Origin of the sequence: Arthrobacter sp. ISL-48, from assembly GCF_018613805.1 — a bacterium.
Lineage (GTDB): Bacteria > Actinomycetota > Actinomycetes > Actinomycetales > Micrococcaceae > Arthrobacter.
Window position 1 is genome coordinate 1 of the sequence record NZ_JAGGPL010000004.1, and the last position, 112066, is coordinate 112066.

Below are 112066 nucleotides of genomic sequence, written 5' to 3' on the forward strand. Positions count from 1 at the left end.
CGGTCCAGGTCCACTTCGTTGTCCTGCCAGGTGGTGGAGTCTTTTGAGGGTGTGTGGGTGCGGGGGTTGGTGGCGGTGTTCATGACGGTGAGGAGGTGTTCGTATTGGTCGGTGGTGGCGAAGATTTCGAGGTGGTGGAGGCCGTGGCGGGGTTTGCGGATGAAGGCGCCTTGGGTGTGGCGGAGGGCTTCTTCGGTGGGTTCGGTGCCGTCGGCGTCGATGGTGTCGGCCCAGCGTCGTCCGACGCGGGCGAGGAAGTCTGGGTCGGCGGTGGTGGCGGTGCGGGTGAGGTGCTCTTCGATCCGGGCGAGGGTTTCGGGGGTGGTGTGGTGTTTGAGGCGGTCCAGGGTGGTGGTGATGATGGTCCCGGCCCGGGAAGACACGGTAGGGGCGGTGACTTCGGGGGCTGCGACCGCCATAGGTTCGTTATCGTCATCGGCATCGGCATCGGCATCGGCATCGGCATCGGCGTCGTGGTCATCTAGGTTATCGTCACCGGCATCGGGGGCGTGGGGGTCCGGAGGCGTCGGGGTGAGTGCTGCGGCGAGGTGTTCCAGGGCTGGCGGGGTGGTGTCGCCGGTGAGGGTGGTGGCGGGCAGGGTGTGCTGGGCGAGGTGGAGGCGGCGGCGGGCTTCGGTGATGCCGATCCTGAGCCTGGTCCGGAGGAACTCGGCGGTGTTCCGGCACCCGTCATCCGCCGGTGAGTGTAGAACGGCCCTGGTGGTACCAGCGGTGGTGCCTTCGGCGGTGGTGTCGGCGGTGGCGGGCCAGGCGGCGTCGGTTTCGTCCAGGGTTTCGGTTCCGTTGTTCCAGCCGGTGATCCAGCCCGTGTCGCCGCCTGTCCGGCTGGTCCGGGTTGTTGCCGCTGCGGTGATGGCCTGGGTGCGGGTGCGGTCCACGGACCCGGCGGCGAGGATCTGCAGGTAGTCCACGGTCCGGGAGAGTTCCTCGACAAGCCCGGCGAAATCCGACGCCTCGACGTAGCCGGCCATGACCAGCTCATCCCGAGCAGACCCTGCGGCGCCGTTCACGAGTGAAACGGCCTGCGCGAAACTAACAGGCGCCGCCCCACCGAGGGCCTCAGTCGGCCGGGCGGAAGGGCGGCCCGAAAGGGTGACTGAAAGAGGTGCCTGGGTGCCGCCGTCGGACGCTATTCTGGCTGGCCTCGCGAAGGTGCCAGCGCGCGTCAGCACGGCGGTAGAGCCGCCGAACTCCGCAAGCTGATCCCCACTGGCTTCCATAGGAATACTCTGTCAGGAGGGTACGACAATTTGCGCCCGCCCGTGTTCAGAGGCAGCTGACGGAGCTCGAGCCGAAGGTCCCCAGCCGGCACTGACCGAAAGGCAGTCGGGCTGGAATGGATGCTGGTGCCCTTGAATGAGGGCCGACGGATCCTCCACGATTGAGCCATGGCCATCGCATCCTTGACCCCGCACGGTGGAGTTGTTCATGGGCAACCTGCTCATCACTGTCAGCCCTGGAATACCCACGTTCATCCTGCTCGGTATCCTGAGCCTCTCTGCGCTTGCAATCCTGGCATGGTCTCCAGTACGGGCCGTGCGGGACATGTCGTCGATGAAGCATTGACGGCAGGAACCAAAGCATCATTCCTCCGATTTCGCGGGAGGGCACTAGATTGCAGTGGAAACGTCCGCCGCACTGGGGCGAGGACTATGCTGAAGAGGGCATGTGGTTCTCTACGGGTTGTTTCTCCAGGCGTCCCGAGGCTGGTCGCCAGACACTGACGGAGGAGCAAATCATGGAGCAAAATCTTCCCCTTGATGAACTCTCGAGTGTCATTGGCAGGATCAAGGGCTTGCTGCTTACCGAAGAGAAAGTCGACCGGGCAGTGCACCTCCTGGCGCGGGCAATCAAGGATTCAATACCAGGAACCGTCGGGGCCGGAGTGTCGCTTCTGGATCCCCGGGGCCGAAGAACAAGCGCGGGGTTCACCGACGCCATTGTCGAACGCGCAGATGCCCTCCAGTATGAGCTGGGACAGGGCCCGTGCCTGACGGCGTGGGCGGCGGACGAAACCGTGTTCGTAGACGATGTAATGACCGATCCGCGATGGCCGGACTGGAGCGCCGCGGTGTCGTCCTTGCCCATCCGCTCGGTCATCAGTACGCCTCTTACAACCGAGAAGGAAAGCATCGGTGCTCTGAAGGTCTATGCCGCTCTTCCCTCTGCTTACGAATCAGGCGCGGGCCGGCTGCTGGAGTTGTTTGCCGCCCCGGCGGCCACACTGCTGTCCCACATCCAAACCAGCGAAGCGCCTCGCCGCATCAGTGAGAGCCTTCAGTCCGCACTGTACAGCCGGGACGTGGTCAACAGGGCCTGCGGGGTCCTGATGGAACGGCAAGGCCTAAACCACGACGACGCGCTGCAGCAGCTGATCCGCAAGGCCCGCGACACGGGCAGGACACTGAGGCAGGTCAGCGCTGACCTGCTAGCCGAAACGCCGGCAGACCGGAACTGAAGGCGTAGCGCAATGGGCTTTGACCCCCATGAACCCGAACAGCGCCGCCGGCTTCGAGCGGCGCTGAAAGCTTCTGACGTCCGCATCGGAGAACTGTGGCTGAATTACTTCAGCATCGGCGGCGCAGTGGGCGAATACGAGGTTGAGGCCTATCTTCAGGGCTCGTTGTCGCTCCCCGCGACTCAAAGGGACTTGCTGGCCATGGCCGCCAACGAACTTATCGACAAAATTCCCCGGGTCCACGCCCCCTACTCCGATGACCTCACGACGGCCATCACAGCAGACCGTGACAGGGATGACCAGGAGAGCGCCGATCAGGGTCGTGGCCAGTCAGCCAACGACCAGCGAACGGGCGACGAAGAACCCGGCTGAGACTCTTGGTGCCGCCCCTGACCGATCTCAGCCGACGGCGGCGGTGGACTCCCTGAGGATGAGTTCGGGTTTGACGGTGGATGAACCAGGAGGAGTTCCCGTTTCGACAGTCGCCGCCAACAGGGTGAAGGCCCTCGCCCCCAGATCCTGGAAATCCTGCCGCACGGTGGTCAGGGCCGGGCGCCACAAGGCAACATGCGGCTGGTCATCGAATCCCACCACGGACACATCCTCCGGGACACGCCTCCCGCTGTCCAGCAGGGCGCGGATCACACCGATGGCAACATCATCATTACCGCAGAACACGGCCGTAACATCGTTGTTCCCGGCGAGTTCCTGCCCTACCCGATAGCCGCTGGCCGGTTCCCAGGTGGCGTGCAGTATGGGCGGAACGGCCGCGCCGGCTGCCGTCAGGGCTGCCCGCCAGCCATCAGTGCGGCCCGAGTGCTTGCCCATGGTGGGCACGGAGACGTGGTGGACCGTCTTGTGCCCAAGTGACAGGAGATGATTCGTGGCGTCCTTGCCGGCTCCTCGTTCGTCCAGCAATGCGCCCGTCTTGCCTGTGCGCCTGGTCCCGCCACCGGCCACCACCAGCGGGACGGAGTGGGGGAAGGCTTTGACAGCGGCCAGGCCCGGGCGGTCGAACTCCAGGATGATGACCCCGGCCACCGGCTGGGACAGGACAAGGTCGATGGCGGCGTTGACGGCCTCGTCGTCGTCCGATTCAACGACAGCGATGATGACTGACATGCCTGACTGCCGGGCGGCCTTTTCGATGCCTTCGATCGTCTTCGCATAGCCGTAGTTGGATGTCCCGCCTGTCAGGACTGCCACCATGGAGCGCTTGCCGGACCGGGTGGCGCGGGCAGCACCATTGGGCCGGTAACCAAGTTCAGCGACCGCTTTCATTACGCGCTCGCGCAGTTCCGGTGCCACGAATTTGCTGCTGGTCAGGACGCGCGAGACGGTCGGCACAGACACGTCTGCGGCCTTGGCGACATCGCTCAGCACAGGCACTTTCTGCCTCAGGGGAGGGGCCGGTTCCTTGGTCACCTTCACAGCGTAATCCCAAATGCTGCTAAAGCCGGACTGGTGCGTTGCCCGCGGGTAATCGTTTTCATCACTGCGCCTCGTCTGTCCGGTAGAGGAAATCGGTGAAGTCCGCTGTGAAGCTCCGGTCTCGGAGATCCTGCGCGGCAACCCCAACGAAGGCGCCGGTGAACCGCAGGCTGCCCCCGTGGTCATCAGACAACTGGAGGGCGCCCAGCTCCGGTCCAATTTGGCGGGGTGCCATGTTGCCCTGGGTCCAGCGGAACTGGAGGCGGGCGCCATCGAGGGACCCCTCCAGACGAAGTGGAAGCCGGGGGTCTACCACAACGGCCCCATGTGACTGCAGCCCCGTCAGCGGATCCTTTTCGAAGACTTCAACAATCTGCTCGACGGGCGCGTCGCCGGGAACCAGCTCGCCGTCCACTTCACGTACCGTGGTCCTGAGGTAGAGGTAGCTTGCGGTGTTGTAGTAGAAGATGAGCCCCGCGCTCTGCGTGAAGTTCGCAGGCTGCGCTTCAAGGGTGACGCCAGCCGTCACACTGGCTCCTGTCAGCCGCCTCGCTATCAGGGACTGCTCGAACAAGGAATCCGTACTGTGACGGCCCCGGATCCTCAGCCAGCCGGGGCGGTCCGAGAGGCTGGCCCAGCTCGCGTCGGCGGCATGGCGCAGCGTGCTCCAGGGCCAGCCGACGGTCAGCCGGCCGTCCGCGGAGGAACCCTGGGTGAGGCCGCCGAAGCCGCCGAAGCCGTCGGCAACATCGTTTGGGACGGCATGCTGGTCCCTTGCGGGTGCGACCGCAGAATCAGCGGGAATACTGCGAGGGGCGGCGGCAGCTTCGCCGTCGAACGCCGCGGCCTTGACTGTCAGGGCGGGGGCCCACCCTCCCTGCTCGAGCCGGAGCCAGCCGTCGTCCGTCATCCGGAGACGCTGGATACACGTTTCACGGCCGAGCACCGAATACTGCTTGCCGTCCTTTTCAGTCCAGCGGCTGGCCAGGTGTGCCAGGAACATTTGCCCCTGGGCGTCGACGGCGATCTCGCCGTGGCCTGCCTTCTGCAGCTCGTGGGAGGGTTCGTCGCGGGTGGTGAGCACTGGTCCGTGTGGGTCGGCCTCATACGGTCCCAACAGGTCATCGGACCGCATCATGGCGATTCCATGGTTCTGCCCGGTACCACCTTCAGCGAGCATCAGGTAGTACTTGCCAGCAAAGAAGTAAAGGTTCGGCCCTTCGATGAGCGCGGGCCGGCGGTGGATGATCTTCGGTTGTCCGATGGTGGCGGTGCCGGTGGCGTTGAGTTCCTGGAGGTTGATGCCTGCGAAACCGCCACGGCCTGTAGGCCGGTGGTCCCATTCCATGTTGAGCAGCCAGTGGCGGCCTTCGTGATGGAAAATGGACGGGTCGAAGCCCGTCGTGGTGACACGGGCTGGCGCAGACCATGGACCGGCCACATCCCCGGCACGCGAAATATAGGTGTCCATGTCCTTGTGGGGCCCGCCGAAGGCCCGGACAACTGTGAAGACCAGCCAGAAATTACCCTCGCCCCAGCTCAGTGACGGCGCCCAGATGGCCCCGGAGTCCTGCAGTCCGCGCAGGTCGAGCAGAGCATCGGGTCCTGAAAACGAACCTGCATATTCCCAGTCCACGAGGTTCCGTGACCGATGGATGGGAACTGTCGGGTACCACTCGAACGAGCTGTTAGCGAGGTAGAACCACTCGCCCACGCGGATCAGGGACGGGTCCGGGGAGAAGCCCGGCAGTACCGGGTTGGTGAGCAAAGTCATGGAATGCTCTCCAGATGGGGCTGCGGAGTGGGCATAGATGCAAGGACCTCGGGATATTCGAAGGGGCGGCCGGTAGCGTACCGCTCCAGTTCGGCCACCACCTGATCACCCATGCGCAGGAGTTCCGTTCCCATGGATCCGGCGATATGGGGCGTGAGGAGGACATTCGGCAGATCGTAGAAGACGTGCCCGGCGGGCAGCACGTCCGGCACTGCGACGTCCAGAATCGCATTAATGCGGCCGGAAACCAGCTCCGCTTCCAGAGCCAGCTGATCCAGGACCTCTCCCCTGGCTGTGTTGATGAGGGTGGCGCCCGTACGGAGCCGCGCCAGCTCGGCGGCGCCGATCATTGCTCTGGTTTCCGCAGTCACCGGCACGTGCAGGGAAACCGCATCGCTGCGGGACATCAGTGCGTCCAGGGGAACCAGTTCCGCACCCAGGGCAAGTGCTTCCTTTTCGTCCAGGTAGGGGTCGTAGAGAAGGACCTCAAGGTCGAAAGGCTGTAGGAGCCGAGCGACGGTGCGGCCGATCCGGGAGGCACCCACGAGCCCCACCGTCTTTTTGTAGTTGCCCGCCGCCGGATATTCGAGTTCACGGTCCACGTGGTCACGCCGTGTCCGGTAAAGGCGTACTGCGTCGAACGTCTGCTTGTTGGCAAGGAGGATCATGGCCAGGGTGTACTCCGCCACCGGGATGCCATTGGCTTCGCCAGAGTTGGAAGCGGTGATGGTCCGCCCCCGGGGGACTGGCGGCATCTTGTCCCCGACGACCCCGCCGGCATGGATGACGGCCTTGAGGTTTACCGCGTGTGCCAGGACCTCGGGTGCCAGCGCAGGGCAGCCCCAGCCGGTGATCAGCACTTCGACGGCGGGCAGGAGTGACTGGGCTTCGGCTGAGGAAAAGTCCTCGAAGACCGGTCCGCGGAGCTCGGCGAGGTGCCTCAAGCGGCCCTGCGCTTCAACGGACATCAGCTTGTCAAGCAGATCTGGTGGAGACATAACAGCCATGGCGACTGGCCGGCTCGCTGGGGGAACAGGGGTGTGGGTAGTCATTCTCACTGTTTCGTTCGAGGTGGGAGGCGGTGGGACCTCGTTGGCGCCGACTCCTGCGTAGCAGGAAAACGTTATCTCAATAATGCGTTATGCGTTACAGACAGTCAACGTGACCGGCACCGATTGCCTCGACTTCCGCCCTGATGACGCTCTGGAACAGCAGTGGCCGATAGCATTTGCAGGTGGTGGAAATCAGGTACCTAGACCTCACAGAAGAACCGGCCGGGCAGGCGATTGGCGGGCTTCTCACTGCCTACCACCGGCAAACGGAGGATGAGAAGGCCTCCCACGGAGTTGGAGACTTCTCTGTAAGCGATTCCTTGCCGGTCAAGTACCAGCGGGAGATTGATTTACCCTTGGAGGCCTTCGCAAATTCCCAGGTCCTGGTCGCGCAGCAGGACGGTGAGCCTGTGGGAATGATGGTCCTGAGTCCTGCGGGATCAGCGGTCAAGGAAGTCAAGCGGCTTTGGGTGGAACCCTTCGCCCGCGGTGCAGGGGTGGGCGCCGCGCTCTTGCAGGAGGCCCTGCACTCCGCCAGGCTGTCTGGTGCCGGGACTGTGCGCCTGACGGTCTGGGAGTGGCGCTACCCGGCATTGCGCTCCTATCTGCGTTTTGGGTTCCGCAGGGTTCCCTCATGGGAGGAGCGGGCTGGACTTCAGTGTTTGGAGCTGCAGCTGCCAGCGGATTCGGCTCACCGTTGAAAGTCGCCGGAGGCCGCTGAATACTGGAAATCAGGGTTACAGGGCAAAGGCGGTGGCAGGCGATGAGCGGCGGGGCGGGTTACTTCAGGCGGCGCCTGGAACGGGCTGCGGAACGGCGTTCCTACCGTGGCGCAGGAATCAGCCCGCAAGAAGAGACCGAGCTGGAGGCCGCCGACGAACAGGAGCGGCAGAAGCGGAAGAAGGTTGACGACACCGCCAGGGTGGAATACCTGATCCGCGACGCCATGGCGCAGGGAAAGTTCGACAACCTCAAGTACGCGGGCAAGCCGGTCCCGGGGCTGGGGGAAGCCTACGATCCAGACTGGTGGGTTAAGGGCCTCATCCAGCGTGAGAACATCAGCGGGCTCGGACCCAAGGCCATCCTGCTCCGCACCGAGGACGCCGAACTGGACGCAACACTGGACGCCCAGTTCACAGAGAAACAGGTCTGGGACATCCTGAAGGACTTCAACACCAGGGTGGTTGAGGCGCGTCGCCAGCTCCAGGGCGGCCCGCCGGTGGTCACCAGGACCCGTGACGTGGAGGCGGAGGTAGCGCGCTGGCACGACCGGCGCGCGGCCCGGACCGCTGTGGCGCCGCCGGAACCGGAGCCACAGCGCTCGTGGTGGCAGCGGCTCTGGAAGGGCACCGGCTAGTCGGGAACCGGGCGGGGCAGCGCCGGCGGCGACGCTCCGCCGTCGGGCTCCTGCCTTGAAGAGTCCTGCCGGGCTCTAGGGAGCGGTCACCACAAATAGCTCGCAAAGGGAGTTGTAATACTCCGACGTCTGGCCCGCATGCCGCATCCCGATCCGCCCACAGACCTTCTGGGATGCCACATTGGCTGGTGCAGTCACCGCCACCACTTTCGTCAGGCCACTTGCGAAGGCATATTCAAGGACGGCGGATGCAGCCTCCGACGCGTAACCGCAGCCCCAATGATCGGGGTGGAAGTGCCAGCCGATCTCGGTATCACCGGACGGATGAAGCGGCAAGGAAGCCGCCGAAGCCGGGATGGGCTTCAGCAGCAGCGTCCCGGCCAGCTGGCCGGTGGCCTTCAGCTGGACGGCCCAGACCGCATGCACAGGGTGCTGCATGTTCCGCCAGATTCGGATCCGCTCGACAGCCTGCGGGCGGCCCTCCATCACCTGCGGCACAGCGCCGATAAAGCGCTGTACTTCCCAGCGTGAATAGAGGTCGAACGCGAAATCGGCGTCCTCCGGTTCCCAGGGGCGCAGGGTCAGCCGGTCAGTCTCGAGGGTCAGCACCCATTCATCCTGCCATGGGCCGGATGTGACCGGACAGCGATGGTGAAGCAGAATGGAGGCCAGCCGGTCCCCGATGAAAGGACACTCCGCCATGGCAGAACCGAGTTGGGTCAAGCACGCCGTGTGGTGGCACATCTACCCGTTGGGCTTCGCAGGCGCCCCGAAGGAAGCCCTCCCAGCCGGCACCGCACCGGAGCACCGGCTCAGCAAACTGGTCCCATGGCTGGACTACGTGCTCGAACTGGGAGCATCCGGGATCGCCCTGGGTCCCGTTTTCGCCTCCGAGACACACGGTTACGACACCACGGACTACTTCCGCATCGATCCCCGCCTGGGCGACGACGCCGACTTCGACGAGCTCATCCGGGAAGCCCACGCCCGCGGCCTCCGAGTGCTCCTGGACGGCGTGTTCAACCACACCGGGCGCTCGTTCCAGCCCTTCCAGGACGTCCTGATCCAGGGCCCGACCTCACCCACCGCGCCCTGGTTCAGGATCAGCTGGCCAGACACTGGCACCGGAAACGCGACGCAATCCACGGAGCCGGACTATGAGGACTTCGAGGGCCATCACCATCTGGTCGCGTTGAACCACGATGAGCCCGAGGTGGCCCGCTTCGTCGCCGACGTTATGAAGCATTGGCTGGGCCGAGGCGCCGATGGCTGGCGCCTGGATGCCGCCTACGCGGTGCCCTCCGGCTTCTGGTCAGCGGTGCTGGGCGACGTGCGCTCCGCCTATCCCGAGGCCTATTTTGTGGGGGAGTACATCCACGGCGATTACGCGGCCGAGGTCAGTGCCGGCGCACTGGATTCCGCAACCCAGTACGAACTGTGGAAGGCCGCCTGGAGCTCCCTGAATGACACGAACTTTTACGAACTGGCGGCCGCATTGGAACGCCACAATTCGTTCCTGGACACTTTCGTCCCCCTCACCTTTGTCGGCAATCACGACGTCACCCGGATTGCGAGCAAGCTCAAGGACCCCGAACTCCTGCCGCATGCCCTGGTGGTCCTGTTCACCGTTGGCGGCACTCCGTCCGTCTACTACGGTGACGAGCAGGCGTACCGCGGGATGAAAGAGGACCGCCAAGGCGGCGACGACGACGTCCGTCCCGTCTTTCCGGCCTCACCCTCGGACTTGTCTCCGTTTGGACACGACGTCTACCGGCTGCATGAGGAGCTGATCGGAGTACGTCGGCGGAACGCCTGGCTGCACTCGGCCCGCACTAAGGTGCTCTCGCTGACCAATGAGCACCTGGTCTACCAGGCAAGCGCTGATGGCTCAGCCGCAAACGGACCCGGCGAAAGCGGGGGCATCGTGGTGGCCCTCAACCAGTCGCACCAGGCCGCGGAACTTGAGCTGCCGCCGTCGGCCTCTGTCCCGCTGGCCGGGAACGGCAGGCTGACCGGCACTAACCGCGTTGCCCTGCCGCCCCGCGGCTGGGCGATTCTGTCTGACGGGAGCGGGCGCTGACGGGCCCTCAGCGGCCGGGAGTTGGCGAGGGACTCGGCGTACCCATCATGGGCGGCGGCGGAGGCGGGAAGGCGTCCGCAGGATAGAGCTTTGCCACTTGCACCATATAGTTGGCCCACTGCGGTCCGGCGACCATGTACCCGTCAAGACGCTTGTAGAACGTGCCGTTGACGGTGACGTTCTGGCCCGGGCGTTTCTGGCCATCCAAGGCGTCGCCGAAGAAGGACGCGGTGGCCAGGCCCGACGTGTAGCCCACCACCCAGGTTGCACCGTTCGTGTTGGAAGTCCCGGTCTTGGCCGCAACTGGCACCTGCGTGTGGACCTTCGGATTGATGTAGACACCGGACCCGACCTTGAGGACGTCCTGGAGCACGGAGTTGACGCCCCGCGCTACCTCCGGCTTAACCGCGGTGTGGCACTCCCCGGTCTGGGCGGGCAGCTTTCCGCCGTTCACATCCGTCACGTCGGTCAAGGCGATGGGTGTGCAGTAGCGGCCGTCATTGGCAAAAGTCGCAAACGCGTTCGCCAGATGGACCGGGGCCACCCCGATGGCACCGAGGAGGTTCCCCAGCTGATGCATGTTGATGGGAGCACCGTCCAGCCCGCTGTGCAGGCCCACGGCATCCACCATCTTCTGGATGCCGCAGAAGTCCAGCTGGGTAGCCTCGGCGAATGTGGCGGTGTTGATGGAGTTGTACAGCCCGTAGTTCACCGGCATCTTCCGGTAGTAGCCCTCGTCCGCGTTCTGGAGGTCATCTGTGGCGCCCAATTCCGGATTGTTTTGCGCCGTGCTGTACGCCCCCAAGACTTTTCCGCAGCTGGATCGCCACGGGAAGCCGACGGGGTAGACGCGCTTGGAGGCGTCCACCTCGGCTGTCATGGTCTTGCCCTCATTGAGCCATTCAGCGAACGTGAACGGTTTCATGGTGGACCCGGGCTGGAAACCGCCGGCACCATTGAGGTCGTTGCCCTGTGCGTCCTTGGCATCGACATTGAAGTTCAGTTGGGTATCGAACTTCCCGTCCTGGGCCAGGAATACCGTGTTCTGAGCCATGGCCAGGATTTTGCCGCTGCCCGGCTGAATGGACACCAGTGACGCGCCCCAGTGGTCCGGATTCGCCCCGGCCGTGCCGTCCACCTGTGCCTGGGCCGCCGCCTGCAGCCTGCTGTCCAGCGTGGTGGTGATGGTCAGTCCGCCACGGTACAGCGTCCGCTCCCGGTCGGCCTGGGTGGCACCGAAGGCGGGGTTGTTGAGAATCAGGTGCGAAACGTAGTCGCAGAAGTAGGGCGCCATGACGGCGTTGGCGCAGCCCTGTCGTCCCGGGCTGAGCTTGAGCTCGATAGGCGCGGCCACGGCGGCGTCATGGTCCGCCTGGCTAATCTTGCCCTGGGTGAGCATCGCGTCCAGTACCTGGTCGCGCCGTGCCTTGGACTGGTCGGGGTTCACGGCGGGGTTGTAGAAGCTCGGGCTGTTCACGAGCCCGGCCAGCAACGCGGCCTGCGGCAGCGTGAGGTCCTTGGCCGTGTTGCCGAAGAAGTACCGGGCCGCGGCCTCGATGCCGTAGGCCTCGTGGCTGAAAAAGACGATGTTGAGGTACCCCTCCAGGATCTGATCCTTGGTGAACTTCTTTTCCAGTGAGATGGCAAGCTTCATCTCCCTGAGCTTGTCTCCGATGTCCTTCTGGCCGCTGAGGATCACCTGATCGCCTTTGTCCGCGGATAGCAGGGTTTCATTGACCACATTGGTGACGTATTGCTGGGTGATAGTTGACGCCCCCTGCTGGCCGCCCTTGGTCACGTTGGAGATCACGGCTCGCAAGACACCCTGCGGATCCACGCCCGCGTGATCGTAGAACCGGCTGTCCTCAATGGCGACTATGGCGTCACGCATAAAGGGAGATATCTGGTCCAGGGCAACCTTCACCCGGTTTTCCTCATAGAAAGTGGCGATCGGCTGCCCGTCTGCTGTGAGGACCTTGGTGGACTGCGACGGCGGATGGACCACCAGTTCCGAGGGCAGGCTGTCGAAGTAGCTCTTGGAGCGGCTGATCCCGAATCCTGCCGCCGCAACCGCCGGAACCACCAGGCTGGCAGCTAGTACGCCGCACAACGCGCTCGCGGTGAAGAACCCGATGACCCTTCCCAGGGTGTTGGCCAGCGTATGCCGACGTTTCTTCTGCTTCGCCATTTTCTCAGCCCCAAGCTAGCGACGTGACATCAGGATACGCCCGGGGCCTTGCTCCATCCAGCCCTTTGACGGGTCATGCACACCTGATCTTTCCCGGGTGGACTGTTGGGATGTGGCTCTTGACCACCGATAGGTAGCGATATATCGTTAAGTATCGGTGAATGGTTCACCGATACTATAGAAAGATCTGAAAGGACGATGCCACCATGAAAGGCATTCATGACGACAAATTTGTAGGGCCGGAATTCGGCCGGGCGCGCTTCGAGCGCGAGAGGGGGCGCCGGGGACCCCACGGACACCGCGGTGGTGGGTTCGGTCCCGGCTTCGGGCCAGGCTTTGGACCCGGCGGCGGGTTCGGTCCCGGTTTCGGACCTGGCTTTGGCCCGGGTTTCCGACGCGCGAGCAGGGGAGATGTCCGTTCTGCGATTCTTTCGCTCCTGGCGGAGGCGCCATCAAACGGTTACGGGTTGATCAAGAAGATTGCCGAGAAGACATCGGGGGCGTGGCGGCCGAGCCCGGGATCCATCTACCCGACGCTCCAGCAGCTGGTGGACGAAGATCTCATCGCACCCATCAGCGAAGGCCGAAGGACCGACTTCACCCTCACCGATGCCGGTAAAGCCTATGTGAGCGAACATGCAGAGGAACTGGACAACGCCTGGACAACCGACCCGGAAGGATCAGGACCCGCCTTCCACCAGAGCGTGGCAAAGCTGATGGGCGTCATCCACCAGTTCCGGGCCGCGGCAACGGATGAACAACGCAGGGCTGCCGGGGAAAAGATCGACGAGCTCCGCCGCGCGCTGTACCACATCCTCGCCGACTGAAACCCCTGCGCTGGAACAGATGCAAGGGTGCCGATGAGGCCGGCGCCAAGGCGGACGCCCGCCACATCCAGGGAGTCGTCCAGGCCGAAGCGGTACTTCAGGTCAACAAAAAATGGTGCATGCCACGCCGGCCAGCTACTGCCGGTAGCCCTCAACTTCGCTGACGGGCCGCTCCGCGGCATCGTTCGGGTTCTCGCCGGACTCCATCTTGGCGCGGCGCTGGCGCAGTAGGTCCCAGCACTGGTCCAGGCTCTCTTCCACGAGCTTGAGCCGTGCCTGGTCCGGCGCGTGACCCGCGCCCGATGCCTCACGGAGTCCGTGTTCCTCGGCCACGAGAGCCTGGATGCGCCCTAAAATATCCTGGTCATTCATGGTTTCCCCTTTGCTCCGGAACCGGTCCCCTCAGGGTAGTAAGTCCAACCAGAAGTGACCAGAGGGGTCAGCCCACCAGCTGGTCCTCGTAACACCAGCGCCAGTCCTCGCCGGGTTCCGCACTGCGCATTGCCGGGTGTCCCGTGGAATGGAAATGCCGCGTGGCGTGGGTCGCCGGCGAGGAGTCGCAGCAGCCCACGTTCCCGCACGCCAGGCACATCCTGAGGTGGACCGTCGTCGTGCCTTCCCGGACGCAATCGGCGCAGAAGGCGCCCGCGGGCACTGGCGCTTGGGGCGCCTCGTCGAGGTGCGCACAGCTTCCTGGCGGCGTCGCCAGGCCTTCACCGCCGCCGGCCTCGGGGAGTTCCAGATCCTCCAAGGAAGCGTCAAGGATCGATTCCTCGATGTCCAGCCGTTCCAGGACTTCGCTGAGGACCTCATGCGCGTAGCCGCCGCCGCGGCGCAGGTCAAGCACTTTGGAGCGCTCGGCTTCCAGCATGGCCAAACGGAGCTGGGCGTACCGCTGGCTGGGGGTGGCCGCCTCGGACGCGGGCCGGCCCAGCCGCTCCCAGGCGGCCAGGCCGCGCTCCTGGGTCCGGCGCTTCAGCATGGCCATGACCTCCGGGGGATCATGCTCCGTCCGCAGCTCCTGCAGCCGGTCAAGGCCCGCGTCGGTGGCAAGCTGCATGAGGGACGCCTGGTTTAGCGCGTCCTCCCGCCTGTCCGGCCCGGGCACGCCCAGCAGCCGCACCAGGGCAGGCAGCGTGAAGCCTTGCACGGTCAACGTTCCGCCCACCACCACCAAGGCGGCGAGGATTAGCACTGAACGGTGTTCAAGGTCCTCGGGCAGGACGAGCGCGGCTGCCAGGGTGACCACCCCGCGCATCCCAGCCCACGAGATGATGGCCGGATACGTCCACGGCGGCGACGGATCCTGGCGGCGGACAGCGGGAATCAGCCTGGGCAGGTAGGTCGCGGGGAACACCCAGACCGGCCGGAGCAGCAATACTGCCAGCAGGATCACGGCGCAGCCTGCCCAGATCCGGCCGGCCCCGAGGGAATCATCCTGGACGCCATCGATGATGGTCCGCACCTGCAGACCGATCAGCAGGAAAACAGAATTCTCCAGCAGGAACTGCACTGTGTCCCAGTTGCTTCGCTGGCTCAAGCGGGCTGCACCATTGGGCATGGACGGGGCCTTGGTGCCCATGATCAGGCCAGTGACGACGACGGCGAGTACCCCGGACGCGTGGATGGCTTCAGCTGGCAGATACGCCACCAGCGGGGCGATGAGGGATGTGGACGTGTTGATGGCGACGTTGTGGATCCGCATCCGGAGCTGGGTCAGCACGTAGGCCGCCAGGCCCACGATCAGTCCGCCGCCGGCGGCCAGGGCGAACCCGGCCCCGATCTGGGCGGCCGAGACAGCCCCGGAAAGGGCGGCAATTGCTGCCCGCAGGCACACGAGCGCGGTTGCATCATTGACGAGGGATTCCCCCTCAAGGATGCTCACAATCCGGCGTGGCATGCCCACCTTGCGGGCGATGGTCGTCGCTGCCACGGCGTCCGGCGGCGCCAGGACAGCCCCCAGGGCGATGGCTGCCGCCAGGGGAATCTCAGGGAACAGCCACCAGACCACGAACCCTACGGCTAATGTCCCGAAGACCACGTAGCCCACGGACAGCAGGGTGATCGCCCTCCGGTTGGAGCGGAAATCGTACAGCGAAGTCCGCAGTGCCGCGGCATAGAGTAGGGGCGGAAGCAGGCCCACCAGGACAAGTTCCGGGTTCAGCTCGATGTCCGGGACAAACGGCAGGAAGGACCCTGCCACGCCGATGAGCACCAGCAGCAAGGGAACCGAGACATTGAGTTTGCGGCCCAGGGCGCTGCCTGCGCAGACCACGGAAACCAACACGAGCACGCCTAGAGCGACATCCATTTGGCTATTCTCTCAGCAGGATGCGCAGGCTGAAGATGGGCTCCTGGCCGCCACCTTTCAAACCGCCACCTGTACCATCATCACCATGCCCACTGTGCTCGATATGGCAGGTCCCATCCTCGAAGTGCTGACCTGGCTATGCCTGCCCGCCGGCCTGATGCTGCTTGTTTACACAGGAATCCTGCGGCGCTTTGTGCACCCTTGGTCCGTGGCAGAGGGCGTGGTGTACGCCGATCCGAGCGGCACCGGCTTCCGCTGGTTCGACGACAAATACCGGATCCACCATGCCCCGATGTCGCCCTTTGACATCAAAGACCTGGCCGTCGGCGATACGCTGCCCATCTACTTTCACCCCAAGCGTCCCACCCAGTGGCAGACCGCAGCGCCTGAGCCTCCCGGAAAGACCGCCGTCGTCCTTGGCCGGCTGCTCACCGTGATCGGAACGGCGGCACTCATCGTGGGCACTGTGCTTCCCATGTTTTAGCCCTTGCTCCAAGGCTCTACGCGGCGAGCACCACAGCGATACCCAGCGCCCCGAGTGCCACCCCGGCGAAAGCCGTCCAGAGGACCGCGGAGGTGTCAGCGTTGACGTTTCCGCTTCTGATGCCCCGCGCGCTGGCCGAGTAGCGCCTGCGCTGGGTGAGGTAGATAGCCCCGGCGGCGGTGGTCGAAATGGCAAACAGCATCAGGATGGGCAAACCGTGATGCGGCAGCCAACGCAGGAAGAGCGCGCTGACCGTCACGAGCGTCATCATGGTGCGGCCCCATGCCAGGGTGGTCCGTTCGGGCTGCAGCCCTGGGTCACCGTGCTGGCCCACGGGCTTGCTGGCGCCGTCCACGGGCTCAGCGCCAGAGAACAAAAATCAGTACGACGGCGGCAGCCAGGGCCCCGGCCCCGGCCAGTAGTGGGACCATGAGCGGCAGTGGTAACGGCGTTTTGTTGCGCATGCTCCGCTCCACCCGGATCCAGCGCACCGCCGCGCCGGCGCTCAGCAGCATTCCGAGCAGAAGCAGCAGCACTGCCAGGCCCCTGCGGACCGGCTCCAGGAACAGATCCGCGGTAAACGCCTCAATGGCGATGCCGCCCGCCAGGAGGGCCAGCGACGTGCGGATCCAGGCCAGGAACGTCCGCTCGTTGGCGAGCGTGAAGCGGGGATCGGGTTCGGTGCCGCCAGGCAGCAGCAGCTCAGCCATTTTCGCGCGGGACGCCGGCACGCGGCCGCTCGGCGGAGTCTGGTTGCTGGACACGGTGTCAGTCTAGCGACCGGGAATGTCGGCGCCTACTTTGGGGTTGGGCCTGACATGAAACGCATCGGATTCCTCTCTTTCGGCCACTGGGGCCCCGGCCAGGGGTCCCGCACCAGGACGGCGGGCGAGGCCCTGCTCCAGGGCATCGAACTTGCGGTCGCGGCCGAGGAACTGGGAATCGACGGCGCTTTCTTCCGCGTGCACCACTTCGCACGTCAGCAAGCCTCCCCGTTCCCGCTACTTGCCGCGATTGCCGCCCGCACCAGCCGGATCGAGATGGGCACTGGCGTCATTGACATGCGCTACGAAAACCCGCTGTATATGGCGGAGGAAGCCGGGGCTACGGACCTCATCAGTGGGGGCCGGCTGCAGCTGGGCATCAGCCGGGGATCACCCGAGCCGGCGCGCAACGGGGCCGCTGCCTTCGGGTTCCGGCCGGAGGCAGGGGAGACGGACGCTGACATGGCCCGCCGCCACACCGAGCAGTTCCGGCATGCCATCAGCGGCGCCGGGGTAGTGGAAGCGGATCCACGATATGCAGGCGGCGCCGTCGGGCTGCTCCCTGTCCAGCCCCAGTCGGCGGGGCTGGCGGAGCGCATCTGGTGGGGAGCCGGGAGCCGGAAGACAGCGGTGTGGGCTGCGGGGCTGGGCATGAACCTCATGAGCTCCACCCTGCTGACGGAGGACACCGGCGTGCCTTTCGACCAGCTGCAGGCAGAGCAGATCCAGCTCTTCCGGGAGGCATGGACTGCGGCAGGGCATGGCCACGAACCCAGGATTTCGGTCAGCCGAAGCGTCCTGCCGATTGTGGACGAGGAAGACAACCGCTACTTCGCCGGCAGCGCCTTGCGGGACAGCCGCGACCAAGTGGGGATCATCGACGGGCTGACGGCGCGTTTCGGGAAGAGCTACGCAGGCCCGCCGGACCTGCTGGCGGAGCAGTTGGCGGCCGACGCTGCCGTGCAGGCGGCCGATACTCTGCTCCTTACGGTGCCCAATCAGCTCGGCGTGGATTTCAACGCCAAGATGCTCGGAAATATCGCCCGTCATATCGCGCCGGCCATCGGTTGGAGCCCGGCCCGATCCTGACGCATCCAAACCTTGAATGGCATCTGGACAGCATGCTTACTACTATGGAAGGGGAACCAATAGTGGACGGAAGCCGTTAGGCTTGTAGCGGCTTGGGGGCTTAGCGTCCACCATTAATCGTGACTACGGACTGTCATGTGACGGGAGAGAGAAATATGGCTCGCGCCGCTTTAGGCTTGACTCCATGATCCGGCTACGCCAGCTGGCACAGGCAGCATCCGTGTTAACGACGCCCTTGGCGCCCGAAGACATTCTGGCGCTTTTCAATCCTGTCTTCTCCGCGAGGCAGTTGCGGGGCGTAGTGACCCGGGTGGTCCAGGAGACCGCGCAGTCGGCCACGATCTTCTTCCGGCCCGGCCGCGGCTGGCATTCCCACTTGGCAGGCCAGTGGGCGCGGATCGGCGTCGAGCTGGACGGCGTGCGGCACTGGCGGTCCTATTCCCTCAGCGCCCCCGCGGGCAAGGATCCCGCCATCACAGTCACGGACGTCGGCGCGGTTTCCGGAACCTTGGTCCGCACCACCCGCCCCGGCGACGTCCTGTTCCTGGCCCCACCACAAGGCGACTTTGTCCTGCCGGAGCACCCCCGGCCGTTGCTGATGGTCACCGCGGGAAGCGGCATCACTCCCGTGATGTCCATGATCCGTACCCTGGTACCGCGCCGCCCCGATGCCGACGTCGTTCTGATCCACTCCGCCCGTACGCCGGGCGAGAGCCTCTTCCGGGAAGAACTGGCAGAGCTTGCCGACCAGTTCCCCAACTTTCGATTGGCCCACTGGTTTACCGGCCAGCAGGGACGCCTCGACTTCACCACCACCGCCGAGCTCGAGGAGATCTGCCCGGACTGGAAGGAACGGGCCGCATACGCGTGCGGACCGGACAGCTTCCTTGACGACGCCGAGGCCCTGTGGAAGCAGGCTTCCCTCACCACGGGCGCCACGGGTTCGGACGTGGCTGTCGTGGGCGAAGCCGGCAACCTCATGATCGAACGGTTCAACACCGCCTTCGCGGGCGGCGTCGGGCACGACGGCGGGCTGGTGACCTTTGAAGCGTCGGACCGGGAAGTGGACGCCGACGGCGACACCCCCCTTCTCGACGTCGGCGAGGACGCCGGGGTGCTGATGCCCAGCGGTTGCAGGATGGGAATCTGCCACAGCTGCCTGACCCCGCTCCTGGCCGGAAAGGTCCGTGACCTTCGCACCAACGAGGTTCACGGCGAACCCGGCCAACTGATCCAAACGTGTGTCTCGGCAGCCGCCGGACCCGTCAACCTCGAACTCTGAGGAGCATCACCGCATGTCAGTAATTTCAGCAAGCAAAGCCACCTCGACCGGAGGGGCAAGGACGCGCCCCGGAGCACTGGCGGAGTCGGGCAGCCCGACTGTCCGTCCACCCGCTGCAGCACACCTTTCCGACGAACAGGTGGCTGAGCTGGGCCGTGAACTCGACGCCATCCGCGACGAGATCCTGGCCAAGCGCGGTGCCTCTGACGCCGCCTACATCCGGCGCATGATCAAGATCCAGCGCGGGTTGGAGATCTCCGGCCGTGCTGCCCTGCTGGTCAGCAAGAACAAGGCCGCCTGGGTGGCGGGCACCACGCTGCTGAGCCTCGCCAAGATCCTCGAAAACATGGAACTCGGCCACAACATCCTGCACGGTCAGTGGGACTGGATGCGGGATCCGGACATCCATTCCACCACCTGGGAATGGGACTTTGTCACCCCGGCACGCTCCTGGCAGCACACCCACAACGATCTGCACCACCGCTGGACCAACGTCGTGGGCAAGGACAACGACGTCGGATACAACCTCCTGCGCATGGACGAGAACCAGCCGTGGACGCCCATGAACCTGGGCAACCCGGTGTACAACGCCATCCTGGCCCCCATCTTCGAGTGGGGAATCGCCATCTACGACCTTGAGCTCACAGAGTACAAGGAGGGCAAGAAGTCCAAGGAAGCCCTGCTCAAGGACCTCAAGGCGCTGGGCCGCAAGGCACTGACGCAGTTCACCAAGGACTACGCGGCGACACCGGCGGTGGCCATGCTCACCGGTTCCGGCCGGCAGGCGCTGTACGGAACCCTGACCGCCAACGCGGTCCGCAACGTCTGGGCGCACGCCGTGATTTTCTGCGGCCACTTCCCGGAGGGCACCGACACCTTCACCGAGGAGATGGTGGAAGGCGAAACACGGGGCGACTGGTACGTCCGCCAGATGATCGGCTCGGCCAACATCTCCGGCTCCAAGTTCATGCACCTCATGACAGGCAACCTGTCGCACCAGATCGAGCACCACCTCTTCCCGGACCTGCCGTCCAACAGGTATGGCGAGGTGGCCCCGCGCGTGCGTGAAATCTGCCAGCGCTACGGCCTGAAGTACACCACCGGCCCCCTCCTGAAGCAGGTGGGCTCGTCCTGGGCGAAGGTCTTCAAGCTGGCACTGCCCGGCAAGACCGCAAAAGCCTGACGAAGGCGTAACACCAGAGGAGCCCGGCATGTGCCGGGCTCCTCTGGTGTTACTGGCCGGGTTTCCTACTTTGCAAGGAAGCGCAGAAGAGCCTCGTTGACCTCCGCGGCGTGCGTCCACAGCAGGCCGTGCGGGGCGCCGTCGATCTCCACGTATTCAGCGCCAGGCAGCGCTTTGGCGAAAAGCCGTCCGGTGGAATCGATGGGCAGGATGTTGTCCGCGGTGCCGTGCACAATCAGCGCCGGGACGTCGATCTTGGGAATGTCGGCGCGGAAATCCGTCAGCCAGGTGAACTGGGCGGCCAGGGATGCCTTGGCTCCTGCTCCTGTGGCCACGTTCCAGCTGGCTTTCAGGGCTTCCTGGCTGAGTCGCGGAGTTCCCAGGAACGTGTCCGTGTTGTAGAAGTTCTTGAAGAACTCCGTCATGAACGCGAACCGGTCCACCGTCACAGCCTCAGCGAGCCCGTCAAAGACCGGCTGCGGAACCCCGTCGGGATTGTCCTCAGTCTGCAGCAGGAACGGCTCCAGTGAGCCAAGGAACGCCGCACTTGCCACGCGTTCGGAACCGTACGTGCTCAGGTACCGGGCAACCTCGCCGGTGCCCATCGAGAATCCGACCAGTACGGCATCATTGAGGTCCAGCGTGGTCAGGATGGTGTTCAGGTCTGCGGCGAAGGTGTCGTAGTCGTAGCCTTCGCTGGTCTTGCTGGACTTGCCGAACCCGCGACGGTCATACGTGATGACCCGGTAGCCTGCCTCAAGGAGGGCCGCGGTCTGCTTTTCCCAGGACGAGCCGTCCAGCGGATAGCCGTGGATCAGGACGGCCGGCTGCCCCGCACCGTGGTCTTCGTAGTAAAGCTCGATGTCAGTGCTGTTTTCGGTTCCAACGGTGATGAAAGCCATCGCGGCGGTCCTTTCGAGACTGTGGGATCGATTCGGGCGGGACGTCCGTCCCCACCCGGCACTCCCTACTCTAGGGAAGGTTTGCCCCCGCTGGCACGTACCCGCCTACTTGGAAGGCTGGGGAACCTCGCAGGCAATTTGGGGGTTGGCTCCCATGTAGTTCAAAGGGCCCGCAACGATGGTCAGGGCTACCGTGCCGGCCTGGGCGCAGGATCCCGGCATGCCGCCGAAATAGCCGCGCTGCCAGGCGGCGATGCCTCCGATGATCAGCCAGATGATGAGCAATGCTCCGATGATCCGCATGATGTCCTCCAATGGCCATTGGCCGCCTGTGCGTTCAATTATGCGCCGTTAACCGGAATCACTACATAGCCGCACGCTCTCTCACTTTCCGCTGCAAATTTCCCAACGCTCTCTCACTTTCCGCAGCAAAATCCGCATCGCTCTCTCATTGATGAGGGGCATCCGGCGTTGTACTGTTGCTGGCCGGCGTGGAGGCTGAGCCGGTCGTTGAAGACCGCTGACTCGAGCACTTCGCGGTTGACCACGAACTTCGGAGTGCGTCCGTTGGCGACGTCCACGATGGCCCGCACACAGCTGCCGCCATTGCCCAGGGGACATTTCGTCGGTCCAGGAGAGGCAGTGGGGGGACAGCGTGACGTTGTCCAAGTGAAGGAGCTCGTTGGTGACAGGCTCCTCTTCAAAGACGCCGAACCGGGCCAGGATGAGGGGAGGGTTGGCTACCCCCGCAAAGGATTCCGCAGTGACGGCCGGGGCCGCGTAGAGGATGGCGTCGTACTGCTCCATTTGGTCCGGTGTTAGTGTCTCCACCAAGGACAACACCACGGTCACCGACGCGTGGGATCCGGTTGGTTACCAGGACGCCTACAAGAAAATCTGGGGCAAATAGTCCCGGAGAGTACCGGAACTCTAAGGCGTCACTCACGAACACGCGGCCCAGCGCCCGAGAACCAAGGTTGGACATTGCACAACGAAAACAACCCCCAGGCCACCGGCCCGGCGAAGAGCACTCCGGTGAATGGTAAGGCACGCAGTGCCGGCTTCGTCGGGCTGGGGCTGATGGGTGCCCCCATGGCCGCCAATCTCCTCAAGGGCGGGTGGGCGGTCACCGCCTGGAACCGCTCCCCGGCAGCTGTCGATGACTTGGTACGGCTGGGCGGAACCCGCGCCCTGAACGTCGCTGCCCTCCGGGACGAGCCGGTGATCATTTTCATGCTCCCGGACCTCTCCTTCATCGAGGAAGCAGCCGCCGGCCTCCTGGCCGAATGGCGGTCGGCGCCACCTCAGCCCGGAACACTGGTGGTGGTCATGAGCAGCGTTTCTCCCATTGGTGTCCAGGCCTTCGGCCATGCCGTCGCCGAAGCCACCGGCGGGAACGCCACCGTGCTGGACGCTCCGGTCAGCGGCGGCACCGAAGGCGCGCAACGCGGAACCCTGGCCATTATGGCGGGTGGCCCGGCCGAGGACTTCGAGCGGCTCCGGCCGGCGTTCGAGGCGATGGGCACCACTGTCAGGCGCCTCGGCGGACTGGGTGCCGGTTCCTTGGCCAAGGCGTGCAACCAGCTGATCGTGGGAACCACGACGGCGGCACTCGCCGAGGCGGCCGAACTCGCCGAACGCCCGGGCCTGGATGTGAAGGCACTCTTTGAGGTGCTGTCCGGTGGCCTTGCGGGCAGCCGTGTGCTGGAGTTCGTGGGTCCACGCCTTGCTGCCAAGGATTATGCCCCCACGGGGCCGGCAAAGTTCATGCACAAGGACCTCTCTTTTGTCCTTGAGTCTGCCCGCTCGGCAGGTTCGGCAGTCCCGATGGCCGCTGCCGGCGTCGAACTTTATGCGGACCTCAAGCGCCAGGGCCTGGGTGATCAGGACCTGGCCGTGGTGCGGCAAGCCATTTCAAACCTCAGTGACATCAGCGCGGGCACCGCAACGAGAGGGACAGCTGCAACATGAGTTCACTTTTTGACCTGACGGGGCGCGTTCCGCTGGTGACGGGGCCCAGCAGGACTCGAGGCGTTCGAAACGACTAAGAACTCCGCCGAGTCCGGCAAGGTCCTGCTGAGCTTCGCGCCGGCCGGTTCGGGACCTGCGCCGCAACCTTCCACAGCCCCGGCGGCGGCGTGACCGCGGCAATCCGTTCTCTGGTGGTGATGGGCGTTTCGGGAAGCGGCAAGAGCGTCATCGGCCAGGGATTAGCTGCATGCGGTGCCGGTGATAAGCCTGGCTCGGAGCCGGTGCAGATGAGGCATGATGCCGTAGATCACGATCGGAACTGCGATGGTGACCAGGATAAACGTTCGCAGTACTGGGTGCAGGGTGCCGAGCCAGTCTCCGAATGCAAGGTTGATAACCGTTAGCGTCGGGAATACTGCTATCCAGATCATCACTGCCAACTGATGTTTGTTCGGCGGCGAGACTTGTGCGGTGCGGGTTATAGGTTCATTGGACATGGCTACTCCTTGAGTATTTTGTAAAGTGTTCTGGGCTTGGTGGATCTCCGGCATGGCTGGGGTCTGCGAGTCAGCCGAGCCCTCCGAGATAGCCAACATCCTGAACCGCGGAATTGTGCTGGACCACGGCATTCCGATTGAGCCCGAGCAGGGCCGCCTGTGTCCCGGTTCCGCTTTTGGGCAAGTACGTGAACAGACGGAGCCTCGGAAATTGTGGGACTACCAATACCACGGGGTCGAAGCTGAGCCGGCCCAGGGTCGTGTGGTCATAGACGACGTCAACGTGGTACGAATCGCCCACCACCTGCCGTTGCCACAGCTCACGGAAGGCCTCCGAGACCTCGCGTAGGCCGCGTGCCATGATTTCGAACGTGGGGTCGTCGGGAAACTTGGCCGACTGCGCCCGGAACTGAGCCACCATGGAACGGGCCATCATCTCTTGGTGCACATGTGCTCGGGCAAGCTTTTGGTCAGTGAAGAACCGTTGCAGGCAGCTTGCGCCTATGCGCGTGTCGAAGGTGCTGGCGGCGGCAGAGTTCATGGCTACTACCGTCCAGAAGGGATCCGAGATGTAGCTGGGGTTGGCCATGGCATCCACCAGTTGCTGTAGAAGCTCGAGCCTGCCGTCGTCGGCTACCGGGGGTTGGACGGCAGGCAGGGTGGCAGATTTCTCCTGTGAGCGGCGCCCGGAGGCAAGCCGACGGACATACGTTCGGTCCTCGGGGCTGAGCCGAAGAGCGTTCGCGATGGCGTCAAGGATTTCCTCTGAAGCGCCTATCGCCCGTCCCTGCTCCAGCCAGGTGTACCAAGACACACCTACGTTAGCGAGGACCGCTACTTCTTCCCGGCGGAGTCCGGGCGTCCGGCGTCGGGTACTGGCAGGTAATCCGATGTCCTCGGGGCGGGTCTGTTCTCGGCGGGTGCGGAGGAAGTTGCCAAGGCGCACATGGTTGGACGAGGGGTGATCTGTACGCATGGATACTCCAGTATTGACGCGTGTCCGGCCGGCCACTCTATAGTGGTCGGCCGGACGAAGCTGTGAGCAGGGTCTTGCTTCCGGTCCATGGGATTCGCGGCTATTGCAGGACGCGGTCCCCTTCGGAGCGGACGTCCAGCAGCGCATATTCCTCTGAGGCCAGGCGTGTGGCGTCTTCCGGGGCCATGCGCGGGTTGAGGTTGAGCAGGGAGGCGATCTGCCTGAGCCGTTCCTCCACCGAGCCGGAAACGACGTGGAATGGGATGCCCAGTTCGTCCATGGTCCGTTGCAGGATTGAATCGGACATGTTCCGGAACTGGTCATTGACCGGGCGGTGCCCATCGGCAGAAAGCGGTAACTCGTTCTTCAGGTGGACAAAGACGTCGAAGGAGTCCTTTACGTGCCTCTTGAAGCTGTTGCCGAGGCTCGCCATCACCTCTTCGAAGAACGCCAGTTCCGCCGTCTTCTCAACTGTTTCCCACGCCTTCAGCTGTGCCGAAGCGCTGGGGTTCAAGCCGAGAGAAACCCGCACTGATCCGTAGATCCATTCCTGCAGGGAGGAACCGTCCGAAATGAAGCCGTCCGACAGCCTGTCCTCATACACGGCCCGTTCCACGTGACGCGTCACGATCATCTGAATGAGCTCCGCCGCGGTGCATTCCTCAAGTGTCTTGCCCGGCGCGGCCTCGGGCAGAATTTCCCTCATGGTCCTGGCCCTGGTCCGAGGCAATCCCATGTAATGGGACAGGGCTATGGACGTGAACGTCTTGCCCGAGGAATAGGTACCCGAAATACCGATGCGCACAGCGTCCGCCCTAGTCGTTGACGAGTTGGAGGGTACCAGCGGCGCTGAGCTTACCGGCGAAGTCGATGGCTGCGTCGGTGAGCTCGGCCTCGGCAACCACACGCGTGCCGTCCACGTCTCCGTTGAGGACCGTAGGGGCGAAGCGGACATGCGTTGCGTCCTCGATGCCCACGAAGTTCAGCCAGTCAGCGAAAAAGGTACTGCTGAAATCAGAACCGAAGGCTGCCGGAACCCCGGGGGCGTATACACCGCTGGTGTGGATCGCGAGGGCCTGCTTGCCCTCCATCAGGCCGCGGTAGCCCTTTTCCGGGTCGAAACCGAAGCTCCAACCTGGCTGGGTAATGATGTCGATCCACTGCTTCAGGACGTAGGGGACGCCGGCATTCCACATGGGGATGTTGAAGACATAGGCGTCGGCGGCGGCGAACTGGTCGAAAACGGCCCGGGCTGTTTCCCATGCGGTGATCTGCTCCGGTGTCTGGTCCTGGCCGGAAAAAACAGCCATCTTGGCGGCGGCTGCGGTGCGGCCGAAAACGGGCAGCGCACCGTCGTTGAACAGGTCCAGGGTCTCCAGCTCAAAGCTCTCCGGGCCGGCAGCCTGGACGGAATCGATGAAATGCCGGGCTAGCCGTAGCGAATCACTGTTGGCGTAGCGGGGAGAGGCGTTGATGTGGAGGATGGTAGGCATTGGCTTCCTTTCAAAGCTTTGCTGAGGGGACACTCTGGTGCCCCGCTATCGATCCTGACCTAAGCCTCAGCGGGGCGTAAGAACGCACTATTTTGTGCTTAGGGCACTTCAAAGTGCCCTTGCCTCGGGGTTTGCGGCGCGTTTTCCTTCTCCATCAACCCCCAAGTATGCTGGGCCCCACAAGTCAATCGGATGAGAAGAGTATTGGGGAAATGACTCTCACGGCTGAACAAAAACGTCAGACAGTGCAGAAGCACTACAACGCCTCCTTGGACCTTTGCCCGGCACGCCAACTGCTTGAAGCGATCAGCAGTAAATGGGTGACGCTGGTAATGCTGGCCTTGGTGGATGGCCAGCAACGCCACAGCAACCTCCGCAAGCGGATTCCCGGTGCCAGCCAAAAGATGCTTACATCCACGCTGCGCTCCCTGGAACGTGACGGACTGGTTTCGCGGCACGTCACGGTGTCTGTTCCCGTGCGCACAGACTACGAGCTCACGCCCCGTGGCCACTCCCTTCTCGGAATCGTCTTTGAAATGAAGGAATGGGCCGAGGAGAACATGGATGACGTGGCTGCGTCCCGCATGGAGCACGACAGGCACAAGCTGGCCTTCAACTAGCACCAGGTCTCCGGCATGCACCTGTTTTGCCTTCATCACGCAGGCGGAACTACAGCGAGTTTCGCGGCCTGGCGCTTCCCCGGTGTCGACGTCACCAAACTGGCGTACCGGGGGAGAGACTTCGGGTCTATAGCTGAAGCCGCGGATGTCCTTGCCAAGCGGATGGAAGAGTCACCGTCGTCGCGGCTGGCCCTCTACGGCCACAGCATGGGGGCGGTCCTCGCATTCGAGATAGCGCTTCGGCTCCAGGATGCCGGCCGGGAGGAGCACGTCTTCCTTGCGGCCGTTCGTCCGCCGTTTGAAGCGCTCGACGGCGGTGCCGCGGCACCTTCGATATCGGCTACGGCAGTTGCCGCAGCTCGCGCTTCCGGTGTCTCCGCCGCCGGTACGCTGTCCGAGCGTGCCCGCGAAGTCCTGCTTGAGGACCTGGCGCTCCTGGCGACGTATCCGGGCATTCCGCCGGGAGTGGCAGCTGAGGGTCCCGGCCACCATCCTCTACAGCACTGACGACCCCCTGGTCCCAGCTCGCGACTCCGTGCGCTGGGCATCTTGGTGCTCGACGGTACCCCGGCTGGTAGAGGTTCCAGGCGGCGGTCACCTCTTCCACCGTGCCAACCCGGAGGTGCTGGAGATCGTGGAAACGACGCTGTCCCCGGTGCGGCAGGCTGATCCTGCGTCCCCGGGGACACCGTCGGCGTTAGTAGTGTGAGTTGCTAGGCTCCCGCGGTGACGAGTTCGCGGTCTATGGTGGAGCGCCCCGCGGCGAAGATGGCCGCCATGTGGGCAACTCTCCTGCCGAGATGTTCGGCTGTGGCGATGTCGGCGGGATGAACGCCTTCGATGCCTACGTCCGAGAACGTTTGGGCTGCGGCCCCGTTGAAGTACCCGAAGCGGTTGAGGTCGTTTTCGGTCCCCTTGGTGCTCTTCCAGCCTGGGAGCAGGCCCAGGTTGATCCAGTTCATTCCATGCTGCGCGGCAAAGGTGGAGAAGTAATCCAGGGTGGAATTCTTGTCTCCGGCCTTGCACGCCGCGTTCGTGAAACCGGCCCCAAGTTTGTTGTGCCACTTCTGCACCGCCCAGCGGCCCGCGGTCTTCTCGGCGAAGGCATGGAACGCCGACGGTGCGGTGCCCATATAGGTCGGGGCGCCGAAGATGATGGCGTCGGCCTCGTCGATGAAATTCCAGGATTCTTCAGTCATCGCGGCCACCGGCAGGAGGGCGGTGACGGCACCGCTCGCGGCGGCCGCACCAACCACTGCGTCTGCCAGAACCTTGGTGTGGCCGGAGCCTGAATAGTAAACAACTGCAACTGTTGGCTTGGTCACGGATATCCTCTTTCTTGGTGTGCTCGGAGTGTTGTCGGGTCTTATGAAGGTTGTGGCTAGACGGCCGGCTGTAGGGCCAGTTTCTGCATGAATATGCTCGCTGCAGTGTGGGCATTGCCTGCATCAGCCAGCTCAAACTCGTCGACCCGCACCCCGAACTTGTTACTGAGGATCACGGCGGCCTCAACGAGCGAGAGTGAGTCGATGTCCAGGTCCGTGAATGAGTCGTCCGGTCCCATTTGGCTGAGCTCGTCCATGGTAGAGCGGATCGCATCGACGACGTCCAGGGCGGTAATTTCCATTGGTTTCCCCTATGTGCAGGTGGCCCGGGATAGCCGGCGCCACGGTGGTCCTGCAGGGCCGCCGGCCCTGCAGGATTTCGGATGTGCGCCCTAGTGTGGGTCCACAACCGAGATTGATGGCCAGGTCATGGCGATGGCGCCCCAGGTGGTTCCTCCACCAAAGGCAGTCAGGACCACCTTGTCACCAGGGATTCTGTGGCCCTTGGTTCCCGCGTTGGTCATAGCCAAAGGAATCGAAGCGGCTGAAGTATTGCCCACCCTGTCCAGGTGAATTTCGGCCTTCGAGCCCGGGATGCCCGTCACGGAGGCAACGGTGCTCAGGATCCGGAGGTTCGCCTGGTGCGCGATCAGGGAATCCACCTCGTCCGCAGTCCAGCCCACCCTCGCCAGAACGGTTTCTACGGAATCTGACATCGCAGAGACGGCCTGGGTGAACACCTCCTTACCCTGCATCTCGAAGAAGGCCCCGGCGCTGCGCGGCACCTGGATGAGCGTTTCGGCCGTGCCGTCCGAGTGGAGAGTGGAGGCCAGGACAGCGCCCGGCTCGCCGGAAGTTCCGGCTGAGAGGTAGGCAGCGCCTGCGCCATCCCCGAAGATGACGGACGTTGTCCGGTCCCTGGGATTGAGCAAGCGGGTGAACGTGTCCGCCCCGATGACGAGGGCGGAGTCCACGGAACCTGAGCTGATGGCCCAAGAAGCCGTAGCCAGGGCGTATATAAACCCGGAGCAAACAGCGGCGATGTCATAGGCGGCGATGCCATAGAGCCCCAGGTTGGCCGCAACCTTCGGTGCCGTCGCCGGGCAGATTTTGTCCGGCGTCGACGTCGCTACAATCAGCAGCCCAGCGGAGGCGACGCCGGCACTCGCCAAGGCGCGCTTTGCCGCTGTCGTGGCGAGGACGCTCGTGCTCTCGGTATCGTTCGAATGGCGGCGTTCGGAGATGCCGGTGCGGCGCCTGATCCATTCGTCCGAGGTATCCATGCGGGTGGACAGATCGTGGTTGCTGACCACTCTCTCAGGAAGCGCACCGCCCAGACCCCGGATGACGGCGGTTACTGCGCTCATTGATCGGCCCCTGTGGCCTGGGCGGCAAAGGAAGCGGGCAGACGGTGAGCCACGCTGCAAACTACTTCCCCGGCGTCGAACGTTCCCACGACATTGGCGCAGCGCCACGATTCGCCATTCTTCACAATCATCCGGTTCTTGCTCAGCCGTGCGGCCAGGCCAGTTCCGGGCGCGTCCGTCATGTTAGAGCGCGGACGGTCGAGTGTGATGCGGGTCTTGCGCATCCAAAGCGTGTTGCTGTCTTCGCGGTTCACGGCGTCGAGCCGGTAGAGCAGCACCTGCCCCAGTTGGAGGGTAGCAACGAAGTACTCGACGGCGGAGAGGGCCTGGAAATAGGCGGCCTCCAGCCCCCGTCGGTCGGCTTTGTTAAGGGAGGGGTCCTGGCTGAACGAGAGGAGGGCGTGTGCGGTTCCGTCCTCAGGGTCAAGCAGTACGTCTGACAGCGACACCTGCCGTTCTGCCCAGAGCCCGCCGTAAGGGCGTGTGCCGGCGGAACCAACCAAGGCTTCTTCGGACGGCGACTGGACGGATGCGAGTCCGAGTTCGGCCGAAGGATGGGCCACTTCCAGTGTGGCAGTCATGGATGCCACCGTGCATCGAAGCACTGAGGTGGATCCCTCAGTCGTCCTTTGCAGAGTTGCCCGGCATTCAAGGTGACCGAGCGTTCCCTCTACTGGTTCATTCCCGCCGGAGATGGTCACCGATTCCAAGTGGGCCTTTGGCAAAATCTCGGGAGAATAGCGGCTGGCCAGCATGGCCTCTGCCATTCGGCAGGCAAGGACAATCACATCCGTCGTACCCAAATGTGGGGTCTGCTCCGAGTCCCCTTTCACGGACCAGACTCCCCGCATTGCTAACCGGGCACTGGCCGTGAGCGTGGACCCTGACTCAGTGTGGGTCACCCGGAGGTCATGCAGCTGCGGATTGGTGGACTTGTAGCCCTGGCTAAAGAAGCGATGGCGTCCATCGCCCAGGATGTCGTCGATGGAGGCGTAACTCTCAATGGCGGAGCGCGTAGCAAGTGGCATGGGTGTTCCTTGGATCGTCATCGGCGGTGATCCAAGGATTCTCTATGACGCTGCCGGTAACCAGTGTCCCGTGATGGTAGTGCTGAGAGCACCACCATCCGGCGTTGCAAAACTCAACCGCAGCGATCTCATGGATACCGAAGCCGCGGAGCAGCCGCATAACCACGGACGCTCTCTCACTTTCTGCAGGAAATACCCCAACGCTCTCTCACCCACCGCCCGTCTTGTCTCGCCGGCGGCGCTGATGGTGGGAGTCATGCCTGATTTGTAGGCAGCCAAACTATCGCCCGGACTTACCCGATATGGATTGCGCCTGTGAAAGCTGCTGACGGATTTCGAGTGAGGGACAGCACCGGACGGCCCCCAATGATCCGCCCGGTGCTGTGGTTCCCACCCCTCTGTGCGCTACCCGTCGTAGTGGGTTCGTGCGGGCCCCTTGCCCAAGGCGTTGACCACCGCCGCTGCCACATCGTGCAGCTTGGAGTTGCGGGTGTTGGACGCGGCCTTGAGGATATTGAAGGCATCGTCCTGGCTGCAGCGGTTCTGGGCCATGATGATGCCTACAGCCATATCGATCACCGTGCGCGACTCGAGAGTGGCGCGCAGGTTCGCCGCCGTCTCGCTGTAATGCGCGAACCGCACGGCAAGCCGCAGGGCTAGTGAGGTCTGGCTGACGAAATCCTGGGCGAATTCCAGGACGCGTCCTTCGAAACGGTAGGGCCGTCTGGAGTAGAGCAGCAGCGCGGCCTTGGTTTCCCCCTCCAGCTGGAACGGAAGGGCCAGGACTGAACGGATCTTCTCGGCCAGGACCGCCTCGGAGTACTCCGGCCAGCGAGGCTCTTCCGCCGTATCAGGAAGGTGGATTGTCACCTGCTCCAGGGACGCGGCCATGCTGGGCGTGTCGCTGAACTGGTACTCGATCCGGCCGATCTCCTGGGCTTCGGGTCCACTGCTGGCGATAGTGGCACCCTTCCGCCTGCGAAGAAGCGCGATGCTGCACAGCACTTCATTGCCGGGTTCGGAGAGGTTGCGCGCGGATACCCGGGCAAGCTCGTTGAGGAAGTCCTCAACATCAGGGCTGTTGAGGACCAGTTCATGCAGATGCTCCGTGACGGATGTATCAGGTTTTGCTGTTGACTCGCTGGCCAAGATTCTTGGTGCCATTCGCTCAGGTCAAAACGAGCCGGCAACGTACCGCCCGCCCTGCTGGGTGAGGGTGGTAGGGGTCGCTGGATCGACGAACTTTCCAACGGCCTGCTGCTAAACCGATATGCAGAAGTATATACACGCTTCGGTCGTGCCAACGTCACCTTGCAAGCCTCGGACCCAACTGAGACCCCTGGACGTTGGTCCAGGGGTCTCAGCAGCTCCACCTCATTGTGGGAAGAGGGGTTCTGGCCTGCCGGTTCTGACGCCGGCAGGCCAGGGGTCAGAACCTTGACGTACTGGTAGAGGTGGTTGTTGTTGTGGCGAGTGGGTTCCCGGCTATGTCTGACAGGCCCGACGATGGGGTGTAGCCGGGGAATCCGGTGGCGACGCTAGTGGCGACCGTCCCGGTTTTGGTGCCGAGGACGATGGTGAGCTTGAGGGTCGTCGGATCCCATTGAACAGACGACTTGTTGCTCCCGGTACCTTGGAACGTTGCCGTACCCGAGGCGATGTAGTTTCCGCCCAGGTTTACGGTCCCGATATTGAGGGTGCAGGTCCCGCTGGAGACCGTCAGGGTGTCGTTGGTCCCGTTGTTCGTCAGCGTGACCGCCACGGTGTCTCCGTTGGCATTCAGAGCCTGTATCGCTGTTCCGGTGTTGTTCCAGGTGCCGCAGAACTTGGTGGCATCCATGCGTTCCGAATAGGTGATGATTACTGAGTCTCCGACATCGGTGGTACCCGCGGTACCACCGTTCGTCAGTGCAACAGCAGTGACCGTGGGCGGTGCAACATCCTTCGTGTTTGTAGCTGTGCCCGCGGCACTGACGTTGAGGGCCGGGTCAGTTGCTGTTGCCGAGTACGCAATAACACCAGGGTTGAATCCGGTCAGGTCAAGCCCGCTGACGGACCAGCTTCCCGAGCCATTGGCAGTGACAGTCTGGCTGGTGGAGTGAGTGGGGGAACCGGCGTCGGTGATGGTGAGCGTGACCGATGCCCCCGCATCGGACGTGCCGGTGACCGTGACGTTGCCGACGTTAGCAGCATTCACAGAGGGAGGAGGTGTGATGACCGGAGTGGCGGAAATCGTGTCCTTCGTGTTGGTCGCTGTTGCGATGGCGCTAATGTTGCCCGCCACATCGGTGGCAGTCACCTTGTAAGTGACCGTGCCCTGATTCAGCGTGGTCAGGTTGAGTGCGGTGGCGGACCATGCGCCAGTACCGTCAGCGGTTCTAGTTTGTGACACCGTGTGTGCTGTTCCGGGGTCCGTGACGGTCAGGGTGACTGTTGCTCCGGCCTCGGCGGTGCCGCTGACGGGGACGTTGGCCACATTGGCGGCACTGACGACCGTTGGAACGCTGATCGTCGGAAGCCCGGGGGCGAGCGTGTCTTTGGTCCTACTGACGCTGGCTGAAGTCCCGGTGTTGCCGGCTGCGTCGGTTGCGGTGGCTGTGTAAGCGACCGCTCCGTCGTTGAGTGTGGTCAGGTTGAGCCCGGTGGCTGACCACGCACCGCCGCCGCTGGCCGTCGCAGTTTGAGACACCGAGTGGGCGGCCCCTGCGTCGGTGACGACCAGGGCTACTGACGCGCCGGCCTCTGCCGAGCCATTGACCGGAACGTTGGCAACGTTAGCGGCGTTGACGTAGGCCGGGGCAGAGATCACTGGGGCAGCGGGGGCGACTGTGTCCTTGATGCTGGTGACAGACACGGTAGACCCGGTGTTGCCGGCTGCGTCGGTGGCTTTGGCGGTGTATGTGACGGTGCCTTGGTTGAGGGAGGTCAGATTGAGACCGGTAGCGGTCCATGCTCCCACGCCGCTGGTTGTCAGTGTCTGCGTCACTGTGTGTGCCGGGACGGTATCGGAAACCGTGAGGGTCACCGTTGATCCTGGCTCGGCTGTGCCACTGACGGGGACAACGGACACGTTGGCGATGTTCACATAAGTGGGCACGATGATGGAGGGCGTTGCTGGTGCCACCGTATCAATGTTGACGGCAAGATTCTGGGCGGCGCTTGCGTTGCCCGCATTATCCGTCGCGAAATAGGACACGGTGTGCGTACCGTCACCGCTCACGGTGACGGCGGCACTGGCGGCGGTCACCGTCGTCGGGCTGCCGGAATCAACCGTGTAGGTGATCGAGGCTACGCCCGATCCGCCGGCGTTGTCCTGGGCTGTGAGGTTGACGACGACGGGGCTGCTGTTGTTGACGCCGGATGCGTTGGGCGTCGGGGAAATGGACGCCACGGAGGCCACCGGTGGCGTGCTGTCAGTAGTTACCCCGTCGCTGCGTGGGCTTTCGATGCCGTTCCAGAGCGCGATCGCCGGCGTGACGGTGTAGTACCACGTACCGGCGGGGACGTTTTGTTCCGCGCAGCTGAGGACCGTGATGGTGCCGGCGCAAGCGCCTGTTGCCGGGATTCTAGATTCGCTCGTGGCTGAGTTGTAGCGCGCCACGGTGTAACCCGTGACCGCACGGCTGCCCGTCGTCGAGCTGGCGGCCCAGCTCACGGTGATATCGGCTCCGGAGGCGGAGGCGGATGGCTTGCTTCCAGGCATGACGACGTCGCCAGCCGCGGCGGCGAAGTTGCTGCTGCTGATGGACTGCCAGAACGCGTAGGCCGCGGATCCGATTCCGGACACCAAGAGGATTCCGATCATCACCCAGGGGGCGCGGGTCCTCAGCCAGCCGGCGCGGGGCATCTGGTGCCGTGGTTGAGTGCTCATTTTCGGACCGCCAACGTGACTGGAAGGTGGAAGGTGGCGCCCTGGCAGGCTGACTGCGACGTCGCGTCCATACTCGCCGCCCCGGGAAGAGTGATCAAGGTGCTCGAATTCGCTGCGATGGAAACGGTAGGGCTGAGGGGACTGGCGGTGCCCGTGAAGGTGACGCCCGTGGTGGTGCAGGAATTATGGGCGTCGTCAGCAGTGGCTGCGCCGTTGTTGGTGACGCTGTACACCTGGACGGAATAGGGGTTGGGATTGTTTACCCGCAACACGACGTCTGCAGTCCCGCCGGGAATCAGGGTTGACGCCGGAGTGTCACCAGAAACGAGTGCCTCGACAGTGACGGTCTGCATGTCTCCAACTCCAGCGGAGCCGCCGCCGGAGCCGTCCGTGGCCCAGTACGCATATGCCGTCCCCGCACCGATTGCCAAAGACAGCACGCCCGTCAGGACTGTCACTTTGACACTGCGGTCGCGGCTGGCCCTTATCCATCCCATGGAATTCATCTCAGTTACCTTGTCCTGATCCGGAGTAAACCAGTTGGAGGGTTGCGCCCTTGCATCCGTCCTGGTTGGTGCGGGCGTCGAGCATCTCGATCCGGGGCAAACCGGACGCAGCAACGCCAAGTTCGGATAGCGAATTGTTGCTGCCGGGCGGCGCCGAGAGTGGGTAGGGCCCGCTGTACTGGGTCACCACGTAGTCCGCCACTGTGCATGGCAGGTTATTGCTGATGGCATACGCCGTCGGGGTCACGCCCTTGATGGAGACGGACAGATTGGTCACCGACAGGGCTTTGGCGTTGGGGTTCGAGATCCGCAGGTCCAGGACCTGGGAAGTCCCCGGTGCCAGAAGCCCGGACGGATTCCCTGAAAGGGCGAATTGCTTCAGAGTGGAGTCCAGGACCAGCTGGACGTTCGCGTAGGCGTACTGTGTCTTGCCCGTTGAATCCTGCCCGGAGCCGACCAGGTAAAGGTTGTAGCTTCCGTTCGGGGAGCTGGGCGCTGTGGTGATCTGCAGCGACGAGGATCCGCCTGTGACGGGGTTGGGGGAGAACGTGGCGGCGGCACCCGTCGGCAGGCCGCCGAGGACGCTCAGGCTGATGGGGCCAGCGAAGTTGCTCCGCGTCAGCAGGAGGGTGTACACGGCGGTGGCGCCGGGCGGGACGGCGACCGAGGACGGCGTCGCACTCATGGAGAAGGATCCGGAAACCTGGTAGTTCACGGTGAGGCCAGCGGTCACGCTGCCGCTGATTTTCCCGCTGGTGCCCGTGATTTTTATGGTGGACGTGCCGGTCGGGGTTGCCTGGGTGGTTGCGACGTTCATGGTGGCCGTGGTGGTGCTTCCGGAGCTCAGCGTGACCGATGTCGGTGAGAACGACGCCGAAGATCCGGCTGGCAGACCACTCGCGTTCAGTGCTACAGCACCGGAAAAACCGCCAGTTGAGGTGGCGGTTACCACGTAGCTGGCGGTCTTGGCTCGCTCGATGGACTGGCTTGAAGGCGAGATCTGCAGGGTGATGCCGGGCTTGACGTTCTGGCTGGCGGCGACGAGTGCGCCGGCCGGGACCAGCATGACCAGCAGGCCTACCAGCATCGCCTTAATGGACACCCGGAGGGATGGCCATGAGTACCTGGGTTGGTTCTGCACCTTTTACCCCTTCCGAATGTGTTTGAACGGTGGCGAACCGGGGGGCCAGGTATCGACGCTGGCCCCCCGGCCGGTTAGGACGTACTTAGTTGCTGGTTACACTGATGGTGACGATGGCGCTCTTGCATGCGTCCTGGTTCGAAGCGCTGTTAAGGAAGGTCAGTGTTCCGGAACCAACTGACACGCCACTGGTGTTGGCCGCCACAGTTGAGTTCGAGGTCACAGCTGTGACCTCGAACCAGCCCGGGTCGCACAACGCGCTGCTGGTCGTGACTGTGGCGGCCAGAGCACCAACCACGGTGCTGGTATTGCTCGCGTTATCCGCCGTGTAGGCGACTGGCTGGGCATTTCCCGGTGCCAGGCCGCCGGCAAAAGTCGCGTGCAGCGTGACGGTTCCTCCCCCGGCTGAGTTCGTGCCCGTCCCTGTGCCGCCACCGGTGGTGGTCCAGTAGGCGTAGGCTGCGCCGCCGCCGACAGCCACCAGGGCCACGGATGCTGCGAGTGCTGCTACTTTGTTCTTCTTGGTCATTTTGCGCATGAGAAAGACTCCCCTTTTAGGATTGGTGGACCGAAAAAGCGGCCCCCCGGACCGTATGAGCCCAAGTCCTGCGGCTTCCGGTCGGCGGATCGATGGCCTAATGCTTGCGGGAAAGAATCCGGCGAACAACGCGTACCCGTACTCGACTTTGTCCGCACCGAGCAGACCCACTACTTGCTTTCCAGTGGCGAATACCCGGTTCGTGCACTTGAGTTGGTTTCTCTCACTCCTGCCACAAGAGGTGCTGGAACGAGCACTTCCCAGGCAAATCAAGGGATTTTCTCCGACGGCGTTTATGGACCGGCCGGCTGGAGGGGAATGCAAGTAGTCCCTTCGTCCGGGTATCGCCTGATGACCACCCTGGGAAAAGAAAAACTTAAGTCGTCGGGTAACAGCACCCTGCACAGCAAACGCCACCCGTCCGGGAGCCTGATCACTCGCGCTCCGCCTGGGTCGCTGCCGAGGTTCTCACGTCAGGCTGGCGTTGTTGTGGGTGATGTGGGCAGAATTAAGCACGCGTTGCGCTGCCTACGGCGGACCCCGGGAACCAGTGGCTATGGCGCCATGGAGGGACAGGAACATGACCAGACTGCTCATCATCGGTCCGCCTGGCTCTGGCAAAGGCACGCAGGCCGAGCACATCGCGCGGCATTTCAGCGTCCCCGCCGTATCGACGGGGGATATCTTCCGGACCCATGTCAGCCAGGAGACGCCGCTGGGCAAAGAGGCCGCCAGGTATCTTGATGACGGGGCCTTCGTGCCGGATCATCTGACAAACGCCATGGTGAAGGAACGGCTCGTGGACCTGGATGTTCAGGGCGGGTTCTTGCTGGACGGCTACCCGCGTACGGCGCTCCAGGTCTCGGAATTGGACAACATGCTCGCTTCCCTCGGCCATCGCCTGGATGCCGTCATCGAGCTCCGGGCTCCGGACGCCGAACTGGAGCGGCGGATGCTGCAGCGCGCCAAGGAGCAGGGCCGCAAGGACGACACCGTGGACGTATTCCGGCGGCGCCTGGACCTCTACCACCGCGAAACCCACGAGGTGGTTGCGGTCTACGGTGGCCGAGGAATGGTGGTGTCCATCGATGGCAGCGGCGAGCCTGGCGCCATCAGTGAACTGGCGATCGCCGCCGTCGTAAAATTCCTTACCGCTTAGGCAATTCAGCACCGGGTCCTTCTAGGGGGAAGCACAAAGGGAGGCCGACGGCGGCAGTTACCTGCGCCGTCGGCCTCCCTTTGTTGTCCTTCCGGTACTCAACGCCCGTCCGAAAACGGGTCAGCGGACCGGCAAAACCTCATAGCCGTCCGATTTGGCCACCATCTGCCTGCCATGGTTGCCGTTGAACCTCAGCCACATCACTGAAGAATCAGGTGTCACGTCCTCAACTTCCCCCATGCGGACCAGCTTTCCCCCTGAACGCAGTTCCACCCAGCAGCCAACAAGCTGCTGCCAGTCTTCGGTAGCTTCGTCCATGACCCCGCCGTCCTCAGTGAGTCAGTTCGCGGGTCATTCCGAACGGAACCTGGTCTGACAAGGCTGCCGTGTAACGGCCGGGCCCGGTCCGTGTGACAAGGATTCCGTGGGTGCCGGTGAGAAGGGCAACCTCTTGGAGGCGACGGACGGCGGCATCGATCTCCTCGTCCAGAAGATGCCGGCTGGTGACCTGGATCTCGATGCTGTCTGTGGAGGTGGACATAGTTTTTCCTTATTTACGATCCCAAATTGTGGACACTGCCTATTGTTAGACAGCGCTGTTCCGAATGCGTGAGTCCGTCACAGTCATTCAGGCTTGGCCGCGGAAACGGGGACAGGGCGCTCCTGCGCCGGTGCCTCGCTGCCTGCGGGAGGCGTGGATCCGGTAGTAGCCGGAGGCGTAGACCTGAGCTTGAACCTCTTGCCCAGGGAGCTTCCTCCGCCGCCACCGCTGCGGTTCTTGTTGAAGATATCGAAGCCCACGGCCAGCAGCAGGACGAGTCCCTTGATGAGCTGCTGATAGTCAGTACCGAGGCCCAAGATGGACATGCCGTTGTTCAGCACACCCATGATCAGGCCACCGATCATGGCTCCTGCCACGGTGCCGATGCCACCCTGGACTGCGGCGCCGCCGATGAACGCTGCGGCGATCGAGTCCAGTTCAAATCCGGTGCCGCCTGCCGGCTGGGCCGAGTTCAGGCGGGCCGTGAACACCAGGCCGGCCAACGCGGCCAGGACACCCATGTTGACGAAGAGCCGGAACGTGACGGCCTTCGTCTTGACGCCGGAGAGCTCGGCCGCGTGCAGGTTGCCGCCGATCGCGTAGGTATGGCGGCCGAAGACGCTGTTGTTCATGAGCGCCGTGTACACGATCACCAGGACGGCCAGGACAATGAGCACGATGGGCGTACCACGGTAGCTGGCCAGCAGGAACGTGATGATCAGCATGAGGAGCGCAATGAACGTGGTCTTGGTGGCGAACCAGGCCATCGGTTCGTTCTCCAGGTCAAACTTCTTGCGGATCCGGCGCTCCTTGAGCGACTGGATGAGCAGGGCAACCGTGGCACCGACGCCGAGGATGACGGTCAGCCATTCCAGCACGGACGTGCCCCCGGAGATATCGGGGAGGAAGCCGCCGCCCAGCGCGCGCAGCTCGGCCGGGAAAGGGGTGATCTGCTGGTTCTTCAAAGTGATCAGGGTGAGGCCGCGGAAGATCAGCATGCCGGCGAGGGTGACGATGAACGCCGGGATGCCGACGTAGGCGATCCAGTATCCTTGCCAGGCACCAACAAGCGCGCCCACGAGGAGGCAGGCAGGGATGGCCAGCCACCACGCCCATCCCCAGTGGACGATCATGACGCCGGCAACAGCGCCGATGAATCCGGCAATCGATCCGACGGAGAGGTCGATGTGGCCGGCGATGATGACCATGACCATGCCAATTGCCAGAATGAGGATGTAGCTGTTCTGGACCACCAGGTTGCTGACGTTCTGCGGTTCCAGGAGGATTCCGCCGGTCAGTGCCTGGAAGAGCAGGACGATCAGGATCAGGGCGACGAAGATGCCAACCTGCCGGAGGCGGCTTGCGAGGAAGCCGAGGGATTCTCGTAGGGCGGACATGATGCCTATTCCTTCTCTTTTGTCATGTAGTGCATGAGGGTTTCCTGTGATGCTTCAGCAATCGGGACTTCGCCCGTTATGTGGCCCGCTGACAGGGTGTAGATCCTGTCGCAGATGCCAAGGAGTTCCGGCAGTTCGGAGGAGATGACGATGACCGCCTTTCCTTCCGCAGCAAGCCTGGCAATGATCGTGTAGATCTCGAACTTCGCGCCGACGTCGATGCCTCTGGTGGGCTCGTCGAGGATCAGCACGTCAGGATCGGAGAACATCCATTTGCTCAGCACCACTTTTTGCTGGTTACCACCGGACAGCTTGCCTGTGATGGCTGCGACAGAGGGTGCCTTGATGTTCATGCTCTTGCGGTAGCTGTTGGCCACCACCGTTTCCTGATTCTTGTCCACCCAGCCGCCCTTGACCAGTTTGCGGAGCGCAGCCATGGAGATGTTCCGCTTGATGTCCTCGATGAGGTTTAGGCCGTAGCGCTTCCGGTCCTCGGTGGCGTAGGCGATGCCGTGACGAATGGCCTCAGAGACGGTGGATGTGTTGATCTCCTGGCCGTACTTGTACACCTTGCCGGACGTGGCCGTGCCGTAGGTGCGTCCGAAGACGCTCATGGCCAGTTCAGTCCTGCCCGCCCCCATGAGCCCGGCGAGGCCCACCACTTCGCCCTTGCGGACATTGAGGCTGGCGTTGTGGACAACAGTGCGGGAGTGATCCTGGGGGTGCCGGACCGACCAGTCCTCAATCCGCAGGACTTCCTCGCCGATCTGGGGATCGCGCTCCGGATACAGGCTTTCCAGGTCACGGCCAACCATGCCACGGATGATGCGTTCCTGGGTGATCTGGCCTTCATCGAGCCGGAGGGTTTCGATGGTCTTTCCGTCCCGGATGATAGTGACGGCGTCAGCCACCTTCCGGATTTCATTGAGTTTGTGGCTGATGATGATGCTGGTGATCCCCTGACCCTTCAGGTGGAGGATCAGGTCCAGAAGATGGCCGGAGTCTTCGTCGTTGAGAGCGGCAGTGGGCTCGTCCAGGATGAGCAGCTTGACTTCCTTGGACAGCGCCTTGGCGATCTCCACTAGCTGCTGCTTGCCCACGCTGATGTGCTGGACGGGGGTGACCGGATTTTCAGCGAGGCCTACCCGGGCCAGCAGCTTGGCCGCCTCCAGGTTGGTCTTACGCCAGTCCACCCAGCCGTTCTTGGCCTGCTCATTGCCCAGGTAGATGTTCTCCGCGATGGAGAGGTAGGGGCTCAGTGCCAACTCCTGGTGGATGATGACTATGCCGCGCTTCTCGCTGTCGTTGATGCTGGAGAAGTTGCAGGGTTCATTCTCGAAGAGGATCTCCCCGTCGAACGAGCTGTGCGGGTAAACGCCGGACAGGACCTTCATGAGGGTGGATTTGCCGGCTCCGTTTTCACCGCAGATGGCGTGCACTTCGCCGCGGTTAACATCCAGGGTGACGTCCTGCAGTGCCTTCACGCCTGGGAAGGTTTTGGTGATTCCTCGCATTTGAAGAATGGGTGTGTTCATCGTCAATTCCCACTGACTGTCGAAAAAGGGCCGTACTGCGGCTGCAGGGGCCTACGGGACAGGTTGCGGCCAGGCTGTGAAGGCCTGGCCGCAACCCTACGACGTAGTTACTTGACGTCGGAGTCCTTGTAGTAGCCCGAGTCGATCAGTTCCTTCTTGTAGTTGTCCTTCGTGATGATCACGGACTTGAGCAGGTAGGCCGGAACCACCTTGACCTTGTTGTTGTAGGTCTTGGTGTCGTTGGTTTCCGGCTCCTGGCCCTTCAGGACGGCGTCGACCATTTTCACGGCCTGTGCTCCGAGCTGGCGGGTGTCCTTGAAGATCGTGGAGTACTGCTCCCCGGCGATGATGGACTTTACGGAGCCCTTCTCTGCGTCCTGGCCCGTAACAACCGGCAGGCTGCCCTTGGAGTAGCCGCCCGTGCTGGTCAGGGCCGAGATGATGCCGATGGAGAGTCCGTCGTACGGGGACAGCACACCGTTGAGCTTGGTGCCGGAGCTGTAAGCCGCGGTCAGGATGTCTTCCATGCGCTTCTGGGCAACCGGGGCCTGCCAGCGCAGGATGGCTGCCTGCTCGAACTTGGTCTGGCCGCTGGGCACCTTCAGGGTCCCGGCGTCCAGGTACGGCTTCAGCGTATCCATCGCGCCGGTCCAGAAGAAGTTGGCGTTGTTGTCATCGGGGCTGCCGGCGAAGAGTTCAACGTTGAACGGACCCTTGCCGTCAACCTTCTTGCCGCTGGCATCAACCAGGCCGAGGCCCGTGAGCAGGGACGTGGCCTGCTGGACGCCCACGGTGTAGTTATCGAAGGTGGTGTAGTAGTCCACGTTCGGGGTGCCGTTGATCAGACGGTCGTAGGCGATGACCTTGACGTTCTGCTCTTTGGCCTTGGCGAGGACATCGGTGAGGGTGGTGCCATCAATTGCGGCGATGATCAGTGCCTTGGCGCCCTTGGTCAGCATGTTCTCGATCTGGGACACCTGCGTGGGGATGTCGTCGTTGGCGAACTGGAGGTCCGTCTTGTAACCGAGGTCCTTCAGGGACTTTTCGACGTTGCTGCCATCGGCGATCCACCGCTCGGACGTCTGCGTGGGCATGGAAATGCCCACCAGCGAGTCGCTGGGCTTCGCGCTGGCCGATGACGCGGCTGTTTCGCCCCGGCTTCCGCAACCCGTGGCACCCACTGTGACTGCGAGGACGACGGCTACGGCGCCCAGGAGTTTCCTAATTCTCACGCTATATCTCCTTACGCGGACGCTGGGACCGCGAAATGGTGCTGAGCAGGCAAGCATCTGCGCTTGCCTACGATGTTAAGCGGCCAGGATGACCTGCTCATATGATGCCGTGACCGAGGTGTCCCCGGCATCAAAAGACTGCAGGGCCGGCGGGAAAAATGAATTCTTTCCCTTGCTGACGATGCAGTCTAGGCTATTATTGTGAGCGCTAACAAGTGCGAGTCTACTACCCGCTGTTCCTGTGAGTCAAATCACATTTATGAAGAGGTGCGTTGGCGGGGTCCCATTCCGCGAAAGATACCGGGACCCGAGCGGCAGGAGTCATCACCCGGAGCCCCTCTCTGTCCTGGTGGGCCCCAAAGGAATCCAGCATGGAACCGAAGCCACCTCTCGACGGCTGGCAGGGATAATCTTGCCTAGGCAAGGACTCAAGCGGCGCACGGACGGAATCACAGTGGCAGAGCGGTCAGGGACAGGAACGTCAGGCGGTACAGGCAACAACTCCGGCTGGTGGCGGACCTTCAATGACAAGTTTGTAGTGGAGGAACGCTACATGGAGCCGGTGGCGAGGAAAGGTCTCTACCGGACTGCGGCAGTTCTCATGGTGATCGGAATGCTGCTCTTTGGAGCTGCCCTGGCGGTCGTATTGCAAAGCGGGTCAGGGCCAACAACCATCGATGAAGCCTCCCGGACCTGGCTTCTGACGCTCCGCTCCGAGCCGCTGACCGGCGTCATGATTTTCCTGGCAGTGGTCTTCGGACCTATTGGCCTGCCGATCATTGTCCTGGTGGTCAACGTGGTCTGGGGGTTCATGGCCAAACATGCCTGGCGTCCGATCGTCCTTGCGGCCGCGATGCTCACCGGGGTGCTGATTTCGCAGATCATCCTCCAGATCGTCAGGCGGTCACGGCCTCCGGTGGACCTGATGCTTTTTGGGCCTGACAGTACCTTTTCGTTCCCCTCTGGCCATGTCCTGGGTGCCTGCGACTTCCTGCTGGTCACAACTTTCCTGGTCTTCTCGCGCCGGGAGAACCATCGGGCCGCTGTCGCCGGCTTTGTGGCTGCAGGTGTCGGGGTTGTCCTCGCCGCCCTGAGCCGCCTGTACCTCGGCTACCACTGGCTGAGCGATGCAGTCGCATCAGTCGCCCTGTCCCTGCTGATCCTGGGCGCGGTCATTGCGTTGGACACGTGGCGGACCGCCCGGATTCCCGGGGAGCGGATCACGGGCGAACTGTCCAGGGCTGACGCGCCGGGGGACTGATGCCGGCCGCACTCCTGGCCTGCCGGCGCTAACGGGCCCGGGGCATCATTGGTTGGCTTACTGGTTGGGGCGCGACCGTGCACGTTTGAGCGCGCGGTGCAGTTTGGCGTTGACTGCCTCAAGTTCCAGGACCTTGGCTACTCCTGCCAGGTTGAGTCCCTGGTCAAGGAGTTCTCCGATGCGGAGCAATACCCCAATGTCCGAATCGCTGTATTGGCGCGTGCCGCCGGATGTCCGGAGCGGGGTAATAAGGCCCCTGGTCTCATACAGCCGGATGTTCTGCTGCCCAGTGCCGGCCAGCTTCGCTGCCACTGAAATGGCGTACAGGGCCTGCCCTGCCCTGGCGGCCGGTGTCCGGCCTCCTGCCCCGTCCGTCATCATCTTCTCCAAAAATCCCTGGTGAGCTCTTGCTTCAGTTTGGCACAGGTGCTATAAAAAATCTATATCCACCACCATAGATAACTGTGGCGGGTATGAGACTGGATTCAACATCTAGAAGCTGAAGGAGTGGGAAATGATGTTGATGCGTACGGACCCGTTCCGTGAGCTGGACCGGCTCGCGCAGCAGGTTTTTGGAACAGCCGCCCGGCCGGCTGCCATGCCGATGGACGCCTGGCAGGAGGATGGCACATTCGTGGTGGCCTTTGACCTTCCGGGTGTCAAGCTCGACTCCGTGGACCTCAATGTTGAGCGCAACGTCCTGACAGTCCGGGCGGAACGCAAGGACCCTACCCAGCCCAATGTTGAGCTGGTGGCCTCAGAGCGTCCACGCGGCGTCTTCAGCCGCCAGCTGATCCTGGGCGACACATTGGATACGGACAACATCAAGGCCAGCTACGACCAGGGCGTCCTGACACTTCGGATCCCGGTGGCGGAACAGGCCAAGCCACGCAAGATCGAAATCGAAATGAAGCAAGGCCAGCAGCACGAGATCTCAACCTAGGCCGATCGGTCCGGGCGCAGGCTGTGCAGTGCGCTGCCTGCGCCCGTTGCCGTCCGGTGATTGAAGGGCGCCGGTATGGACAGCTTCCCGGACTACTACACCGCGCTGGGTGTTGCACCTGCTGCCACCCAGCAGGAGATCTCGCGTGCCTACCGGGCGCTGATGCGCACCCACCACCCCGACGTCGACGGCGGCGCTGCAGCGGGCGGTGCGCCCGCAGATCAGGCGCTCCAGGACGCCGAACTGTTGAAGATCATGCAGGCCTTCGCCGTGCTTCGGGATCCCCAACAGCGGGCAGCCTACGATCACAGCATCTCGGGCCGGATACCGGACGGTGCCGCTCCGCAGAACATACCGGTCCGAAAGGTTCGCAGACCTGCAGGACCAGCCCGCCACACCATCCGGATCACCCCAGTGCGCTGGGAAAGCGGGCCATGGGCGTGATGCGGGCACCAGTTGAGGCAGTCAGAACCGCGAGGAGGCGGACAAAACCATGGGCGATTGGCGTCGCTACGATTCCCACCTGATTCCGGCATTCCATGAGCGCTTCGAAGAGCGTTGGGGAAAAGGAACTGCCCCGTTCCTGGATCCGGAAGCCTACGAGGAGCCGGTTCCCCGAGCCCAGTGGATCAACCCCACCACCGGCGCAGCGCTCGCAGTGGTTCCGGTGTGGACGGCCGAAGAGCGGCAGCAGCGCTCGTTTGGAGTGTTCTATCTCCCTCCTGCTGGCGACATCTGGGTGCTCCGGCCGGGCTACACCGGCTATCTCGAGCCGGCGGAAGGCGACACCGAACACCTGGTGACGCTCCGAAACGATGCATTCCGGAAGGCTGTGGCGCACGCCAAGGACTTCCTGTTCGGCTCACAGTGACTCTTCTTGGCTTCCTTCACGGAGCCGCGCAAAGAGTGTCCCGGATACCGGTTTAGGGCCCTGAATTTCCCCTCGTCTGCAGCCCCGCCGTGTGCCATTCTGGGACGTACCCGTGCGACGGGGAATCATGCGAGGATATGGTCCGGACATCGCGTGGTTGAAGGACCCCGCGGCCAACATTCTCTCCGTCGTAAGGGCTGATTTCAGATGCATATCACCGCCAAGGACCTGGCCGCACTCCTCCCGCCGGACTTCACGCTGGGCGTGGCTTCGGCGGCATTCCAGATCGAGGGCGCACTCAATGAAGATGGCCGCGGTCGGGCCGGTTGGGACGTCTTCTCGGCCAAGCCCGGGGCAATCGTAGGCGGCCACAGCCCGGCCGTGGCATGCGACCACTACCACCGGATGCCCGATGACGTGGCCCTCATGAAGCAGCTGGGCGTGGATTCCTATCGGTTCTCCCTGTCCTGGCCCCGGATCCAGCCCAACGGCAGCGGGCCGGTAAACCCTGCGGGACTGGACTTTTATGACCGCCTCCTGGACGAGCTGCTGGCCAACGGAATCTCCCCGATGGTGACCATCTACCACTGGGACACCCCACTGGCACTCGACGACGCCGGCGGCTGGCTCAACCGGGACACCGCCTACCGCCTCGGTGAGTTCGCCGCCATCGCCGCCGCCGCCTACGGCGACCGTGTGGCCCGGTGGGTGACCATCAACGAGCCCGCCACCGTCACCACTAATGGCTACACTCTGGGCCTGCACTCGCCCGGAGAAGCACTGATGCTCAAGGCATTTCCCACCGTGCATCACCAGCTGCTGGGGCACGGCCTCGCCGTCCAGGCATTGCGGGCGGCCGGGGTCCCGGCCGAGATCGGCATGACGAACGTGTATTCGCCGATGGTTCCGAAGTCGATCAACCCCCTGGACAAGTTGAGCGCAGGAGTTATGGACCTCGCGCAGAACCGGCTCTATGCGGATCCCGTGCTCACTGGAAAATACCCTGACCTCATCCGGGCCGCACGTTTCTTTAGCTCCTTTGACCACCCGGACGAGGACATGGAGATCATCTCCCAGCCGCTGGACTTCTACGGTCTCAACTACTACATGCCCACCAAGGTGGCGGTGGGGGCCGGTGATGGTGCCATTCCAGCCGGGATGGCGGAAGCCATGGGAGACGATCTGACGTCCGCGTCCGGCGGGGGGACGCCATTCCACGTTGAATCCTGGCCTGAAGCGGACATCACGGCCTACGGCTGGCCCGTCAAGCCGGAGTACATAGGCGTTGCGCTGAAGGAAATGGCCGAGCGCTACCCCAACCTGCCGCCCGTCATCCTCACCGAGGGAGGGGCGAGTTTCGAGGACATCATCGTGCGGGACAAGGCGACCAACAGGACCTTCATCCCGGACGAGCGGAGGCTGAAGTATCTCTCGGACCACATCGAGGCTGCGTTGCGGGCCACGGCCCCAGGCGGCGAGGCAGAAGCGATCGACCTGCGCGGCTATTACGTGTGGTCGCTCATGGACAACTTCGAATGGTCCGCCGGCTACAACCAGCCGTTCGGCCTGCTGCACGTGGACTTCGAGACGCTGGAGCGGACGCCAAAGGCGTCCTACTTCTGGCTTCAGGAACTCATTGAGGAACGGAACCTTTCCGCATCGGCGGTTGCCGCCGTCGCCCAGGCCATGGGGCCGGAGCCCACCGATTCGGAAGCGCCCGACGACGACGTCCCCGCGTTGGATGCCACAGCTTAGTCTGCCTGCGGTACTTCAGGCAGGGCTTCGAAGGCGACGGTGCTACAGCAGGTCAAGGCTGGTGAGCTGCTTCGCCATTCCCGCACCGTCCGGCGAATAGATCCAGGGCACCACCGAGGCGCTGTGGTCACCGTCTTCGGAGTGGCCGCCGGCGAATACTGATTCGCTGATGGAAAGCTGGCGGATGGCGATGGCAGCCACCTTGGCCGCATGCTCCTGGGCGAAGCCCGAATAGATTTGCTCATCGTGTTGGCCGTTGTCGCCGATCAGGAGCCAGCGCATGTCCGGGAATTCTTTGGCGAGGCGTTCCAGGTTGCGGTGCTTGTGTTCCTGGCCGCTGCGGAACCAGCGGTCCTGCGTCAGGCCCCAGTCCGTGAGCAGCAGGGTCCCGGCCGGGTACATGTTGCGGCTCAGGAACCGTGCCAGCGTTGGGGCCGCGTTCCAAGGGCCGGTGGACAGGTAGATCACCGGGGCGTCCGGGTGTTCAATGGTCAGCCGGTCCAGCAGGACGGCCATCCCCGGGGTGGCCATCCGGGCGCGTTCGCTCAGCACAAAGGTGTTCCACAGTGCCAGGAACGGGCGGGGCAGGGCGGTGACCATCACCGTATCGTCAATGTCGGAGACGATGCCAAACTTCACGTCCGGGGCTACCACCCGGATGAGGGCCTCGGCCGGCTCGGTCCCTTCCGCCTGCAGTACTGCGGTGTGCCAGCCGGGGGAGAGCTGGACATCCACTACGGTGTCGATGAGACCGCCCCGGTCGGCCTTGACCCGGGTCACGACGTCTCCGATGGTGATTTCCACGTCCGTGAACTGCACCGGAACACTCGTAAACGCGCGCCAGCCGCGAACGTTTTGCGTACCGTTTCGGGCTGCGTGTTCCGCATGGCTGCCGGGAGCAGGTTTCCGGGTCAGCAGGACGCGGCCCAGCACCCGGACCCAGCCCGTGGATCCGTAGCCCTGGTAGGCGATGGTCTGGGGAACGAAGTTCCAGCGCCTGGCCAGTTGAATGCGGGCACCGTTCACGCCGTCGGAAAGCCGGTGCGCCAGCCGGAAAATCTGGTTGCCTGACAGCGTTGTGCTGCCCACTGTGCCCTCTGGTGAGGCGTGCGGTGCGTTCTGCGCTGTGTTGTCCGATGAGTTCTGCGGAGCCCTGTCCATTCCCCCACTCTGCCACAGTGGCAGCCCCTGTGCGGAGGCCAGGTTGTGGGAGGTCAGGAAGGTCCGGCGGGGCGCGCCCTCCTCAGTGGTTTCAACCCTCGCCGAGGAAGCTGCGGAGGGTTTCGGCGTTCCGGACGGCATTCCCGCCGCCGTCGTTGTTGAAGTACACGAACACATCCTGGCCGTGGCCGGACCACTCGCGGATGCGGTCACTCCACCAGTGCAGGTCCGCGTCCGAATATGATCCGCCGTACAGGTGCTGATGATCCGGGCCGTGCAGCCGCACGTAGGCAAACGGAGCGGTCGTCCGCAGAATGCAGGGGAGGTTCGCTCCGCTCATGATGCAGTAGGCGGCCTGGTGGCGCTCCAGCAGTCCGAACACGTCCTGGTGCTCCCAGCTCGGATGCCGGAATTCAACGGCCACGCGGATCCACGAGGGCACAGCGGAGAGGAAATAATCCAGCCTGGCGTCGTCCCGTTCCATCTGGGGCGGCAGCTGGACCAGCAGGACGGCGCGTTTATCGCCCAGCTCATGCCAGCAGCGGGCAATGCGCTCCAGCCAGACTTCCGGTGCGTACAGCTTCTTGCCGTGTGTCAGCCCGCGTGGGGCTTTGACTGACATCATGAAACCGGAGGGGAGCCGGTGGCGCCAGCTGGCGAACGACGTGTCCTTTGGCCAGCGGTAGAAGCTTGCATTCAGTTCAACAGTGCCGAACCTGGATACATAGTGCTGCAGCCTGTCCCTGGCCGGAAGCCCGGGCGGATACAGCACGTTCTCCCAGTGGTCATAGCTCCAGCCTGAGGTGCCGATGTGGATGCCCAAGTCAGCTGAAGTGGGTCCTCAGCGGGCCGCCGCCCGCCGATTCCACAATGGCGGCTGCAACTTCCCTGAGTTTCACGTTCCGGGTGCTTGACGCAGACTTGATGAGCTCGATGGCCTCATCCTGGCTGCAACGGCTTTGAGCAATGAGGATGCCCACGGCGGTGTCAATCACGGTGCGGGAATCCAGTGCTGCCTTGAGGTTGTTTGCGGCATCTGAGTGCTGGGCGATGCGTACGGCCAGGCTTAGTCCTTTGGATGCCCGAGCAACGTAGCCGACTGCATGCTCCACTGCATTGGCATCGAAGGCTTGCGGGCGGTCCGAATAGAGGTTGAGTCCTGCCCGGGCGTCATCGCCGGACAGCTCAAACGGGACCGCCAGCACGGACCGGATGCCGTGCTCCAGCACCGTTGCCGAGTAGTCTGGCCAGAGGGTCTCTGTCCTGAAGTCCGGGATATGCACCAGCACCCCTTGCCGGGCGCAGCGGAGGCAGGGTCCGTCTCCGTAATTATATTGGATCTCGTCCAGCTGGCGCGCCCGTTCGCTGCTGCTGGCCACGGTGGCCGCCGTGCGGTGCCGCAGCAGCGTGATGCCACAGAGCACTTCGCCACGCGGCCCGGACAGGTTTTCGGCGGTAAAGCGGGCAAGCTCGTTGAGGAAGTCCTCTACGTCCTGGGTGTCAAGGATGAGGTCCTGGACCCTCTCCATGATGGACGCCGTGTGTGAAGCTTGTTCCATGCGTGCCTCCGGTCTTACTGCACAGGCACCAAACGCGGACCTGAGGTCTTGCTTGGCAGACGGCCAGTGCCAGTATGTTCCGGCAGCTGCATCACCGTCATTTCAGGCTACACCTCTTTGTTCGGGTGCCTCCTCGGATCCATATGGCAGTGTTGGGGAATGGCGCGAATTGAAGATTATGCGGTCGTCGGCGACCTCCACACTGCTGCGCTGGTGAGCACGGCTGGATCCATAGACTGGCTATGCCTTCCGCGGTTTGACTCCCCGGCCTGTTTCAATGCGCTCCTCGATACTCCGGAGACCGGGCGCTGGCTGCTGGCGCCGGAGGAAGGCGGCACCTGCACCAGACGCCGCTACGTGCCTGGAACGCTGGTCCTGGAGACGGAGTGGGAAACCCGCGAGGGGACGGTCCGGGTGATCGACTTCATGCCGCCTCGGGACGAGGTGGCGGATATCGTACGGATCGTGGAGGGTGTCAGCGGAAGCGTCAGGATGCACGGCGAGCTGGTACTGAGGTTCGACTACGGCCACATCGTTCCCTGGGTCCGCAGGGACGAGCTCGGCCTGCACGCCATTGCCGGCCCGGATGCTGCCTATTTTGTCACGAGTGCGCCCATCCACAGTGAGAGTATGCGCACCGTCAGTGATTTCACGGTCCGGGCGGGGGAACGGGTGCCCTTCGTGCTGACGTGGGCACCCAGCCATGTTGGCCGCCCGCAGAGCGTCGACGCCGATGACGTGCTGGGAAGTACGTTGGCCTTCTGGCGCAGCTGGGCCTCCCAATGCACGTTCAAGGGCGATTATCAGGACGCAGTGATGCGCTCGCTGGTGACGTTGAAGGCTTTGACCTACGCGCCCACCGGCGGAATTGTGGCGGCGGTAACGACATCGCTCCCCGAACAGCTGGGCGGGCCCCGAAACTGGGACTACCGGTACTGCTGGCTGCGGGACGCAACCATGACGCTCCAGGCGCTCCTGGCCGCCGGGTACACCGACGAGGCGGCGGCCTGGCGGGACTGGCTGCTGCGCGCCGTGGCAGGTGATCCCGCGGACCTGCAGATCATGTACGGGATCCACGGCGAGCGGAGGCTGCCGGAGATGGAACTGCCTTGGCTCGCCGGGTACGAGAATTCCGCACCCGTGCGGATCGGCAACGGCGCGGCAGAGCAGCTACAGCTTGATGTGTGGGGTGAAGTCCTTGATTGCCTGTCGTTAACACGCAACTCCCTGCTGAAGCACACAGACGAGGCCTGGGACGTGCAGGTTGCGCTGATGCAGCACCTGGAAACCATTTGGGACCAGCCGGACAACGGTCTTTGGGAAATGCGGGGACCTCGCCGGCATTTTACGCACTCCAAAGTCATGGCTTGGGTTGCCGCCGACCGGATGGTGAAGGGAGTGCGCGACTCAGGACTGCCGGGACCGGTTGAACGGTGGGAGGCACTCCGGGAAACGATCCACCGTGACGTGATGGCCAACGGTTTTGACGCCGGCCGCAATACCTTTGTGCAGGCGTATGGGCGTCCGGAGTTGGATGCCAGCCTCCTGCTCATTCCCCGGGTCGGATTCCTGCCCCCGGACGATCCGAGGGTCGTGGGGACCATCGACGCGATCCAGCGAGAGCTGACCGAAGACGGTTTTGTTCTGCGCTACCGTCCCGCCGAGAGCGACGACGGGCTCCCGGGCGAGGAGGGCGTTTTCCTGGCGTGTTCCTTCTGGATGGTGGAGGCCCTCCTGGGTGCGGGCCGCCGTCGGGAATCAACCGAACTCTTCGAACGCCTGCTGGAATTGCGCAACGATGTGGGCCTGCTCAGCGAGGAATGGGCAGTCAGGGCTGGCCGCCAGCTCGGGAATACACCACAGGCGTTCAGCCATTTCGGGCTTGTGACAAGCGCTTTGGAGCTTCATCAGGATATGGTGCGCCGGAGCGATACGCCCATCCGTCCGGAGACGGAAAAGGTCACGTAGAGCTTGCAGGGGGATGAAGGACTTCTCCTTGGCCGAATAGGTAAGTATACTTACTAACACTTCATGAGCGCTCCCTAACAAGCACAGCGCCGTGACTTACGGAGGAGTGGTTGCAATGGCCGGATATTTCGAACTGGTAGATGCGCCCGATGGTGGCTACAGGGTCAGGATGCTGGACGGATCAGGAAGCCTGATGGCCATTTCGGTGACATTTCCCACCAAGCGTGCCGCTGTAGCCGGCGTGGCCATGGCCCGGGAGATCGCAGGGACAGGCCTGATCCGTGACCGCAGCCACGACGGGGCCGGATCCGTGATCCGGGAGCGCGTACGTGCTGTACCGTCCGCCAAAGAGGACGCCAGCCCGCGCAGCAAGAAAATGTCAGGAACCAGGCGGGCTGCGGTCAGTTGATGGCGTCCCGTGGCGACGGCCAGGCGGGCACCTGGCGGCGGCGTGGCGTCCTTTTCGACGTTGACGGAACATTGGTGGATTCGGCCTACCTCCACACTGTTGCGTGGTGGCAGGCGTTCCGCCAGCAGGGGCATGATGTGCCCATGGCCTCCATCCACCACTTCGTCGGGATGGGTGGGGACCGGCTGGTGGACAGCCTCCTTCCCGCGAGCCGGGACAAGGCTGCCGACCGCGAAATCCTTGCCAGCCATGCCGCGCTCTTCGCCGCGAGTTGGCCTTCGCTGCGTCCATTTGACGGGTCCAAGGATCTTCTGGCGCAGTGCCACGCGGGCGGGCTCGCTGTTGCGCTCGCCTCGTCCGCACGCAAACAGGATCTGGAAGCCACCAGGAAGGCCCTGGGTTCGGACGCCTTTATCCACGCAGCAACAAGTGCCAATGATGCGAAGGACAGTAAGCCTGCGCCGGACATCCTGGTTGCCGCCCTGGACGCCGTCGGCCTTGACGCTTCCAATGCCGTCTACGTCGGCGACGCCGTGTGGGACATGCAGGCAGCAGCGGCACTAGGCATTCCGGCGGTGGGAGTCAGTTGCGGCGGCACCAGCGCCGCCGAACTGACCGATGCCGGCGCCGTCGAAGTCTACGACGGGCCGCGGCATCTCCTGGCAAACCTGCACGCCGGTGCCATTGGCCGGTTGCTTGCGCTGGAGTCACGGACCTGACTGCGCTGGACCTGGCTCACTGCACTGGACCCGGCTCACCTACGCTTTCCGCCACGCTTTCATCCGCTGCTGCGGGCTTCGCCCAGGACACGGCGACCTTGACTGAACCGTCGTCGTCCCGTTCCACGTCGCTGACCACCTCGTAAGCGGTTGCACCCATGGCCAGAATCTTCGCACGGTAGGTGGTGAGCAGTTCCTCCAGGCTGGCTTCCGTCCACTCGCCCGGGCGCATCCGGGTGGAAATCTCAACAGGTTCAGGCTGGTAGAGCGTCATGACATGTCCTTTCTCGCTCTTAGGGTTGCTAAAAATAGGTCCCTTCCTACGCTAGGAGCGTTGGCGCATGACCACAAGCAATGTCATAAGTTTGCTTACTTTTTTCCTGCTGAACGGCTAGCGTCGAATCACGGGGGTGACTCGTCCGGAGCGCACAGGAGGCAGATCATGAAGGCTCTTACGTGGCAAGGAAAGCGCTCGGTGAGCGTGGAGGACGTGCCGGATCCGGTGGTCCAGGAAGCCACGGATGCCATCGTGAGGATCACGTCCACGGCAATCTGTGGTTCGGACCTGCACCTGTACGAGGTCCTGGGGCCCTACATGCACAAAGGCGACGTTATCGGGCACGAGCCAATGGGCATCGTGGAGGAAGTGGGCGGCATGGTCACCAACCTTCACCGGGGCGACCGGGTTGTCATACCCTTCAACATTTCCTGCGGCCATTGTTATATGTGCCGCCAGGGCCTCCAGTCACAATGTGAGACCACGCAGGTCAGGGCTAAAGGGTCAGGCGCGGCGCTGTTCGGCTACTCCGAGCTGTACGGCTCCGTCCCCGGTGGCCGAGCCCAGTACCTGCGCGTGCCTTATGCCGACTACGGCCCAGTGAAGGTCAGCCAGGAGCTGCCCGATGAGCGGTACCTGTTCCTTTCCGACATCCTCCCCACCGCCTGGCAAGCCGTGGAGTACGCCGACGTCGCTCCGGGTGGCACACTGGCGGTCCTCGGGCTGGGCCCCGTAGGTCAATTCGCTGCCCGCATCGGAATCCACCGTGGCCTGCGTGTAATCGGCGTCGACCCCGTTCCGGAACGCCGGCACATGGCAGCCCGGCACGGGACCGAAACCTTGGACTACAGCAGGGAGCTGGCAGAGGAGCTGCGGGAGATGACAAACGGAAGAGGACCAGACGCGGTGCTCGACGCCGTCGGCATGGAAGCCCACGGATCCCCGGTGGCAGGCTTGGCCCACCAGGCGCTGGGACTGCTGCCGGACAAGCTCGCGCAAAAAGCCATGGAAACCGCCGGCGTGGACCGGCTGGCAGCGCTGCATACCGCCATAGACGCAGTGCGCCGCGGCGGCACCGTCTCCCTCAGCGGGGTGTACGGCGGGCAGGCCAGCCCCATGCCGCTCCTGAGCATGTTCGACAAGCAGGTTCAGCTCCGCATGGGCCAGTGCAACGTCCGCCGCTGGACGGATGAGCTGCTTCCGCTGGTGGAGGACGACGGCGATCCGCTGGGCGTGATGGACCTGGTCACCCACCGGGGGACGTTGGATGAGGCACCGGCGCTGTACGAGAAATTCCAGAAGAAGGAAGACGGCTGCATCAAGGTGGTGCTCAAGCCGTGGGACTGACCTGCCCGGGGCTAACCTTCCTGGCAGGAATTACGCTTGGGCCACGTCCACCACGCAGAAGCGGTTGCCGTCAGGGTCGGCCAGCACGATGAAGTCGGGGTCCTCCGGGTAGAGATCCCAGTCCACAAGGGTGGCTCCGAGGTCGAGGAGACGGGCCACCTCAGCGTCCTGATGGTCTGCGTACAGATCCAGGTGGATCCGCGGACGCGCCTGCACAGGAGTCTCGCTGAGCATCAGGGCCAGCCGGGCGCCGCCCCCTGTATGGGGAACCAGGACCACCCAGGTATCGTCTCCGTCCTCACGGGGGACGTAGCCCAGGGCGTCGCACCAGAACGCGGTGGCACGGGCAACGTCTTCAACGCCAAGAACCGTTGTTCCGATAGTCAACATCCTTGTATGCTTCCGTGATTGCCCCCTTGAAGCAACACCCGTCAAAGGGCTGGTGCGGGTCCGAGCAGACGTGGAGGGCCGCGAACCCGCCGGAAACGCACGAAATCGCCGGAAGCAATCGGCGAGCCCGCAGGCTTCCGGCGAACTCGCCGCCCGGGGAGAGCCCGGACCCTAAGTCAGGCGGATCTGGCGGTTGACGTCCTTGTAGAGGAGGTACCTGAAGGGGCCGGGACCGCCGGCGTAGCAGGCCTGCGGGCAGAAGGCACGGAGCCACATGAAGTCGCCCGCCTCCACTTCAACCCAATCGTCGTTGAGGCGGTAGACGGCCTTTCCTTCGAGGACAAACAGCCCGTGCTCCATGACGTGTGTTTCGGCAAAGGGGATGGACGCACCGGGCTGGAACGTGACGATGTTGACGTGCATGTCGTGGGCCAGATCGTCCGGATCGACGAACCTGGTGGTTGCCCAGGCGCCGTTGGTGCCGGGCATCGGGCGGGGCTCCACGTCCTGGTCCCGGGTGATGAAGGACTTCGCCGTGTGTCCCTCGAGCACTTCGTACGCCTTGCGAATCCAATGGAACGAAGCGGCCTCTCCATCAGCAGGCGCGTCGTTCCTGACCTTCCAGTCCGAACCTGCGGCCAGGTAGGCGTAGCCGCCGGCTTCCAGGCGGTGGATCTCGCCGTCGAGCGTCAGGGTCAAAGAACCCTTCGTCAGGAAGATGACACCCTCGACGCCGGCCTCCGCCTCGGGTCGGTCGCTTCCGCCGCCGGGGGCTACTTCAACGATGAGCTGGCTGAAGGTGGTGGCGAAGCCCGCGATCGGGCGGGCAATGATCCAGGACCTGGTTTTATCCCAGCCCGGCAAATTGGACGTGACGATGTCCCGCAGCACGCCCTTGGGGATGACAGTGTAGGCCTCTTTGACCACGGCGCGGTCGGTGAGGAGCTGGGTCTGCGGCGGCAGGCCGCCTTCGGGGGAAAAATAGGTGCTCATGAGTCTGCTCCCTGCGGTGTTGAAGACGGTGCTGTTGAAGGCTGTGGAGTTTTCGTGGCAAGGCTCGGGTGTGCCAGCCCAGTGAGCCGGGAAAGCCCGACGCCGGTGAGCGCCTGGACTTCGTCGGCTCCGACGGCGCCGCACTGGACGCCGCGTAGAACAAACGCCGCGAGTGCCCGGGCTGTGGCTGGTTCATCCATGACCCCGCCTTCGGTCTGCTCCACATAGTTGCGCAGGCGTGCCGTCGCGGCCGGAAGTCCCTGCCGGTAGAAGCCGTAGGTGGCGGCGAAGCGGCTGGGCAGCTGGGCCGGGTGGAGGTCCCAGCCCTGGTAATAGCCGCGTTCCAGCGAGCGCTGCACCAGCCGTCCGTGGAGCCGCCAGGCTCCCTCCACGTTGTCACCCACAGGGATGACGTTAGTGGAGCCGTCCGAGAGGCGGATGCCTGTCCCAGCCACGGCGAGCTGCATGACTTCCTTGGCGAAGTCCGCGACGGGGTGCTCCATGGACTGGTATTCGGCCGAGATCTGCAGGGAGGCGCTGTAGTCGTACGTGCCATAGTGAAGGGCACTGATGCGTCCGGGCACAACGTGCGCAAGCCTTGCCACCGGGGAAGTGCCGTCGGGGCCGAGGATGAGCTGCGGCGTTTCCACCTGTACCTCGAACCGCAGCCGGCCGTACGGCAGGCCGTGGACTTCCTCCAGCCGGGCGACGGCATAGTCCATGGCCTGAACCTGGGCCACCGTGGTGACTTTGGGGAGCGTCAGCACCAGGCCCGCGGGTAGCTCTCCGGCGGACGCCAGGGCCGAGACGAAGAGATCCAGTGTCCTCACACCGCGGGCACGGGTTGCGGCCTCGAAGCATTTGAAGCGGATCCCGATGTAGGGCGGCGCAGTGCCTGCGGCGACCGCGTCGGCAACCAGGCCGGCGGCAGCAACGGCGTCGGCGTCCTCTGCCTCGTCCCCCCTGCTGCCGTAGCCGTCCTCGAAGTCCAGCCGCAGGTCCTCAATTGGTTCGCGCTCCAGCTTGCCGGCTACTCGGGAGGCGACGGCGGCACCGAGGGTCGGCGATTGGCCCAGCAGCCAGCCGAGCCGTTCCAAACCCCCGTGCGCCTCCGCCGTCGCGATGGCCTGCGCGCCCCAGTCAGCAGCGAGCGACGGCGTGAACCGGTCCGCGGGGACGTAGACGGTGTGGACGGGCTGCCGCGAGCCGTCGTCACCTGGATAGCCCAGCTCCAACTGGCGGTCGGTTTCGGCCAGCTGGCCGTCAATCCTGGCGAGGTCGGCGGCGGTGAGCGCCTGGGTGGGGGATACCGCCATGGCTCAGCCGACCAGTTCGTAGGCCGGGGTGGTGAGGAAGTCCGTGTAGTCCTCGGACAGGCAGATTTCGGCGATCAGCCTGCTGGCGGGCCCGTAGTACAGGCGGAAGGCCTCGTCGCCGAACTCGGTGCGCAGTCGTTCCGTTTCCTCGCCCAGGATGCGCTCCACCAACTCCCGGGTCACGGTATTGCCGGTGTCCGCCAGGACCGATTTGTTGCGGATCTGCTGCCACACCTGGGAGCGGGAGATCTCCGCGGTGGCGGCATCCTCCATGAGGTTGTGGATTGCCACCGCACCGTTGCCGGACAGCCAAACCGCGGTGTAGGCGACGGCGACGTACAGGTTCAGCCGCAGTCCGGCCTCGGTGACCTGGCCATCAGCCGAGGCGATGTCCAGCAGCTGGTCGGCGGTGACCGAAACTTCGGGCCGCTGCTTATCCAGCTGGTTGGGGCGCTCGCCGAGCACGCCATCGAACACCTCGCGGCAGATCGGGACCAGGTCGGGGTGGGCCACCCAGGAACCGTCGAACCCGTCGTTGGCTTCGCGGGTCTTGTCCGCGCGGACCTTGGCGAAGGCGGCTTCTGTGACTTCGGGGTGCCGGCGGTTGGGGATGACGGCCGCCATGCCGCCCATGGCGAACGCCCCGCGCTTGTGGCAGGTCTTGACCAGCAGCTCGGTGTACGCACGCATGAACGGGGCGGTCATGGCCACGGAGGCGCGGTCCGGGAGCACGAATTCCTCGCCGGCGTCACGGAAGTATTTGATGATACTGAACAGGTAGTCCCAGCGTCCGGCGTTCAGGCCCGAGGCATGATCCCGCAGCTCATAGAGGATCTCGTCCATCTCGAACGCGGCCGGGATGGTTTCGATGAGCACGGTGGCGCGGACGGTGCCCTGGTGCAGGCCAAGGAAGTCCTGGGCGAAGACAAAGATGTCATTCCAGAGCCGCGCTTCGAGGTGGCTTTCCATCTTGGGAAGGTAGTAATACGGTCCATGTCCGTTGAGCACCAGCTGCTTGGCCACATGGAAGAAGTGCAGGCCGAAGTCCACCAGCGCCCCGACAGCAGGTTCTCCGTCGATGAGCAGGTGTTTTTCCGGCAGGTGCCACCCCCGGGGCCTGGCCACGACGACGGCCAGCGGGGCGTCTGTCCGAAGTGCGTATTCCTTGCCTTCGTCCGAGGTGTAGCTGAGCGTGCCCTGGGCTGCGTCGCGGAGGTTGAGGATGGAGTCGATGACGTTGCTCCACGTGGGCGTGCTGGCATCCTCCAGGTCGGCCAGCCACACCTTCGCCCCGGAGTTCAGCGCGTTGATGGCCATCTTGGCAGGCGACGCCGGACCGGTCATTTCAACCCGTCGGTCCTGCAAAGCTGCAGGCGCCGGCGCAACCTTCCAGTCGCCGTCGCGCAGGTCCTGGGTATCCGGCAGGAAGTCCAGCTTGCCGGTGTCCGCGACCAGCTGCCGTTTGCGGCCGCGGGCGGCCAGGAGCTCATCGCGGGTACCGGCGAAACGCTGGTGGAGTTCCTCGACGAATGCCAGGGCCTTGGGGGTGAGGATCTCCTCCGCACGGTCGATCGGCCGGGGGTCTGTGACAGTGATGGCCATTTCTGGTCCTTTCCTTTGGCTGCGAATCTGGCGGTAAATCAGGCGGTGGCAAAGGCGGCGTCGGCGGCCGCGGATTCCCGGGCTTCTGCCGCCGCGTGCGCTACTGCACTGGCGACGTCCGCGGCTACGTGGGGATCAAAGACGCTGGGGATAATGTAACTGGCATTGAGCTCATCGTCAGCCACCCGGTTGGCGATGGCCTCTGCGGCGGCCACCAGCATCTCCGGCGTGATGTCCGAGGCTCCGGCGTCGAGGAGTCCGCGGAAGAAGCCGGGGAACGCCAGCACGTTGTTGATCTGGTTCGGAAAGTCGCTGCGTCCGGTGGCCACCACGGCCGCGTGCCGGGACGCAACCAGGGGGTCGATCTCCGGCGTCGGGTTGGCCATGGCGAACACGATGGCGTCCTTTGCCATCGCTGCGACCTGTTCCTCGCCGATCACGTGCGGCGCGCTCACGCCGATAAAGACATCCGCGCCCTTGAGTGCTTCATGCAGCGTTCCCGCGAACCCCTCCTCATTGGTGTTGGCGGCGATCCAGCGGCGGTGCTCATCGGTGTACTGCTCGCCGGAATGGATGGCGCCGGAACGTCCTGCGGCAACTATGTGCCGGGCCCCTTGGGCCTTGAGCAGCTGGATGATGGCGCTGCCTGCCGCGCCCACGCCGGACACCACAATCCTGACATCGCCCAGCTTCTTGCCGACCACGCGGAGGGCGTTGACCAGGGCGGCCAGGGTGACGATCGCCGTGCCATGCTGGTCGTCGTGGAAAACCGGGATGTCCAGCTCGTCCCGCAGGCGGTTCTCGATCTCGAAGCAGCGTGGGGCCGCAATATCCTCGAGGTTCACGCCGCCGTACACAGGGGCGATGGCCTTGACGATCCGAATGATCTCCTCGGTGTCCTGCGTGTCCAGGCAGACCGGCCAGGCATCCACGTTGGCGAACTGTTTGAACAGTGCGGCCTTGCCCTCCATGACGGGGAGGGCCGCGGCCGGCCCGATGTTGCCCAGGCCCAGCACGGCTGAACCGTCGGTGACCACGGCGATGGTATTGCGCTTGACGGTGAGGTTGCGGGCCGCAGCCGGGTCCTCGGCAATGGCGAGGCAGACGCGGGCGACGCCGGGAGTGTAGGCCCGGGAGAGGTCGTCGCGGTTGCGGAGGGCTACTTTGGGGACGACTTCCAGCTTGCCGCCCAGGTGCATGAGGAAGGTGCGGTCCGAGACGTGCTGGACCATGACGCCGTCGAGCGCGTTGAGGGCGTCCTTGACTCTTGCGGCATGCTCGTCGTCGGTGGTGTTGCAGGTGACGTCCACCACCAGGGTCTCGTGGTGGGATTCACTGACGTCAAGGGCGGTGATCGCGGCGCCGGCAGCTCCTACTGCCGCGGCCAGTTCGCTGGTGGCAGAGAAGCTGGACGGTGCCTCAACGCGCAGGGTGATCGAATTTCCGGGGCTCGGGTTCGCCATTGAATGTCCTCCTGTCGGGCCGCCTTCGGGCGGCTACATCAATCTGCAAATGTTTTCGTATTATGGATATTATTATCTACGTCGTGGAAATACAAGCGAGAAGTGATGATCTAACCTACGTGGACAGCGGCACGGCTTCATGTATCTTGGGAGATCTAGGGCAGTTCTTTTTCACGATGCGGATAAGAGTTGTCGGAACCCGAGCCCGCAGGAGACTGGTACATGGCTGAAAAAGGCCCCGGGGGCGTGCAGTCCGTGGAGCGCGTCTTTGAACTCTTGGAACTGATTACTGATGCCGGCGGAGACGTCACGCTCAGCGAACTCTCCTCCTCCACAGACCTTCCGCTGCCCACCATCCACCGGCTTCTGCGAACCCTGGTTACCCTGGGGTATATCCGCCAGCTGCCAAACCGCCGCTACGCCCTCGGCCCCCGGCTGATCCGGTTGGGCGAGGGTGCCAACAAGCAGCTCGGTGCGGTAGCCCGCCCCCAGCTCAAGTCCTTGGTGGACCGGCTGGGGGAGACGTCCAACATGGCCGTGCTCGATTCCGACATGGTTATCTATGTGGCCCAGGTGCCCTCCCTTCATTCCATGCGTATGTTCACCGAGGTGGGACGCCGCGCCCATACCCATGACACCGGGGTGGGCAAAGCCATCCTGGCCCAGCTCGACGACGAGGCGGTCCGCGGCATCGTGGGCCGCACCGGCATGCCAACCCCTACGTCCAAGAGCATCGGCGATATCGAATCCCTGCTGGCTGACCTGGGCCGGATCCGGGAACGCGGCTATTCGATTGACGAGGAGGAGCAGGAACTCGGTGTCCGGTGCTTCGCCATGGCCGTGCCCGACGCCCCCACGCCCACGGCGATTTCCGTCTCCGGCCCGGTGTCCCGCGTTGACCAGTCTTTCGGCGAGCGTGCCGTCCCGCTGCTGCGTGAAGCGGCCCAGGCGATCTCGGACGAGCTCAACCGCAACTGACCCCCATCCCCGCGCGAACCGGCAGCTAATGCCCTCAAATTTCAGGTTAGAGGGCATTAGCTGCCAGTTCGCGCGAGGGAAGGGGCTAGTGCTCGGTGGTGTTGCTGGCTGACTGCACCGGGACTTCCTTGCCGTCGCAGTCGATCAGCCTGCCGCCCTCGTAGCGGTCGCCGTCGGCCAGGCACCGCAGGTCCTCCTCGCGGACCACCCGTCCGGTGCCGGCCACAAAGACGGACTGGTTCTCCGAGTTCCCGGCCTTGAGGTGGTTGAACAGCAGGTTCAGCAGGATGGCCATGACGGCGGCCGAGCTGATGCCCGAGTGGAAAATCGTGCCGAACCAGGACGGGAACTGATCGTAGAACGACGGCGCTGCGATGGGGATCATGCCGAAGCCGATCGACGCGGCCACGATGATCAGGTTCATGTTGTTCCGGTATTCCACCTTGGACAGCGTCCTGATGCCGCTGGCTGCAACCGTTCCAAAGAGTACGACGCCGGCACCGCCCAGGACGGGAGTCGGCACCGCCGCGACCACCCGGCCAAGAACCGGCAGCAGCCCCAGGACCACCAGGATCACGCCTCCGGCGCTGACCACAAAGCGGCTCTTGATGCCGGTGATGGCCACGAGGCCGACGTTCTGCGCGAAGGCACTCTGCGTGAATGAGTTGAAGAGCGGTGAGATGGCGCTGGAGAGCATGTCGGCGCGCAGGCCATCGCCGATCCGCTTTGAATCCACCTTGGTGCCCACGATCTCGCCCACGGCGATGATATCCGCCGACGTCTCGGTCAGGGTCACCAGGATCACGATGAGCATGGAGATGACTGCTGCGATCTCGAAGGTAGGCGGACCGAAGGCGAAGGGAGTGGGAAAGGCGACAATTTCCCCCTGGCCCACCTTCGAGAAGTCAGCCATTCCTGTCACGAAGGCAATGGCCGTGCCTATGACCATGGCGAGCAGGATCGAAAGCCTCGAGACGGCCGCGTTTCCGAGCTTGCTCAGGAGCAGCACAATTCCCATGGTGGCGGCGGCGAGGCCGATGTTCGCCACACTGCCGTAGTTCGGGGCCTTGCTGTTGCCGCCCATCGCCCAGTTTGCAGCTACCGGCATCAGGGTCAGGCCGATGGTGGTGATCACCGTTCCGGTCACGACGGGCGGGAAGAACCGGATGATCTTGGCGAACAGCGGCGTGATGGCCAGGCCGATCAGCGAGGCTGCGATCACGGACCCGAAAACCGACTGGATGCCTCCGCCGCCGTGGACGATCGCCACCATGGTGGAAACTCCGGCGAAGGAGACGCCCTGGACGAGGGGTAGCTTGGAGCCAAAGAACGGGATGCCGACGGTCTGGAGGATGGTGGCCAGGCCGCCCACAAAGAGGCAGGCGGCGATCAGCAGGCCGATGTCCTGGGAAGACATGCCGGCAGCTGCGCCGATAATGAGCGGCGGAGCGATGATGCCGCCGTACATGGTGAGGACGTGCTGGAATCCATAGGCGAAGCTACTGCCGATGGAGAGGCGCTGGTCTTCGGGGCGGTTGGATGGCTTGCGGCCGGTTTTGGTGGCCACGGTGGACTGTTTTTTCTTGAGGTTCACGGCAGACTTTCCTGGTTCATGGCAGACGTCATTGTCTGGCTAACGTGGTCTGGCTAACTCTTCGGGAGCTGGTGGGGTTTTAGCAGAAGCCCGCGATGCCGGACCATGCGGCGTCCGCACCCACAGTGCCTTCGCGCTGGACGGTGGCCTCGATCAGCCCGTACGGACGGTCGGCTGCGAAGAAGACCTCGTTGGGGTTGTCGAGGCCGAACGGCGAGAGGTCCACGAGGAAGTGGTGCTTGTTAGGCATGGAGAATTTAATCTCGTCGATCTCACTGTGGGCTTCCAGGACCTTGGCGCCCATGTCGAACAGGGTCTGCTGCAGGGCGTGGGAGTACTTCTCCGTAAAGCCTTCAAGCAGGAGGCCCTTGACGTCGTCGTAGCTCTTGTTGAAGTCCAGAGTGCCGAAATCGGTGCCGGTCTTGTAGCGCCAGCGGGCGGAGACGTCGGTGGCCAGGATGCGGTCCGTCGTTTCCGGGAGCGTCGTGAATTTGTCCTTCGGGTACCCCACAAAACCGGATTGCGTGGACTTTAGGACCGTCAGGTCTTTGAGTCCGGAGATGAGGTGGGCCGTGGCGCCGTCGCGCACCAGGACTGCCGTGCGGACTTCCTGGCCGTTGCGCACGAAGGAGTGGTCGTGCTCCGCGCCGTGGGCCTGGATGCGGTCCCAGCTGTAGGATTCGGCCTCCCAGCGGCCGCCAGCCACCCAGTCGAAGCTGGACACGAAGTGCTCGCCGAGGCGGAGCAGGAAGGCCTCGGGTGAACCGACGCCTTCCCGCGCAAACGCGTAGATGGTGTTCTTCTGGGTGTCTGTGGCCACGACGTGGCTGTTGTCGCCTTCGAGGTGGGCCGCCTCAAAGTCACCGCGCAGCTGCGACGTGACGTTCAGGTCCTCGATCTCGTGGCGGTCGGTGTCCCGGGTGATTTTGACGACCCGGACTTCGGCTTTGCCGTACTGGTTGTGGCCGAGGACGATCTTGTTGTTCATGGTCTGTTCCCAACTTCCGGTAAGTGGAACCAAGGCTCCATCATCGAAATTAAGCGCCCGTTTCGAACGCATTTCCGGTGGAGCCGACCCAACAAAAAAGAGCCGGCATCCATTGATGCCAGCTCATTACAACCCTGCCTGCTGCTCCCAGGTTACGTGACCTAGGCCACGAATTGAGTCCAAGCGTAGCCCAGCATTGCGGTGGTGTACATCACAAGATGAAAAACAGCTTTGTGACTGCGAGCTCAGGCGGATGCGCGGGCGCCGACGTCAGGACCGCTGGCGCCCTGGCCATTCCTTGCCCGCCCAGGGGTCGTAGTCGGCGATCAGCTCCTCCTGCGGCGGACGTTCCGCTTCGGCAACGTGCTGCAGGTTCACCCGGACCCTGTACCAGAGTGAGCTCGATCCGCGCATCCCGTCCACGAGCACATCGGCTGGATGCAGGGCGGTGACGAGGTCCGCATGCCGGGTCTTCCACTCGTCGAGCGCCGCGAGGGCCTCGGGCTTGCTCTTGGTGCGCGCTACCTCGATGAGCGGCATGACCGACTGCCGGCGGCCCGAGCCATCAACCCCGCGCGGCGCCTTCTCGGCGGGGCCGAGTTCTCCAGCGAGGGCGAGAAGTCCCTCCAGCGACCCGAGTGTGTCGTCGATGCCCGCGTGAGGGTCGCCGATGTCCGCAAACCGGTTGAGCACCGTAGGCACTGTGAATTGTTCCGGCCGGGCGGAGCGGACCTCGTCCCAGGTGAGCGGCGTCGAAACCCGGGCGTCGGGCAGGGCGCGCACGGAGTACGCCGATGCCACGGTGCGGTCCTTCGCGTTCTGGTTGAAATCGACGAACACGCTCTCGCCGCGCTCCTCCTTCCACCACCGAGCGGTGGCGAGTCCTGGAGCGCGGTTTTCCACCTCCCGGGCGAGGGTCTCGGCAGCCAGCCGCACATCACGGTAGGACCACTGCGGCGCGATGCGCACCAGGATGTGCAGTCCCCGCGATCCGCTCGTCTTCGGCCACCCCACGAGTCCGACGTCGTCGAGGACTTCCTGTGCCACATACGCGACGTCGACGATCTGGGACCAGTCCACTCCCGGCATGGGATCGAGGTCCACGCGGAGCTCGTCGGGGTGCTCGAGATCCTCGGCGCGCACAGGATGCGGGTTGAGGTCCAGGCATCCAAGGTTCACCACCCACGCCAGGCCGGCGGCGTCGCGGATGACGGCCTCCTCGGCCGACGTCCCCGACGCGTAGTGGAGCGTTGTCGTATCGATGAAGTCGGGATGGTTTTCAGGCACGCGCTTCTGAAAGAACGGCTCAGCGTCGATGCCCTTAGGGAAGCGCTTAAGCACCATCGGCCGGCCGCCCGCGCCCCGCAGCGCGCCGTCCGCGACGGCGACGTAGTACCGCACCAGGTCGAGCTTCGTCAGCCCGGACTCCGGAAACACCACCTTGTCCGGACTCGAGATGCGGACCTCGGTGCCGGAGATGTTGAGGATCTCGGCCGGCGTCTTCGACGGATTCATGCAGCCACGCTAGCAATGATCGGATGTCGCAGCCAGACCAGCCGTGCTGCAACCTAAAGCGGCATGGGGCAAACGACAAGCGCCGCGGATATTCCGTGGCGCCTGGGTTGGTTGCAGTCGGTTCTACGCCATGTTGCCCATACGCGTCTTGGCCGAAATGTGTTCCACCAGTTCGCCGACGCGCGCTTCCGAGTAGTTGCGTGCGATGTCGCCCTGGCTGATGATGCCCACCAGCTTGTGGTCGGCGATGACAGGCAGGCGCCTGACCTGGTAGTTCTCCATCATGGCGATAGCCTCGTCAATGTTGGCATCGGCATCGATCCAGTGCGGGGTGCCCTGGGCCAGATCCATGGCCCTGACTTCCCTGGGGTCCATATTCTCGGCAACGCACCTGACCACGATGTCGCGGTCTGTGATGAATCCCTTGAGTTTGCCGTCGCTGCCGCAGATAGGCAGCGACCCACAGTCAAGGTCGCGCATCATTGCCGCTGCTTCCTGCAGCGTCTGGTCTTCCTTGACGCACTGGGCGTTGGTGGTCATGAATTCACGTACGACGCTCATCAGTCCTCCTTTATCGGTTGGGTTCGACGCCGGGGGCCCTCGGCTACGGCGCCGATGCTGCCAGCCTACGCCCGGGGTAAGGCCGTGACTAGGCTCGCTGAAACTCTCGTCGAAAGGGTTAAGACCCGGAAACATAGATTTCACATTGCGAAAACTAATTTCCAGAAAAGTATGGCGCGGCCCACATTCCGGTGCTAATCTCGATCTTGCCAAAGGCGGGCACCCGGGCTTCGGGAAGCTATCTACCAGGCGCAACTTAACCTTCACAGCACATGCTGAAGCCTGGTAACCGTCGCATCTGGTTCTTCTGGTCCCGCAACGGTACCGGCTTCCAAGCAAAGGGAGTCGCATCATGAGTACCACCGTCACGGCCGAACAGTATTTGGCCAGATCCATCCAGCTGGCAACGGCCAACGTCCTGAACAGCGGCGGCCCCTTCGGGGCCATGATCGTGACGCCGGACGGACGGACGTTCGACGGCGTCAACCGGGTCACTGCGGACAATGACCCCACCGCCCACGCCGAGGTAACCGCCATCCGGGCCGCCTGCCGTGAGCTGGGCACCTTCGATCTCAGCGGTGCCGTCCTCTACACGAGCTGCGAGCCATGCCCCATGTGCCTGGCCTCCGCCCTCTGGGCCCGGGTGGAGCGGGTTGTCTTCGCCGCGGACCGTCACGACGCAGCGTCCGTCGGTTTCGACGACGCCGTCTTTTACGAATACTTCGAGAACCAGGACCGGGACTCCCTGATGCCGGTCTCCAAGCTGGAACTGGGTGGGCCGCAGGCCCCTGCGCCGCTGGAGCCCTTCAACACATGGAACACGCTCGAATCCAGGATTGACTACTAGGACCCGGTGGCTGACATGACCATCCTGGACCAATCCCACGAGGAGCATTCGGCTCCGAACACCGCACGCAAACCCAAGCCACCGGCGTCGAACGCTGCGCTTGACCGGTTCTTCCAGATCACCGAACGCGGCTCCACCCTCGCCCGCGAGTTCCGCGGCGGGCTGGTCACGTTCTTCACCATGGCCTACATCGTGATCCTGAACCCGCTGATCCTTGGCGGCTTCAGCGCGGACAATGCGCCTACAGACGTCGCGGGCGGCTGGCTGTCCGCCGCCCAGATCGGCGCGGTCACAGGACTGACCGCCGGCGTGATGACCATTCTCTTCGGGGTGGTCGCAAACCTTCCATTCGGCCTGGCCGCCGGGCTGGGAATCAACTCGTTCCTGGCCGTCTCTGTGATCCACGAAGTCACGTGGCCCGAGGCTATGGGGCTGGTGGTGATCAACGGCGTACTGATCGTGCTGTTTGGGATCACCGGCGCACGCACCGCCATCTTCCGGGCTGTTCCCAAGGAGCTCAAGGCGGCGATCACCGTTGGCATCGGCCTGTTCATCGCGTTCATCGGCTTTGTGGACTCGGGCTTCATCCGGCCGACGGCGGGTGGTCCGCCGGTGCAGCTGGGCAACGACGGGTCCATCACCTCACTTCCCACGCTCGTGTTCGTGGTTGGCCTGCTGGCCATGGGTATCCTGGTGGCGCGGAAGGTCCAGGGCGGCCTGCTGATCGGCATCGTGGCCACCACGGTGCTGGCCGCCCTGGTGGAAGCGGCCATGAAGATCGGCCCGGCCAGCGCCACCAACCCAGGCGGCTGGCACCTGAACACCCCTGTCCTGTCAGGGCAGCTCGTCTCGGCCCCGGACCTGGGACTGGTAGGCCACTTCGACATGTTCGGAGCCTTCGGCAGGATCGGCGGACTCGCCGCCACCATGCTGGTGTTCACACTGGTCTTCACCAACTTCTTCGACGCCATGGGCACCATGACCGGGCTGGCCAAGAGCGCACGCGTGGCACACAAGGACGGCACCTTTCCCCGGCTCAAGGCGGCCTTCATTGTGGAAGGACTGGGTGCCGTGGCCGGCGGCGCCACCTCGGGATCCTCCAACACGGTGTACATAGACTCCGCCGCAGGAATCGGGGAGGGCGCACGCACCGGACTGGCATCCGTGGTCACCGGCGTGCTGTTCCTTGGTTCCATGTTCCTCACCCCGCTCACCAGCGTGGTTCCGCTGGAAGTCGCGGCGGCTGCCCTTGTGGTGGTGGGCGCGATGATGATGGCGCAGGTCCGCGAGATCAAGTTCAGCAAGTTCTCTGTGGCCCTGCCCGCCTTCCTCACGATCGTCACCATGCCCCTGAGCTACTCGATCGCCAACGGCATCGGAGCAGGCTTCGTTTCCTGGGCCATCATCGGAGCGGCGTCTGGGAAGGCGAAGAAGATCCACCCGCTCATGTGGGTGGTGAGCGCCGGGTTCCTGGTGTACTTCGCCCGCGGTCCGATCAACGTGCTGCTCGGCGCATAATATTCGGACAACAGGGAATTCACTGCCGCGACGGAAGAAAGGGAGCGCCGCCATGCTGGACCTCATGCCTTCGCTCGGCGACTGGGCGCCGGCCGCCACCGGCCAACGGTGCGCCATTGCCACCATCGTGTCTGCGACTGGCTCGGTGCCCCGGCCGGTGGGGACCTCCATGCTGGTCTCCGAGTCAGGCTCCGTCCTGGGCAGCCTGTCCGGCGGCTGTGTGGAAGGTGCCGTGGTGGCGGCCGCCCTGGAGTCCATGGACGACGGCGGCATCCGCCGTGAAAGGTTCGGCTTCAGCACGGCCGACGCCTTCGCCGTCGGGCTCACCTGCGGCGGTGAGCTGGACGTGCACATCGAACCTTTTGGTCCGGAGGGGAGCCGGTCGCCGTCCGTGACCGGACTCCCGCGGCTGGCTTCCGCTGAGGCGGGCGTGCCCCTGGCCCTGGTCCGCCGGGTCGACTCCTACGGTTCTGGCATGGTGGCCGTGGCGGACCCGGCCACGTTCACCGTGGCTGGCTCCGCCGATATTGCCCGGCTTTTGGGGCTGGACCTGGATTCCAGCGTGGACCCCCGCTTTCGCCCCCATGGCCCCGGGCCGGCGGCAATGCTGGCGGCCGCCGCCCAGCTTGAACCGCTGCTGCATGGCGGACGGACCGGGCTGGTGCGTCTCGCGCCCGACGGCGCATGCGTGGGCGAAGAACCCATCACCCTGCTGGTCGAGAGCCGGCTCCCGGCTCCCCGCATGCTGGTTTTTGGCGCGAACGATTTCAGTGCCGCACTGCTGCCGGCCGCGAGGCTTCTTGGTTACCACGTGACCCTCGTGGATGCCCGGCCGGCCTTCGCGTTGCAGGAGCGCTTCAACTCGGCCCATGAAGTGGTGGTGGACTGGCCGCACCGGTACCTGGCGGCAGAGGCGGGAGCCGGACGGCTGGATTCCCGGACCGTGCTGTGTGTCCTCACGCATGACCCAAAGTTCGACCTCCCCTTGCTGGAAGCTGCCCTGGCGGTGGATGTCGCCTTCGTTGGCGCCTTGGGATCCCGGCGCAGCCACCTCCAGCGCGTCGATGCCCTTCTCGAGGCCGGCGTTCGTCCTGAGCGGATTGAGACGCTTCATTCCCCCCTTGGACTGGACCTCGGCGCTGTGACTCCTGCAGAGGTGGCGGTCTCCATCACCGCGGAGATCATTGCGGCGCGCAACCCGGCCGCGTCCCACTCCCCGCTTCGGGACACCTCAGGACCTATCCATCAGGAGATCGTATGGACATGAACACCATCGAGGACGTGGTCAGTACCACGGACCCGGCCGACTGGCGTGAAGGTGATGCTTGGCTGGCAGGCGGCACCGTCCTGTTTTCCTACGGTAGCTATGCTTTCGGTGCCGAGCCACTGAAGCGCCTGCTGGACCTGGGCTCGGCAGGCTGGCAAGCGGTGACGGACACCGGTGCAGGGATCGACCTGGCGGCCACCTGCACCATCGCTGACCTTTATGCCCTCCCCGACACCCTGGCGTCCCGCCGTCCGGGCTGGCCCGGACTGAACCTGGTCCGGCCGTGCAGCGATTCCTTCGTGGCGTCCTTCAAGGTCTGGAACATGTCCACGGTGGGCGGCAACCTCTGCACCTCGCTGCCTGCCGGGCCCGTCATTTCTCTCTGCGCCGGTCTCGACGGGGTTGCCACCATCCTTGGACCGGGTGGCACCAGCCGCACGGTACCGGTGGCCGAGTTCGTCACCGGGGACGGTAAAAATTGCATGGCACCGGGCGAGCTGCTGCGCAGCGTCCACCTCCCGGCGTCGGCCCTTGCCTCCCGGGTGGCTTTCCGCCGCCTCTCGCTGAGCAACCTGGGCCGGTCCGGCGTGCTGCTGGTTGGAAGGCTCGACGGCGGCGACTCCCTGGTCCTGACCGTTACCGCCTCGACGAAGCGGCCTGTGCAGCTGCGCTTTGAGCACCTCCCGGATGCCGCCGGGTTGGCGGCCGCGCTGGACAAAGCGATCCCTGGCACCCTTTATCACGACGACATCCATGGGCTGCCGGCCTGGCGGCGGGACATGACGTATCGTCTCGCCGAGGAGATCCGGGCGGAGCTCGCCGCACATGAGGGGACGATTCCCGGGGAGGTCTCCGGCGATTTCTGGCCGCCGGCACCACGCCAGGCATCGCTACAGCACAGCAGTGAACCGCAGGAAGAGGCTTAAGGATGACCATCGACATTAATGGCCTCCCGGCCGAGGCAGCGCCTCGACCCGGCCAGTGCCTGCGGACATTCCTCCGCGAGCAGGGCAACCTCGGCGTCAAGAAAGGGTGCGACGGCGGCGATTGCGGAGCATGCACGGTCCACGTGGACGGTGTGCCGGTGCACAGCTGCATCTACCCGGCGGTCCGCGCAGAAGGGCGCACGGTCACCACCATCGAGGGCCTGGCCGCGACCGCCGGAACAGCCGGGGGCCCTGATGAACCACTTCACCCGATCCAGCAGCGGTTCCTGGAGCGGCAGGGATTCCAATGCGGGTTCTGCACGGCCGGGATGCTGATGACTGCGGCCACGTTCACTGACGACCAGAAGGCCAACCTGCCCCGCAACCTCAAGGGCAACCTCTGCCGCTGTACGGGCTACCGGGCCATTGAGGACTCTGTTTGCGGGCGTCCGGGCCGTCCTGATCCGGCCGGCCCCGGATCAGGCATCGCAGGGGAGGGCCAGCCGGAACCACGCCCCGGGCAACTCGGTGATGATGTCGCGGCCCCTGCCAGCCGCGCCGTGGTCACCGGCACTGCCCGGTACACGCTGGATGTTCCTGCCGAACAGCTCCAAGGGCTGCTGCACCTGAAACTTCTCCGCTCGCCGCACGCGCACGCCCGGGTCCTGTCCATCAACAAGGAGGCCGCCCTCGAGGTTCCCGGCGTGGTGGCCGTGTTCACCCACCAGGACGCCCCCACCCAGCTGTTCTCGACGGCGCAGCACGAGCTGTACACGGACGATCCGGATGACACCCGGGTCCTGGACGATGTGGTGCGGTTTGTCGGACAGCGGGTCGCCGCCGTGGTGGCGGAATCGGTGGGCGCGGCGGAAGCCGGCGTCCGTGCCCTCGAGGTGAAGTACCAGGAGCTGCCCGCAGTGTTCACTCCGCAGGATGCCATCCTCCCGGGGGCCCCGCTGGTGCACGGGGACAAAGACGGCCGGGCATTCAGGATTGTCAGTCCGGACAGGAACATCGTGGCCGAGCTGCACTCCGAACTGGGAAGCGTGGAGGACGGCTTCGCGGCAGCGGACTTCATCCACGGACAGACCTACCGCACCCAGCGCGTTCAGCATGTGGCACTTGAAACCCATGCATCGATCGCGTCCGTTGACAGCCGCGGCCGGCTGCAGGTGCGCACGTCCAGCCAGGTTCCGTTCCTGGTCCGGCGCACCCTCTGCCGGGTCTTCGGGCTGCCGGAAGAGCAGGTCCATGTGGTGGCCGGGCGGGTTGGCGGCGGATTCGGCGGCAAACAGGAAGTGCTCACGGAGGACATCGTGGCGCTCGCAGCCCTGACGCTGGGCCGCCCCGTCCAGCTCGAGTTGACCCGGACCGAGCAGTTCACGGCCACCACTGTCAGGCACCCCTTCACCATCGGGCTTAAGGCCGGCACCACCTCGGACGGCAGGCTGACCGCGCTTGAGCTGGATGTTACGACTAACACCGGCGCCTACGGCAACCATGGACCGGGCGTGATGTTTCACGGCTGCGGCGAATCGCTGGGCGTGTACAACTGCGCCAACAAGAAGGTGGACGCACGCGCCGTCTATACCAACACCGTGCCCTCGGGGGCATTCCGCGGCTACGGTCTGAGCCAGATGATCTTCGCCATTGAGTCCGCCATGGAAGAGCTGGCAATCGGGATCGGGATGGATCCGCTGGAGTTCCGCCGGCGGAACATGGTCCGCGAGGGCGACCACATGCTGTCCACCCACCCGGAACCGGAGGAGGACGTCCAGTACGGCAGCTATGGGCTGGACCAGTGCACCCGGCTTGTCCGGGACGCCCTGGAACGGGGCCGCGAACGGTACCGCGCCGCCGGGCTCGACGACCTGGGACCGGACTGGGCCACCGGCGAGGGCACCGCACTGTCCATGATCGCCACCGTGCCGCCGCGCGGCCACTTTGCGCATTCGAAGCTCCGGCTCTTGCCGGACGGAAGATACCAGGCCGACGTCGGCACGGCCGAGTTCGGCAACGGCACCACCACCGTGCATGCCCAGCTCGCTGCCACAGCGTTGTCGACGGCGGCATCACGGGTTGCCGTGCGGCAGTCGGACACGGACCTGATCGAGCACGATACCGGCGCGTTCGGGTCGGCGGGAACCGTGGTGGCCGGGAAAGCGACGCTCGCGGCCGCCGAGGAGCTCGCTGTCCGGATCCGGGCCTTCGCCGCCGGGATCCGGCAGATCCAGTCCTCCGGCTGCGTCCTCGACGGAGACTCCGTGGTCTGTGAGGGAACACCGGTGCCGCTGACGGAACTGGCTCAGGCGGCCGCGGACGCCGGCGTCGAACTTGCCGCCGAAGGGCGCTGGGGCGGGACGCCTCGGTCCGTGGCGTTCAACGTGCACGGCTTCCGGGTGGCGGTGAACCGCGGCACGGGGGAGCTGCGGATCCTGCAGAGTGTCCAGGCGGCGGATGCCGGCGTGGTGGTCAATCCGCGGCAGTGCCGTGGCCAGATCGAGGGCGGCATCGCGCAGGCGCTGGGTGCCGCGCTGTATGAGGAAGTGGTGGTGGACGACGCCGGCCGGGTCACCACCGACATCCTCCGGCAGTATCACATCCCCACCTTCGCGGACGTGCCGCGCAGTGAGGTGTACTTCGCGGAGACAAGCGACAAACTGGGGCCGCTTGGTGCTAAGTCGATGAGCGAGAGCCCTTTCAACCCGGTGGCGCCGGCGCTGGCGAATGCCATCCGGAATGCCACCGGGGTGCGCTTCGCGGAGCTGCCCATGGCCCGGGACAAGATCTACCTTGGCCTCAAGAACGCCGCCTCCTGATGCAACGCGGGTCACTTGGCGCACATGTTCGTGCCTGGGATGGGCCGGATCCGCCTCCGCGTTGCATATAGTCGAGGAATGGAACAGCGCAAATTAGGCAAGACCGGACGGAACGTCTCCATCGTGGGGCTGGGAACCTGGCAGCTCGGCGCTGACTGGGGCAACGTGGACCAGGCCCAGGCCCGGGAGATCCTTGCCGCCTCCGTGGAAGCCGGCGTCACGCTCTTTGACACCGCCGACGTCTACGGCGACGGACGCAGCGAGCAGGCCATCGGCAGGTTCCTGAAGGACAACCCCGGGCTGGACATCACCGTGGCCACCAAGATGGGGCGCCAGCTGGAGCAGCTGCCGGAGAACTACAATCTGGCCAACTTCCTCCAGTGGGTGGACCGCTCCCGGCACAACCTCGGCACGGACTGCCTCGACCTCGTCCAGCTGCATTGCCCGCCCACCGCCGTCTACAGCAGCGCAGAAGTGTACGACGCACTGGACACCCTGGTGTCCGAGGGCGCCATCCGCAACTACGGCGTGAGCGTGGAGCGCACCGACGAGGCGCTCGAAGCGATCCGCCATGAGGGCACCGCTTCCGTCCAGATCATCCTCAACGCCTTCAGGCTCAAGCCGCTGGACGAGGTCCTTCCCGCCGCAAAGGCCGCCAACGTGGGCATCATCGCCCGGGTGCCGCTCGCCTCCGGCCTGCTCTCCGGCAAGTACTCCAAGGACACGTCCTTCGCCGAAAACGACCACCGCAACTTCAACCGCACCGGCTCCGCGTTCGACGTCGGGGAGACGTTCTCCGGCGTGGACTACGAGCTGGGCCTAAAGGCCGTGGCTGAGTTCGAGCAGCTGGTGCCGGCCGGAACCGGCACCGCACAGGCGGCCATCGCCTGGATCGCCGCGCAGGACGGTGTCACCTCAGTGATCCCCGGCGCCCGGAACGTCGACCAGGCCCGGGCGAACGCTGCCGCCGCCGATGTTGTCCTCAACGAGGAGTTCGACGCCGGCGTACGGTGGATCTACGACCACTACTTCCGCGAGTCCATCCACCCGCGCTGGTAACGCGATACCCTACGGACGCTGCCGCAGCAGGTACAGCTGCTCCGGCGTGTCGACATCCTCGCCCGTGGACTGGTCGCTGCAATCCACCTCGTCCACGAGCTCCGGGTGGGCCTGGAGGAACAGACGCGCGCCGGCATCGCCATGTACGGTGCTGCCTACCGCGGCCCGAAGGGTGACGTCGATCAACAAGGGATGCCCGCGCCGCAGCGTTCCGGACTGACCGCCGTCGTCGTACGCGGCGGCCGTGATCCTGCCCGGCCGGTGGGCGCTCAGCAGTCGTCCGACGGTGCCTGCCGTGAGCCCCGGCTGGTCCACAAGGGCCATCAGGAGATGGTCCGCCGGATCTGCAGACGAGGAGCCCAGCAGGTACGAACTCCCCATCCCGGAGGGCCAATCCCGGTTCACCACGGTCCGGTAGCGGTCCAGGTTGGCGGTGGCACTGACGTCCGCGGCCCCCGCGCCGAGCACCACGACCACCTCGCGGCAGCCCCCTTCCAGCAGGGCGTCGGCAACGGCTTCGATCAGCGGTCGGCCGCGGTACGGCAGCAAAGCCTTCGGTCCCATGCCCAGACGGGTCCCCGCACCGGCGGCAAGCAGGATACCCGTGGTCCTGGCCTGGCTCCCGTTCCCCATAGGCACACACTATCCATACGATGCGGCGGGTCGCAGCAATATCCGGCACGGACACTGCCGCGCCTGGAACTCAGGCCATGGTTTCCATATTGCGAGAAAAGTATCTTGCAACTCGAGATTCGCTAGGCTGTGGCTACCATCCGATTGTGACTGCATATCAAAGGAGCGTCAGTGACCAGCAAGAAGGAAAACGCACGAGTGGCAGTGGTCACGGGGGCTGGCTCGGGCATCGGCAGGGCCGTTTCCCGCCTGATGCTCGCCGACGGCTACCGGGTTGCGCTTGCGGGGCGCCGCGGGCCTCAACTGCTCGAATCAGCGGACGGTCATCCGGCTGCGCTCGCGGTGCCGTGCGATGTCACGCAGCCGGACGACGTCGAGCGCCTTTTCACTGCCGTCCTTGAGCGGTGGGGGAGGGTGGACGTGCTCTTCAACAATGCGGGGATCTTTGGCCCGGCGGCCTCCGTGGACGAGATTAGCCTGGAGGATTGGAACGCCACGGTGGCCGTCAATCTCACCGGCTCCATGCTCTGTGCTGCTGCCGCGGCACGGGCCATGAAGGCGCAGGATCCGCAGGGCGGGCGGATCATCAACAACGGTTCCATTTCAGCCCATTCGCCACGGCCGCGGACCGTGGCTTACACCGTCACCAAGCATGCGATGACCGGACTGACCAGGAGTATTGAGCTGGATGGCCGGGCCTTTGGGATTACGTGCGGGCAGATCGACATCGGCAACACGGCAACGGAAATAATGGATGCAATCGGCGTGGGCTCCGGCGCGCTCCAGGCGGACGGGAGCCGTCGCGTTGAACCCATGTTTCCCGTGGAGGATGCTGCACGGGCCGTATTACTCATGGCCAACATGCCCGCATCGGCCAGTGTCGGTTCGCTGGTGGTCACGGCCGCCGGGATGCCGTTCATTGGACGCGGCTGAACGATGACGTTCAGATTCCGCAATATGGAAATGCAATTCCCTCTTGCGGAAAGAAGTGACCGGGGTTACTTTTGAAAAAGACCCCGATCTCCGGGGCTGTTCCCGATTGATAGGTACAGATCAATGAAGATCCCAGATTCCGCGGCGCTGAAGGCGAGTTCGGCGCCGCTGAAGAAGAAGCCCCTGTATAGGTCGCTCTTCTTCCAAATTCTGATCGCCGTCGTTGCAGGTGTCCTGATCGGACATTTCTGGCCGGACCTTGGCTCCCAGTTGAGGCCGCTGGGCGATGGATTCATCCAGCTCATCAAGATGATCATTGCGCCGCTTATTTTCCTCGTGATTGTCACGGGCATTTCGGCCGTAGGCGACGTCAAGGCGGTCGGAAGGGTAGGCGTCAAGGCACTCCTGTACTTCACAGCGGCCACCCTTTTCGCCCTGGTCTTCGGGCTGGTCGTGGGCAACATTGTTCAGCCCGGTGCCGGACTGAACATCGATCCCAGCACCCTGTCCCAGGAAGCCCTCACCGCGAAAACGGGCACCACTCCGCCCAAGGACGCGGCCCACTTTATCCTGGACATCATTCCCACCAGCGTCATCGGTGCCTTTGCGAACAACAGCCTGCTGCAGGTCCTCTTCTTCTCGGTGTTTTTCGGCTCCGCCATAGTCGTGGTCGGCCGTGCGCGCTGTACGCCCGTCATCAGCCTCATGGAGACCGTCCTTGAGCTCATTTCCTGTCGATCTCGCTGCTCTTCCTCGCCCAGGCCTTCGGCCACAATCTTGACCTTGGCCAGCAACTGGCGGCACTCGGTGTGTTGCTCCTGACGTCCAAAGGCATGGCCGGCGTTCCCGGCTCCTCGTTCCTGGCCCTGTCCGCAACAGCCGCAGCACTCGGTATTTTCCCGGTTGCCGGCGTCGCCCTGCTGCTGGGTGCGGACCGCCTGATGGACTCGATGCGCGTGGTGGTGAACCTCCTGGGCAACTGCGTGGCCACCTTCGTGGTGTCCAAATGGGAGGGCCAGTTCGACCGCAGTGTGATGGTCAGGGCCTTCCGGGGCGAAATCACCAACCACGATTCCGCAATCATGCTCGGCGTTGAAGATGACTTCGAAGACCAGGAGCTGGAACGAATCAGCGGCGGGCAGGAACCTTCCCCCAAGTTCCGGGGCGGACCCACCCCGAACGACATCCCAGAATTCCAGATGAGCAGGCCCGCCCACGTTTCCTTGCCGGAAGCGGCCCCGGGACCGGCACCGCGCGAGTAGGTTCCCGCCCCTTGGAACCCCGTCCTGGCAGAGGGCGGGGTTCCGTGCGTCGTGCTGCCACGGCAGTGCGCCCATAGCCTAGGATCGGCTCATGACTGCAAACAGGGGACTTGCACTTTTCCGTTTATGGTTCGCGCTGCTGGGGTTCATGGCGGTGCTGTTCCAGTTCATGCATCTGATGCAGAACGTGCCTGGCGCCAAGGCCGGGAATTACTTCAGCTACTTCACCATCGAGTCCAACATCATCGCATTTGTCACCCTGGGAATTGCAGGCTGGTTCGCCTGGAAGGGCGAAAGTCCGCGCTGGCTGGAACTCCTCCGGGGTGCTGCCACCGTGTACATGACCATCACCGGAATCACGTACAGCCTGCTGTTGAGCGATATCGACGTCAACACTCCCATCCCCTGGATCAACGTGGTACTGCACTACACGGTGCCCACAGTCATCGTCATCGACTGGCTGGTGGACTTGCCCAAGACGCGGATCCCCATCAAGGTGTCCTTGCTGTGGCTCGGGTTTCCGCTCCTATACCTGGCCTATAGCCTGGTCCGCGGACCCATCGTGGACTGGTACCCGTACCCTTTCCTGGATCCGCGCGTCGACGGCTACGGCACAGTGACCATCATGTCCCTCCTGGTTGCACTGGCGGCGTTTGTCTTTGCCGTGTTGGCGGCCCTTTCCACCAAACTCCAGAACACGGTCCCGCACCCGGCCACCGTGGCCGACACTGCGCGGCCAACAGCCTTGATCGAAAAAGCTTAGAGCGGCAGGAGTCCGGAGAGGTCGGCGCGCAGTCCGGACGCTGCCACCCGGCCGGCCGCCACGGCGTCTGCCCAGCTCAACTGACCGGTGACCATCGCCAGCCAGGTGCCGGCGTCGCACTCAATGACGTTTGGGGGAGTTCCGCGGGTGTGGCGTGGCCCCTCCACACATTGGGTGACGCCGAATGGCGGCACCCGTACTTCCACGGAGTTGCCGGGGGCGCGCGCGGTGACCTCTTCCAGCGTGTACCGCACCGCAGTGGCGGTGACGCTGCGCGGGACGGGAACATCCGACGGCGGGCTGGCGGCTTCCTGCCAGGCGGCCAGTGCCGCCGTGCCTTCTTCGATACCAATACGACGGCGGGCTACGGCCATGCGTCAGGCCTCCCTTCAGAATGGGTTTGCAGCAGGAACCAGGTCAGTCGAGCAGTGCGGACACTGCCGGGCCCAGCCGGATCTTGCCAACCGGCCGCCCGCCGCCCAGCACCGGCTCAACCACTTTTTCCAGAACACTGGAGACGCCCGGAATGTCCACCGCTCCGGCCGCCGCCAGGAGGGTCAGCCCCACCAGGGAGGTGGCGCGGAGGTTACCGTCGAGCATCTTGACAGCCACGGATACGCCCTGCGGGGTGGCCATCACCAGCACTCCCTCCGCCCCGATCTTGGCGATGATCTCCAGCTCGTCCATCACAATGGTGTTGGCCTCGCCGCTGCCCTGAACCGCCCAGGGGTAGTCGAGCATGGAGGTGGCGATAGTGGCGGCACGGGCGTTGGAGTTCCTGTCCCCGGGAGCCTTGGCCAGCAGCGAAAAGGCGCGGGCCAGCCCGGTGAGCGAAATTGCGGCCACCGGGGCGCCGCAGCCGTCGATGCCCAGGTGTGCGATCTGTTCGCCGGCGTATTCCTCGATCACGCTGCGGACGCGCTGCTGCAGCGGGTGGTTGGGCTCGAGATAGCTGTGGGTGTCCCAGCCGTTTTCCGTGCAGGCCCAGAGGAAGGCGGCGTGCTTGCCGGAGCAGTTGAAGGCGAGCTTGGACTTGCCGCGTTCCGAGCGGACCAGCCAGTTCCGGGCTGTCTCATCCTGCGGCCACGCAACCGGGCACTGGAGCTGGTCCTCCCGTACTCCCGCAGCCTTGAGCATCCCCTCCACCACGTCCATGTGGTCCAGGGAGCCCACATGGCTGGCGCAGGCAAGGGCCACTTGAGCGCCACGCAAGGGGACGCCGGACTGCATCGAGGCCAGGGCCTGCAGTGGCTTGAGCGCGGACCGGGCGTAGATGGGGGTAGCGACGTCTCCCAGTTCGGTGACCACCGTGCCGTCCGCCGCCAAAACCACTGCCGAGCCGATGTGTCGGGACTCGACAAAACCGCTGCGTTCCACCACAGCCAGTTCGACGGCGGAATCCACGGTAAAGGTGGCATGGGGGTTGTGCGGCATGATGCCAGTCTAGGGGCCGGGAACGGGAATCCCCGGCTACTCCACGGTGACCATGACGGACTGCCAGCCGGAGGCGCCGTCGGGGACTGGATCGGCGCGCTCGTCGGTCTGCACCTCGCCGGTTCCGTCGGTGGCGCGGGCCCTGACGTAGTGCGGCCCGGGGGTAGCTTCCCAGTCGAAGGACCATTGCCGCCACGTGATCAGGGACGCCTCGGCGGACAGCACGGCCTCGGCCCATCCGCCGTTGTCGATCTGGACTTCGACCTTGGTGATGCCGCGGGTCTGGGCCCACGCCGTGCCGCCGATGGTCATTCGTCCGGCCCGCACCCTGGCGAAGGATTTGGGTACCTCTACCCGTGCCATGGTCTTGATGGGCCCGCGCTCGGACCATCCGCGCTGCGTCCAGTAGGCCTTGCTGTCAGCGAAGCGGGTCACCTCAAGGTCCACCACCCACTTGGTGGCCGAGACGAAGCCGTACAGCCCCGGCACGACCATGCGTACGGGATAGCCGTGTTCCAACGGTAGCGGCTCGCCGTTCATAGCAATTGCCAGGATGGCGTCCCGGTCATCCTGCAGGACCTCCAGTGGCGTGGAGGCGCTGAAGCCGTCCACAGACGTCGAAAGCACCATATCCGCGCCGTCGCGGGGACGCGCCCGCTTGAGGACTTCGCGGATGGGCAGCCCCAGCCACCTGGCGTTTCCGGCGAGGTTTCCGCCCACCGGATTGGAGACACAGGTGAGGGTCACGTGGGATTCGATGAGGTCGGCGTCGAGCAGGTCCTGGAACGTCAGGCGGACCTCCTGCTCAACGAGGCCGTGGACCCGCAGTTCCCAGTCCTTGGCATCGATCTCGGGCACGCTCAGCGCGGTATCAATGCGGTAGAAATCGCCGTTGGGAGTCACCCAGGGCGCGACGCCGGCCACCGGGGACTGCACTCCGGCGGGCACGGCCGCGGCCATTCTCACCGGGGCAGGTAGCTGCAAAGCCTCCCTGGCCTGGGCGATGTTGCTCCGGGCGGCACCCAGGAGGCGGCCGCCGGTGGCGGCGATTCCGGCGACCGCAGCCGTGATACCGGCCGCGGCGAAGAACCTGCGCCGGCTGGTGGCGGGACGCCCTGGCTCTTTGGCGGCCGTGTCGGACGGGGCATCCGGCCAGTGGTTCAGTCTCCACAGCGGGGAGATCAGGAGCCGCAGCACCACCAGCCCGGCCAGCGTGCCCGCCAGGGTAGGGATGGCATCCACCGGCTTGACGCTGGCCCGCGTCACCACGCTGGCCACGATCACCGCGCCCATCAGCAGCACACCGGCCACCCCCAGCGCCCACCTGCGGTAGGCAACAACGCCCAGCACGCAGGCCAGCACGAGGATGGTCAGGCCCATGCCAGCGAATAGTGCGGCCTTGTCATTGGTGCCGAACGTGGCGATGGCAAAGTCCTTCATCCACGGCGGCGTGAAGTCGATGAACGTGGACCCCAGGGCGATCAGGGGAGTGGCCCGCGCCGTAAAGAAGGCCCCGATCAGCTCCGCAACGGAAAGTACGACGGCGGCAGCCATCACGCCGGCAAGCGCGGCCATGGCGGTGGGCCCCTTGAGCCAGTTCATGAGCTTCTTCATGCCACTGGTTCGTAGCGGCGGCCACGGTGGATTGTTGCGGATGGTCCGTGGAACGTTTGCCGACCCGCAAAGGGTCCCGTCCGGGAGACGGAGACGCAGCTTAGGAGCCAGCCGGGTGCACAAAGTACCCTTGGTGACTGTGAAGGTACTCGTCATCGGCCCCGGAGGCCGCGAACACGCCATTGTCCGCTCCCTGCTCGCCGACCCCAACGTGTCCGAGGTCCACGCAGCCCCCGGCAACGCCGGCATCAGCAAGCTGGTCCCCATCCACGACATCAACGGCAATGATCCAGAGGCCGTGGCGGCCCTGGCCACCAGGCTGACCGCGGACCTGGTGGTTGTGGGCCCCGAGGCTCCCCTCGCCGCGGGCGTGGCCGACGCCGTTCGCGAAGCCGGCATCCCGGTGTTCGGGCCCAGCAAGGCGGCAGCCCAGTTGGAGGCCTCCAAGGCATTCGCCAAGGAAATCATGGCTGAAGCAGGCGTGCCCACCGCCATGGCCATGGTGGCCGCCAACGCGGAGGAAGCGGCCTCGGCGCTGGACACCTTCGGCGCGCCCTTCGTGGTGAAGGACGACGGCCTGGCGGCAGGCAAGGGCGTTGTAGTCACCAACGACCGCGAGGAAGCCTTGGCGCATGCCCAGGCGTGCTTTGAGGCAGGCGGCACCGTGGTGATCGAGGAATTCCTGGATGGACCCGAAGTCTCGGTCTTCGTCCTGTGCGATGGGCGCAACACGGTGGCGCTCTCCCCGGCCCAGGACTTCAAGCGCATCTTCGACAACGACGAAGGGCCCAACACCGGTGGCATGGGCGCCTACACACCACTGGAATGGGCTCCCGAGGGCCTGGTCCAGGAAGTCATCGACCGCGTGGCCCAGCCCACCATCAACGAAATGGCCCGCCGCGGCACTCCGTTCGTGGGTGTGCTGTTCGTCGGCCTCGCCCTGACCTCCCGCGGAACCCGCGTCATCGAGTTCAACGTCCGGTTCGGCGATCCCGAAACCCAGGCCGTGCTGGCCCGCCTCAAGACACCACTCGGTGCGCTGCTGCTGGCAGCCGCCAAAGGCGAACTGGACCAGGCAGAGGAGCTGCGCTGGTCAAAGGAAACGGCTGTCGCCGTCGTCGTCGCGTCCGAAAACTACCCGGATGCGCCGCGCATCGGCGACCGTATCCGTGGGCTCAAGAAGGTGGATGAGCTGGAGGGGGTGCACGTGATCCACGCGGGCACCGCGTTCGACGACGAAGGGAAGGTGGTCTCTGCCGGTGGCCGCGTGCTCGCCGTGGTTGCCCTCGGCAGTGACCTCGTTGAAGCACGCGAAAGGGCGTACGACGGCGTGGAGCTGGTCCAGCTGGAAGGCTCCCAGTTCCGAACGGACATCGGGGGCAAGGCGGCCCGCGGTGAGATCAAGGTGTCATCCAGCGCAACAGCATCGCTGCCCGTGACGAAGACGAAGGCATAGCATGACTGAGAATTCCTCCCTCGAACCGGCGGCCACAAAGGGCCTGAAGACTGAAACCCTGGACCTGCCGGGCTGGAAGCACGTCTATTCGGGCAAGGTCCGGGACCTGTATGAGCCCGTCGACGAATCCATCCGCGACCAGGCGGGCCAGGACTGCGTTCTGGTGGTGGCCAGCGACCGCATCAGCGCCTTCGATCACGTGCTGGCCAGCGAAATCCCGGATAAGGGACGCATCCTTACGCAACTGAGCCTGTGGTGGTTCGACCAGTTGGATGTGATGCACCACGTGCTGGCGTCAACAGTGGAGGGCGGTGTTCCCGCTGCCGTTGAAGGCCGTGCCATGATCTGCAAGAAGCTGGAGATGTTCCCTGTGGAGTGCATCGCCCGCGGCTACCTCACCGGTTCCGGTCTTCTGGAGTACAACGCCTCAGGCACTGTCTGCGGGATACCCCTTCCGCCGGGTCTGGTGGACGGTTCCCGGCTGGAGACGGCGATCTTCACCCCGTCCGCCAAGGCTGACCTGGGCGAGCATGACGAGAACATCACCTACGACGCCGTGGTGGCGATGGTAGGGGACGACATCGCCGCGCGGCTGAGCGAACTGACCTTGAAGATCTACAACACCGCGGAGAAGATCGCCCGGGAACGCGGCATCATTCTGGCTGACACCAAGGTGGAGTTCGGCTACGACGCCGTGTCCGGTGCCATCACTCTGGGCGACGAGGTGCTGACGCCGGATTCTTCGCGCTTCTGGGACGCGGGAACCTACGAGCCGGGCAAGGCGCAGCCCTCGTATGACAAGCAGTACGTCCGGGACTGGCTGACCTCGGCCGAATCCGGCTGGGACAGGAACTCAGACACGCCCCCGCCGGCGTTGCCCGAGGAGGTCGTGAGCCGGACCCGCGGCCGCTATGTGGAGGCTTACGAGAAGCTGACCGGAAAAGCCTTCTCCTAGCCTGCCTTCGCGGCCTTATCCGCCTTGGCGGCGCGCTGCTGGGCGAGATTGATCTCCAGGACGGCGTCCAGTGCCTGCTGAACGCGGTCCTGGGCGCCGGCGGCACTGAAAGCTTTCTGCGCCTCCTTGAGGTAGACCAGGGCTTCGTCGGACTCGCCGGCAGCCTTGAGGGATTTTCCGAGCAGGAGCGACACTTCACCAGCTGTGTGCTTGGCGAGGGCGCCGCGTTCCGCGTGGATTTCGCGGAGCTTCTCGACGGCGGCAACGATGTCGCCGGTGAGGTAGAGCCAGCGGGCGCGGATGAAGGCTACTTCCAGATGATCGGTCTTGTTGCCGCCGACGATGGACAGCGCCAGTTCGGCGCGTTCGATGGACGTCAGCGTTTCCGGCTCCACAATCCCCGAGGACAGGCGCACGGCAGCCGATGCCTTGTTGAAACGGGCCCAGAGTTCGATGTCGTTGGCGGGGGAGAGCATCCTGGCCGCCCGCTCGTGGTACTTGATGCCCTCGGGGTAGTCATGGCGCATGAAAGCCACGTTGCCGATGACCCAGGCCACTTCGCCTGCGAGCTGCGACATCGAATGCTCGTCCACCTGGTCGTTCATGTCCTGGCAGTACTTCCACGCCTCGTCCAGCCGGCCGCTCTCCGCCAAGGAGCCGATAAGGGCCCGGTGCGCGCCGATGATGAGCGTTGAGCCATTGGGGAGCTGGGAGCAGAGCTTCACGGCTTCCAAAGCGTGGTCCACGGCTGTACTCAGCTGGCCCTGCCCCTGGCAGATCCCGGCGAGCATCTGGCGGGCGCGCACGGCGAGGCCCACGGATTCCGTGGCCATCGGGTGCTCCAGCAGATGCTCCATGATCTTCTGGCACTCTTTCCAGTTGCCCTGCTTGATCAGGCACTCGGCCTGCATGTACGTCATGTTCCACCACGCGCTGGTGTTCTTGCCTTCAAGGGCGATCTGCGCCGCCGTTGCAGCGTGGCTTGCAGCGAGTGGATAGTCCCTGAGGTCCCATGCCTGGCGTGCGTAGAGACCGGCCAGGACGTACTCGGCATCGCTGACTGAAATCGGTTGGCTCCAGGCCTCCAGCGCCTTGGGCGCCAGCTCCAGCCTGCGAGCGAGCTCCTCGATCACTTCGGCCGTGGGCTCCCGACGGCCGGTTTCGAGCAGGGAGATGTAGCTGGGGGAATACAGGTCCTTGCCCAGTTCAGCCTGTGTCAGCCCACGTTCGAGACGCTCCGCTCTGAGCTTCTCCCCGAATCCGTTGCCCACGGGATATCCTCCTAATTCCGGACAGTCTTTATACTCAATGCTTGACAGTCCCTGTGGAAAACATTTTACAATGTATGTCAACAAGGACAGTGCTGATTTTGTAACGAATCCGACCCGTATTGAGGAACTTATATGTTGAAGAAGATTGCAGCCGCAGCCGTATTGGCTGGGGCCCTGGCGTTTTCTGCGGCGGCCCCGGCCGTCCTGTCTGCTGGTTCCGTCGCTGACACCACTGGTGTCTCCGTGGCAGTAGGGAACTGGCCTGATCCCATGTCCAAGCCGGTCAAGGACAAGACGAAGGACAAGGATAGCGGCACTGACTACACCACGTACGTCGGCAACTGGCCCGACCCCATGTAATAACTTCTCACAAGGAGGCGAGGCCCTGGGACATGGCGGTCCATGTTCCGGGGCCATTCCTTTGCCCGTATGACACCGCTGCCCGTATGACATCGGTGCGTGGGTATGACAGCGGTGCCTGGGCAAAGCAAAAGAGGGCCTCCCCAAGGAGACCCTCTTGTTGTTGGTCGGGATGACAGGATTTGAACCTGCGACCTCTTCGTCCCGAACGAAGCGCGCTACCAAGCTGCGCTACATCCCGATCCGCTGCAAAAGCAACTTTACAAGAATAGCCGATGCCTGGTCCCGATGCGAAATCCGTGGCGGCGGAATCTCCGCAGGTCTGGAGCGGCCGGCGGTGGCCCCATGCGGGAACACGCCGGCGCACCGCTCACAGGTGGGGAAACCCACCGACCCACTCAAACCAGCGAGTCCTTCCAGGCGCCGTGGAGGTCGGCGAACCGTCCGCCGCCGCCGATCAGCTCCGCGGGGGTGCCGTCCTCCACGACCCGCCCATCGTGGATCACGAGCACCCTGTCGGCCGTTTCCACCGTAGACAGGCGGTGCGCGATGATGAGCGCCGTGCGCCCTCCGGCCCGGGACTCGGCACCCGCGGCAATGCCGGCGTCGGACGTTGCCTGCAGGAGCCGCCCCAGGCCCGTCTGGACGAGGCGTTCGGAGGGGATGTCCAGCGACGAGGTTGCCTCATCCAGGATCAGTACTGCCGGCCGGGCCAGGAACGCCCGCGCGAAGCTGATGAGCTGGCGTTGGCCGGACGAGACGCGGCCGCCGCGCTTGTTGACGTCGGTGTCGTAGCCTTCGGGAAGCTCCGTGATGAACTCATGGGCGCCCACGGCACGGGCCGCCTGCACGATCTCCTCGCGGGAGGCCTCGGGCCGGCCCAGGGCGATGTTGTCCGCCACCGAGCCGCTGAAAAGGAATGCTTCCTGGGTGACCATCACAATGTTCCGGCGCAGGTCCGTGGTGCTGAGGTTGCGCAGGTCCACGCCGTCCAGGGTCAGGGTGCCGGAGGAGACGTCGTAGAACCGGGCGATCAGCTTGGCCAGGGTGGACTTGCCGGCGCCCGTCTGGCCCACCAGGGCGACTGTCTGACCGGCGGGGATGTGCAGGTCCATACTGGGGATGATGACCGGACCGTCGCCGTAGCGGAACTCCACCCCGTTGAAGTCGATGGCACCCTTGGCGTCCCGCAGCGCCACAGCATTCTTGGGCGGGCGGACGGTGGGGATTTCCTCAAGCAGTCCGGAGACCTTTTCGAGGGCAGCCTGGGCGCTTTGGAAGGAGTTGTAGAACATGGCCATCTGGTCCACCGGCTGGAAGAACCGCTTGGTGGACAGGATGAGCGCCAGCAGCACGCCGACAGCCAGCTCGCCGTTGAGGACCCGGAAGCCTCCAACGAGCAGCACCACGGCCACGCAGATATTGCCGATCAGTACCAGGCCGGGCTGGAAGATGCCGTTGAGGTTGATGGAGCGCACCGTCACCAGCCGGTAATCCTCCGCCAGCTGGCCGTACTCCGCGGCATTCTCGCGTTCCTTGCGGAAGGCCTTCACGGCGCGGATGCCGGTCATGGTTTCCACAAAGTGCACGATCAGCCTGGCCGACACTACACGGGACTCACGGAAGGCGATCTGGGAGTGCTTCTGGTACCAGCGGGACAGGAAGTACATCGGCACGCCTGCCGCCAGCACCAGGAAGCCGCTGCGCCAGTCCAGCGCGAACACCGTGATGGCCGTGAAGATCATGAACAGAATGCCCGAGGCCAGGGAGCTGACGCCGGAATCGAGGAGCTCGCGCAGCGCTTCGAGGTCTGAGGTCTGCCGCGCGATGATCCTGCCCGACGTATACCTTTCGTGGAACTCCAGGCTCAGCCTCTGGGTGTGCCTGAAGACCCGGACACGCAAGTCCAGCAGCATCGCCTGGCTGAGCCGCGCGGTGGAGGTGACGTACAGGGCGGTGAGTGCCGCCGTCGCGATGGCGGCGGCCAAATAACCGACGCCGGTGAGCACCAGCGGCAGGTTGTCGCCCGCTTTCAATGCGGGGAGCGCGTGGTCGATGCCGAAGGCGATCAGGGCAGGTCCCGCCACCCGGGCTGCCTGCGAAAGCACGACGGTGGCGAGGGTCAGCCAGAACCTGAGCCGCACCGGACGGATCAGGGAGCCCAGAAGGGCGAGCGACCGCCGTCGTACGGCTTTGCTGTCACTTTTACTGAGGTGCGCGTTGTCCTCGTTGGCAGTGCCGAAGGTTGCGGTGCTCATCGGTTGATCTCCTCTGCCTCGTCCTCGAGCGCCGACAGCTCCGAATCCAGCAGGTCGGAATCAAGGTCCCGGGGCTCCTGCTCCAGGCTGGCGATCACGTAGCGGTAGTGGTGGTTTTCCGCCAGCAGCTCTGTGTGGGTTCCGACGGCGGTGATCCGGCCTTCTTCGAGCAGCGCCACCCGGTCGGCAAGGGCCACGGTGGACGGGCGGTGCGCCACGATCAGCGTGGTGGTGTCCTTCAGGACGTGGCGGAGCCGGGCCTCCACCAGCTCTTCGGTGTGCACATCCAGGGCGGAAAGCGGATCATCCAGCACGAGGACCCGCGGCTTGGCCGCGATGGCGCGGGCCAGTGCGATCCGTTGGCGCTGCCCGCCGGACAGGCTCAGGCCCTCCTCGCCGATCAGGGTGTCCACGCTCTCCGGCAGGGAGTAGGCGAAGTGTGCCTGGGCCACGTCCAGCGCTTCGTCCAGGACCTCCTCGGTGCGTTCCGGGGCGCCCAGCAGCACGTTGTCACGGACGGAGTTGGAGAACAGCGTGGTGTCCTCGAAGGCGACGCCCACTACGCGGCGCAGCTCTTCGACGTCGAACTCGCGGATGTCCACGCCGTCGATGGTGATGGCGCCCTCCGTGACGTCGTACAGCCGGGGGACCAGCTGGATCAGTGCGCTTTTTCCACTTCCCGTGATGCCCACCAGCGCCATGGTTTCCCCTGGCCGGATGTCCAGGCTGATGCCCTTGAGGATGGGCTTGTCCGGCGCGTCCTCAAACGCGAAGGTGGCATTGTTGAAGGCCAGCGTGCCCCTGAGCTGCGCGGGTTTCCGGGGCTCGGGTGGGCTGGTGATGGTGTTTTCCGTGTCCATCACCTCGTAATGGCGGTCGACGGCGGTCTTGGCTGTGAGTGCCATGGCCAGCAGCATCCCCGAGAATTCCACCGGCGAGGCGATGACTGCCGCGGTGGCAAAGAAGGCCACCAGGGCGCCGATACTCAGCTCGCCGCTGGCGCACAGCATCACGCCCGCCACCAGCCCGGCGCCAAGGGCCAGTTCCGGCAGGAGGGTGACCACCAGGGTGAAGGTCGCCTGGTGCCGGGCCTTGGAAATCTCCGTCTGGCGCAGTTCCTCTGCCTGTTCATTGAAATTCTCCAGTGCCTCCCGGCTGCGGCCGAAAGCCTTGAGAACACGGATCCCGTGGACGGATTCCTCCACGGTGGTGGCGAGGTCGCCGGCCTGGTCCTGGCTGCGCCGGGCCACCTTGCTGAAACGGGTCCGGAAGCGGAAGCTGGAGATCGTGATGGGCACGGCGGCGGCCAGGAAGATCAGGGCCAGCTGCCAGCTCATGGCGAACATCACGGCGATGCCGATAATCACCGTGAGCGTGGTGACCACCAGCATGATGGCGCCGAAGGCCATCCACCGCCGCAGGAAGTTCAGGTCCGTCATGGCGCGGGAGAGCAGCTGCCCTGAACCCCAGCGGTCGTGGAACGAGACGGTCAGGTCCTGCAGGTGGTCATAGAGGGAGACCCTCATCCGGGTCTCCACTGTGGTTGCCGGGTTGATGACGAACTGGCGGCGGAGCGCCACGAGTCCTGCCTCGCCAATGCCCAGGACCAGGATCACGACGGCGGCAGCCCACACGGCGTTTGGGTCACCGCCGGGCTGGAGCGATTGGTTGATCAGCACACGGAGCACCTGGGGGATGGTGAGTGCCAGGACGCTGGCCAGGAGTGCGCAAATAAGCCCCATAAGGAGCCGGGGGAGGATCGGTTTTACGTGAGGATAAAGACGGCGGATTGATGTGAAAAATGAAGTCTGCTTGGCCATGCCCGCTTCTCAAGCTCTGATCGAATAGTTTCCCGTAGCAACAACCTTATGCCATCGGGTGACACGATTCACAGGATCTTCGGCCCGGACGGGAGCTTGGCTAGTTATTGCAGTTCGCAATATGGCAAACCTGCAGCTGGCTTAGCGGGCAACTGGCGGGCCGCGGCGTTAGCCACGGGCGGTCAGGGTGAGCAGCACGGCCTCGGGCTTGCACGCGATGCGGACCGGGGCGAAGCGGGACGTGCCGATACCGCCGGAGACGTTCACCGGCGTCGTACTTCCGTTGCTTTGCCAGTCGTTCAGCCCCTTTGCCCGCCACGTGGGAATATCGCAGTTGGCAACGAGGGCGCCGTAGCCGGGGATGCAGAGCTGGCCACCATGGGTGTGGCCGGCCAGCAGCAGGTCCGCTCCGTCCTCCGTGAAGTGGTCCAGCACGCGCTGGTAGGGTGCGTGGATGACGGCCACCCGAAGGTGCGGGTCCCCGTCCTGGCTGCGGGTGCCGCGGGGCCAGCCTGCGTACCGCTCGCGGTTCAAATGGGGATCGTCCACTCCGGAGAAATCGAAACGCATGCCCTTGAGGACCAGTGACTGATGCCGGTTTGTCAGGTCCACCCAGCCGCGCATGCCGAACCCGGCCCGCAGCCGCGGCCAGTCCAGTTCGATGTTTTCCCGCCTTGCCTTGGAAGGGCCAAGGAGGTACGAGGCAGGGTTCTTGAGGCTTGGGGCGTAGTAGTCGTTGGAGCCCGGGACAAAAACACCGGGAAATTCCAGGAGCGGGCGCAAAGCCTCCAGGAGGGGATCGACGGCCTTGACATGACTGAGGTTGTCTCCGGTGTTGACCACCAGGTCCGGCTCAAGCGAGGCCAGGGACTGCAGCCAGGCCGTCTTGGTGTCCTGGCCTGGGACGAAATGGATGTCACTCAGGTGCAGGACCCGGAACGGGTCCTGGCCCGCGGGCAGGATGGGCAGCGTTTCCTCGCGGAGGACAAACTGGTTTTTTTCCCATAACCCGTACCCGAACGCGCCAATCCCGGCGGCGGCCCCGGCTGCGGCGGTGACGGCAAAGCCGCGCCCGATGTTCCGGACGCGGCTCGCCAAAGCGGTGCTGACTACCATGGGCGGCTAGCCGTTGCCCTTGCCGTTGTCGTTCTTGCTTGGCTCGGGAGACGGCTGCGGAGCGGGCGCCGTGGATTGCGTTGTCGGCGTGGTGGGCGAGGCCTTGGCCGGGGTACCGTTCACCATGTTGCTGGGCGGTGCGGGGAACGGGTTGGTGCCGTAGGCAGGGGCCATCTGGAGCATGTACTTGGCGAACATGGGGCCGGCGATCATGTAACCGTCGATCGAGTCATACTTCTTGCCGTTGATGGTCAGGTTCCGGCCGAGGCGCTTTTGGTCACCGAGAGGGTCGCCGAACCAGGCCGCTGTTGCCACGCCCGTGGTGTAGCCCACCACCCAGGTGGAACCGTTGGTGTCGTTGGTGCCGGTCTTGGCTGCCACAGGGAAGTTGGTCTTGGTGGACAGGCGGGGGACGATCAGCGAACCCGATCCGCCATTAAGCACTTCCTGCATGGCGTAGGCAACTCCGCGTGCGACGTCGGGCTTGACGGCGTCCTTGCAGTTGCTCGACTGTGCGGGTAGCTCGGCGCCCGTCTGGTCCGTTACCGACGTGATGGCGATGGGCTCGCAGTACTTGCCGTCGTTCGCGAACGTGGCGAACGCCGACGCCATGGTAAGCGGTGCTGTCTGCGTGGAGCCGATCAGGTTACCCAGGGTGGTCATGGGGACAGCCGGGTTGGCGTCTGTGATCTTGCCGTCCTTGTCTATGGCCGGAAGGCCACCGTGAATGCCCACCGCATCCACGATTTTCTGAATGCCGCAGAGGTCAAGCTGCGCGGCCGAGGCGAATGTCGCCGTGTTGATGGAGTTCATCAGGCCGTAGAGGACAGGCATCCGATAGTAGTGAGTGATGTCAGCGTTCTGCAGGTCGTAGCTGCCGGGCACGGAGGAGTCATAGACGCCATCGGTGGGAGTTGGACAGGTATTCCGCCACGGGAAGCCTGCCCTGTACTTTCGCACGCTCGCGTCAACGGTGGTGTTCATGGTCTTGCCCTCGTTGAGCCACTCCGCGAAAGTGAACGGTTTCATGGTGGAACCGGGCTGGAACCCGCCCAGACCGTTGAGGTCGTTGCCGTCCTTGTCCATGACGTCCACGTTGAAGTTCTGCGTTTGGTTGAACTTTCCCTCCACTGGCAGGTAGGAGGTGTTCTGCGCCATGTTGAGGATCTTGCCGGTGTTCGGCTGCACTGAGACCATGGACGCTCCCCAGTTATCCGGGTTGGCGCCGGCCGCAGCATCGGCCTGCTCCTGGGCGACAGCCTGCGCCTTGGGATCCAGGGTGGTCTTGATGGTGAGGCCGCCGCGGAAGACGTTGTTCTGGCGCTCTGTGGTGTCCGCCCCATACGCAGGATTATTCAGCAGCAGGTGCAGCACGTAGTCGCAGAAGTATGGTGCGGTGGCCGCATAGGCGCAGCCCTGGCGTGCGGGGGTGACCTTGGGCTCCACCGGGGTGGCTACAGCGGCGTCGTGGTCGGCCTGGGTGATCTTGTGCTGGTCCAGCATCAGGCCCAGCACCAAGTCACGGCGGGCCTTGGCGGCGTCGGGGTGGGCGATGGGGTCAAACGCCGACGGGCTGTTGACCAGGCCGGCCAGGAGGGCTGCCTGGGGAAGAGTCAGGTCTTTCGCGGTGGTGCTGAAGAAGAGTTTGGAGGCGGCTTCGATGCCGTACGCGTCGCGGTTGAAGAAGACAATGTTGAGGTAGCCCTCGAGGATCTGCTCCTTGGTGAACGTCTTCTCCAGGGCGATGGCCAGCTTCATTTCGCGGAGCTTGTCGCCCACGCCCTTGTTGACACCGTTGAGCTTGATGGCAGCCTCGTTGCCCTCGGCGGCAAGGTTGGCGTTGAGCACGTTGTTGACGTACTGCTGGGTGATGGTGGAGGCACCCTGCTTGTTGCCGCGGGCTGTGCTGACCACGGCCCGCAGGATGCCGGTGGTGTCCACACCGCCGTGCTCGTAGAACCTGCTGTCTTCAACGGCGATGATGGCTTCCTGCATCAACGGAGAGATCTGGTCGAGGGAAACCTTGGTGCGGTTCTCCTCATACAGGTTGGCGATGAGGCTGCCGTCTGCTGCCAGGATCCTGGTGGACTGGCTGGGCGGGTCCACCTTCAACTCCGCCGGAAGGGTGTCGAAGAACTGGATGGAACCGCTTGCTGTGCTGCCCGAAACGGCGGCGGCGGGGACCAGCAGGCCCGCCACCAGCACACCACAAATCGCGCTCACGCCAAGGAAGCCAAAGATCTTTCCGAGGGTAGTGGCCGTGTCGAAAATCGGGTTCCTACGAGTCACCATGTTTTCCACTTTACCGGCAAGGACTAGTCTTTTAGTCATGACCAAATGGGAGTACGCCACGATTCCGCTCATTATCCACGCCACAAAGCAGATCCTGGACCAGTGGGGAGAGGACGGCTGGGAGCTCATCCAGGTCGTTCCAGGTCCGGACGGAAACGGGCTCGTTGCCTACCTCAAGAGGGAGAAGCAATAGCATGAGCACCCCCGCAGAAACCACGTCCGGTGCGGCAACCGCGCCGATTTCCGCCGTCGAACAGCGCTTGGCTGAACTTGGCCTGGCCCTCCCCGAGGTGGCCGCCCCGGTGGCCGCCTACGTGCCGGCGGTGATCTCCGGCAACCATGTCTACACCTCCGGGCAGCTGCCGTTTATTAACGGCAAACTCGAAGCTACGGGCAAGGTGTCCACTGGCACCGAAAGCCACGCTGACGAGCCGACGGTGTCCCCCGAGGACGCCCAGCGCTTCGCCGCCGTCTGCGCCGTCAACGCCCTGGCAGCCGTCAAGAGCGTCATCGGCGACCTCGACCGCATCACGCGGATCGTCAAGGTTGTGGGATTCGTCTCCTCCGATCCTTCGTTCACCGGACAGCCGGGCGTCATCAACGGAGCGTCCGAACTCCTGGGCCGCGTCCTGGGTGACGCGGGCCATCACGCCCGCTCCGCCGTCGGCGTTTCAGTGCTGCCTCTCGACTCTCCCGTAGAAGTCGAACTGATCGCCGAATTCAGCTAGGACCGGTCGCTTCCTTTGCCTCAGCTCGCCCGACGCCTGTTTGTCCTCCCTCCCGATCTTGAAGGGGCAGCACAAAGCTGGCTTGAACACGGCGAGCGGACGCCGCGTGCCGCCCGCCTCGCCTCATCAGTAGTCCTGCTCCGCGATTCCCCCACCGGCCTGGAGACCTGGCTCGGCTACCGGCCGGGCTCCTCGCCGCTGGGGGTCCTGGCCTTTCCGGGAGGTTCCTTGCAGGCGTCCGACGACGACGCCGTCGGCTGGCTGGGTCCCCCGCCCCAGCATTGGGCCGAGCAGATGGGAACGGACGACGTCACGCTGGCGCGCCGCCACGTGGTGGGTGCCATCCGAGAGCTGTTCGAGGAAACCGGTGTGCTGCTTGCCGGCTCCGATGTGTCCGGCACGGTGGAGGCCACCTCCACCCACGACTGGATGCGTGCCCGGGAGGCCATAGCCAACCAGGAGAAGTCCTTCACTGAGGCGCTGTCCAGGCGCGGGCTGTCGCTGCGCACTGACCTGCTGAAATCCCTGGTCAACTGGCGCAGCCCCGACTTCGCCCACCAGCGCTTCGACACTCGCTACTTTGCGGCGACAGTGCCGATGAACCAGCAGCCCAGCCTGCTGGACAGCAAGGGCGTGTGGGGCCGCTGGGTGTGCGCTACCAAGGTCATCGCCGAGCGCCACACCACCGCGCTCGGCGATGAGGTGGGCCAGGAAAACACCGTTGGCCTGACCCTGAGCCAACTCGTGGTGCCAGGCGTGGAGATCATGCTGGAAAAGATGGCCGCCGCTAACGGCTGCATCGCCTACCTCAGCTACAAGCGCAAGGCCCACGTGTACCAGCCCAAGCTGGTCGAAGAGGATAGCGGGCTCATGCTTGAAGTCGAGGCCGCCAAAACCGTCGCCGGCGATCCCCAGCGCGAGCGGTGACTCCCCGTTATTGCGTTTGTCGTGCCCGCTTTCTGCGCGATGTGAGCGAGCGTTCCGCCAAAGCCTGCAGGAAGTGAGAGAGCGTTGGGGTGGGTTAAACGCAGAAGGCCGGTCCCGATTCCCTGGGCCGGCCTTTGTGCTTTGGGACTAGCGGGAGCGCTGGCGGAGTCGCTGCATGTCCAGGATGACGACTGCCCGGGCTTCCAGACGGAGCCAGCCGCGCTGAACGAACTCGGCCAGGGCCTTGTTGACCGTCTCGCGGGACGCACCGACCAGCTGGGCCAGTTCTTCCTGGGTGAGCTCGTGAGCCACCAGGACGCCATCCGTTGCCGGGCGGCCGAAACGGTCGGCCAGGTCCAGGAGGGCCTTGGCCACGCGGCCGGGGACGTCCGAGAAGACCAGGTCTGAGAGGGAGTCGTTGGTGCGGCGCAGTCGGCGGGCCAGGGCCTGCAGCAGCTGCGCGGAAACCTCGGGGCGGGTGCGGAGCAGGGCGTTGAGGCTCTCGTTCCTGAGCCCGGCGAGGCGGGTCTCGGACACCGCAGTGGCGGTGGCGGTGCGGGGGCTGGGGTCGAACAGCGCCATTTCGCCGAACAGTTCGCCCGGGCCGAGGATGGCCAGGAGCGATTCCCTGCCATCGGGGGAGGTACGTCCCAGCTTCACCTTTCCGGAGACGATGAAGTAGAGCTGGTCACCCTGGTCGCCCTCGCGGAATACCGACGCGCCGCGGGAAAGGTCCACCTCGGTCAGCTCGTCCGTCAGCAGACGGAACGCTTCGTCGTCGAGCGTGGCGAAAAGGGGGGCTCGGCGCAGTACCTCGATGTCCATGTAATCTCCTGAATAAAATGTGTCGGCTGTGGGCGGCTTGTGCCATTGTTTCAGAATTTTGAAGGTTCTGTGACGTAGTTGGCAGCCGAAACACCCTAAACGACTGCAGGAACGTCCCATTGGGGCTGCTGGATGCTGCCAGCCACACACAGCTCCCCGCCTTGGCCGGCTGACCGGGGGCCGAATCCGGGTCAGGCCTTGGTCCACAGAAGAATGTCAGCCTGCGCCATTAGAATTAGGGCTCAACCGTATATAAGGAGCCTTAGTGTTTGGCTTGACCGTTCTGGACCTGGCCTTGATCCTGGCGCTACTGTCCTATCTGATCTATGGCCTGCGCAACGGCTTCCTGGTTACCCTCGGCGGGATTGCCGGGTTTGCTGCCGGCGCGGTGGCAGCGTTTTTCGCCGTGCCGCTGGTCAGCGGTTACGTCACCGATCCCGGCTGGAGGCTTACCGCCACAGTGGCTGCCGCCGTCGTCCTTGTGGCTCTGGGACACGGGCTGGGCACGATGATCGGGCGGAATATCCGCGGCGCCGTGCGGATCAGGCCCCTGCGCGCCGTGGACCGCCTCGTGGGCGGGGCCGTTAGCGTTGTGGTCTCCGCCCTGGTCATGTCCATGCTCGCCTTCAGCATCGGCTCCCTCGGTGTGCCGTTCGTGTCGCAACAGCTGGCCGAGTCCAAGGTGATCCGGTTCATTGACGGTCTGACGCCAGTCCCGGTGAAGGCAACCATGGCGCAACTGCGTTCCACGGTGATCGGCAACGGCATTCCTACGCTGCTTGAAGGGCTCGCGCCGGGCCAACCCGTGGCCATTCCCAATGCCAGCACGGACACACCGGCGCTGAACAGGGCCGGCGAGTCCGTACTGAAAATCGCCGGGACCGCGTACCAGTGCGGCCAGAACCAGACCGGTACCGGCTTTGTGGTGTCGCCCGGGCGCGTCGTGACGAATGCCCATGTGGTGGCGGGCGTGTCGCAGCCGGTGGTGGAGGTTCCCAGCGGGGGAGCGATGCCCGGCCGGGTGGTCTACTTCGACACGAAACATGATCTTGCCGTCCTGGCAGTTGACGGACTGCCCGCCAAACCGCTTGCCCTGAGCCCCGACCTCCCGAACGGCAGCCCGGCCGCCTTCGCAGGGTATCCGCACGGCGGGCCGCTCCAGTCCAAGCCGGCAACAGTCCAGGACATCAGCACCGTGCTGGTGCCGGATATTTACGGCAACAACTCGGCACCCGAGGACATCTACCGCCTGGCCGGGGACGTCCAGCCAGGAAACTCCGGCGGCCCGCTGCTCACCACCGAAGGCCAGGTGGCAGGTGTGATCTTCGCCAAGGCAACCTCCGATGCCGAGGTCGGCTTCGCCATCACCATGGACGACCTCACCCCGGTTGCTTCCCAGGCTCCAGGGCTCAGCGCGCCGGTGTCATCCGGGCAGTGCATCCAGAAATAGGCAGGCCTTCACGGGACAGGAGGCTGGGCCCGCCCAAGGTGGCACTCGCCCTCAAAGCCATTCAAGGCTTTGGCCGTGCGGGCCGGTAATGGCTACCGGCAGTCCGTTGTGCATGAGCAGGAACCTGCCCATGATCCTTTCCGGATCCACCTCCGGGACCACGTTGGAGCCGTCCTCCTGGTCGATCACCATGCGCCCCTCGTTGGACAGCCAATGACACCCCCGGCCAGCCCTGAGTTCCTGGATGGTCTGGCGGAAACGGGATCGGCCGTCGGCGCTGAGGTAGGCCATCACAGCACTGTGGAACACCACCAGGGCGGCGTCGGCGGGCGCCTGCGCGGCCAGGTGAACCAGCCGGTTGTTGAGGTCTCCGGCCACGATCAGTGGAGGTTCCTTCGCTGCAATGGCCACGGCCTGGCGCAGCCTCCGAAGACGGAATTCCTGCTCCGGCCAGACGAGTGCTTCCAGCCAGGCGACGTCGTCGGCGTCGTTCACATCCAGGGGGTTCAGGTCGATGCCTGCCCGCCATGCCACCTCCGGGACTTCGGCAGGCAAGGGCACCGGTCCCTTGGTGGCGCACCTCAGCACGGGAGCCTCACCTTGCGTTCCCGCGGGAAGGGGGGACAGCCGCGTGACAGTTGTGCCGTCGTCGAACTCGTAGCTGTAGCGGTCCGGGAAAAGCGCCGTGCGGCCGCCAGCAAGAGGTTGGGCTGGCGCTTGTCGTGCGGCCAAACGTCGATCCAGGAGACCAGCTCCGGGTCGTCGGCGATGCCAAGCGTCCACTCCGCGTAGCAGGGGGAGGATTCCGGTGCCTCGACCAGGCCAAAATGCCGGTACCACGCGGCGGTGCGGCTGGCCGTCTCCGGCCCGGGGGCCATGGCTACAGGGCTTCGGCCAGGTAATCGATGGCGAGCTTGTAGCCGAACACGCCGGCGCCCACGATGACGGCCGAGCAGACCGGCGACAGGAAGGAGTGGTGCCGGAACTCCTCGCGCTGGTGCACATTGGTGATGTGGACCTCGACGGCGGGCAACTGCACCGCCGCCAGGGCGTCCCGGAGGGCGACGGAGGTGTGCGTGAAAGCTCCTGCGTTGAGCACAATTCCGACGGCGGTTCCCCGGGCCGCGTGGATGGCGTCCAGCAGGACGCCTTCATGGTTGGACTGGACGCAGTCCACCGTGAAGCCGTGCCCCTCAGCAGCGGTGCGGGCCAGCTGCTCCACATCGGCAAGGGTGGACGTGCCATATTTTTCCGGTTCGCGGGTTCCCAGCAGGTTCAGGTTGGGTCCGTTCATCACGAGGATGGTGCCGCGGCCGGCGGTGGTGGCTTCAGTCATGGTTGCAAATCTATCGCCTGCGCTGGCCTGCCGTGCATTCTTTACTGCCCGGGCTTGCGGGCCGGGAAATGCAGGGCAGGCCAACCAAGGGCTGCTAGAGCGCGGTAAACCTCAGCAGGACGGCGTGTTCCGGGTTGAGGATGGGCATGGGCAGGCCTACTTCGGCCAGGAACCGGCCGTTGGCCTCAGCGCCGTCTGCCAGCCATGCAGGAGGCTGGACCTGGGTGTAGTTCTGCGCGTAGTCGGCGTCTGCGGGTGTCGGGAAGATGGCATCGACCTGGTACGTGCGGTCCGGTTCGAGCCCTGGAACGGTGATCCGACCAGGCTGCTCTGCGAAGGCGGTGCGGGTGCTGACCAAGGCGAAGAGAGCCGCCGTCGTGCCGGCATCGGCAGGCGCGGGAGTTACCACCCCGTGCAGGAGCAGGGTTTCATCCGGGACATCCGCGCGGACCATCCGGCCGCTGTGGATGAGCCCCCGGTGCTCCTTATAGAGCGCGATGAAGCGCTTGAGCTCCTCCCGCTGTTCGCCCTGAAGCTCCCGGACGTCCCATTCCATGCCGAAGTGCCCGAACAGCGCCGTGATGGCGCGGAAAGACAGATCGTGGGTGCGGGCCGTGGTGTGGGAGGTGGTGGGGCCGACGTGCCCGCCGACCAGTTCCGGTGGGACAACCAGTCCGGTCCAGCGCTGGATGCTCTGCCGCTCGAGGGCATCGTTGCAGTCCGACGCCCAGATCCGGTCCGTGCGCTCGAGGATGCCCAGGTCCACCCGGGCGCCGCCGGAGGAGCAGCTTTCAATCTCGACGCCGGGGTGGGCCTTGCGGAGCTCGTCAAAGAGACGGTAGGCGGCCAGGGTCTGCTCATGGACGGAAGAGCGTCCCGCATGGCCGTGCTCGGTCAGGTCGCGGTTCTGGTCCCACTTGAGGTAGCTGATGTTGTGCTGCGTCAGCAAGGAGTCGATCCGGTCAAAGATATACTGCCAGGCTTCCGGGTTCACCAGGTCGATGACGTGCTGGGTCCGCCACTCCACGGGGAGCCGTCCGCCGTCCTTGTGTGAAAGCACGGCCGGGCCAACAATCCAGCCGGGGTGTGCCCGGGCGATGTCGGAATCAAGGTTTATCATTTCCGGCTCTACCCACAGTCCAAATTCCATCCCGCGTGAGGTGACCGCCTCGACCAGCGGAGTGAGGCCGGCGGGCCACACCGACTCGTCCACATACCAGTCGCCCAGCCCTGCGCGGTCGTTGCGGCGTCCACGGAACCAGCCGTCGTCGAGCACAAAACGCTCCACGCCCAGCTCGGCGGCTGATTCAGCCAGCTCCACCAGCGTGTTCAGGTCGTGGTCGAAGTAGACCGCTTCCCAGGTGTTGAGCACCACGGGACGCGGTTTTCCCGGCTGGGTGGCAGCGCCCGGGGCCGGCAGGACGTGGTGCGGGCGGGAGCGGAACCAGCTGTAGAACGCCTCGCTGATGCCGTCCAGTCCACGGCCTGAGTAGGCGGCGAAGAGTGGTGGCGTCGTGTAGCTGCCGCCGGGCTGGAGAATGACTTCGGCGGGTCCCAGCAGTTCGGAGCCGCCGATCATGGTGCGGCCGTCTCCGATGCTGTCCGCGAATTGTTCGTGGTTTCCGCTCCAGGCCAGGTGGGTGGCCCAGACCTTGCCATGGCGGTTACCGAAGCCTTCCGTGCCCGCCGCGAACAGCAGCGAGGAATCGTGGCCGGTGCGGCCGTGCCGGCCGGTCCGGACCCAGGTCCCTTGCTGGATAGACCGGCGCTGGGGGTGGTTTTCCCGGCACCAGCGACCGGTCAGGTCAAGGAGTTCGACGGCGTCCGGCGCCACCGGGAGGACCGTGGCCAGTTCGTCGAGCTGGTAGGGCGTGGTGCCGTCGTTGGTGACGGAGTGCCGGAGTTCCAGCAGGCCTCCGTCGTGGAGTGTCAGGAAGGACCGGACGGTAATGCCGGCGCCTGCGTCGGACTGCACGATGATCGCCGAGTTGCGCGCAGTGGAAGCCGTTACGACGCGGAGGCGGACGGAGAAGTCGAAGCCGGAAACGCCGTCCAGGACACGGTGGCCCCGTAGTGCCGGCCTGCCCCGCCAGGCGGAGGATGCCTGCGGCAGCAGGCCGGCTGGAACGTTAGCATCAACGGCGGAGTGGGGGACGGGTTCGCCCAGGATGGCGAGGTCCGGCAGGGCGGCGCCTAGATCGGCGCCCCAATGGATAATCTCGGCCTCCCCGCTGTTGAAACTGATCACCAGGCTGGTGCCGGCGGTACGGAGGTGGAGCGGATCCATAGGTGAGTCTCTTTCGGTAATCATGGTGTGCGTTCTGTGATGTGGATATGTTGCAGGTGATGCTTCTGGACAGGTGGGAGTCCGGATGCCGCCGTCGCGAGGAGGGGACGGCGGCATCCGGACCAGGTGACTGCGGCCACACCCGCAGTCACGCTTTGTGGGGAGTTGCGCCTACTTGAAGAGCGCGTTGACCTGGTCGTTGGCTTCGGTGAGGGAGCTGGCGGGCTTCTTGCCGGAGAGGACAGCGTCCATTGCGGGCTTCATGATGCCCGCGACCTTTGCGGCCTTGTCAGCGATGGGGAAGAGGAACGTGGTGCCGTCCTTGACCTGGGTCGTGAAGGCGCTGACGTCGACACCCTTGGCTTTGAACGCGTCCGCGGCCTTGTCGGAGGAGGTGGTGATGGCGGGGAACACTACGGCCTTGCCGGCCACGACGTCCTGGCAAGCTGTGGAGGCGAGGTACTCCACCCACTTGACCGATGCGGCGGGGTTCTTCGTACCGGCCCAGATGGAGTCAGCCAGGCCGTTGAACATGCTGGCCCGCTTCCCGTCAGGTCCCTTGGGGGTGGGGGCTATTCCTGTTTCCACTCCCTTGTAGCTGGTGTACTGGCCGATCATCCAGGAGCCGCCGGTGTTGATGGCGGCCTTGCCTGCGCCGAAGTTATCGCTCACGCTGGCGCCAACCGTGGTTTCCAGTTTGGGCATGTAGCCCTTGTCCGCCAGTCCCGCCCACCAGGCAATGGTTTCCTGGAACTTGGGGTCGTCGAAGTTGAATTTTGTGCCCCAGGGGTTCTTGTCCGTGTGGGTCCAGCCCATGGTGGCGGACAGGAAGCTCCATTGGGTCTGGCCATCTCCGCTGCCGGAGTTTTCCAGGCCCAGTCCGTAAACTGCCACGTTGTTCTTGTCGAAGCCGGCTTCGTCGCCGCGCTTGCCGTTCTTGTCAACGGTCAGGTGCGCGATGGCCTTTTCGTAGCTGCCGCCATCCTTGGGGTTCCAGTCGAGGCCCTTGAGTTGCTCTTCCGTGTAGCCGGCGTCTGCCACCAGCTTTTTGTTGTAGAACATGGCGATGGTGTCCCAGTCCTTGGGAAGGCCATAGCGCTTGCCGTCCTGGCCGACCCAAAGATCGCTCAGGCCCTTGTTGTAGATGTCAAGCTTGACGTTGTCGTTCTTGACGGCGTCGTCAAGGGACAGAAGCTGCTTCTTGGAGGCGAACTCCGGGTACTTGGCCAGGTGGTCCGTGAAAACGTCGGGGGCTGTTCCGGAAACAAAGCCGTTGGTCAGGGTGGTCCAGTAGTCGTCCCAGCCGCGCTGGGTGATTTTCACCTTGATGTCAGGGTTGGCCTTAGTGAAATCATCAGCGCACTGCTGGTAGGCGGGGAGCTGGTTGGCGTCCCAAAGCCAGTAGTTGATCTCACCCTTGGCCTCGGTAGAGGCGGGGGCGGACCCGCCGCAGGCGGATAGGGACAGGGCGATGACGGCAGCAGCAGCGGCGACGCCAAGGGACTTTTTCATGGTGGACCTTTCAGTTCTTGCAGGGGGTGCGGAAGGTAGGTGCGGGAAGGGAGTAGATGGAGCGGGTAAAGGTGGCTATTTGATGCCGGAGAAGCCGATGGAGTTCACGACCTTCTTGCCGAAGGCTATGAACAGCAGGAGGACAGGCAGGGCGGCAATGAGGGTTGCCGCCATCAGGCCGGACCAGTCCGGGGCGCCCTGCGGAGACTGGGACTTGAAGACGCCCAGGCCTACCGTGAGGACCCGGACGCTCTCGTCCTGGCCTACCAGGAGGGGCCAGAAGTACTCGTTCCAGGTGCCGATGAACGTCAACAGTGCCAGCGTGGCCAAGGGGGCGGCCGCGTTGGGCAGCACGATCTTGAAGTAGATGCGGAACTTGCTGGCGCCGTCGAGCATGGCGGCCTCTTCCACTTCCCGGGACATGCTCAGGAAAAATTGGCGCAGGAAGAAGATCGCGAAGGGTGTCATGAACAGGAACGGCAGGATGATGCCGGCATAGGTGTTCAGGAGGCCCAGGTTCTTGATCATCAGGAAGTTCGGCAATGCCGTGAAGATCGGAGGAACCATCATGGTGGCCAGGAACAGGGCGAATACTTTCTCCCGGCCGGGCCAGCGTAGCCGGGAGAAGGCGTAGGCCGCCATGGAGCTGAAGAACACCTGACCGACGGTGACCACGGTGGAAACTATGATGGAGCTGCGGAGGTACCACCAGAAGTTGATGGCCGCGCCGGATCCGCCCTCGGCTATTGCTTCCTCAGGAGTTTGCAGGCCCAGCACCCTTTTGAAGGCGCCCCAGCTAAAGTCGGCAGGCAGGAGGTTGCCGGCGTTGGCGGCGAGGGAATGGTTGCTGGAGAGGGCGGTGCGAAGCATCCACAGGAATGGCGAGATGGTGACAATCAACGCGATGACCACGAGGGTCCACGCTCCCGCGCGGCGCCAATTAAACGGCTTGCGCGGCTTGTTGATGACAGTGCGGGTGGAGGTGGCGTCTTGCCGGGAAGCAGTCGAAGTAGTCATAAAGGGGGTCCTTAGTCCAGGTCCGATTCATTGCCCTTGAGGAACTTCATTTGCACGAAGGCCACCAGGGCGAGGATGACGAAGAGGATGACGGAGAGCGCTGAGGCGTACCCGAAGTCCGACTCGGTGAAGGCTTTTTGGTAGATGTACATCTGGATGACGCGGGAAGCGTTGATGGGACCGCCGCCGGTGGTAACGGCAACGGTGTCGAACACCTGGAAGGAGCCGATGACGGTGACAACCAGGACAAGCACCATGACCGGGCGCAGGAGCGGCATAGTGATGCTCCAGAACGTCCGGGTGGGAGACGCCCCGTCCAGGGATGCAACCTCATAAACGTGGCTGGGAATCGACTGCAGTCCGGCGAAGATCAGCAGGGCCGTGTAGCCCATGTGGCGCCAGACATTGACGAAGGCGATGGTGGGAATGGCCCATTGCTCGCTGCCGAAGAAAGCGATACGGGGCAAGCCCAGCCAACTGATGACCTCATTGACGATGCCGAGCTGGTAGTCGAGCATCCAAAACCACAACAGGGCAACGATGACATTGGCCACCAGGAACGGCAGGAGCAGAGCCCCACGGATGAATGTGGATTTAGCGACGCGGTGCATCAGGAGCGCCAGGCCGAGGGCAATCACCGTCTGGAAACCGATGTTCAGGCCCACATACTGCACAGTGACCGCCATGGCGTTCCAGAACAGCTCGTCGGAGAAAATAGTGGTGTAGTTCTTGAGCCCAATCCACGTGGGGTCTCCGAGGATGCTGTATTCGGTAAAGCTGAGGTAGACACCGCGGATCGTGGGGATCAGGAAGAAGAAGACGAAGCCGAGCATCGCCGGAAAAATGAACACCATGGCGATCTTCAGGTCGCCCATGCGGTGAGTGATGCTTTTCCTGCCGCCGCTTCCGGTCTTTCCTGCTCTGGAGCGTGTTGCCCGGCCTGCCGGGTCTCGTTGCTGCTTTGTAAGGGTGGTCATCTTCGACCCTTTCCTGACTGTGATGTGGGTAACAACTGACTGCAATCTACACGAGTAGATCTGGCCCGGCAAGTATTTCGCGTTACTTTTCCAGCAAAGTTTCTCTGGCCGTCCGGCGTCTGTTGACTCGAGTAGATCGCGGTGAAAGACTGAGACTCATGGAGAGCGCTTGCCCGAGCGATTTCCCCGGGACATTCAGCGAAAGGTAAAACAATGACGTTTTCGATCGGCGTAGTAGGGGTAGGCCAGTTTGGCGGCCAGTTTGCGCACCTGTTCAACCTGCACCCCGGGGTCAGTGCGGTGTATGTCGTGGATGAAGTTTCACTGCGCGCAGCCGAGGCAGTGGACCAGTTCCACCTCGCGGGCGTGAAGGCGAGCTTCGAGGAAATGCTGGCATCCGACGTGGATGCCGTGGCCATCTTCACGCAGCGCTGGACCCACGGCCCGTTAGTGGAGCAGGCGCTCCGGGCCGGCAAGCATGTCTACTCCGCGGTCCCCATGGCCATCTCCGAGGATGAAATCGCACGCATCATCACCGCAGTGCGCGAGACCGGAAACGTGTACATGATGGGCGAGACCAGCTACTACAACCCCGCCACTGTTTATGCGCGCAAGCAGCTTGCCGCCGGAAAATTCGGCCGCCTCTTCTACAGTGAAGGCGACTACGTCCACGACATGGACCTCGGCTTCTACGACGCCTACCAGTACAGCGGAGGCGAACGCTGGAAGGAGACCGCCAGCTACCCTCCCATGCTGTACCCAACCCATGCTGTCGGGGGCGTTCTGGGCGCAGTGCCGGCCCATGCCGTCAGCGTGAGCTGCGTCGGCGTCAAGGACCACCGTAACGATGGCGTGTTCGACAAGGACGTCAGCATGTTCGGCAACGACTTCTCCAACGCCACGGCCCTGTTCGAGCTGAACGACGGCGGCGTGATGCGCACCAACGAGATGCGCCGCGTGGGTTACCCGTCCCACATCAGGGAGTCCCGGTTCCGCTTCTTCGGCACGGAAGCCAGCTTTGAGCAGCTCGCCAAAGTCACCGTGTGGCAGGACAAGGAAAACGTCCACGACATTTCCGAGCAGCTGGAGACGCGGCCCAGCATGTCCCTCGATGACCCGTCGCTGGCCAACGTGGCCCCCGAGCTGAGGGACGCCTTCGTCTCCGGGCTGTCGCCGGTCCATGACGCGGAACGCCTCCCCGAGGAGTTCCGCGGAGCGCCCAACGGGCATGAGGGCAGCCATCACTTCCTCGTGGACGACTTCGTCACCGCGGTCAACAATGGCACGGTGCCGCCGGTCAACGCCTGGGTTGCGGCCCGGTTCACGCTGCCAGGCATCGTGGCCCACGAATCCGCCCTTCAAGGTGGCGCACGGCTCCCCATCCGCGATTTCGGCGACGCCCCCGAAAGCGCATAGATAGCATGGACCCATGACTTCCTCGGCTTTGAACACTCCGCGCGGACCCGTGACCCGCAAGGATGTGGCACGCTACGCGGGCGTCAGCACCGCCGTCGTGAGTTATGTGGTGAACGGCGGCCCCAAACGGGTGGCTCCTGCCACGGAGGCCAAGGTGCAGGATGCCATCCGGGTGCTGGGATACCGCCCCAACGCGGCAGCGCGTGCCCTTAAGCTGGGCTCCAGTGAGACCCTGGGACTTATCGTTCCGGACAACACCAACCCGTTCTTCTCACTCCTGGCCCACGCAGTGGAAGATGCGGCAGCAGCGTTGGGCTACACCCTGGTGCTGACCAACTCTGACGGGAACCTGGCGAAGGAACGGCGGAACGTCCGTAACCTGGCCGCGCGGCAGGTCGACGGGGTGCTGCTGGCGAGCGTCCTCTTTGAGCCGGACCTTGAGGATTTGGAGAAGGCTGCCATACCATCGGTGCTGCTAAACCAAGGCCGCGAGGCCGCCGGGTTTAACAGCATCGGAGTGGACCTCGCCACGGGGGCACGGATCGCGGTGGAACACCTGCTCGGCCACGGGCACACGCGGATTGGGCTGGCCATGGGAACCAACGTCTCCAGCGAAGTCGACGGACGCGAGAGGGGCTGGCTGCAGGCACTCCGCGATGCTGGGGTGCCCGAAGGGCAGATCGTCCATGGCGAGTTCACCCGCCCCGGCGGCTATCTCGCGGGTCAACGCCTGATAGCGTCCGCCAACCGGCCCACTGCCATTTTTGCCAGTTCCGACATGCAGGCCATAGGCATCCTGCGGGCGGTGCGCGAAGCCGGGATGACCGTGCCCGGTGACATCGCCCTTGCGTCCTTTGACGGGTCGGTCGAGGCAGAATATTCCTGGCCCGCCCTCACCACGATGGAACAGCCCGTACGGGCCATGGCTGAGGCCGCGGTGGACGCATTGGTCGGGGCGGGGCGCGGAGAGCCGGCCCAGCACCGGATTTTCCCCACGGAACTCCGTGTCCGCCAGTCCTGCGGCTGCCCTTAGAAACCCTGACCGGCAGGCCCTGACCGGCAGGACGCCGAACTCCTGACCCGGCCGGGTTCCTAGACGGAGGCGAGCCGGAGCTTGCCGATCCTTTCGCCGAGCACCCGCTGGGCTTCAACGCCCAGGCCGGAGTCGCTGATGACCTCGTCAGCCTCGTCCAACGACGCGATGGAGCTGATGCCCAGCAGCCCCCACTTGGTATGGTCGGCGAGGACGACCACCTTCCGGGCCGCGGCCACAAAGGCACGGTCAGTCTCCGCTTCCAGAAGGTTGGGCGTGGTGAAGCCGGCGACGGCGTCCATGCCGTGCACCCCGAGGAACAGCACGTCCAGGTGCAACTGCTTCAGCGCGCCAGTGGCGATCGGCCCCACCAACGCATCCGACGGCGTCCGTTCGCCGCCGATCAGGATCACCGTGGAGCCGAAGCGGGCTGAACCGGTTGAGGTCCCGTAGTGGAACAGATCCGCGATCCGCACCGAGTTGGTCACCACCGTAATCCGCGGACCGCTGACCAGCTCCTTGGCCAGGGCCCAGGTAGTGGTTCCGGCGCTGAGCCCTATTGCCATACCCTCGTGCACCAGTCCGGCTGCCTCCAACGCGATGGCCCGCTTCTCGGCGGTTAGCTGCGTGGACTTAAGCTCGAAGCCCGGCTCGTGGGTGCTGACGTCACCGGGAAGCTTGGCGCCTCCATGGATGCGCTCCAGCAGGCCGCCTTCCTCCAGCAGTTCGATGTCCCGCCGTACGGTCATGAGAGAAACACCCAGTTCCTGGGCCAGGTCAGAGACCCGGACAACACGCTCGCGCTGGATGGCGTCCACGATGGCCTGGTGACGTGCAGCGGGGAGCATTTCGGCAGGATCCTTCAGACAGGCGATGGGGCTGGGTCCAGTCTAGGCGTGCCACACGCTGACGCGTGGCAGTCATCCTCCGCGTGCTGCTCGTACCTCGCTCTGACGCACGCTTCCGGATAACTCCCACGCTTCAGCTTGCCATAGTGAAGGGACCCAGCCGCCTTGCCTCGGTGGGACCCGTCCGGATGGCGCCCCGCCTTTCTTATTTCCTCAGTGAAGCCGCGATCTGTGCCATGACGGTGTTGTCTGCGAGGGTGGTGGCGTCGCCGGGTTCGCGGCCTTCGGCGACGTCTTTGAGGAGGCGGCGCATGATTTTGCCGGAGCGGGTTTTGGGTAGTTCGGGGACGATGAGGATGGTTTTGGGTTTGGCGATGGGGCCGATTTCCTTGCCGACGTGGTTGCGGAGTTCCTGGATAATCGTGTCGCCGGAGTCCACGGCGTCTCCGCGGAGGATCACGAACGCGACGACGGCCTGGCCGGTGGTTTCGTCCGCGGCGCCGACGACGGCGGCCTCGGCCACTGCCGGGTGGGAGACGAGTGCGGATTCGATTTCGGTGGTGGAGAGCCGGTGGCCGGAGATGTTCATGACGTCATCGACCCGGCCCAGGAGCCAGATGTCCCCGTCCTCGTCTTTCTTGGCCCCGTCCCCTGCGAAGTACATGGTTTCGAAACGTGACCAGTAGGTGACCTTGAAGCGTTCGGGGTCGCCCCAGATCCCGCGGAGCATCGCGGGCCAGGGTTCGCGGATCACGAGGAACCCGCCATGGCCGTTGGGCACGGATTCGCCGTTTTCGTCGACGACGTCCGCGGCGATGCCTGGCAGCGGGACTTGCGCGGAGCCGGGTTTGGTGGCGGTGACGCCCGGCAGGGGGGCGATCATCTGGGCGCCGGTTTCGGTCTGCCACCAGGTATCCACGATCGGGGCGGGGTTCTCTTTGCGTTCGCCGTTCTTGCCGGCGTTGGCTCCGATGACCTCGCGGTACCACATCCAGGCTTCGGGGTTGATGGATTCGCCCACGGAGCCGAGCACCCGGATCGAGGAGAGGTCGTATTTGGCCGGGATCTCCTTGCCCCATTTCATGAAGGTCCGGATCGCGGTGGGGGCGGTGTAGAGGATGGAAACCTTGTACTTTTCGATGATCTCCCACCAGCGGCCCTGGTGCGGGGAGTCCGGGGTTCCTTCATACATGACCTGGGTGGCGCCGTTGATCAGAGGCGCGTAGGCGACGTAGGAGTGGCCGGTGACCCAGCCGACGTCGGCCGTGCACCAATACACGTCCGTCTCCTGGTGCAGATCAAAGACTGCCTTGTGCGTGTAGGCCGTCTGGGTGAGGTAACCGCCGGTGGTGTGCAGGATGCCTTTGGGTTTGCCCGTGGTACCGGAAGTGTAGAGGATGAACAAAGGGTGCTCGGAGTCATGCCCGGCGGCTTTGTGGCGGGTGGAGGCCGCGTCGACCGTGTCAGCCCACCAATGATCCCGCCCTTCACGCCAGTCCACGTCCTGGCCGTTGCGTTTGACCACCACCACGTTCTGCACGCTGTGCCCGTCCCTGGACAATGCCTCATCGACAGCGGACTTCAGGGCGCTGGGCTTGCCCCGCCGGTACGTGCCGTCAGCGGTGACCACCAGTTTGGCTTCGGCGTCCTCGATCCGGGACCGCAGGGCATCTGCGGAGAACCCGCCGAACACCACCGAATGCACCGCACCGATCCGGGCGCAGGCCAGCAGCGTGATGACGGCCTCCGGAATCATCGGCAGGTACACCGCCACCCGGTCACCCTTGGAGACCCCCAGGGACTCGAACGCGTTCGCGGCTTTCTTCACCTCGTCGGTGAGCTGGGCGTACGTGTAAGTGCGGGTGTCTCCGGGTTCACCCTCGAAATAGATCGCCACCCGGTCTCCGAGCCCGTTCTCAACGTGCCGGTCCAAAGCGTTGTACGCGGCGTTCAGCTCACCCCCGACAAACCACTTCGCGAACGGCGGACTGGACCAATCCAGCGCCTGGGTGAAGTCCTTGGACCAGGTCAGCAGCTCCCGGGCCTGCCTGGCCCAAAAAGCCGGCCGGTCCGCGTCCGCCTCCCCATAATCAGCCGCGGTAACCACCGCCTTCGCAGCGAACTCCGGGGCGGGAGCGAACCTCCGCTTCTCGTGCAGCAGATTCTCAAAGGCATCGCCCTGAGGAATTCCTGGACCGGTGCCTGAGGCAGCGGTGGACGTGGAGCTGGGGGTTTCGTGGGACATGGTGAACCTCGTCATTCATCGATCTTTTCTGCGCGGGCGTCCGTCGCCATCGTTACCCCTGGCGCCTGCGCGCCGGTGGGCAACAGCCGGTCACGGACGTCCGCAAAAGCTGTTCCGGAACCAACACTAATGCTTGACTCCATGGCTGTGTGTGCGCAGTCACACGGGAGCCCACAAACGGCATTCATTAAGCGGTGAATGGTCGCCGGAACAGACGGGTGGGCCATGGCTCGCCGCAGCCCCGCTAGTGATCGGGCATGCCGTTGACTAGGCTGAGATTGACTTGTGACCTTCTACGGAGCCGTTCGGCCAGGTGCACCGTGCACCTGTGTCCGGCCGGCGCCGCCGTTCCGGACGGCACAGTTTTTGGGCCGAAACCGGCCCGGTGCCGCCACGCTAAGGAGAACAGAATGAACCAGCAGAGCTTCGGCCGGAAACTCGGCCAGAAACTAGGCCGCGGAACAGAGGCCGGTCCTGGCGCTACATCCGGTGGCGGTGCCGCGTCCGGTGAGCCGCGTGCGGCAGGCGCCAGGCCAGGCACCACCAACCAGGCCGTCCTGGGCCGTTTTACCGTCCGGGACCTGACGGTATTTGCCGCCACCCTCATTCTTTTCGTCGCCTCGCTGCTGCCAATTTTCGGCGCCCGATTCAACCTCTGGAACGCGGGCAGCCTGTTCTTCCTGGGACTGGGAATCGTCCTGCCGGTCATCGTCAGCGCGCTCTTCGCCGCCCGCAGGCTCTCCCCTTCAACGAGGATCCGAATCGGCTCGCTGTCCATTGACCAGTTCGCGTCCGTGGCGGCTTCCTTCGCGGTAGCCTTCTTCTTTCTCACCGTTGCCAACGCGTATGTCCTCAGCTTGTTGGTGGGCCTGATCGGTTCCCTGGTGTTGTTTGCCGCCACCGTGCTGGGCAGGTTCATTCCGTTTTTTGCTGGCGACTTCCTGGGCCGTGACGAATCGCCGGCCCACATTGTGGCCCGGGAATCCGCTGTCCCGTTGCCGAAACCCCATACCCCAAAGGTGCCCAAGCCTGCAGCAGACCCCGCCGCGGCGTCCCGCCCCGGCACGCCCGCTGCTCCTTCAGCTCCCAGCGCAGGGGCTACCCGCACCGGGTCCTCCGTCTTGCACACGGGACCTTTTGCGGTAACAACGCCCGGCTCCTCGGCTGCCCCAGCCGCGTCCACTCCTGCCGCATCGTCCACGCCCGCCGCATCGTCAGCGGCTGCCGAAGAACCCGCAGCCGCTGCCCCAGCCTCTGCCGAAGAACCCGCAGGCGCCGCCCCAGCCTCTGCCGGAGTCTCGTCGGCACCCGAAGCGGCTGAGTGGACCACGGCCGGCGACCCGGCCCCCGCAAGCCAGGCAGCCGACGTCGTGCCTCCCGCCTCGTCCGCCTCCGCCTCAGAAGAGACCCAGGTCAGCGCGCTTCCGACGGCGGCAGGCAGCACAGTGCCTGCCGCCGCGGGCACCCCTGCCCAGGAGCGGGCAGCTGCCTCCGAGCCGGTCGCCGCCACGGCAGTGCACCAGCAGGTGCGGAGCCAGGAACCCATCGGAGCCACCGTGGATCCGGCAAGCCGCCCGGAGGAGTCCGACGAACAGCCGGTCCATGAGGCCTTCTGGTTCGCGGTCGCTCAGCACCGGACCGCCGTTGACCCACAGACAGGCGCGCCGGCCTTTGTCATCGAACCGGGCGGCTGGGTGCTGGCGCTTGAGGACCGCGGATACGAGTTCCTGGTCCAGCACACCGACGGCCGGGTGGGCGTGCTGCGCGACCTCAGCAATATCGAGCGCGGCTAGCAGGACCTGTGGCCGCCTCCCGGACGTCCACAGCCGGTACAGTTGCCGGCCCCAGAGTGTCGTCGGAATCCTTGCTGGCACTGAAGCGGCGGGCACGGCGCATCAATAAGGCCCTCGCCGAGAAGTACCCCTACGCCCATGCCGAGCTCGATTTCCGGAGCCCCCTCGAGCTGCTGGTGGCAACTGTACTTTCTGCGCAGACTACCGACGTCACGGTCAACCAGATCACTCCGCTGGTTTTTGCCCGCTACCCGGACGCCCGCAGCCTGGCTGAGGCCGATCCTGCCGAGCTGGAAGCGATCATCAAGCCCACGGGATTCTTCCGCGCCAAAACCAGGAGCCTCATTGCCTTGGGCACCCGCCTGGTGGACGAATACAACGGTGTGGTTCCGGGGCGGCTTGAGGATCTGGTGACGTTGCCGGGAGTGGGGCGCAAGACCGCCAATGTGGTGCTGGGCAACGCCTTCGGCATCCCGGGAATCACGGTTGACACCCATTTCGGCCGGTTGGCGCGCCGCTTTGGCTGGACCTTGTCCGAGGACCCGGTCCAGGTTGAATTCGACGTCGCTGAGCTGTTTGAGCCCAAGGACTGGACCATGCTGTCCCACCGTGTGGTGTTCCACGGACGCAGGGTATGCCATTCACGGAAGCCGGCATGCGGGGCCTGTCCTGTGGCCAACTGGTGTCCCAGCTACGGCCTGGGCGAGAGGGACCCCATCAAGGCCGCCGCACTGCTCAAATACGAACTTGCTCCCGGCAACGAGCCGCTCCTGGAGCAGCTGCTTGCCGAAACGCACCGGGCTGCGGAAATTCGGATGGAATCCCAAAAGAGGGTTCCGTGAGCGCACGCCAGGACCTGATCGATCTGGCGCACAGGACAGAATCCGGGGACTCCACAAAGCCCGATACCTTGTGGGCCGGGCTCACCGTGGATGAGAGCATCGCACGCCGGGCGGCCGTGCTCATGCTCTTTGGCGTGCTGGATGACGTTCCCGCCTC

The 112066-nt window shown here is 64.4% G+C and carries 109 protein-coding genes, 1 tRNA gene and 1 pseudogene (1 of these 111 cut by a window edge); 46 read left to right on the top strand and 65 right to left on the bottom strand.

The annotated features are described in order from the left end of the window. Positions 1-1241 (bottom strand): DUF222 domain-containing protein (locus J7E83_RS08825; protein WP_251043667.1); only part of this gene is annotated, 1241 nt, incomplete at its 3' end. Positions 1242-1449: 208 nt separating this feature from the next. Here J7E83_RS08825 and J7E83_RS08830 point away from each other — a divergent pair. The 3 genes from J7E83_RS08830 (at position 1450) to J7E83_RS08840 (ending at position 2851) form a co-directional block, all read left to right on the top strand. Beyond that, the gene (locus tag J7E83_RS08830) at positions 1450-1587 is read left to right on the top strand and encodes a hypothetical protein (RefSeq protein ID WP_214961139.1); all 138 of its coding nucleotides are present in this window, start codon (positions 1450-1452) and stop codon (positions 1585-1587) included. Between the two features lie 172 nt (positions 1588-1759). Further along, on the top strand, positions 1760-2479 hold the full coding sequence (locus J7E83_RS08835) for a GAF and ANTAR domain-containing protein (protein ID WP_214961141.1): 720 nt from the start codon (positions 1760-1762) through the stop codon (positions 2477-2479). A gap of 12 nt (positions 2480-2491) precedes the next feature. Further along, positions 2492-2851: a hypothetical protein gene (locus J7E83_RS08840; protein ID WP_251043668.1), complete on the top strand. Its 360-nt coding sequence runs from the start codon at positions 2492-2494 to the stop codon at positions 2849-2851. Positions 2852-2878: 27 nt separating this feature from the next. Here the strand turns inward: J7E83_RS08840 and J7E83_RS08845 are convergent, their stop codons facing one another. From J7E83_RS08845 to J7E83_RS08855, 3 genes are all read right to left on the bottom strand, one after another. Beyond that, positions 2879-3904 carry a substrate-binding domain-containing protein gene (locus tag J7E83_RS08845; RefSeq protein ID WP_214961439.1) on the bottom strand — a complete coding sequence of 342 codons (1026 nt, stop codon included), beginning with the start codon at positions 3902-3904 and terminating at the stop codon, positions 2879-2881. A gap of 67 nt (positions 3905-3971) precedes the next feature. Further along, on the bottom strand, positions 3972-5684 hold the full coding sequence (locus J7E83_RS08850; RefSeq protein ID WP_214961143.1) for a family 43 glycosylhydrolase: 1713 nt from the start codon (positions 5682-5684) through the stop codon (positions 3972-3974). After that, positions 5681-6736 (bottom strand): hydroxyacid dehydrogenase, encoded by a 1056-nt coding sequence (locus tag J7E83_RS08855; RefSeq protein WP_214961145.1) that lies wholly within the window; start codon positions 6734-6736, stop codon positions 5681-5683. The genes J7E83_RS08850 and J7E83_RS08855 overlap by 4 nt, the downstream gene beginning before the upstream one ends. A 182-nt stretch (positions 6737-6918) precedes the next feature. Here J7E83_RS08855 and J7E83_RS21100 point away from each other — a divergent pair, with 182 nt between their 5' ends. Together J7E83_RS21100 and J7E83_RS08865 are read left to right on the top strand one after the other, a co-directional pair. After that, positions 6919-7437: a GNAT family N-acetyltransferase gene (locus J7E83_RS21100; protein ID WP_214961147.1), complete on the top strand. Its 519-nt coding sequence runs from the start codon at positions 6919-6921 to the stop codon at positions 7435-7437. Between the two features lie 62 nt (positions 7438-7499). Then, positions 7500-8093, top strand: coding sequence for a DUF1992 domain-containing protein (locus J7E83_RS08865; RefSeq protein ID WP_214961149.1), 594 nt, complete (start codon positions 7500-7502; stop codon positions 8091-8093). Between the two features lie 75 nt (positions 8094-8168). Here the strand turns inward: J7E83_RS08865 and J7E83_RS08870 are convergent, their stop codons facing one another. Continuing rightward, positions 8169-8702, bottom strand: a complete 534-nt coding sequence (locus tag J7E83_RS08870; protein WP_214961151.1) for a GNAT family N-acetyltransferase — start codon at positions 8700-8702, stop codon at positions 8169-8171. Positions 8703-8793: 91 nt separating this feature from the next. Here J7E83_RS08870 and J7E83_RS08875 point away from each other — a divergent pair, with 91 nt between their 5' ends. Beyond that, positions 8794-10173, top strand: a complete 1380-nt coding sequence (locus J7E83_RS08875; RefSeq protein ID WP_214961153.1) for an alpha-amylase family protein — start codon at positions 8794-8796, stop codon at positions 10171-10173. A gap of 7 nt (positions 10174-10180) precedes the next feature. On the opposite strand, the gene J7E83_RS08880 is transcribed toward J7E83_RS08875, so the two are convergent. Next, on the bottom strand, positions 10181-12361 hold the full coding sequence (locus J7E83_RS08880; RefSeq protein ID WP_214961154.1) for a transglycosylase domain-containing protein: 2181 nt from the start codon (positions 12359-12361) through the stop codon (positions 10181-10183). A gap of 206 nt (positions 12362-12567) precedes the next feature. On the opposite strand from J7E83_RS08880, the gene J7E83_RS08885 reads away from it, so the two are divergent. Beyond that, the gene (locus J7E83_RS08885) at positions 12568-13188 is read left to right on the top strand and encodes a PadR family transcriptional regulator (RefSeq protein WP_214961155.1); all 621 of its coding nucleotides are present in this window, start codon (positions 12568-12570) and stop codon (positions 13186-13188) included. Between the two features lie 135 nt (positions 13189-13323). On the opposite strand, the gene J7E83_RS08890 is transcribed toward J7E83_RS08885, so the two are convergent. Further along, positions 13324-13560, bottom strand: coding sequence for a DUF2630 family protein (locus J7E83_RS08890; RefSeq protein WP_214961157.1), 237 nt, complete (start codon positions 13558-13560; stop codon positions 13324-13326). 67 nt (positions 13561-13627) lie between these two features. After that, positions 13628-15499 (bottom strand): Na+/H+ antiporter, encoded by a 1872-nt coding sequence (locus tag J7E83_RS08895; protein WP_214961159.1) that lies wholly within the window; start codon positions 15497-15499, stop codon positions 13628-13630. Between the two features lie 85 nt (positions 15500-15584). On the opposite strand from J7E83_RS08895, the gene J7E83_RS08900 reads away from it, so the two are divergent. Further along, complete coding sequence (locus J7E83_RS08900) at positions 15585-15983, top strand: hypothetical protein (RefSeq protein ID WP_214961161.1); 399 nt, start codon at positions 15585-15587, stop codon at positions 15981-15983. A 16-nt stretch (positions 15984-15999) separates the two neighbouring features. On the opposite strand, the gene J7E83_RS08905 is transcribed toward J7E83_RS08900, so the two are convergent. Beyond that, positions 16000-16338 carry a DUF202 domain-containing protein gene (locus J7E83_RS08905; RefSeq protein ID WP_214961164.1) on the bottom strand — a complete coding sequence of 113 codons (339 nt, stop codon included), beginning with the start codon at positions 16336-16338 and terminating at the stop codon, positions 16000-16002. A 4-nt stretch (positions 16339-16342) separates the two neighbouring features. Then, positions 16343-16693 (bottom strand): YidH family protein, encoded by a 351-nt coding sequence (locus J7E83_RS08910; RefSeq protein WP_214961407.1) that lies wholly within the window; start codon positions 16691-16693, stop codon positions 16343-16345. 108 nt (positions 16694-16801) lie between these two features. On the opposite strand from J7E83_RS08910, the gene J7E83_RS08915 reads away from it, so the two are divergent. From J7E83_RS08915 to J7E83_RS08925, 3 genes are all read left to right on the top strand, one after another. Beyond that, a complete protein-coding gene (locus tag J7E83_RS08915) occupies positions 16802-17836 on the top strand; it encodes an LLM class flavin-dependent oxidoreductase (RefSeq protein ID WP_214961166.1) in 1035 nt (344 codons plus the stop codon). Between the two features lie 184 nt (positions 17837-18020). Further along, positions 18021-19118, top strand: a complete 1098-nt coding sequence (locus tag J7E83_RS08920) for a ferredoxin reductase (RefSeq protein WP_214961167.1) — start codon at positions 18021-18023, stop codon at positions 19116-19118. A gap of 13 nt (positions 19119-19131) precedes the next feature. Continuing rightward, positions 19132-20301 carry an acyl-CoA desaturase gene (locus J7E83_RS08925; RefSeq protein WP_214961169.1) on the top strand — a complete coding sequence of 390 codons (1170 nt, stop codon included), beginning with the start codon at positions 19132-19134 and terminating at the stop codon, positions 20299-20301. 65 nt (positions 20302-20366) lie between these two features. On the opposite strand, the gene J7E83_RS08930 is transcribed toward J7E83_RS08925, so the two are convergent. Next, on the bottom strand, positions 20367-21203 hold the full coding sequence (locus J7E83_RS08930; protein ID WP_214961171.1) for an alpha/beta fold hydrolase: 837 nt from the start codon (positions 21201-21203) through the stop codon (positions 20367-20369). 105 nt (positions 21204-21308) lie between these two features. After that, positions 21309-21506, bottom strand: coding sequence for a hypothetical protein (locus J7E83_RS08935; protein ID WP_214961173.1), 198 nt, complete (start codon positions 21504-21506; stop codon positions 21309-21311). 732 nt (positions 21507-22238) lie between these two features. Between J7E83_RS08935 and J7E83_RS08940 the strand changes: the two genes are divergently transcribed. Then, the gene (locus tag J7E83_RS08940) at positions 22239-23174 is read left to right on the top strand and encodes an NAD(P)-dependent oxidoreductase (RefSeq protein WP_214961409.1); all 936 of its coding nucleotides are present in this window, start codon (positions 22239-22241) and stop codon (positions 23172-23174) included. 239 nt (positions 23175-23413) lie between these two features. Here J7E83_RS08940 and J7E83_RS08945 read toward each other — a convergent pair whose 3' ends face one another. The 4 genes from J7E83_RS08945 to J7E83_RS08960 form a co-directional block, all read right to left on the bottom strand. Continuing rightward, positions 23414-23671, bottom strand: a complete 258-nt coding sequence (locus J7E83_RS08945; protein WP_214961175.1) for a hypothetical protein — start codon at positions 23669-23671, stop codon at positions 23414-23416. Positions 23672-23741: 70 nt separating this feature from the next. After that, entirely contained in the window at positions 23742-24647 is a 906-nt protein-coding gene (locus J7E83_RS08950; RefSeq protein WP_214961177.1) for a helix-turn-helix transcriptional regulator, read from the bottom strand. Positions 24648-24747: 100 nt separating this feature from the next. After that, on the bottom strand, positions 24748-25452 hold the full coding sequence (locus tag J7E83_RS08955; RefSeq protein WP_214961179.1) for an AAA family ATPase: 705 nt from the start codon (positions 25450-25452) through the stop codon (positions 24748-24750). Positions 25453-25462: 10 nt separating this feature from the next. Then, on the bottom strand, positions 25463-26140 hold the full coding sequence (locus tag J7E83_RS08960; RefSeq protein ID WP_214961187.1) for an FMN-dependent NADH-azoreductase: 678 nt from the start codon (positions 26138-26140) through the stop codon (positions 25463-25465). Positions 26141-26352: 212 nt separating this feature from the next. On the opposite strand from J7E83_RS08960, the gene J7E83_RS08965 reads away from it, so the two are divergent. Then, entirely contained in the window at positions 26353-26760 is a 408-nt protein-coding gene (locus J7E83_RS08965) for a helix-turn-helix domain-containing protein (protein ID WP_214961189.1), read from the top strand. Between the two features lie 15 nt (positions 26761-26775). Continuing rightward, positions 26776-27267 (top strand): thioesterase II family protein, encoded by a 492-nt coding sequence (locus J7E83_RS08970; protein ID WP_214961191.1) that lies wholly within the window; start codon positions 26776-26778, stop codon positions 27265-27267. Positions 27268-27473: 206 nt separating this feature from the next. On the opposite strand, the gene J7E83_RS08975 is transcribed toward J7E83_RS08970, so the two are convergent. The 9 genes from J7E83_RS08975 to J7E83_RS09015 all read right to left on the bottom strand — a co-directional run bounded on the left by J7E83_RS08975 (position 27474) and on the right by J7E83_RS09015 (position 36527). Beyond that, the gene (locus J7E83_RS08975) at positions 27474-28085 is read right to left on the bottom strand and encodes a flavodoxin family protein (protein WP_214961193.1); all 612 of its coding nucleotides are present in this window, start codon (positions 28083-28085) and stop codon (positions 27474-27476) included. A 56-nt stretch (positions 28086-28141) separates the two neighbouring features. After that, positions 28142-28387: an acyl carrier protein gene (locus tag J7E83_RS08980; RefSeq protein WP_214961196.1), complete on the bottom strand. Its 246-nt coding sequence runs from the start codon at positions 28385-28387 to the stop codon at positions 28142-28144. Positions 28388-28477: 90 nt separating this feature from the next. Continuing rightward, positions 28478-29452: a beta-ketoacyl-ACP synthase III gene (locus J7E83_RS08985; RefSeq protein WP_214961198.1), complete on the bottom strand. Its 975-nt coding sequence runs from the start codon at positions 29450-29452 to the stop codon at positions 28478-28480. Continuing rightward, positions 29449-30480 (bottom strand): AvrD family protein, encoded by a 1032-nt coding sequence (locus J7E83_RS08990; protein WP_214961200.1) that lies wholly within the window; start codon positions 30478-30480, stop codon positions 29449-29451. The genes J7E83_RS08985 and J7E83_RS08990 overlap by 4 nt, the downstream gene beginning before the upstream one ends. Positions 30481-30885: 405 nt before the next feature. After that, positions 30886-31629: a GAF and ANTAR domain-containing protein gene (locus tag J7E83_RS08995; protein WP_214961412.1), complete on the bottom strand. Its 744-nt coding sequence runs from the start codon at positions 31627-31629 to the stop codon at positions 30886-30888. A 280-nt stretch (positions 31630-31909) separates the two neighbouring features. Beyond that, a complete protein-coding gene (locus J7E83_RS09000) occupies positions 31910-34351 on the bottom strand; it encodes an OmpL47-type beta-barrel domain-containing protein (protein WP_214961202.1) in 2442 nt (813 codons plus the stop codon). Beyond that, positions 34348-34857, bottom strand: coding sequence for a hypothetical protein (locus tag J7E83_RS09005; RefSeq protein WP_251043669.1), 510 nt, complete (start codon positions 34855-34857; stop codon positions 34348-34350). Before J7E83_RS09005 ends, J7E83_RS09000 begins: the two co-directional genes overlap by 4 nt. Before the next feature lies 1 nt (position 34858). After that, on the bottom strand, positions 34859-35998 hold the full coding sequence (locus J7E83_RS09010) for a hypothetical protein (protein WP_214961204.1): 1140 nt from the start codon (positions 35996-35998) through the stop codon (positions 34859-34861). Between the two features lie 85 nt (positions 35999-36083). Then, positions 36084-36527: a hypothetical protein gene (locus tag J7E83_RS09015; protein ID WP_311379619.1), complete on the bottom strand. Its 444-nt coding sequence runs from the start codon at positions 36525-36527 to the stop codon at positions 36084-36086. 589 nt (positions 36528-37116) lie between these two features. Here J7E83_RS09015 and J7E83_RS09020 point away from each other — a divergent pair. Then, positions 37117-37695, top strand: coding sequence for an adenylate kinase (locus tag J7E83_RS09020; protein WP_214961207.1), 579 nt, complete (start codon positions 37117-37119; stop codon positions 37693-37695). Between the two features lie 120 nt (positions 37696-37815). On the opposite strand, the gene J7E83_RS09025 is transcribed toward J7E83_RS09020, so the two are convergent. From J7E83_RS09025 to chvE, 5 genes are all read right to left on the bottom strand, one after another. Next, complete coding sequence (locus tag J7E83_RS09025) at positions 37816-38013, bottom strand: hypothetical protein (protein ID WP_214961209.1); 198 nt, start codon at positions 38011-38013, stop codon at positions 37816-37818. 13 nt (positions 38014-38026) lie between these two features. After that, a complete protein-coding gene (locus J7E83_RS09030) occupies positions 38027-38236 on the bottom strand; it encodes a hypothetical protein (RefSeq protein WP_214961211.1) in 210 nt (69 codons plus the stop codon). A gap of 83 nt (positions 38237-38319) precedes the next feature. Then, positions 38320-39633: a multiple monosaccharide ABC transporter permease gene (gene mmsB, locus J7E83_RS09035; RefSeq protein ID WP_214961213.1), complete on the bottom strand. Its 1314-nt coding sequence runs from the start codon at positions 39631-39633 to the stop codon at positions 38320-38322. Positions 39634-39638: 5 nt separating this feature from the next. After that, entirely contained in the window at positions 39639-41168 is a 1530-nt protein-coding gene (gene mmsA / locus J7E83_RS09040; protein ID WP_214961215.1) for a multiple monosaccharide ABC transporter ATP-binding protein, read from the bottom strand. 107 nt (positions 41169-41275) lie between these two features. Further along, a complete protein-coding gene (gene chvE / locus J7E83_RS09045) occupies positions 41276-42400 on the bottom strand; it encodes a multiple monosaccharide ABC transporter substrate-binding protein (RefSeq protein WP_311379620.1) in 1125 nt (374 codons plus the stop codon). 412 nt (positions 42401-42812) lie between these two features. Here chvE and J7E83_RS09050 point away from each other — a divergent pair, with 412 nt between their 5' ends. After that, positions 42813-43661: a phosphatase PAP2 family protein gene (locus tag J7E83_RS09050; RefSeq protein WP_396020525.1), complete on the top strand. Its 849-nt coding sequence runs from the start codon at positions 42813-42815 to the stop codon at positions 43659-43661. Positions 43662-43718: 57 nt separating this feature from the next. On the opposite strand, the gene J7E83_RS09055 is transcribed toward J7E83_RS09050, so the two are convergent. Continuing rightward, complete coding sequence (locus tag J7E83_RS09055) at positions 43719-44039, bottom strand: MerR family transcriptional regulator (RefSeq protein WP_214961219.1); 321 nt, start codon at positions 44037-44039, stop codon at positions 43719-43721. Between the two features lie 139 nt (positions 44040-44178). On the opposite strand from J7E83_RS09055, the gene J7E83_RS09060 reads away from it, so the two are divergent. The 4 genes from J7E83_RS09060 (at position 44179) to J7E83_RS09075 (ending at position 47230) form a co-directional block, all read left to right on the top strand. Beyond that, positions 44179-44604 (top strand): Hsp20/alpha crystallin family protein, encoded by a 426-nt coding sequence (locus J7E83_RS09060; RefSeq protein WP_214961418.1) that lies wholly within the window; start codon positions 44179-44181, stop codon positions 44602-44604. A 75-nt stretch (positions 44605-44679) separates the two neighbouring features. After that, the gene (locus tag J7E83_RS09065; protein WP_214961221.1) at positions 44680-45048 is read left to right on the top strand and encodes a J domain-containing protein; all 369 of its coding nucleotides are present in this window, start codon (positions 44680-44682) and stop codon (positions 45046-45048) included. 49 nt (positions 45049-45097) lie between these two features. Beyond that, a complete protein-coding gene (locus J7E83_RS09070; protein ID WP_214961223.1) occupies positions 45098-45475 on the top strand; it encodes a hypothetical protein in 378 nt (125 codons plus the stop codon). 207 nt (positions 45476-45682) lie between these two features. Beyond that, the gene (locus tag J7E83_RS09075) at positions 45683-47230 is read left to right on the top strand and encodes a GH1 family beta-glucosidase (protein WP_214961225.1); all 1548 of its coding nucleotides are present in this window, start codon (positions 45683-45685) and stop codon (positions 47228-47230) included. A 42-nt stretch (positions 47231-47272) separates the two neighbouring features. Here J7E83_RS09075 and J7E83_RS09080 read toward each other — a convergent pair whose 3' ends face one another. From J7E83_RS09080 to J7E83_RS09090, 3 genes are all read right to left on the bottom strand, one after another. Next, a complete protein-coding gene (locus J7E83_RS09080; protein WP_214961227.1) occupies positions 47273-48391 on the bottom strand; it encodes an App1 family protein in 1119 nt (372 codons plus the stop codon). A 91-nt stretch (positions 48392-48482) separates the two neighbouring features. Further along, positions 48483-49214, bottom strand: coding sequence for a DUF72 domain-containing protein (locus J7E83_RS09085; protein ID WP_214961229.1), 732 nt, complete (start codon positions 49212-49214; stop codon positions 48483-48485). Position 49215: 1 nt separating this feature from the next. After that, on the bottom strand, positions 49216-49950 hold the full coding sequence (locus tag J7E83_RS09090) for a GAF and ANTAR domain-containing protein (RefSeq protein WP_214961231.1): 735 nt from the start codon (positions 49948-49950) through the stop codon (positions 49216-49218). A 159-nt stretch (positions 49951-50109) separates the two neighbouring features. Between J7E83_RS09090 and J7E83_RS09095 the strand changes: the two genes are divergently transcribed. From J7E83_RS09095 to J7E83_RS09105, 3 genes are all read left to right on the top strand, one after another. Continuing rightward, positions 50110-51918: a glycoside hydrolase family 15 protein gene (locus J7E83_RS09095; protein ID WP_214961233.1), complete on the top strand. Its 1809-nt coding sequence runs from the start codon at positions 50110-50112 to the stop codon at positions 51916-51918. A gap of 115 nt (positions 51919-52033) precedes the next feature. Continuing rightward, entirely contained in the window at positions 52034-52327 is a 294-nt protein-coding gene (locus tag J7E83_RS09100; RefSeq protein ID WP_214961235.1) for a hypothetical protein, read from the top strand. Continuing rightward, complete coding sequence (locus tag J7E83_RS09105) at positions 52327-53046, top strand: HAD family hydrolase (RefSeq protein WP_214961237.1); 720 nt, start codon at positions 52327-52329, stop codon at positions 53044-53046. Before J7E83_RS09100 ends, J7E83_RS09105 begins: the two co-directional genes overlap by 1 nt. Positions 53047-53062: 16 nt before the next feature. Here the strand turns inward: J7E83_RS09105 and J7E83_RS09110 are convergent, their stop codons facing one another. Further along, entirely contained in the window at positions 53063-53320 is a 258-nt protein-coding gene (locus tag J7E83_RS09110) for a hypothetical protein (protein WP_214961239.1), read from the bottom strand. A 168-nt stretch (positions 53321-53488) separates the two neighbouring features. Here J7E83_RS09110 and J7E83_RS09115 point away from each other — a divergent pair, with 168 nt between their 5' ends. Continuing rightward, positions 53489-54670: a zinc-dependent alcohol dehydrogenase gene (locus tag J7E83_RS09115; RefSeq protein ID WP_214961241.1), complete on the top strand. Its 1182-nt coding sequence runs from the start codon at positions 53489-53491 to the stop codon at positions 54668-54670. A 30-nt stretch (positions 54671-54700) separates the two neighbouring features. On the opposite strand, the gene J7E83_RS09120 is transcribed toward J7E83_RS09115, so the two are convergent. From J7E83_RS09120 to J7E83_RS09140, 5 genes are all read right to left on the bottom strand, one after another. Beyond that, the gene (locus J7E83_RS09120; RefSeq protein WP_214961243.1) at positions 54701-55060 is read right to left on the bottom strand and encodes a VOC family protein; all 360 of its coding nucleotides are present in this window, start codon (positions 55058-55060) and stop codon (positions 54701-54703) included. A gap of 171 nt (positions 55061-55231) precedes the next feature. Then, positions 55232-56053, bottom strand: coding sequence for a bifunctional allantoicase/(S)-ureidoglycine aminohydrolase (locus J7E83_RS09125; RefSeq protein WP_214961245.1), 822 nt, complete (start codon positions 56051-56053; stop codon positions 55232-55234). Further along, positions 56050-57369 carry a DUF6986 family protein gene (locus J7E83_RS09130; RefSeq protein WP_214961247.1) on the bottom strand — a complete coding sequence of 440 codons (1320 nt, stop codon included), beginning with the start codon at positions 57367-57369 and terminating at the stop codon, positions 56050-56052. The genes J7E83_RS09125 and J7E83_RS09130 overlap by 4 nt, the downstream gene beginning before the upstream one ends. 3 nt (positions 57370-57372) lie before the next feature. Beyond that, positions 57373-58971: a malate synthase A gene (gene aceB / locus J7E83_RS09135; protein ID WP_214961249.1), complete on the bottom strand. Its 1599-nt coding sequence runs from the start codon at positions 58969-58971 to the stop codon at positions 57373-57375. A gap of 38 nt (positions 58972-59009) precedes the next feature. Continuing rightward, complete coding sequence (locus J7E83_RS09140) at positions 59010-60434, bottom strand: NAD-dependent malic enzyme (RefSeq protein ID WP_214961251.1); 1425 nt, start codon at positions 60432-60434, stop codon at positions 59010-59012. A gap of 222 nt (positions 60435-60656) precedes the next feature. On the opposite strand from J7E83_RS09140, the gene J7E83_RS09145 reads away from it, so the two are divergent. After that, positions 60657-61412 carry an IclR family transcriptional regulator gene (locus J7E83_RS09145; RefSeq protein ID WP_214961253.1) on the top strand — a complete coding sequence of 252 codons (756 nt, stop codon included), beginning with the start codon at positions 60657-60659 and terminating at the stop codon, positions 61410-61412. A gap of 85 nt (positions 61413-61497) precedes the next feature. Here J7E83_RS09145 and J7E83_RS09150 read toward each other — a convergent pair whose 3' ends face one another. From J7E83_RS09150 to J7E83_RS09165, 4 genes are all read right to left on the bottom strand, one after another. Then, positions 61498-63006: a nucleobase:cation symporter-2 family protein gene (locus J7E83_RS09150; protein WP_214961255.1), complete on the bottom strand. Its 1509-nt coding sequence runs from the start codon at positions 63004-63006 to the stop codon at positions 61498-61500. 79 nt (positions 63007-63085) lie between these two features. Continuing rightward, positions 63086-63994 (bottom strand): factor-independent urate hydroxylase, encoded by a 909-nt coding sequence (pucL, locus tag J7E83_RS09155; RefSeq protein ID WP_214961257.1) that lies wholly within the window; start codon positions 63992-63994, stop codon positions 63086-63088. Positions 63995-64264: 270 nt separating this feature from the next. Then, positions 64265-65509, bottom strand: a complete 1245-nt coding sequence (ligD, locus tag J7E83_RS09160) for a non-homologous end-joining DNA ligase (RefSeq protein ID WP_214961259.1) — start codon at positions 65507-65509, stop codon at positions 64265-64267. Between the two features lie 123 nt (positions 65510-65632). Then, complete coding sequence (locus J7E83_RS09165) at positions 65633-66070, bottom strand: CBS domain-containing protein (RefSeq protein ID WP_214961261.1); 438 nt, start codon at positions 66068-66070, stop codon at positions 65633-65635. A gap of 352 nt (positions 66071-66422) precedes the next feature. Between J7E83_RS09165 and J7E83_RS09170 the strand changes: the two genes are divergently transcribed. The 6 genes from J7E83_RS09170 to J7E83_RS09195 all read left to right on the top strand — a co-directional run bounded on the left by J7E83_RS09170 (position 66423) and on the right by J7E83_RS09195 (position 74506). After that, on the top strand, positions 66423-66917 hold the full coding sequence (locus J7E83_RS09170) for a nucleoside deaminase (RefSeq protein WP_214961264.1): 495 nt from the start codon (positions 66423-66425) through the stop codon (positions 66915-66917). Positions 66918-66932: 15 nt separating this feature from the next. Next, positions 66933-68435, top strand: a complete 1503-nt coding sequence (locus J7E83_RS09175) for an NCS2 family permease (protein WP_214961420.1) — start codon at positions 66933-66935, stop codon at positions 68433-68435. 52 nt (positions 68436-68487) lie between these two features. Continuing rightward, positions 68488-69702, top strand: a complete 1215-nt coding sequence (locus tag J7E83_RS09180) for an XdhC family protein (RefSeq protein ID WP_214961266.1) — start codon at positions 68488-68490, stop codon at positions 69700-69702. Then, complete coding sequence (locus J7E83_RS09185) at positions 69693-70628, top strand: FAD binding domain-containing protein (RefSeq protein WP_214961268.1); 936 nt, start codon at positions 69693-69695, stop codon at positions 70626-70628. The genes J7E83_RS09180 and J7E83_RS09185 overlap by 10 nt, the downstream gene beginning before the upstream one ends. Before the next feature lie 2 nt (positions 70629-70630). After that, entirely contained in the window at positions 70631-73447 is a 2817-nt protein-coding gene (locus J7E83_RS09190; RefSeq protein WP_214961275.1) for a molybdopterin-dependent oxidoreductase, read from the top strand. 78 nt (positions 73448-73525) lie between these two features. Further along, positions 73526-74506: an aldo/keto reductase gene (locus J7E83_RS09195; protein WP_214961277.1), complete on the top strand. Its 981-nt coding sequence runs from the start codon at positions 73526-73528 to the stop codon at positions 74504-74506. Positions 74507-74515: 9 nt separating this feature from the next. Here J7E83_RS09195 and nboR read toward each other — a convergent pair whose 3' ends face one another. Further along, on the bottom strand, positions 74516-75139 hold the full coding sequence (gene nboR / locus J7E83_RS09200; RefSeq protein ID WP_214961279.1) for a nicotine blue oxidoreductase: 624 nt from the start codon (positions 75137-75139) through the stop codon (positions 74516-74518). Positions 75140-75310: 171 nt separating this feature from the next. Between nboR and J7E83_RS09205 the strand changes: the two genes are divergently transcribed. From J7E83_RS09205 to J7E83_RS09215, 3 genes and pseudogenes are all read left to right on the top strand, one after another. Beyond that, the gene (locus J7E83_RS09205; RefSeq protein WP_214961281.1) at positions 75311-76072 is read left to right on the top strand and encodes an SDR family oxidoreductase; all 762 of its coding nucleotides are present in this window, start codon (positions 75311-75313) and stop codon (positions 76070-76072) included. 123 nt (positions 76073-76195) lie between these two features. Beyond that, positions 76196-77334: pseudogene (locus tag J7E83_RS09210) on the top strand (cation:dicarboxylate symporter family transporter). Positions 77335-77425: 91 nt separating this feature from the next. Then, a complete protein-coding gene (locus tag J7E83_RS09215) occupies positions 77426-78097 on the top strand; it encodes a Pr6Pr family membrane protein (protein WP_214961283.1) in 672 nt (223 codons plus the stop codon). On the opposite strand, the gene J7E83_RS09220 is transcribed toward J7E83_RS09215, so the two are convergent. The 3 genes from J7E83_RS09220 to J7E83_RS09230 are packed head-to-tail and all read right to left on the bottom strand — an operon-like array spanning position 78094 to position 81145. Then, the gene (locus tag J7E83_RS09220; RefSeq protein WP_214961285.1) at positions 78094-78471 is read right to left on the bottom strand and encodes a sterol carrier family protein; all 378 of its coding nucleotides are present in this window, start codon (positions 78469-78471) and stop codon (positions 78094-78096) included. The genes J7E83_RS09215 and J7E83_RS09220 overlap by 4 nt on opposite strands. A gap of 43 nt (positions 78472-78514) precedes the next feature. Continuing rightward, entirely contained in the window at positions 78515-79531 is a 1017-nt protein-coding gene (locus tag J7E83_RS09225; protein WP_214961286.1) for an asparaginase, read from the bottom strand. 36 nt (positions 79532-79567) lie between these two features. Then, positions 79568-81145 (bottom strand): molybdopterin-dependent oxidoreductase, encoded by a 1578-nt coding sequence (locus tag J7E83_RS09230; protein WP_214961288.1) that lies wholly within the window; start codon positions 81143-81145, stop codon positions 79568-79570. A gap of 139 nt (positions 81146-81284) precedes the next feature. Between J7E83_RS09230 and purD the strand changes: the two genes are divergently transcribed. Beyond that, complete coding sequence (purD, locus tag J7E83_RS09235) at positions 81285-82601, top strand: phosphoribosylamine--glycine ligase (RefSeq protein ID WP_214961422.1); 1317 nt, start codon at positions 81285-81287, stop codon at positions 82599-82601. Between the two features lies 1 nt (position 82602). Beyond that, on the top strand, positions 82603-83556 hold the full coding sequence (locus tag J7E83_RS09240) for a phosphoribosylaminoimidazolesuccinocarboxamide synthase (RefSeq protein ID WP_214961290.1): 954 nt from the start codon (positions 82603-82605) through the stop codon (positions 83554-83556). On the opposite strand, the gene J7E83_RS09245 is transcribed toward J7E83_RS09240, so the two are convergent. Next, positions 83553-84827, bottom strand: coding sequence for a helix-turn-helix transcriptional regulator (locus J7E83_RS09245; protein ID WP_214961292.1), 1275 nt, complete (start codon positions 84825-84827; stop codon positions 83553-83555). The genes J7E83_RS09240 and J7E83_RS09245 overlap by 4 nt on opposite strands. Before the next feature lie 132 nt (positions 84828-84959). On the opposite strand from J7E83_RS09245, the gene J7E83_RS09250 reads away from it, so the two are divergent. Then, positions 84960-85187, top strand: coding sequence for a hypothetical protein (locus J7E83_RS09250; RefSeq protein WP_214961294.1), 228 nt, complete (start codon positions 84960-84962; stop codon positions 85185-85187). Positions 85188-85351: 164 nt separating this feature from the next. Here J7E83_RS09250 and J7E83_RS09255 read toward each other — a convergent pair. The 5 genes from J7E83_RS09255 to J7E83_RS09275 form a co-directional block, all read right to left on the bottom strand. Next, positions 85352-85428 (bottom strand) — tRNA-Pro (locus tag J7E83_RS09255). A gap of 157 nt (positions 85429-85585) precedes the next feature. Continuing rightward, a complete protein-coding gene (locus J7E83_RS09260) occupies positions 85586-87445 on the bottom strand; it encodes an ABC transporter ATP-binding protein (RefSeq protein ID WP_214961296.1) in 1860 nt (619 codons plus the stop codon). Then, on the bottom strand, positions 87442-89265 hold the full coding sequence (locus tag J7E83_RS09265) for an ABC transporter ATP-binding protein (RefSeq protein WP_214961298.1): 1824 nt from the start codon (positions 89263-89265) through the stop codon (positions 87442-87444). The genes J7E83_RS09260 and J7E83_RS09265 overlap by 4 nt, the downstream gene beginning before the upstream one ends. A 168-nt stretch (positions 89266-89433) precedes the next feature. Next, positions 89434-90381 carry a metallophosphoesterase gene (locus tag J7E83_RS09270; protein ID WP_214961300.1) on the bottom strand — a complete coding sequence of 316 codons (948 nt, stop codon included), beginning with the start codon at positions 90379-90381 and terminating at the stop codon, positions 89434-89436. 6 nt (positions 90382-90387) lie between these two features. After that, the gene (locus J7E83_RS09275) at positions 90388-92712 is read right to left on the bottom strand and encodes a transglycosylase domain-containing protein (protein ID WP_251043671.1); all 2325 of its coding nucleotides are present in this window, start codon (positions 92710-92712) and stop codon (positions 90388-90390) included. Between J7E83_RS09275 and J7E83_RS09280 the strand changes: the two genes are divergently transcribed. The 3 genes from J7E83_RS09280 to J7E83_RS09290 are packed head-to-tail and all read left to right on the top strand — an operon-like array spanning position 92711 to position 94328. Then, positions 92711-92866 (top strand): DUF4177 domain-containing protein, encoded by a 156-nt coding sequence (locus J7E83_RS09280; RefSeq protein WP_214961302.1) that lies wholly within the window; start codon positions 92711-92713, stop codon positions 92864-92866. The genes J7E83_RS09275 and J7E83_RS09280 overlap by 2 nt on opposite strands. Position 92867: 1 nt before the next feature. Further along, entirely contained in the window at positions 92868-93401 is a 534-nt protein-coding gene (locus J7E83_RS09285; protein WP_214961304.1) for a RidA family protein, read from the top strand. Between the two features lie 15 nt (positions 93402-93416). Beyond that, positions 93417-94328 (top strand): NUDIX hydrolase, encoded by a 912-nt coding sequence (locus J7E83_RS09290; RefSeq protein ID WP_214961306.1) that lies wholly within the window; start codon positions 93417-93419, stop codon positions 94326-94328. Positions 94329-94475: 147 nt separating this feature from the next. Here J7E83_RS09290 and J7E83_RS09295 read toward each other — a convergent pair whose 3' ends face one another. Then, positions 94476-95153: a Crp/Fnr family transcriptional regulator gene (locus J7E83_RS09295; protein WP_214961308.1), complete on the bottom strand. Its 678-nt coding sequence runs from the start codon at positions 95151-95153 to the stop codon at positions 94476-94478. A 265-nt stretch (positions 95154-95418) separates the two neighbouring features. On the opposite strand from J7E83_RS09295, the gene J7E83_RS09300 reads away from it, so the two are divergent. Beyond that, entirely contained in the window at positions 95419-96603 is a 1185-nt protein-coding gene (locus J7E83_RS09300) for a MarP family serine protease (RefSeq protein ID WP_214961310.1), read from the top strand. 51 nt (positions 96604-96654) lie between these two features. Here J7E83_RS09300 and J7E83_RS09305 read toward each other — a convergent pair whose 3' ends face one another. From J7E83_RS09305 to J7E83_RS09330, 7 genes are all read right to left on the bottom strand, one after another. Then, positions 96655-97230 carry a DUF2332 family protein gene (locus J7E83_RS09305; protein WP_251043687.1) on the bottom strand — a complete coding sequence of 192 codons (576 nt, stop codon included), beginning with the start codon at positions 97228-97230 and terminating at the stop codon, positions 96655-96657. Beyond that, on the bottom strand, positions 97185-97481 hold the full coding sequence (locus J7E83_RS21105; protein WP_251043672.1) for a DUF2332 family protein: 297 nt from the start codon (positions 97479-97481) through the stop codon (positions 97185-97187). Before J7E83_RS21105 ends, J7E83_RS09305 begins: the two co-directional genes overlap by 46 nt. A 2-nt stretch (positions 97482-97483) precedes the next feature. Next, entirely contained in the window at positions 97484-97939 is a 456-nt protein-coding gene (aroQ, locus tag J7E83_RS09310) for a type II 3-dehydroquinate dehydratase (protein WP_214961312.1), read from the bottom strand. Between the two features lie 94 nt (positions 97940-98033). Beyond that, positions 98034-100226: an alpha-galactosidase gene (locus J7E83_RS09315; RefSeq protein WP_214961427.1), complete on the bottom strand. Its 2193-nt coding sequence runs from the start codon at positions 100224-100226 to the stop codon at positions 98034-98036. A 171-nt stretch (positions 100227-100397) separates the two neighbouring features. Continuing rightward, a complete protein-coding gene (locus J7E83_RS09320; RefSeq protein ID WP_214961314.1) occupies positions 100398-101738 on the bottom strand; it encodes a sugar ABC transporter substrate-binding protein in 1341 nt (446 codons plus the stop codon). A 75-nt stretch (positions 101739-101813) separates the two neighbouring features. Then, positions 101814-102755: a carbohydrate ABC transporter permease gene (locus tag J7E83_RS09325; protein WP_214961316.1), complete on the bottom strand. Its 942-nt coding sequence runs from the start codon at positions 102753-102755 to the stop codon at positions 101814-101816. Positions 102756-102766: 11 nt separating this feature from the next. Next, a complete protein-coding gene (locus J7E83_RS09330) occupies positions 102767-103732 on the bottom strand; it encodes a carbohydrate ABC transporter permease (RefSeq protein ID WP_214961317.1) in 966 nt (321 codons plus the stop codon). A gap of 213 nt (positions 103733-103945) precedes the next feature. On the opposite strand from J7E83_RS09330, the gene J7E83_RS09335 reads away from it, so the two are divergent. Both J7E83_RS09335 and J7E83_RS09340 read left to right on the top strand, forming a co-directional pair. Next, complete coding sequence (locus J7E83_RS09335) at positions 103946-105148, top strand: Gfo/Idh/MocA family protein (RefSeq protein ID WP_214961318.1); 1203 nt, start codon at positions 103946-103948, stop codon at positions 105146-105148. 13 nt (positions 105149-105161) lie between these two features. Continuing rightward, complete coding sequence (locus J7E83_RS09340; protein WP_214961320.1) at positions 105162-106181, top strand: LacI family DNA-binding transcriptional regulator; 1020 nt, start codon at positions 105162-105164, stop codon at positions 106179-106181. A 59-nt stretch (positions 106182-106240) separates the two neighbouring features. Here J7E83_RS09340 and J7E83_RS09345 read toward each other — a convergent pair whose 3' ends face one another. From J7E83_RS09345 to J7E83_RS21400, 3 genes are all read right to left on the bottom strand, one after another. Then, positions 106241-107029: a DeoR/GlpR family DNA-binding transcription regulator gene (locus J7E83_RS09345; RefSeq protein ID WP_214961323.1), complete on the bottom strand. Its 789-nt coding sequence runs from the start codon at positions 107027-107029 to the stop codon at positions 106241-106243. 205 nt (positions 107030-107234) lie between these two features. Continuing rightward, positions 107235-109274, bottom strand: coding sequence for an acetate--CoA ligase (acs, locus tag J7E83_RS09350; RefSeq protein WP_214961429.1), 2040 nt, complete (start codon positions 109272-109274; stop codon positions 107235-107237). An 11-nt stretch (positions 109275-109285) separates the two neighbouring features. Beyond that, positions 109286-109417 carry a hypothetical protein gene (locus J7E83_RS21400; RefSeq protein ID WP_285289330.1) on the bottom strand — a complete coding sequence of 44 codons (132 nt, stop codon included), beginning with the start codon at positions 109415-109417 and terminating at the stop codon, positions 109286-109288. Positions 109418-109684: 267 nt separating this feature from the next. On the opposite strand from J7E83_RS21400, the gene J7E83_RS09355 reads away from it, so the two are divergent. The 3 genes in view from J7E83_RS09355 to J7E83_RS09365 are tightly spaced (at most 8 nt apart) and all read left to right on the top strand, a layout consistent with a single transcriptional unit that may run on beyond the window. Then, positions 109685-111067, top strand: coding sequence for a hypothetical protein (locus J7E83_RS09355; RefSeq protein WP_214961325.1), 1383 nt, complete (start codon positions 109685-109687; stop codon positions 111065-111067). 8 nt (positions 111068-111075) lie between these two features. Next, positions 111076-111909 (top strand): endonuclease III, encoded by an 834-nt coding sequence (nth, locus tag J7E83_RS09360; RefSeq protein WP_311379622.1) that lies wholly within the window; start codon positions 111076-111078, stop codon positions 111907-111909. Further along, positions 111906-112066: the start of a CoA pyrophosphatase gene (locus tag J7E83_RS09365; RefSeq protein ID WP_214961327.1), read on the top strand. Its footprint extends 517 nt past the window's final position; only the first 161 of its 678 coding nucleotides appear in the window; the start codon lies at positions 111906-111908; its stop codon lies beyond the right edge, outside the window. Before nth ends, J7E83_RS09365 begins: the two co-directional genes overlap by 4 nt.

Coding starts and splice junctions, on each gene's coding strand:
- J7E83_RS08830 (WP_214961139.1), top strand. CDS start 1,450: ATGGGCAACCTGCTCATCACTGTCAGCCCTGGAATACCCACGTTCATC.
- J7E83_RS08835 (WP_214961141.1), top strand. CDS start 1,760: ATGGAGCAAAATCTTCCCCTTGATGAACTCTCGAGTGTCATTGGCAGG.
- J7E83_RS08840 (WP_251043668.1), top strand. CDS start 2,492: ATGGGCTTTGACCCCCATGAACCCGAACAGCGCCGCCGGCTTCGAGCG.
- J7E83_RS08850 (WP_214961143.1), bottom strand. CDS start 5,684: ATGACTTTGCTCACCAACCCGGTACTGCCGGGCTTCTCCCCGGACCCG.
- J7E83_RS08855 (WP_214961145.1), bottom strand. CDS start 6,736: ATGACTACCCACACCCCTGTTCCCCCAGCGAGCCGGCCAGTCGCCATG.
- J7E83_RS08865 (WP_214961149.1), top strand. CDS start 7,500: ATGAGCGGCGGGGCGGGTTACTTCAGGCGGCGCCTGGAACGGGCTGCG.
- J7E83_RS08875 (WP_214961153.1), top strand. CDS start 8,794: ATGGCAGAACCGAGTTGGGTCAAGCACGCCGTGTGGTGGCACATCTAC.
- J7E83_RS08880 (WP_214961154.1), bottom strand. CDS start 12,361: ATGGCGAAGCAGAAGAAACGTCGGCATACGCTGGCCAACACCCTGGGA.
- J7E83_RS08885 (WP_214961155.1), top strand. CDS start 12,568: ATGAAAGGCATTCATGACGACAAATTTGTAGGGCCGGAATTCGGCCGG.
- J7E83_RS08890 (WP_214961157.1), bottom strand. CDS start 13,560: ATGAATGACCAGGATATTTTAGGGCGCATCCAGGCTCTCGTGGCCGAG.
- J7E83_RS08895 (WP_214961159.1), bottom strand. CDS start 15,499: ATGGATGTCGCTCTAGGCGTGCTCGTGTTGGTTTCCGTGGTCTGCGCA.
- J7E83_RS08900 (WP_214961161.1), top strand. CDS start 15,585: ATGCCCACTGTGCTCGATATGGCAGGTCCCATCCTCGAAGTGCTGACC.
- J7E83_RS08910 (WP_214961407.1), bottom strand. CDS start 16,693: ATGGCTGAGCTGCTGCTGCCTGGCGGCACCGAACCCGATCCCCGCTTC.
- J7E83_RS08915 (WP_214961166.1), top strand. CDS start 16,802: ATGAAACGCATCGGATTCCTCTCTTTCGGCCACTGGGGCCCCGGCCAG.
- J7E83_RS08920 (WP_214961167.1), top strand. CDS start 18,021: ATGATCCGGCTACGCCAGCTGGCACAGGCAGCATCCGTGTTAACGACG.
- J7E83_RS08925 (WP_214961169.1), top strand. CDS start 19,132: ATGTCAGTAATTTCAGCAAGCAAAGCCACCTCGACCGGAGGGGCAAGG.
- J7E83_RS08930 (WP_214961171.1), bottom strand. CDS start 21,203: ATGGCTTTCATCACCGTTGGAACCGAAAACAGCACTGACATCGAGCTT.
- J7E83_RS08935 (WP_214961173.1), bottom strand. CDS start 21,506: ATGCGGATCATCGGAGCATTGCTCATCATCTGGCTGATCATCGGAGGC.
- J7E83_RS08945 (WP_214961175.1), bottom strand. CDS start 23,671: ATGTCCAATGAACCTATAACCCGCACCGCACAAGTCTCGCCGCCGAAC.
- J7E83_RS08950 (WP_214961177.1), bottom strand. CDS start 24,647: ATGCGTACAGATCACCCCTCGTCCAACCATGTGCGCCTTGGCAACTTC.
- J7E83_RS08960 (WP_214961187.1), bottom strand. CDS start 26,140: ATGCCTACCATCCTCCACATCAACGCCTCTCCCCGCTACGCCAACAGT.
- J7E83_RS08965 (WP_214961189.1), top strand. CDS start 26,353: ATGACTCTCACGGCTGAACAAAAACGTCAGACAGTGCAGAAGCACTAC.
- J7E83_RS08970 (WP_214961191.1), top strand. CDS start 26,776: ATGCACCTGTTTTGCCTTCATCACGCAGGCGGAACTACAGCGAGTTTC.
- J7E83_RS08980 (WP_214961196.1), bottom strand. CDS start 28,387: ATGGAAATTACCGCCCTGGACGTCGTCGATGCGATCCGCTCTACCATG.
- J7E83_RS08985 (WP_214961198.1), bottom strand. CDS start 29,452: ATGAGCGCAGTAACCGCCGTCATCCGGGGTCTGGGCGGTGCGCTTCCT.
- J7E83_RS08990 (WP_214961200.1), bottom strand. CDS start 30,480: ATGCCACTTGCTACGCGCTCCGCCATTGAGAGTTACGCCTCCATCGAC.
- J7E83_RS09000 (WP_214961202.1), bottom strand. CDS start 34,351: ATGAGCACTCAACCACGGCACCAGATGCCCCGCGCCGGCTGGCTGAGG.
- J7E83_RS09005 (WP_251043669.1), bottom strand. CDS start 34,857: ATGAATTCCATGGGATGGATAAGGGCCAGCCGCGACCGCAGTGTCAAA.
- J7E83_RS09015 (WP_311379619.1), bottom strand. CDS start 36,527: ATGACCAAGAAGAACAAAGTAGCAGCACTCGCAGCATCCGTGGCCCTG.
- J7E83_RS09020 (WP_214961207.1), top strand. CDS start 37,117: ATGACCAGACTGCTCATCATCGGTCCGCCTGGCTCTGGCAAAGGCACG.
- J7E83_RS09025 (WP_214961209.1), bottom strand. CDS start 38,013: ATGGACGAAGCTACCGAAGACTGGCAGCAGCTTGTTGGCTGCTGGGTG.
- J7E83_RS09030 (WP_214961211.1), bottom strand. CDS start 38,236: ATGTCCACCTCCACAGACAGCATCGAGATCCAGGTCACCAGCCGGCAT.
- mmsB (WP_214961213.1), bottom strand. CDS start 39,633: ATGTCCGCCCTACGAGAATCCCTCGGCTTCCTCGCAAGCCGCCTCCGG.
- mmsA (WP_214961215.1), bottom strand. CDS start 41,168: ATGAACACACCCATTCTTCAAATGCGAGGAATCACCAAAACCTTCCCA.
- J7E83_RS09055 (WP_214961219.1), bottom strand. CDS start 44,039: ATGACGGACGGGGCAGGAGGCCGGACACCGGCCGCCAGGGCAGGGCAG.
- J7E83_RS09060 (WP_214961418.1), top strand. CDS start 44,179: ATGTTGATGCGTACGGACCCGTTCCGTGAGCTGGACCGGCTCGCGCAG.
- J7E83_RS09065 (WP_214961221.1), top strand. CDS start 44,680: ATGGACAGCTTCCCGGACTACTACACCGCGCTGGGTGTTGCACCTGCT.
- J7E83_RS09070 (WP_214961223.1), top strand. CDS start 45,098: ATGGGCGATTGGCGTCGCTACGATTCCCACCTGATTCCGGCATTCCAT.
- J7E83_RS09075 (WP_214961225.1), top strand. CDS start 45,683: ATGCATATCACCGCCAAGGACCTGGCCGCACTCCTCCCGCCGGACTTC.
- J7E83_RS09080 (WP_214961227.1), bottom strand. CDS start 48,391: ATGGACAGGGCTCCGCAGAACTCATCGGACAACACAGCGCAGAACGCA.
- J7E83_RS09090 (WP_214961231.1), bottom strand. CDS start 49,950: ATGGAACAAGCTTCACACACGGCGTCCATCATGGAGAGGGTCCAGGAC.
- J7E83_RS09095 (WP_214961233.1), top strand. CDS start 50,110: ATGGCGCGAATTGAAGATTATGCGGTCGTCGGCGACCTCCACACTGCT.
- J7E83_RS09100 (WP_214961235.1), top strand. CDS start 52,034: ATGGCCGGATATTTCGAACTGGTAGATGCGCCCGATGGTGGCTACAGG.
- J7E83_RS09105 (WP_214961237.1), top strand. CDS start 52,327: ATGGCGTCCCGTGGCGACGGCCAGGCGGGCACCTGGCGGCGGCGTGGC.
- J7E83_RS09110 (WP_214961239.1), bottom strand. CDS start 53,320: ATGACGCTCTACCAGCCTGAACCTGTTGAGATTTCCACCCGGATGCGC.
- J7E83_RS09115 (WP_214961241.1), top strand. CDS start 53,489: ATGAAGGCTCTTACGTGGCAAGGAAAGCGCTCGGTGAGCGTGGAGGAC.
- J7E83_RS09120 (WP_214961243.1), bottom strand. CDS start 55,060: ATGTTGACTATCGGAACAACGGTTCTTGGCGTTGAAGACGTTGCCCGT.
- J7E83_RS09125 (WP_214961245.1), bottom strand. CDS start 56,053: ATGAGCACCTATTTTTCCCCCGAAGGCGGCCTGCCGCCGCAGACCCAG.
- J7E83_RS09130 (WP_214961247.1), bottom strand. CDS start 57,369: ATGGCGGTATCCCCCACCCAGGCGCTCACCGCCGCCGACCTCGCCAGG.
- aceB (WP_214961249.1), bottom strand. CDS start 58,971: ATGGCCATCACTGTCACAGACCCCCGGCCGATCGACCGTGCGGAGGAG.
- J7E83_RS09140 (WP_214961251.1), bottom strand. CDS start 60,434: ATGGCGAACCCGAGCCCCGGAAATTCGATCACCCTGCGCGTTGAGGCA.
- J7E83_RS09145 (WP_214961253.1), top strand. CDS start 60,657: ATGGCTGAAAAAGGCCCCGGGGGCGTGCAGTCCGTGGAGCGCGTCTTT.
- pucL (WP_214961257.1), bottom strand. CDS start 63,994: ATGAACAACAAGATCGTCCTCGGCCACAACCAGTACGGCAAAGCCGAA.
- ligD (WP_214961259.1), bottom strand. CDS start 65,509: ATGAATCCGTCGAAGACGCCGGCCGAGATCCTCAACATCTCCGGCACC.
- J7E83_RS09165 (WP_214961261.1), bottom strand. CDS start 66,070: ATGAGCGTCGTACGTGAATTCATGACCACCAACGCCCAGTGCGTCAAG.
- J7E83_RS09170 (WP_214961264.1), top strand. CDS start 66,423: ATGAGTACCACCGTCACGGCCGAACAGTATTTGGCCAGATCCATCCAG.
- J7E83_RS09175 (WP_214961420.1), top strand. CDS start 66,933: ATGACCATCCTGGACCAATCCCACGAGGAGCATTCGGCTCCGAACACC.
- J7E83_RS09180 (WP_214961266.1), top strand. CDS start 68,488: ATGCTGGACCTCATGCCTTCGCTCGGCGACTGGGCGCCGGCCGCCACC.
- J7E83_RS09185 (WP_214961268.1), top strand. CDS start 69,693: ATGGACATGAACACCATCGAGGACGTGGTCAGTACCACGGACCCGGCC.
- J7E83_RS09190 (WP_214961275.1), top strand. CDS start 70,631: ATGACCATCGACATTAATGGCCTCCCGGCCGAGGCAGCGCCTCGACCC.
- J7E83_RS09195 (WP_214961277.1), top strand. CDS start 73,526: ATGGAACAGCGCAAATTAGGCAAGACCGGACGGAACGTCTCCATCGTG.
- nboR (WP_214961279.1), bottom strand. CDS start 75,139: ATGGGGAACGGGAGCCAGGCCAGGACCACGGGTATCCTGCTTGCCGCC.
- J7E83_RS09215 (WP_214961283.1), top strand. CDS start 77,426: ATGACTGCAAACAGGGGACTTGCACTTTTCCGTTTATGGTTCGCGCTG.
- J7E83_RS09220 (WP_214961285.1), bottom strand. CDS start 78,471: ATGGCCGTAGCCCGCCGTCGTATTGGTATCGAAGAAGGCACGGCGGCA.
- J7E83_RS09225 (WP_214961286.1), bottom strand. CDS start 79,531: ATGCCGCACAACCCCCATGCCACCTTTACCGTGGATTCCGCCGTCGAA.
- J7E83_RS09230 (WP_214961288.1), bottom strand. CDS start 81,145: ATGAAGAAGCTCATGAACTGGCTCAAGGGGCCCACCGCCATGGCCGCG.
- J7E83_RS09240 (WP_214961290.1), top strand. CDS start 82,603: ATGACTGAGAATTCCTCCCTCGAACCGGCGGCCACAAAGGGCCTGAAG.
- J7E83_RS09250 (WP_214961294.1), top strand. CDS start 84,960: ATGTTGAAGAAGATTGCAGCCGCAGCCGTATTGGCTGGGGCCCTGGCG.
- J7E83_RS09260 (WP_214961296.1), bottom strand. CDS start 87,445: ATGAGCACCGCAACCTTCGGCACTGCCAACGAGGACAACGCGCACCTC.
- J7E83_RS09265 (WP_214961298.1), bottom strand. CDS start 89,265: ATGGCCAAGCAGACTTCATTTTTCACATCAATCCGCCGTCTTTATCCT.
- J7E83_RS09270 (WP_214961300.1), bottom strand. CDS start 90,381: ATGGTAGTCAGCACCGCTTTGGCGAGCCGCGTCCGGAACATCGGGCGC.
- J7E83_RS09280 (WP_214961302.1), top strand. CDS start 92,711: ATGACCAAATGGGAGTACGCCACGATTCCGCTCATTATCCACGCCACA.
- J7E83_RS09275 (WP_251043671.1), bottom strand. CDS start 92,712: ATGACTAAAAGACTAGTCCTTGCCGGTAAAGTGGAAAACATGGTGACT.
- J7E83_RS09285 (WP_214961304.1), top strand. CDS start 92,868: ATGAGCACCCCCGCAGAAACCACGTCCGGTGCGGCAACCGCGCCGATT.
- J7E83_RS09295 (WP_214961308.1), bottom strand. CDS start 95,153: ATGGACATCGAGGTACTGCGCCGAGCCCCCCTTTTCGCCACGCTCGAC.
- J7E83_RS21105 (WP_251043672.1), bottom strand. CDS start 97,481: ATGGCCCCCGGGCCGGAGACGGCCAGCCGCACCGCCGCGTGGTACCGG.
- aroQ (WP_214961312.1), bottom strand. CDS start 97,939: ATGACTGAAGCCACCACCGCCGGCCGCGGCACCATCCTCGTGATGAAC.
- J7E83_RS09315 (WP_214961427.1), bottom strand. CDS start 100,226: ATGGATCCGCTCCACCTCCGTACCGCCGGCACCAGCCTGGTGATCAGT.
- J7E83_RS09320 (WP_214961314.1), bottom strand. CDS start 101,738: ATGAAAAAGTCCCTTGGCGTCGCCGCTGCTGCTGCCGTCATCGCCCTG.
- J7E83_RS09325 (WP_214961316.1), bottom strand. CDS start 102,755: ATGACTACTTCGACTGCTTCCCGGCAAGACGCCACCTCCACCCGCACT.
- J7E83_RS09330 (WP_214961317.1), bottom strand. CDS start 103,732: ATGACCACCCTTACAAAGCAGCAACGAGACCCGGCAGGCCGGGCAACA.
- J7E83_RS09335 (WP_214961318.1), top strand. CDS start 103,946: ATGACGTTTTCGATCGGCGTAGTAGGGGTAGGCCAGTTTGGCGGCCAG.
- J7E83_RS09340 (WP_214961320.1), top strand. CDS start 105,162: ATGACTTCCTCGGCTTTGAACACTCCGCGCGGACCCGTGACCCGCAAG.
- J7E83_RS09345 (WP_214961323.1), bottom strand. CDS start 107,029: ATGCTCCCCGCTGCACGTCACCAGGCCATCGTGGACGCCATCCAGCGC.
- acs (WP_214961429.1), bottom strand. CDS start 109,274: ATGTCCCACGAAACCCCCAGCTCCACGTCCACCGCTGCCTCAGGCACC.
- J7E83_RS21400 (WP_285289330.1), bottom strand. CDS start 109,417: ATGGAGTCAAGCATTAGTGTTGGTTCCGGAACAGCTTTTGCGGACGTC.
- J7E83_RS09355 (WP_214961325.1), top strand. CDS start 109,685: ATGAACCAGCAGAGCTTCGGCCGGAAACTCGGCCAGAAACTAGGCCGC.